Origin of the sequence: Rhizobium quercicola (genome assembly GCF_021168455.1) — a bacterium.
Classification (GTDB): Bacteria; Pseudomonadota; Alphaproteobacteria; order Rhizobiales; family Rhizobiaceae; genus Ferranicluibacter; species Ferranicluibacter quercicola.
In genome coordinates this window covers 1-111,470 of sequence record NZ_JAJOZR010000010.1, presented here as the reverse complement: position 1 = coordinate 111,470, position 111,470 = coordinate 1, and the positions used below count along the sequence as shown (strand labels likewise).

Sequence of the window (111,470 nt, the reverse complement as noted above, 5' to 3'; positions counted from 1 at the left end):
GGCGCGCGTCTCGAACCATTCCTCCATGAAATCCGCGATCTGCACCGGCGTGCCGGTGATGCCGTTGCCGGTGTGTTTCTCGGCATAAAGCCGGATCAGCTCGCCCACCGTGTGGCCCTTCTTCACGAAATCCGTCAGCTCCTCGAACAGCGCCTTGGAGCCCTTCGGCTGTTCGGGAAGCCGGTCCATCGGGAAGGGTTCGTCCAGCGGCACGCCGCGCAGGTCCGCCTCCAGGAATTCCGACAGCATCAGCCGCCCGACATCGGGATGCAGCTTGTCGATCAGGAATTCGACCTTGGCCCGCGCCTCGGCCTCCGTCTCCCCGACATTCAGCACGACGCCGGGCATGATCTTGAGATCGTCTGGATTGCGCCCGAGCGCCGGCATCCGTCCCTTGACGTTGGCGTAGAACGCCCGGTTCCGGTCGATATTGGAGGCGAGGCTGAAGACGATCTCGGCCGTGCGGGCGGCCAGATCCATACCCGCCTCCGACCCGCCCGCCTGCGCGATCACGGGCCGCCCCTGCGGCGAGGGCGCGATGTTGAGCGGGCCGCGCACCTGATAGTGCTTGCCGACATGGTTGAGCATGTGATGCCGGGTCTTGTCGTAGTAGAGGCCGCTGTCTCGGTCGAGCAGCAGCGCATCCCTCTCGAAGCTGTCCCAGAGCCCGAAGACCACATCCACGAATTCGCGGCACCGCTCGTAGCGCAGTTCGTGCGGATCGAGCCCGGTGCGATTGAAATTATAGCCGGTCTCGTCGTGATCCGACGTCACGACGTTCCAGCAGGCGCGCCCGTTCGACAGCTGGTCGATGGACGCAAAGATGCGGGCGAGGTTGAAGGGCTCGTAATAGCTGGTCGAGGCCGTCGCCACGAGCCCCAGACGCTCCGTGACCATGGAGAGTGCGGAAAGCAGCGTCAGCGGCTCGAACCGGTTCATCTTGGTAGGGCTGCGGGCCAGCGCATCGGGATCGCCGATGCCGGCGGCCGGCGAATCCGCCATGAACAGAAAGTCGAACTTGGCCGCCTCGGACATCTGCGCGACCCTCTTCAGATGCGCGATATCGTTCGCCCCGTTCACATCGCTGGAAGGGTGCAGCCAGCTCGCCGGGTGGAAGCCGAAGGTGTAGACGAATGTGCCGAGCTTGAGCTTGTCCTGCCGTGCCATGCGAGGTCCCTTCCTGTGATCGACTGCCCGGAGTATGGCGGGAACCGGCCTGCGGACAAGCCCGGGAAACGACGTTCTATGTGAGTTTTTCTAAAGAGTCGCGGCAGGTTGCGCCGCCACCGGCGCGGATGCCAGTCCCTGCCGCCGCCCGAGCGCCGTCAGCCAGCCGTGAAACGCCTGCCCATGCGGCTTGTCGAGAGCGGAGCGGTCCCAGGCGAGAAAATAGCTCTCCGGCAAGGGCAGCCGCAGGTCGAACGGCACGACCAGCGTGCCTGCGGCAAGCTCGTCCGTGATCATCGACATCTGCGCCAGCACGAAGCCCCGCTTGTTGACAGCCGCATCGATGGCGCTGGACGACAGCGTGAACGACAGGCCGGACCCGGCTTCGGCAAAGTCCACCCCGGCCGCCTGCGCGAAATCCCGCCAGTGCGGGAAGGTCGAGAAATGCGACTCCCAGGCGACATGAAGCAGCGGATGGCGCAGGATTTCCGTGGGGCCGACAGGCCCGGCCTGTTCCGCGATCAGCGCCGGTGCGCAGGCCGGCACCACCCAGTCCCGGAACAGCGCCGTGCTGTGGGGATGCGGATTGCCGCGCAGGCCATAGGTGATCCGGAAATCGACCTCGTCGATACCGAGCCGGGGCTCGGCATCCTGCCCGAGAATGCGGATCTGCGCATCGGGATGCACGGCCTGCCAGTCGAAGATCCGGCGGCCGATCCATTTGTTGACGACGGAGGACAGGGCCGACAGGGTCAGGCCGCCCGTATTGCGCGCCCGCGCCAGCACACGCCCGGCCTCCTCGAACTGCAGGAAGCCCTTGGCGATCTCGGCGTGATAGAGATGGCCGAGCGCCGTCATCGCGATGCGCCGGCCGCGCCGCTCGATCAGGCTCACGCCGAGATGCGCCTCCAGCTTGCGCAGATGCTGGCTGACGGCCCCCGGGGAAACGCCGAGCGTGACGGCGGCGGCCGTCACGCTGCCAAGGCGCCCCACTGCTTCGAAGGCCTGCAGGGCCCGCAGCGCAATGACCGTCATCCATCGCCTCCCCGGTTCACGCCACCCTAGACGCCGCCGATCGGCAGATCCTGCGCGAGACGCACGAGATAGCCATCCGGGTCCTGCACCAGAAGCTCGCGCGACGCCCGATCCTTGCCCCCGACATTGTAGACCGCATCCTGAAGGCCCCGGAACAGCGGCCAGCGCGCCTGCTCCAGCCGTTCGGCAATGGCGGCGATATCGGACACCGCGATCTGGAAATTGATGCCGCGCCCGAGCGGCGGCTCCAGCGGCGCCGTGACCCAGGCGCCGTTGATCTGCGACAGCATGACCTGCGCGCCCTCGCGCTGCAGATAGGCGAAGTTCGCCGCCTTCCGGTCGTAGGCGATGGCAAAGCCGAGGAGATCGCACCAGAAGGTCAGGCTGCGGCCGAGGTCGCTCACATCGAGTTCCGGCACGAGCGCGTTGAACCCGCCGGCCGGAAGCCCGCCGGCGCTATCGGCCGCGTTGCGTTCGCTCTGCCCGAGGCGGGGTGGCGTTATATCGAGGCTCATGATGCCGACGCCTCGACCGGCGCATAGCGCCAGGGCTCCAGCGTCTCCGGCCGTCCGGCGAGCGACAGCGTTGCCGTGCGCGGCGGCGTCCGGGCGATGATCCTGCCGCGGCGCATCACCATCAGCCGGTTCGCCCGCATGCGCACGGCCTCGGCCGCGTCGCGCGCCTCAATCAGCACGAGATCGGCATGGCAGCCCGGCGCGATGCCGTAGCCCTCAAGGCCGAAGGTGCGCGCCGCATTGTCGGTCACCGCCTTGAACGAGGCCCTGACCGCCGCCGGGCTCGTCATATGCCCGGTGTGGACGGCCATGTGCGCGACATCCAGCATGTCGGCATTGCCGAACGAATACCAGGGGTCCATGCAGCTGTCCTGGCCATAGGCGACGTTGACGCCGAGCGCCATCAGCTCGGGAACGCGCATCATGCCGCGCCGCTTCGGATAGGTGTCGTGCCGCCCCTGCAGCACGATATTGGCCAGCGGATTGGGCACGCAGTGGATCTGCGCCTCCGCGATCAGCGGCAGAAGCTTGGAAACGTAATAATTGTCCATCGAATGCATGGATGTCAGATGCGAGCCGGCCACCCGCCCCTGAAGGCCGAGACGCTGCGTTTCGTAAGCCAGCGTCTCGATGTGCCGCGACAGCGGGTCGTCGGTCTCGTCGCAGTGCAGATCGACCAGCAGCCCCCGTTGCGCCGCGATCTCGCAGAGCGCGGTGACCGAGCGTCGCCCGTCCTCCATCGTCCGCTCGAAATGCGGAATGCCGCCGACGACGTCGACACCCATGTCGAGCGAACGTTCGAGATTGCGGGCCGCCGTGGCGGAGCGGAAATAGCCGTCCTGCGGAAAGGCCACGAGCTGGAGGTCGAGATAGTCCCGAACGCGATCCTTCACCTCCAGCAGCGCCTCGACGCCGGTCAGCCGCTCGTCGCAGACGTCGACATGGCTGCGCACGGCAAGCAGTCCTTGCGACACCGCGAGATCGCAGTAGCGCAGCGCCCGCTCGATCACCGCCTCCCTGGTCAGCAGCGGCTTCAGCTCGCCCCACAGCTGGATGCCTTCGAGCAGCGTGCCGGACCGGTTCAGCCGGGGCGTGCCGAGCGACAGCGTCGCATCCATGTGAAAGTGAATGTCGATAAACGGCGCACTGACGAGCCGGCCACCCGCATCGATGACCTCGCCGGCCTCCGCCGCGATGTCGGGTTCCACCGCGACGATCCGGCCTTTGGAGATCGCGATATCGACGCCCATCCGGTCATCGGCAAGATTGGCATGGCGAATGATGGTGTCGAACGTCATAGGCGGCTCCGTCGGTCGAAAGGCTCGCCGGGCATATTAAACGGTCGCACCCCCGCAGCAAGCGCGCAGAGCCGGACAGGCCGCGCTTTCCTATCGTTCCCCACGCCTTACGGAACTTTCCAACAAAACGTGAGTTGTGCCGCAAACCGGGAGAGATGCCATGTCGACACGATCTGCAGCCCTGACAGCCTATATCGCGCTTATCGCACTGTTCATGACGGCCACCGTCCTGTCGCAGCCGGAGGCGCCCACCCTTTCCATGAGCTCCATGTCGCTCGAAAAGACCAATCGCGTCCTGCAGGGCTCGCCCGACAGTTTCGTTATGGAACGGTTCGCCGGCTGATTTTGCTGCACTGCAAAAAGTTCGCGACAACGCACCATCATGTCTGGTAGATTGCGGCTGTTGGGAACATTCGAGGTCGTCTATGTCGGAACTCGCATTCGCAGCACGTCACACATCGAGCACGCCGCATGGTTTGAATACCGTGTTTCACTTTCGTGATGAAAACGGGAAGACGCTGGCGCTTCTTCTCGATGGCGACGTCGGTCGCGATTTCGTGGACCATTGCCGGATCTATTACGAGCCCGAGCCGGAGCCCATCTCCGCCGTCGAGCGGCAGATCGATCTCGCTGTCATCGAACTCTTCGACATCGACGCCGCGGCAGCGGACGAGTCCGATCCGCGGCAGATCGCGGACGCTCTGGACCGCGAACTGCGCATTCTCGCCGCGACGGATATCGTCCGATAGCGATTCCGCCTAGAACATGAGGCGAACGAGGGCGTAGCCGCCGATCCACATTCCGGCGGACAGGGCGAGAGCACCGGCCAGCGCCAGGATCCTCAATGTCGGTCGCGCCGTTCGGCTTTTCTGCCGGCGAGCAGACCGGGGCCGCAGTATCGGCACGGCAACGCCCTCCGTTATCTTCTGCATGACCTGCCTCTTTCCAAACACTCTACCCCAAACCCGCATCGCAGGCACGCCCGGCAATGCACGATCGGTCTCTCTTCTAGACCGTCTTCGGAACTAAATGGCTAAAGGGAAAGGTCGCATTTTCAGCAGTTCTTCAAGATGTCGTGAGACGACGACAAAAAGCCCGCCTGCAAGGTGCAGCCGGGCCGGAAATCTACGGGCGTATGGGATCAGAGTATCAGGCGTCTTCGACGACCCGCAAGGCCTGTGCCTTTGCCAGAGCGGCCTTCTGAACGGCGTCCTGCACCTTTTCGAAAGCGCGAACCTCGATCTGGCGGACACGCTCGCGGCTGATCTCGAATTCGGTCGAAAGTTCCTCGAGCGTCACCGGATCTTCCGTCAGGCGACGTGCCTGGAAGATGCGGCGTTCGCGATCGTTGAGCACGTTCATCGCACCCGACAGCAGCGATCGGCGGTTTTCCAGCTCGTCCTGTTCGATCAGGATGTCTTCCTGGCTCTCGTGATCGTCCACCAGCCAGTCCTGCCACTGGCCGGACTCGCCCTCGCCCGCCTTGATCGGCGCGTTCAGCGATGCGTCGCCGGACAAGCGCTGGTTCATCGAAATAACCTCGGCTTCCGACACGTTCAGCGTCGTGGCGATCTGCTTGACCTGGTCGGGCTTGAGGTCGCCGTCGTCCAGTGCCTGGATCTTGCCCTTCAGGCGGCGCAGGTTGAAGAACAGCCGCTTCTGATTGGCGGTGGTACCCATCTTCACGAGCGACCAGGACCGCAGGATATATTCCTGGATGGATGCCTTGATCCACCACATGGCATAGGTCGCCAGACGAAAGCCGCGCTCCGGATCGAATTTCTTCACGGCCTGCATCAGGCCGACATTGCCTTCGGAAACGACTTCGCCGATCGGCAGGCCGTAGCCGCGATAGCCCATGGCGATCTTCGCCACGAGGCGCAGATGGCTGGTCACGAGCTGGTGGGCGGCCTTGCGGTCGTCATGTTCCTGATAGCGCTTGGCGAGCATGTACTCGACCTGCGGCTCCAGCATGGGAAACTTGCGGATTTCATCGAGATATCGATTGAGACCACCTTCGCCGGCGGTCAGTGTCGGCATCGTACTACGGGCCATGTTTGCACCCCTTTCTCGTTCCGGCCTCCAGCTGGCAGGCCGGGCATGTGGGTCCTTGGACCCCACAGGTCACCAAGATAAGAACGCGCAGCGCATGATTCAAGGATGCAGCCGCGCGATTGCGACCCCATCCTTGGGCTTCGGGATATCTCGGTAAGATCGGCATTAAGGGGCTGAAATCAACCCCTCACGCCATGTTTCCGGCATCAATTGCCAGGTTAGTGGATGGCTGCGCCGTCGTCTTCCTGCTCGGACAGGAACGCCGCATCGCTCTTGGCGCTCAGGCGCACCCGATTTTCGTCGACGCTGTCGACGAGCGATAGCGCGATGAAATGATGATGGTCCTCATAGCCGACGGGATTGTCCTTCTTCGTCAGCTTGATGCGGTCACCCTCGACACCGTCGACGGTTCCGACATGGACGCCGTCGGCGCTGATGACTTCGGCATGTTCCCTGATCTGGCTGGCATCGATCATGATCGTTCTCCTTGGCTGTGGATACCGGAAAAACGCCGGCCCCGGCAAAAGGATGCATGCCTGCGCCAAGATTTCGCGCGCCGCCGGCCGGCGATCGCGGCCTATGCCTTCAGGGCTGCGGCCAGTTCCAGCATGTCGTCCGGCAGCGGCGACGTGAAGCGCATCGTTTCCCCGGTTGCCGGATGCTCGAAGGCCAGCATGAACGCATGCAGCGCCTGGCGCGGAAACCGGTCGACCACAGCCTTGGCGGCCTCCGGCAGGAGGTTCGATTTCGTGCGGAAGGCCGCGCCGTAATCGACGTCGCCCACAAGGGGATGCCCGATATAGGCCATGTGGACGCGGATCTGGTGCGTGCGTCCCGTCTCCAGCCGGCATTCGACCATGGCGGCCAGCGCCGTCGCATCCGGCTTTTCGTGGTAGCGCTCGGTCACCTCGTAATGGGTGATGGCCTCGCGCGCATCGTCCGCGTCGTGCTTCTTCACCGCGCGCTTGATCCGGTCTCCGGCGCGCCCGAGCGGCGCGTCGATCGTGCCGCGCAGCCCCCGCGGCCGGCCCCAGACGATGGCGGCATAGGCGCGCTCCAGCGGCCCGGTGCGGCCATGGTCGGCAAACTGGTCGGAAAGGTGCCGGTGGGCGAGATCGTTCTTCGCCACCACCATGACGCCGCTGGTGTCCTTGTCGAGACGGTGGACGATGCCCGGCCGCTTGACGCCGCCGATCCCCGAAAGGCTGTCGCCGCAATGATGGATGAGCGCATTGACCAGCGTCCCCGTCCAGTTGCCGGCACCGGGATGCACGACGAGACCCGGCGGCTTGATCAGCACGATCACGTCGTCGTCCTCGTAGAGCACGTCGAGCGGAATATCCTCGCCCTTGGGCTCGGGGTCTTCCGGCTCCGGCATGCCGATCTCGAACACGTCGCCCGGCTGCACCTTGCGCTTGGGCTCCAGCACCGGCTTGCCGTTGACGCGCACGGCGCCCTGCTCGATCAGGGCCTTGATGCGATTGCGCGAGAAAAGCCCGTCCATTTGCTCGGTCAGCCACGCATCCATGCGCCCGGATGCGTCGTCGTCCGCTGTCAGGACTTTCCTTGGGGCTGTCGCTTCGGTAAAGGGGTCGTTCATTCTGACTCGATCCGTGAGGTCAAACTGCCCATGTCGCTCCATGAACCCGACGAACAGGACGAAAAGCCGCTCGATCCGGTGATGGAAAACGTTCGCCGCAAGATGATCCGCCTGCAGCTTGTCTCGGCGGGGGTGATGTTGGTCATGCTTATGGCCGTGCTGGGCGCGATTGTCTACAAGGTCACGCGCCCGAGCGCCACGCCGTCGCTGGCAAACGCGACAGCCGGCGTGCCGAGCGACGCGCCGCTCACGGCGACCGCCACCCTCCCACAGGGCTTCGAGATCACCGGCACCTCGCTCTCGGGCGGGCAGATCCTGTTCTTCGGCACGCTCGCCGGTGTCCGCAAGGCGCTCGTCTACGACATCGCCGCCAACCGCGTCGTCGCCGACATCTCCATCCCCGCGAACTGACCGTGCCGGACAGCGCGCGCGTCGCCCAGCGCATCCTCGATCCGGCCGATCCGCGCATCGCCGCCTTCGTCTCGATCCGCGAGCGCGACCTCACAGGCCGCCACAACCGCTTCGTCGCGGAAGGCACCGTGGTGCTGCGCATGCTCGCGGCGTCAGCGGCCGGCGGCGGTCCGTTCACGGCCGAAGCGATCCTGCTTCTGGAAAACCGGATGGCCGGCGTCGCCGATATTCTCGCGCAGTTCGACGAGACGGTGCCGGTCTTCGTCGCGGATGCCGCCGTCTTCAATGCCATCGCCGGTTTCGACATGCATCGCGGCGTGCTGGCCATCGGCATGCGCCAGAGGCCCCAGACCCTGGAAGGCCTGCTTTCGACCCTGCCCGACGAGGCCTTGATCCTTGCCGCCTGCGGCCTGTCCAATCACGACAATGTCGGCGCGATCTTCCGCAACGCCGCCGCCTTCGGCGCGAGCGCCGTGCTTCTGGACGAAACCTGCTGCGATCCGCTCTACCGCAAGGCGATCCGCGTCTCCGTCGGCGCGGTGCTCGCCGTCCCCTTCGTGCGGCAGGGCACGGCGGCCGATCTGCTGGCGGCCATCGAGGGCCGCGGCTTTGCGCTCTGGGGCCTGTCGCCGCGCGGGCGGACCGATCTGGACGACATCCCGCCGGCGCCGCGCACGGCACTGGTGGTGGGCGCCGAAGGCGAAGGGCTGCCGACCGCCATCCTGGCAGCGATCCGCACGGCCCGCATCCGGCAGAAGCCGGGCCTCGACAGCCTCAACGTCGCCACCGCCACCGGCATCGCCCTGCACCGGATCGCCAGCCTCAACGGCCGCGTCTGACGGTTCGGGATCAGGAGGTCGAGGCGAGCAGCGACCGGGTCCGCGCGGCCAATGTTTGTGAGGCAGACGTTTGTGAAGCCGGCGTGGTCGCGCCGCCGTCCGCCTCCCGCGCCAGAAGCGCCGGGATGGGCGATGCCTCTCCCTCGTTTCTCGCCGTCAGCGCCGTCATGGCCGCCGCGATCTGCAGCAGATCCTCGCGCAGCGCCGCGTCGTCGGCCGGATCGGACGCCACGAGGCGGTCGATGAAGGCACCCGCATCCGCCCGCAGGCTCTCCGGCGTCGGCAGGCCGGGCGGCGACAGGAGCATGGTCTCCTGCGGTGCAGGAAGGGCGATCGCGTCCTCCGGCCCGGCGGTCGGCAGGCTGTCGTCTCTGGCCGTCAGACGCGGCTCGATGCCCGCGGCGCGCAAGGCCTGGAGGGCGGTGGCCAGCTCCGCCGTCATCTCGCGAACGCGGGTGGTCAAGCGGTCGATTTCCGCGCTGCTGCGCTCCAGATGGGTTTCCCGATCGGCCAAGAGCCCGTTCGCGGCCGTCAGGCGGGATTCGAGCTGCTTTGCCCGGATCTCCTGCTGCGCCAGCTTCAGCTCCAGGGCCTTGGCCTTCTCGCTCTCGCGGCGCCGCTCGTCGCGCAGGGTCTCGCGCTCGTCGCGCAGGCCACCGGCGCGGGCATGGAGCTCATCGACCTGCGACGCCTCCGCGACGGAGACGGCGCGCACCTCGTCGAGTTCGGCCGAAACGCGATCGAGCTGGCGGGCGAGCAAGGCCGCCTGCTCGGTCTTGGAGGCGTAATCCGTCTCCAGCGTTCCCAGCGCATCCTTCAGCCGCTCGATATGCTGCTCCAGAAGCCGGATGCCGGAGCGCAGGTCCCCCGCCTCCCCGTTCATCTCGTCCAGCTGCGCGCGCAGCTCGTCGTTCTCGGCACGCACCGTCCGCATGCTCTGCTCGGCCGTCTCGCGGGCCAGCATGAGGGAGATCGCCTTGTCGCGTTCGCGCTTGAGCGTCTGGCTGGTGCGCACGTTTTCCGCGGCATAGATCGCGCGCGCCGCATCCTTCTGCGCCCGCACCTCCTGCTGCGACAGCGGCGTCGTCGCCTTCAGCCGGTCTTCCGCAAACCGCACGATCCGCCGGTGGATGACGGGCGCGACCAGCGCGCCGAGAAGGATCGCGGTGAGGAAGCCCAGGGCGAACAGCAGTGCAAATTGGATCACGCGGAGGTCACTTCACAGGCGGTTGGACAAGGGCATCCGACCCTTGCGCATCATTATTCGCGCTCGGCCGCGGATTGGCAAGCCGAGAGGCTGCGAACGGCCAAGCGCGCTCAGAAAGGGTTCCAGGTCGGCTGCTGGGTCAGCTTGAGATAGCCGACATTGATGCCGAGGCGGGCGCCGACGCCCGTGCGGATCGGCACGAGCACGATATGCTCGTCGGTCAGCACCGTCATGCCGACGCCGGCCACGACATAGGCCGACCCGGAGACGCCGCCGAACCGCTTGTAGAGGCCGGGGACGCTCGGGAGATTGTAGACCAGCATCATGATGCGGCTGCCCTGCCCGCCGGCGTCCAGCCCGAGCGAGGGCCCCTGCCAGTAGACGCCATGCTGGCCGGCATTCTTGGTGTTCAGGCTGCCCTCGCCATAGGTGAGGCCGGCGACGAAGGCGCCGGAGCCCTCCTGGCCCAGAATATAGCCGTTCGGCAGGCCGTAATTCTGGAACGCGCGCTCGACCACCTTGGCAAGACCGCCGGATGTGGACCCGAAGAAGCCGTGTCCGGCATCGACGATCTCTTGGATGGAATATTGCGAGGTGTTGTTGGCGGATTGCGCGGCAGCGGTGGATGCGGCGACGCACAGCGCCAGCGCGCCGAACAGGACGGCCTTTGCGGCAGACAGAAGGCTGCGCCGCGCGACGCGGGCGGCACCGTCCTTCGATGGCGAAAATTTCGGTCTCGGCAGCATCGCATCCTCCGTTATCCCAAGGCCGATAGGGTATCGGCAGGAGCAGGCCGTGCCTGTCTGCGGCCCCGGCCCGGGATTCCGCCACTCTGAACCCATCATCTTAACAATTGGTTTACCAAACATGGTGTCATTATGGCCGGACTGGACACGAGACCGGACACGCCACGTCCGCGCAATCTTCACCCTCTAGACCATAGCCGAAAACAGCCCCGCGCGATGTCGTCGCGCACCGGACGATCGGCAAGGGCGACCTTTAAGGACACGACGATGGAAAAGAACCCGAACCTGACGCTGACCGGCCCCGATCTCGCCGCGCTCCTCTGCAGCCGCGTCTGCCACGACATCATCTCGCCGGTCGGCGCCATCAACAACGGGCTGGAGCTGCTGGACGAGGGCGGCGCCGATGCCGATGCCATGGACCTCATCCGCACCAGCGCGCTGAACGCCGCCGTCCGCCTGAAGTTCGCCCGCCTCGCCTTCGGCGCCTCCGGCTCGGTCGGCGCGTCGATCGACACCGGCGAAGCGGAAAAGGCGGCACGCGATTTCGCGGTGGTGGAAAAGAAGACAGAGATCACCTGGACCGGCCCGCGCGTCATCATTCCGAAGAACCGCGTCAAGCTGCTGCTCAACCTTTTCCTCATCGCCTACGGCGCCATTCCGCGCGGCGGCTCGCTGGACGTGACGCTGGAAAACCCGGAATACGACGCGGTCTTCAAGCTCGTCGTGCGCGGCAAGATGATGCGCGTACCACCCAAGCTTGTCGAACTGCTCTCCGGCACGCTGGAAGAAGCCGTCGATGCCCACACGATCCAGCCCTATTACACGGTGCTGCTTGCGGACGAAGCCGGCATGAAGATCGAGATTCTCCCGACCCCGGAAGAGATCGTCTTCATGGCCTCCTCCATCTAGCATCGACCGTCGCCGTCACTCTTCGCCGCTCCGGTAACGGTTTGTTTGCCAAAGGCGCCGTATATTCCCGGGAACAGCGTACAGCTTCGATCTCCCATGCTAGATCGTGAGGGTGCGCAACTGGACGTTGATGCAGTGCCGGGGCGGCTATTCGCCTGCGGCCTGTCTCGAGGTCTTCCGTTCACGGGAATGAAAGGGCAAGGAGCTCCCATGCAGCGCTTGATGATCGCCGACGACTCCGACGTGGTGCGCAAGGTCGGAAAGCGCATCCTCTCCGGCATGGGCTTTCTCGTCTCGGAAGCCGCCAACGGCCTCGAGGCGCTGGCGCGATGCGAAGCCGAGCTTCCCAACATCATCATCGTCGATGCGGGCCTGGACGGTGCGCTGGAGCTGATCGGAAACATTCGCGTGATGTCCGAAGGCAAGTCCGTGCGCATCTACTACTGCGTCATCGAGGCGGACCTGCGCAAGATGATGGCCGGCAAGCGCGCCGGCGCCGACGATTTCCTGCTGAAGCCGTTCGACCGCAAGATCCTGACCAGTGTCTTCGGCGCCTACGCCGCCGCGGCCTGAGACGCCGTTCGGTCTCCAGCCCCTCCCCTCTTCGACATCGGCCGCCCGCAAGGCGGCCTTTTTCGTCTCCGCCACGTGCGGCGCGCGCACAATCTTGAAACTGCCGAAAACGAAAAACCCGCCACGAAGGGCGGGTCGGTCGGCGCCGGTAACGGCGATCCTGCACTGCGGGATGCATGATCGCCGTCGGCTCTCAAAACATCCTAGATATCAGGCACTCTCGGCGAGATCGCCTTCCGGTTCGCGCAGCACGTAGCCGCGGCCCCAGACGGTCTCGATGTAGTTCGCGCCGCCGGCAGCGTTTGCCAGCTTCTTGCGCAACTTGCAGATGAAGACGTCGATGATCTTCAGTTCCGGCTCGTCCATGCCGCCGTAAAGGTGGTTCAGGAACATTTCCTTGGTGAGCGTCGTACCCTTGCGGAGCGAAAGCAGCTCCAGCATCTGGTATTCCTTGCCCGTCAGATGAACACGCTGCCCGCCGACTTCGACGGTCTTTGCATCCAGGTTGACGATCAGCTCGCCGGTCGAGATGACCGACTGGGCATGACCCTTGGAGCGGCGAACGATCGCATGGATGCGCGCCACGAGCTCGTCCTTGTGGAACGGCTTGGTCATGTAGTCGTCCGCTCCGAAGCCGAGGCCGCGAACCTTGTCCTCGATGCCGGCCATGCCGGAGAGGATGAGGATCGGGGTCTTCACCTTGGACAGGCGAAGGGTCCGGAGCACCTCGTAACCCGACATGTCGGGCAGGTTGAGGTCGAGCAGGATGATGTCGTAGTCGTAGAGTTTGCCGAGATCGACGCCCTCTTCACCGAGATCGGTGGTGTACACATTAAAACTCTCGGACTTGAGCATCAACTCGATGCTCTGCGCTGTCGCGCTGTCGTCCTCGATAAGCAGAACCCGCATGTTTTTGTCCCCTTTTCCGCCGCCGAAAGGTAGTGCAAGGCTGCCTGACGCTAAACGGATCCAGTCGTTGCCTGATTTGGAGCTTGCCACCAAATGGTTAACAAATTCTGATTCCCTCTGGCAAGGTGCACAGCATTTGTTAAATATATTTCTCAGCCCCTTGATTTTGTTCGTTTTTGATAAAACGGCTTTCTCACCCTGAAAGTGAGCGAACCGCCTTATCGGATTCCAGAGACTCGCCAAAACACCAATGCGTCACATTTCGCCTTGGCCATTTACCGGGCCTTAAATGATCGTCCCTAGGATTAACTATGCCCGTAAACGAAACGTTACCAGCGGTAGGCATTTGTTAAGATCGCTGGGGTTTTTTCGCGGAGCCGCAGGCATGAGCCTTCGGTAAGGGTTGCAAGTGAGATGCCGGGTCTCGCACCGCGGGAGTATTGCGTATGAAGTCACGTGAGAGCCTTGTCCGCCTGAAGGAATTTCAGGTGAAGGACAAACAGCGTCAACTGAAGCAGCTTCAGATGATGATGGCCGAATTCGAAAGGATGACCAAGGATTTGGAGCATCAGATCGCATTCGAGGAAAAAAAGTCTGGCATTTCGGATCCGTCCCATTTTGCCTATCCGACCTTTGCAAAGGCGGCCCGCCAGCGGGCCGACAATCTGCAGGTGTCGGTCCGGGAACTGAAAGTCCAGCAGGACGCGGCCGAACTCGCCCTGGAAGAAGTCCAGGCCGAATTCGCCAAGGCCTCCGCACTCGAAGAACGCGACGGTCTCGTGCGCCTGCGCGCCTGATCCTTCCCTCTGCCGGCCGTCGAACCTGACCGGCAGCCCGACCTTGACCAACGACGCCGCGCCTCGCTCCGAAGCGCGGCCGTCGTCGTTGTGCTTTCCGTTCCCATGTTACGCCGGCGATCGCGCGTCCTTCTGCGCGACCGACCGACACATGGGACGAACGGTAAGCCAAGGAGCTTGCGCGAAACCGTCCCGCAGCCGGAGATGGCGAGGCTTTCTCCGCGCGGTGATCGCCAAGCCCTGCCCCTCACCGGCGATGACATGCGCCCGCAACCGGAACCCCAAACGCAAACGAGCGGCCGCGACGAAGGTCGCGACCGCTCGGGCCGATAGATGACGCCCTGATGCTCTCAGTGGCGATATTGCTGGATGCGCGTCGTGCGCAGCCCGGCAAGACCGTGATCGTTGATCGACGCCTGCCAGGACAGGAACTCCTCGACCGTCAGCGTGTACCGCTCGCAGGCCTCTTCAAGGCTCAGCAGGCCACCGCGAACGGCCGCCACCACTTCTGCCTTCCGTCTTATTACCCAGCGCCGCGTGTTCGCCGGGGGAAGATCGGCGATCGTCAGTGGGCTGCCATCCGGGCCGATGACATACTTCACGCGGGGTCGTACCATTTCGGTCATTGGACTCTCTACACATACTCAAGACCATATTCGCTGAGCCTAGCTTGCCACATTTAAGATTTGCCTAAGCTCGACGACACAATTTATCCATCATTCGAATGACTTGCCGCAAAGGGCTCCTGCGATGTGAAAAGACGGGCGCTTTGCGCCCCCAAGCTGGCACCTCGCGTCCCGATGGCATCCCGCCTGCGCACACCGCAAAGCCGTGGAAAACCGGCATTCCCACGGGCTCGCCGCCGCATAGCTGCCATGCGAAAGCAGCGGGTAGGAAAGGCGGACGGATTTTCGTAGAGATCGCCGCGATGCGGAAGCATGCGGCCTGTCCGCAGCCGGCGTTACCCCCTTTTTTCGTCGTCGCAGGGCTCTCTCATGCCCCGACGACGGTGCCGCGAGGGGCGATAACGTCGAGAAAACCGCAGGATATCCGCTCGCGGGCCGTCATGGTCCATGAGATTTCACGCATGTGCATCCCTGGGTGCCATCACATTGTTTTTCCGCTAGAGTGCAATACCCGATGCCGCCCGGCATGCTCGATCCCGAGAGGTCGAGATGCCAGACGCGCCGTGGAACCGTTGCTTTTGCAGGCGGAAGGACGCGCACGAAACAAGGAGCCGGCCAAGCCGGCAGTGGTGAAGACGCAATGTCTGACGTCGACGAAACGGTGAGCACCAGGAAATCGAGCCTGCTCTTTCCGACCCCGGACCCGTCCTCCGTCCAGACGGAATACGAAGTTCTGCGCCTTATGCGGCAATGCGCCGCCGAGTTCTGCTTCGGCCATTTCATGATCGTGCGCGTGCCCGCCGGCGACCAGCAGAATTTTTCCGAACGCCTCGTCGTCAGCAGCTGGCCGGCCGAGCTGGTGCGGGGATACGATGCGCTCGACATCTTCCGGCTGAGCCGGCTGGTGGAAGAGCTGCGCCACACCAAACTGCCCGTCTTCAACGAAACGGCCACCCTTCTGGGCCTGCGCGGCAAGCCCGTGACCGCGGTGGAGATTGCGCCCTCCATGGCCTCCACCCTCGCGGTGCTGCTGCACACGACCTATGCCGATCCGTTCATCGTCACGCTGTCGGGCAGCCGCGACGCGCCGGAGGGCATCGAGGCGGCGGAACTCTATTATATCCTGCTGCAGCTGTTCGAGCGGCTGGAGCGCGCCATGGACGCCGGCGTCTCCACCCGCGAAAAGCTGTCGGCGCGCGAGATCGAATGTCTGCGCTGGGCCGCCGCCGGCAAGAGCAGCGACGAGATCGCCATCATTCTCGGCATTTCCGCCTATACCGTCAGCAGCTATTTCAAGACCGCCGCCCGCAAGCTCGACGCCGTCAACCGCATGCAGGCGATCGCCCGCGCCATGCGGCTGAAGATCATCTGACGGTTTGCGCCCTGTCGCCGCGGTGCTTGTAGACCCGGCCGCGACCTTTTATATTGGCGTCAAGCAAGGTGCAGGCGCGAACGCCGCACCGGTCATCCGACAGAATCGGACCAAGTCTCGTGAACAGCCTCGATTTCGACCGCAAGCCTGAAGATACCCGCGTCGTCGTCGCAATGTCCGGCGGCGTCGACAGTTCCGTCGTCGCGGGCATCCTGAAGCGGGAGGGCTACGACGTCTTCGGCATCACGCTGCAGCTCTACGACCACGGCGCCGCCGTGCACCGCGCCGGCTCCTGCTGCGCCGGACAGGATATCGACGACGCCCGCCGCGTCTGCGAGGTGCTCGGCATTCCGCACTATGTGCTCGATTACGAGCAGCGCTTTCGCGAGACCGTCATCAATCCCTTTGCCGAAAGCTATATCGCCGGGGAAACGCCGATCCCCTGCGTCGCCTGCAACCAGACCGTCAAGTTCGCCGACCTCCTGGCGACGGCCCGCGACCTCGGCGCCGATGCGCTGGCGACCGGCCACTACATCCGCTCGCGCGCGCATCCGCAGCCGGGCTTTCCCGGCCGCCGCGCGCTCTATCGCCCGACGGATGCCGACCGCGACCAGAGCTACTTCCTGTTTGCCACCACGCAGGAGCAGATCGATTACCTGCGCTTCCCGCTCGGCCATCTGACCAAGGCGGAAACCCGGGCGCTGGCCGAGGACATGGGCCTCGTCGTCGCCAAGAAGGCCGACAGCCAGGACATCTGTTTCGTGCCGCAGGGCAAGTATAGCGACATCGTCTCCAAGCTGAAGCCGAATGCGGCGCTGGCCGGCGATATCGTGCATCTCGACGGCCGCGTTCTCGGCCGCCACGAGGGCATTCTCCACTACACGATCGGCCAGCGCCGCGGCATCGGCGTCGCCACCGGCGAGCCGCTCTATGTCGTCCACCTCGACGCCCGCTCCTGCCGCGTCATCGTCGGCCCGCGCGAGGCGCTGGAGACCCGCCGCGTCGCCCTGCGCGACATGAACTGGCTGGGCGACATACCGCTCGAGGACCTGCCAGCCGAGGGCCTTGCCTGCTATGCCAAGGTCCGCTCCACCCGCGTTCCCGCCCCGGCCCTGCTGAAGGTCGATGCGTCGGGCATCACCGTGGAGCTCATGGAAGGCGAAGCCGGCATCGCGCCCGGGCAGGCCTGCGCGCTCTATTCCGGCCCCGGCGAAAACGCCCGCGTCTACGGCGGCGGCTTCATCCTGCGCTCGGAGCGCGAACCGGCCGCCGAACAGGCCCTGCGCCACCTCCTCGAAACCCCCGCCGCCGCCTGAACCCGGCGGTGGCCAGCCCCTGTCCACAGCGCCGGACCCCACCCCGCACATCCCCCCGCTTTTTTTCCACCATCGCTTGACACCCCCCTGACCCACATCTTATAAGCCGCCCACCGCAAGCGACCGACCAAAGGTCGCATCCGGCGGCGGGGTAGCTCAGGTGGTTAGAGCAGCGGAATCATAATCCGCGTGTCGGGGGTTCGAGTCCCTCTCCCGCTACCAAAAATCTGTCGGGCTAATTGCGTCATACTTTATATGATGGCAGCCTCTCGTTTTCGCAGCTCTGTACAAAGAATTCTGTTCGCTTCATCCTGGTTGTAGAGCGATGTGGGCATTTGGGCGCGAAGATCGCAGGACTTTGATTTCGCTGGCATAATCACAATAAAGCTGGCTATCGAAGTTAATCAGAGTTCCTATCTCGATTAAATTCTTTATATCTATAAAAATTGGCGGGTGATGAGAAGGCAACTAAATTTTGGGGGCGATATGAAGAAATTTCTAATCGTTTTATTTTGTTTCGTCCAAATCATACAAATAGTATTACTCGGCATTGTCCTCTCACGGTATAGTTTTGTCGATCGCGATTTGTACGACGTCGTGGCGGCCCAAGCCAGTCATGACGTTTTACATATTGCCTCTCAAATTGGGAGATTTGATATGATATCGATGATGCTTTCTTGCTGGGGGCTTTTCATAGGTGTCGCTGCATTGGGCGGTTTTTGGACAATACGTGGTGCCGCCGTTGCAGCATCAGAAGGAGTTGCTAAAATCGAGGCAACCCGAGTTGCTGTGACAAGCGCAGAAACCGCGGCTCGTGTCTACATGGAGCAGAATGCGGCTCGACTATTTGGCGAAGTCTTGAAAGCGCGAGATGGCCCGACTGTAGACGAAGCAGCAGTTTCCGTCAGTAAGGCAGACGAAGAGTCTGCGATCGAGAATGCAGAGGAAATGAGGCCTGGTGATGTCTGAACTTCACGAGAAACTTAGACTCATTAACACTTACGTCGCGTTCAGAGATCCGCCAATCGACGTCATAGCCTTGGCTAACGTGCTCGGGTTGAAGGTCTACAATACGCACTGGCCAGACAACGTCAGCGGGAAAATTCAGAAGGATCTCGCCAAGGGTGGTCCCAGTGGATTTGCTATTTTTGTTAATAAGACCCATTCGGAGGAGCGTAAGCGCTTCACAATCGCGCATGAGATCGCTCACTACGTTCTTCATGAATCGCAAATTGGCGATGGTATCTTCGATGATGCGATGTATCGAAGCGGTCTTTCTAGTAAAATCGAAGCGGAGGCCAACGGCTTGGCTGCAGATATTTTGATGCCGTGGTCACAAGTGCAGATTTTGATGACAAACCATACAATCGAGGAGATGGCGAGGCACTTCAAGGTTTCCGTACAAGCAATGACAGTCAGATTAGGGATATTTGCTTAGACACTGACATCTTGGTGAGAGATTTACGATCACGATCTGCGATTGCCGTCTCCTGCCTACTTACCGTCACATCGAACCCCATGGACTGGACCTATATCCAAGAAAACCTCGCACATCGTCGAAGCCAGCGTCATGGCCGTTGTCGTGGCCGTCTTGCTGTGCGTTTTCTTCGAGCGGCGGGTGGCTGTGCTCATGGGGTTGGCGTTTGCCATCGGGCATTTTCATGGGCGGGAGAAGCGGGATTTCGAGGTCAGCGTGAACATGCAGCCGCCGCATCTGGAAGGGTACGAGATGTGGAAATGGTCGTTCGACCAGATGACGGATTTCTGGCCGACGGCACTGGTGATCCTCGCGGTCGCCGTCGTCCTGCACCGGCGGTGGCGCTGAAGCCGCCCGTCCGAAGCGCCCCCCACGACCAGCCTTGACCCCTTACGGCGCGGGCTCGGCGCGGATGATCGTGGAATAGTCCGGGCCGTTGGTGGGGTTGGCCCGCGCCTTGGCGCTGATGGCGGCTTTGGCGCGCAAGGCCTTTTCCGGCAGTTTCCACACCGTCGCATCCTGTTCGAGGAGGTAGCTCGGCAGATAGCCCGACAGCAGGATGCGCCAGTCCATAGGGATGCCGGGGGAGACCAGGCGGGCGAGATCGAAGATGACGGTGGTGCAGTTGCTGGTCAGCGTATCGTAGAATTGCGGCGTCTCGGCGCGTTCGTTGGCGGCGTTGACATAGGTGAGGAAAAGGGCGGCGGCCGCCTGCCGGGGCAGCGCCAGCGGGTAGAGATAGGCATCCTCCCCGCGCATGTTGGTCCGGAGATAGAGGATATCGCTCTCGTCGGCGGCGATGAAGGCGAGTTCGTAGCTCTTGAAGAAACCGGCGATGGAGGAAAATTCCTCGGTCTTTTCGCGGCGGATTTCGACCGAGAAGGTCACGCGCTGGCCATCGGCAAAGCTGAAGCTGACGAGCGTATGGGCGATGGCGTCCATGCCCCAATACGAGAGAACGAGATCCGTGCCGGTGATCGTATCGAGATCGTAGCTGCGGGTTTCCCACAGCGGCTCGGCGTCGCGGTCGCTCGTCCAGCGGAAATTGCGCACGTTGCGCAGCGTGACGACATGCCCGCCGCCGGCGTCGCCGTTGCCGATCGTCCCCGTGACCGTGCGGGCGACATCGGGCGCCCAGTCGCGATCGAGCCGCGGGCGGATCGTCTGCCACCAGAGACCGACGGCGAGGAGTCCCACGAGAAAGATGCCGGCGGCGGCAAGCGGATGGCGCCGGGCAAACAGGATCAGGCCGAGGATGAAGACGACCCAGAGGAACACCGCGACGCCGCGCAGCAGGCCGTCGCCCGGAATGCGGTACCACAGCGCCAGCGCCGTCCACACCGTGGCCAGCAGAGCGAGCAGCAGCAGGAGCGCACGGAAAAGGCCGGTGGCAAGGGTCGTGATCAGGTGCATGCTGGGAACCTCTTCGCGGAGATGACGTCGGTGGTGCTTCCTGCGCGGCGCGGGAGGCTATCGCGGAGCGAGTATGCGGCCGGCGACGGTGAACGGGCTTGCCACCACCTGCCCCGCCGCATCGAGAATGAAGGCACCGACATCCGTGGGCGTGGCGGCGCCCGGCCGGCCGAGCACGCCGACCTGCGGCGCCAGCGCGGCAAGGCTCGCATACCGGTCGTGGCCGAGCCCGTCCGGGGCGTTCAGCGAAGTGATATCGACCACGAGGACGCCATAGGCCTTCGCCGTTTCCCGCACCTTCGGATCCTCGACATCCAGCCGCCCGACCCGCGGCCGCGCGCCGCTGAGGAGGCTCGAGGCCGCCAGCGCCTCGTCCTCCGGCGAGACGAGCAGCACCAGCGGCGAGCGCAACCGGCCGACCACGTCCATCTGCCGGCGGAAGAGGTCCGCATCGATATCGGGCGCCGCGAGGATCACGGTCAGCTTGTCGAGCACGTCGCCGCGATCCGTCAGGCGCAGCTGGCGCAGCGCTTCCATGATGAGGAAGCCGCCCATGCTGTGGCCGAACACGAGGATCTGCCGCACCTTGCGCGTCTCGCTCAGCGCCGCCATCAGCGACACCAGATCGTCGCGCGAAAAGAGCACGGCATCCCGATCGGCGAGATAGCCGGACAGCGCACCCTGGGAGGGCCAGGAAAACAGCACCGGCGTCGCCTTGCTGCGCGAATCCACCGCCATCTGCGCCAACCGGAACACGCCCTCCTGGTAGCGATAGTTGAAGCCGTGCACGAAGAGGCCGATCGTGCCGTCGAAGCCGGGCTGCGAGACGATGGCGGCCACCATGCTGCGCTGGTCGAGCGCGCGACGCTCGCGCACCGTCATCGCCCGTGCCGGGTCCGGCTTCCGCGTGGGATATTCGATGGCCGCGGGCGTATGCGATGCGGGGATGGTCAGCCGGTAACGCTCATAGGTCAGGTCGCGCGCACGGTCGCCATCGAAGCCGTCGCCGTCCCGTTCGCGATTGGTGACGGCATAGAGCGTGAGCGCCTTGTTGCCGGCTGCGGCCGCCTCCCCCGACGTTGCCCGGGCCGGCGACACGGGATCGAGCACGGCGGATGACGGGCGGCTGGCACAGCCGCCAAGCGCCGCCAGCAGGCCGAACAGGAGGATGGGGACGCACAGACGGACACGCGGCAAGGCGACGGCACCGGCGCGGATCACGATCATCAGGCTTCCTCACGGGTTCTAGCACGGCACGGCGCAGACGGTCTCGGCACCCCGTCCAAACGCTGCGGGCACCCCGCGAGACAACATAGGGCCGTGCCCGCCCGCTGACCATCTCGCGTTTCCGTCCTTAAGTCTTTTCCAACACACGCGGGAGACGCATTCGTGACTTTCATGCAACAGCCCCATTTTTCGAGATGACCCGCACCCCGTTTTCCGGTGTCCGCCTCTACTGCTCGCGGCAAATCGAGCTACCTACAGCCTCATCCGACGCACGCTTGCCGATTGCGCCCCTCACTTTTCGAAGGATAGATTCATGACCCGCTTTACCAAGATCCTGCTCGCCGGCGTTGCTCTGGCGGCCTCCGGCTCCATCGTCCGCGCGGCGGATCTGACCGAGCCGGTCGGCCCGGTCGTCGTGGAAACCAATGGCGGCTTCTACCTCGGTTCGGTCAGCAGCCTGACCTTCCTCGACGACACCTCGTTTGCCGCCGGCGGCGCCCGCGTCAGCACGGATTACGACGTCGGCTACTATAGCGGCGTTCGCGCCGGTTACAGCTTCGGCGACATGGGCTATGTCTCCCCCCGCGTCGAACTGGAAGTCGGCTACGGCAACGCGTCGGTCGACAACCACCGTGTCAGCGGCGTCGGCGCCATCCGCTCCATCGACAGCTTCGGCGATGCAACCACCATCCAGGGCTATGTCAACGGTTACCTCGACATCCCGCTCGGCGGCCAGCTTTCCGCCATCACGCCGTATGTCGGCGGCGGCGTCGGTGTCATGAACCTCGAGCTGCGTCGCCAGGGCGTTGCCGGCGTTGCCACGCTGATGGACGATGACGACACGCGCTTCGCCTACCACCTCGACGCCGGTGTCGGCATCAACATCCAGGAACTGGGCCTGTTCACCAACGTCGCCCTCCTGACCAACACCACCTTCGACATCGGCTACCGCTTCACCGCGGCCGACAACTTCTCCTTCACGGCACGCGACGGCTCGCGTTCGGAAACCGATTTCCGCAGCCACGCCGTCATCGTCGGTTTCCGCAAGAGCTTCTAAGAGCCTTCCAGCCGAAGCGGACACGCTTCGGCACTGGACAATGCGGCAAAGGCAACGAACGAGAGGCCTTTCCGTCACCGAACGCAAAAAGCCGGCTGGCCCTCCAGCCGGCTTTTTCGTATGCGGGGGGCGACGGACGATCGGCGGCCATCACGCGCAGGAGGGCAGGATAGGTGACAGGCTCCGAGAGCGACCCCAAAGAGACCGGGCTTCCGCCCGCGGAGGCAACGGCGCGCCGCTGCCGCACCTGCACGCTCTGCTGCCGCCTGCCCGATATCGATGCGCTGGAAAAACCGGCCAATGCCTGGTGCCGCCATTGCGTGGCGGAGCGCGGCTGCACGATCTATGCGGCGCGGCCGCAGCTCTGTCGGGATTTCCTGTGTGCCTGGATGACGAAACCCGATCTCGGGCCGGAATGGGAGCCGCTGGTCGCGCATATGATGGTCTATGAACAGGGACCGCAAACGACCGTGCTGGTCGATCCCGATCACCCCTCCATCTGGCGGCAGGCGCCGTACAGAGCCGGGCTGGAACGCTGGGCGACAGACGCCGCGGCCCGCGGCGGCTATGTCATCGTGTTCGTGGGCGACGATGTCTTCAAGGTCGAGCCGGCGCAGGCCTGACCTGATCACTCGGCCTCATCACCGGGCCTGATCGTGTTCGATCATGACCTCCGGGACCGCAAGGCGACCCCGGAAGGCATCATCGATCAGTTGCCGGCCGGACGCGCCTGGCTCCAGGCGGCCAGCGCCTGCGTGAACGCCTCGTTGCCGGCCGCCCCCTTCTCCAGCGTCAGCAGCGCGCGGCGGCCGTTGCGGTAGGTCAGGGGAATGTCGATCCACGAGCGGGTGCGCAGGAGGTCGAGATTGGTCGTCACGGCTTCCGGAAAGTCGTTGAGCGCGATCATGTGGAAGTCGTCGGTGATCTTGGCGGGCACCGCGATCAGCGGATCGCCGCGATCCTGCTCGTTGCGCTTCATCGCGACGCGCTGGACGCTGTCGATGCTGCCGCCCTCGAAATTCTCCGGCAGCGAGAACACGAACTCGATCGTGTGGCTGGCCGGCAGCGAGGTATCGGTGTTGCGCTTGATGGTCATCAGCGCGGTCAGGCCGCGATCCGGCACGGTGATCTGCGCCTGGATGACGGGTTCGGGACGCTGGCCGGCTTCGGGCGCTTCCTCCTTGAGCGACCACGCCACGCCGCCTTCGATGGCGGTCGGTGCCGTCTGGCCGAGACGCTCCTCGTAGAGGAACATCTTCTGGGCGCCGGCCGGCATCTGGGTCGTGGCCGCGTCCGGTGCGGCGGTCGGGGTGACCGGCGGTATCGTGGCGGGAGCCGCGTCCGTCCCCGCGGCGGGTGTCGCGGCAGACGGATCGGCCTGAGCCGTTGGCGTGCCGGCGATCGGCGGCGTCGCCGTCGCTCCGGCATCGGCCGTATCGACCGGGCGGCTCGCCTCGGTCTGGGCGGCGACGGATTTGCCTTCCTGCGCGGCGCTGGCGCCGGCCGGCGGCTGGGCAGCGCCTTCGTCGATCTCCGTGCCGTCGGTCTGCAGGCGCTGGGTAAACTTGTTGCTCGGCTCGGCCGACGCCACGTCGGTCGTCGCATTGCCGTTCGCCGCCGTGCCGGAGGCCGCGCCGCCGGTTCCCGTCGCCGAGGTTCCGCCATTGCTGGCCGTCGGCGGCGCCGTGTTCAGGGAGGCAATCGTCTCGGAAACCCAGCCGTTCACCGCATCGCGGTTCATCCAGTAGGCATAGCCACCGCCGCCGAAGACGAGCAGCAGGACGAGAACGGTGGCGACGCGCTTGATGCTGAAAGCCGACTTGCGCGGCTCGGCGCGATAGGATGCCGGGCGACGCGGTGCGGCAGGCGCTTCCGACGGATCGAGCGGAGGACGGCTCTGGGCCGCAGCCGCGGCACCGCCGGCTGCCAGCAGGCTGTCGATCTCGTCCCAGTTCTGCGGTGGCGGCGGCTCATCGCTCGGGCTCGCCGGCTCGGCCTCGTTGGTGCGATCGACCGGCCAGGACCAGTCCGACACGGCAGGCTCTGTGCCCTCGGGGCGGACATCGTGCTGAAAAGGGTCCGTCTCGTCGAGCGCCCAGGAATGCGAGGGCTCGCCCTCAGGCGTCAGGCCGCCGGAAACGGCGGGCAGGACGACGGGCGCGACATCGGCGGCGTCATGGTGATCGTCATGCGCGACCGGCGCATCGGCCCAGCCGGCGTCGTGATCCGCGACGTCCTCGGCCGGATGCGTCCCGACGCTTTCCGTCCAGACGGGCTCGATATGCGCGGCAACCGGCATGGCGGGTTGCTCGGTCGTCGGTGCGTTCCAGTCGGGCAGTTCCCAGTCGGCCGCCGGCATGGCGCTGACGTCGCGCGCGGGCTCGACCGGCTCCACGACGGAGGCCGGCTCGAACCGTTCAGGCTCCGGCGGGAGTGCCTCCGGTTCGACATAGTCGGATTCGATGGATGCGGGTTCGGCCGGTTCCGGCGCGTCATGTTCGACAGGCGCGGGCTCGGCCCAGTCCTGCGCCGGCGCCTCCGCGGGCGCGGGTTCCTCGACAGTGGGCTCTTCGAGCGCAACCGCGTCGTTCTCGTCGGCGCTTTCCCGGGCGCGCGCCGCGGGCTCCTGGATCTGGGCATATTCCTCGGCCAGAACGTCGGCCGCGTCCAGCGCTTCCCGGTCGGTGACCGGCAGCGGCTCGACCTGCGGCTCCGGGTCATCCTCCGGCGGATTTACCGGCTCCGGCGCCACCTCGTCGAACGCCGCGGTCTCCTCGACGGAGACCGGCTCTTCGTAAACGGGCGCGGGCTCTTCGTAGACGGGCTCCGGCTCCGGGGGAATGACAGCGACAGGTTCGGGCTCGGGCTCGGGTTCCGGCACGGCCGGGGCGGCTTCGACGCCGTCCTGCCGATCGACATGCGTCACATCGTAGGGAACGGGCGGCTGTTCGAAGGTGACATCGGCGGGCGCGGCGGCGGGTGCATCGTCGGCTGGCAGGACCGCAGGAGCAACGACGGCAGGAGCGACAGCCCCAGCGGCCGCGGCGGCGGGCGCGGCATTGTCGTCAGGCGCATGTTCGGCAGGCCCATGATCGGCAGGGAGGCCCGCATGGCTCGCCTCCACCTCGGTGATGGCCGCTTCGAGCTTGCCCATCTGCCGGTCGATCATCTCGTCGGAGGGACGCGGCTTCATGCTTTCGAGCTGGCGACGGACGGCGCCCCGGGCCTTTTCGTAAACCCTGGACCGCATGTCCGGACTGTTGTCGGACAAGCCGTCCACGGTCCTGCGAATAACTGCTACAAAATCCGCCATCGAAAACTTTCTTTCAACCCTTCGGGGTGATTAAGCCGATACGTGATGTGACGCAAGCGCGGGATCTCTTACAAAACCCGCGCTTTACGCCCTTTTCATCACCCCGTCACAGGTCCGTTAACCTAGTCCTCAAACGGATCGGTAACAAGTATGGTATCGTCGCGCTCCGGACTTGTGGACAGGAGCGCGACCGGCGCGCCGATCAGCTCTTCGACCTGACGGACATATTTGATCGCCTGGGCGGGCAGATCGGCCCAGCTGCGCGCGCCGACCGTCGACTCCTGCCAGCCCTCCAGCGTGATGTAGACCGGCTCGACCCGGGCCTGGCTGGCCTGGCTTGCCGGGAGATGGTCGATCTCGACGCCATCCAGCGTATAGCCGACGCAGATCTTCAGCTCCTTCAGACCGTCCAGCACGTCGAGCTTGGTCAGCGCGATGCCGGTGATGCCGTTGGTGGCGACCGACTGGCGCACGAGGGCGGCATCGAACCAGCCGCAGCGGCGCTTGCGCCCGGTGATGGTGCCGAATTCATGGCCCTTCTCGCCGAGAAACTGGCCGATCTCGTCGTGCAGCTCGGTCGGGAACGGGCCTTCGCCGACGCGGGTCGTATAGGCCTTGGTGATGCCGAGGATATAGCCGAGCGCGCCCGGACCCATGCCCGAACCGGCCGCGGCCTGGCCGGCCACCGTGTTGGACGAGGTGACGAAGGGATAGGTGCCGTGGTCGATGTCGAGCAGCGTCCCCTGCGCGCCTTCGAACAGGATGCGCGCCCCCTTGCGGCGCAGGCGGTCGAGCAGCAGCCAGACCGTATCCATGAAGGGCAGCACGCGGGCGGCGATCGAGGACAGCTCGTCCATGATCGCGGCATGGCTGACTTCGGCCTCGTTCAGGCCGCGGCGCAGGGCATTGTGATGTGTGAGCAGACGATCGACCTTGGCCGGCAGCGTCGAGAGATCGGCGAGATCCATGACGCGGATGGCGCGGCGGCCGACCTTGTCCTCGTAAGCCGGGCCGATGCCGCGGCGGGTGGTGCCGATCTTGGTGCCGCTGTTGGAGGCCGCGTCCTCGCGGATGCCGTCCAGCTCGCGGTGCAGCGACAGGATCAGCGTCGCATTGTCGGCGATGCGCAGGTTTTCCGGCGTGATCGTCACGCCCTGCCCGTCCAGCTTCTCGATCTCGGCGATCAGCGCATGCGGGTCGATGACGACGCCGTTGCCGATGACGGCGAGCTTGCCCGGGCGAACGACGCCGGAGGGCAGCAGCGACAGCTTGTAGCTGGTACCGTCGATGACGAGCGTATGACCGGCATTGTGCCCGCCCTGGAAACGGACGACGACATCGGCGCGTTCGGAGAGCCAGTCGACGATCTTGCCCTTGCCCTCGTCACCCCATTGCGATCCGACAACCACGACATTCGTCATTTCGTTTTCCCTGTCTGCAAGCGCACGTTTTCATCCGCGCTCATCTTCGCCTTGCGCGCGATCGCCCTGCCTCGTCCGGCAATGGCATCCCGCACCGACCCATGGTGCTGCAATCCCCTCGATCCGGGGCTGCAAACCCGCGCATCTATACTGTCTTGTTTTTTCAAAAGCTATTCCGTTCGCCCGCGATTCAGGGCTTTTTGCATGGCAGCATGCCGCTTTACGCGATATGCAGCACGAAGATGCGCCGCAAATGCGCACTCCTCTTGACCGGGACGGAATTTCAGCTTGAACATCCAGGCCTATCTGATCCTTGCGCTGACCACCTTCATCTGGGGCGGCAACTCCGTGGCCGGTAAGATCGCCGTCGGTCATGTGAGCCCCATGCTGCTGACGGGCATGCGCTGGGTGATCGCCTGCACCCTGCTTCTGGCCATCGCCATTCCCCAGCTGCGCAAGGACTGGCCGCTCATCCGCCGGCACTGGCTGCTGCTGTTCAGCTACGGCGCCGTCGGCTTCACTGCCTTCAATGCCTCGCTCTATTCCGCCCTGCAATATACCAGCGCCATCAATGCGGTGATCGAACAGGCCGCGATCCCCATGGTGATCTTCGCCATGAACTTCGTGCTGTTTCGCACCGGCGTCTCGCTCGCCCAGTGGTTCGGCTTTGCGCTGACGCTGTTTGCCGTCGCGCTGACCACATCGCACGGCGATCTCTCGACGCTGCTCTCGCTCGACCTCAACCGCGGCGACGCGCTGATGATGTTCGCCGTGCTCGTCTATGCCGGCTACACCGTGTCGCTGCGCTACAAGCCGGGCATCCACTGGAAAAGCCTGATCGCCGTCTCCGCCTTCGCGGCGCTCCTGAGCAGCGTGCCGCTGATGATCTGGGAAAACGCCTCCGGCGCGATGATCTGGCCGGACGCGACCGGCTGGATCATCGTCGCCTATGCCGGCATCTTCCCCTCGCTGATCTCGCAGATCCTCTATGTGCGCGGGGTCGAGCTGATCGGTCCCAACCGCGCCGGGCTGTTCATCAATCTCATCCCCATCTTCGGCACGCTCCTGTCGATCGCCCTGATCGGCGAAACCCTGCACACCTTCCACATCGTCGCCCTCCTCCTCGCCCTCGTGGGCATCGCGGTGGCGGAAAAGGGGCGGCCCAAGGTGGCCGGGTAAGACCGGATCGGACACGGAAAAACGCGCCGGACCCTGAGGATCCGGCGCGTTTGTCATGGTATCGAGCGGGCTGTCGCCGGCTTATTCGACGTTGAAGACCAGGGGCTTTGCCTGGCGGATGGCCGGGTTGTCGGTCAGCGTCTTCAGGAGGCTTTCCGGCACGGGACCATCGACATAGAGCAGCGCGATCGCATCCGAGCCCGCATCCTTGCGGCCGAGCTGGAAGTTGGCGATGTTGACGCCGGCGTCGCCGAAGGTCTTGCCGATGAAGCCGATCATGCCGGGAACGTCGGTGTTGGTGATGTAGACCATGTGGCTGCCGACGTCGGCATCCAGATTGATGTCCTTGATCTGGATGAAGCGCGGCTTGCCATCCGAAAACACCGTGCCGGCGACCGAACGTGTCTGGGTTTCCGTCGTCACCGTCAGCTTGATGTAGCCGTCGAACACGCCGGTCTTGTCGCGCTTGATTTCGGAAAGGATGACGCCCTTTTCCTTGATCATGATCGGCGCGGAGACCATGTTGACGTCCGCCACCTGGCTGCGGATGAGGCCGGCAAGGGCCGCGCTCGTCAGGGCCTTGGTGTTCATGGCGGCGGTCGAGCCGTCATAGAGGATCTCGATTTCCTTGATCGCGCTTTCCGTGACCTGACCGACGAAGGCGCCGAGCACTTCGGCCAGACGGATGACCGGCTTGAGGATCGGGGCTTCCTCGGCGGTGATCGAGGGCATGTTGATCGCGTTGGAAACGGCACCCTTGACGAGGTAGTCCGACATCTGTTCGGCGACCTGAAGGGCGACGTTTTCCTGCGCTTCCGTGGTGGCGGCACCGAGATGCGGAGTGCAGACGACGTTCGGCAGGCCGAACAGCGGGCTGTCCTTGGCAGGCTCCGTTTCGAACACGTCGAAGCCGGCACCGGCAACATGGCCGGACTTGATGGCTTCGGCAAGGGCCGCCTCGTCCACGAGGCCGCCACGGGCGCAGTTGATGATGCGCACGCCGGGCTTGGTCCTGGCGAGCGCTTCGGCATTCAGGATGCCGCGCGTCTTGTCGGTCATCGGCACGTGCAGGGTGATGAAATCGGCGTTGGCCAGCAGCTCGTCGAGCTCGACCTTCTTCACGCCCATTTCCTCCGCGCGCTCCTTCGACAGGAAGGGATCGTAGGCGATGACGTGCATCTTCAGCCCGATGGCGCGGGAGATGACGATGGAGCCGATATTGCCGGCGCCGATGACGCCGAGCGTCTTGCCGGTGATTTCGACGCCCATGAACTTGGACTTTTCCCATTTGCCGGCCTGGGTCGAGGTGTCGGCGGCCGGCAGCTGGCGGGCGACGGCGAACATGAGCGCGATGGCGTGCTCGGCCGTGGTGATGGAGTTGCCGAAGGGGGTGTTCATGACGATGATACCGCGGCGCGAGGCGGCGGGGATATCGACATTGTCGACGCCGATGCCGGCGCGGCCGATGACCTTCAGGTTGGTCGCAGCCGCGATCAGCTTTTCCGTCGCCTTGGTGGCGGAGCGGATGGCGAGGCCGTCGTAATTGCCGATGATTTCGGCAAGCTTGTCCTTGTCCTTGCCGAGCTGCGGCTGGAAATCGACATCGACGCCGCGATCGCGAAAGATCTGGACGGCGGTTTCCGACAGTTCGTCGGATACGAGAACGCGAGGTGCCATGAGAGGCCTCCACTGGTGAGAACGTCTTGTGGGGAAACGGGATTTGGTGCGCGTCGGACCGTGGCGGAGACCGCGCGACGAGGCGCGGTCCCGACGCTTGCCGGCCTTAAGCTGCGGCCTTGAGCTGCGTGGCCTTCTGGGTCGCGAACGCCCAGTCGAACCAGGGCATCAGCGCTTCGAGGTCGGCCGTGTCGATGGTCGCGCCGGCCCAGATGCGGAAGCCCGAGGGGGCATCGCGATAGGCGCCGATATCATGGGCGACGCCCTGCTTTTCGAGCAGCGCGACCATGCCCTTGGCAAAGGCCTCCTGCTGGTCGGGCGCAAGCGCCGTCACCTCGGGATCGACGATCTTGAGGCAGACCGAGGTGTTCGAGCGGGTGTCCGCAACCTCTGCGAGGTTGGCGATCCAGTCGGTCTTCTCGACGTAATCGAAGATGACCTGCGCATTGGCATCCGCCCGCGCCATCAGCGCGTCGAGGCCGCCCAGCGACTTTGCCCACTGCAGCGCATCGATATAGTCCTCGACGCAGAGCATGGAGGGCGTGTTGATCGTTTCGCCCTGGAAGATGCCCTCGATGATCTTGCCACCCTTGGTCATGCGGAAGATCTTCGGCAGCGGCCAGGCCGGGGTGTAGCTTTCCAGCCGCGCGACGGCGCGGGGGGACAGGATGAGCACGCCATGGCCGCCCTCGCCGCCCAGCACTTTCTGCCAGGAGAAGGTGACGACATCGAGCTTGGCGAAATCGAGGTTCTGCGCGAAGGCGCCGGAGGTCGCATCGCAGATCGTCAGGCCCTGACGGTCGGCGGGAATGAAATCGGCATTGGGAACGCGAACGCCCGAGGTGGTGCCGTTCCAGGTGAAGACGACGTCCCGGTTGAAATCGATCGTGGAGAGATCCGGCAGCTTGCCGTAGTCGGCGGTGATCTTGCGGGCGTCGGAGAGCTTCAGCTCCTTCACGACGTCGGACACCCAGCCGGAACCGAAGCTTTCCCAGGCGACCATATCGACGCCGCGCTCGCCGAGCAGCGACCACATCGCCATTTCCACGGCGCCGGTGTCGGAGGCCGGCACGATGCCGATGCGGTAATCCGCCGGCACGTTGAGGACCTCGCGGGTCAGATCGATGGCTTGCTTGAGCTTGGCTTTGCCGACCTTGGCGCGATGCGAGCGGCCGAGCGGTGCGTCGGAGAGGGCATCCAGCGACCAACCGGGGCGCTTGGAGCAGGGTCCAGACGAGAAATGGGTATTGGCCGGACGAAGGTCCGGTGTCGCAGTCGTCTTCATGATGGCTATCCTTCCAGATAGAAAGCACCTCGTTAGGGAGGCGTGTCCTGCCGCCGTGATTATAGAAACTGCTCATGGAACGCAACAAAAAAGTCCGCGTTCTTGACGCGGACTGTCGCTCAGAGCAAAGGGCAGGACGTTTTCAGATCTGGTGGCAAGCCCGGGCAAAGCGCCCGGCGCGGGCCCTATCGCCAGCTGTATCCGGTGCGGACCGCACGGCCGCCGTGGAGGGCAAGTGCGATGCCATAGCCGGCGAGCAGGGCCGCGGCGAGGCTGACGAGCGGGCGATCGCGCACGGTGGAGCGGACCTGCGCCACGGCTTCCGATCGATGCTCGGCGATGCGCGTGCGGAGCGTCTCGATTTCCGCCTTGAGCGCGGCCACCGTATCGGCGGCGTCGCTGGAGGACACATCGTCTTTCGCGGCGAGCGCCTCATCGACGAGGGGAGCGTCGTTATCGATCGTGCCGCGGGGGATGGGGTTTCCGATGTCGGTCATGGCAGGCTCCTTGTGGTGAAGCCAGAACCTGCGGACCGCGACAAGGTTCCTCCTTGCTGGATCGGCCAGGCTAATACAGCGAGAAGCGCAGGCCGGCGCGGATTTCGTGGCGCGAAAGGCCGTCGTCGCGAGCCTGCTCGCCGGCGCGGGCAAACATGTCGCCCCTGGCAATGTCGGAGTAGCGGTAGCCGATATCGAGCTTCAACCGCTCCGTAAGGTCGTAGGAGGCGCCGGCCATGAGGGCATAGGTGAAGCGCCAGCCGTCATCCCCCTCGTAAGCGCCACCGGCAACCGGAGCGCCACCGCTGCGAACGGTCACGTCCTGCCAATCGACATAGGTCGCGCCGATACCGGCACCGAGATAGGGCGTGAAGCCGGCGACGGTCGCGAGATCGACATAGGCATTGGCCATGAGGCCGACGCCGCGCAGGTCTGCCCGATAGCGGGTCGAGACGCCGGCCGTTTCCTGCGTGCCTTCGAAGCGGCCGTCGAACAGGTCGGCGGTGAGGTCGGCGCGCAGGATGTCGGTCAGCCGGTAGCCGAGGCCGAGCGTGCCGGAAACCGGACGGTCGAAACGATCGTCATCGAAGCCGCGGCGGGCGCCGGCGACCGACAGGTCGGGCGCACCGTCGTCGCGAAAAGCCGCATAGCCGAGATCGCCGCGCAGATAGAGGCCGGTCGAGACGGTGTCCGTGGCGATGGTGACCTCCGGCGCCGAGAGCGGCGCGTCTTCCGCCTGCGCGGTCGACAGGCCGATGCCCGCGCCGAGGATGGCACAGGCCAGGCCGGCGCGGTACGATGCGGCCCGTGCTGCCCGTGCCGTGGCCAATGGTGAAAGACGCGTCATGGAGCCCTCGATTGCCCGGTGTCGCGGCCGGCCGGCGAATCACGCGGGCGACCGATGTACAGGCGTTAACCTTTGGGCCGGTATGGTTAATGGCGCGTTAACGCAGGCACCCGCTCAGGCGGCAAGGCCGGAGCCGTAGGACGCGCGGAACTGCGGGGGGCGCTCCGTCATGACGCTCGCCTCGAAGACGACATCGGCGCCCGTCAGCCGGTACTGCAGCGGCGGACCGGGGTCCCTGCGCACATCCAGCGGGCCCGCCCCCTGGGTGTCGGCCAGGCCGAAACCGTCGATCAGCTGGTTGATATCGACCTCGCGGGCGAGCAGGCACTGGAGCAGCAGGCAGACGGCGGCGTCCGAGAGGCTGTCGACGGGCACGATGCGCTCGAAGATCTGGTCCATGCCGGCATGGCCGGTGATCCGCCAGAAATGTCTGTCCATCGTCGCGTCCCGTCAAGTTTTCATCGAATCATCCGGTTCGACCCTAACCCGCGCCGCGACGGGAACAAGCAACCCCCGGCTACGCCCGCCAGACTGGTTAATGCCGCCTGACCAGAGCCGCGGCGCGGCGTGCCGAAAACGCACGAAAGCCGCCCTTTCGGGGCGGCTTTCGGACAGGACGTTTGGAAGACGGCTTACTTGTAGACCGGCTGCTCGACCGGATATTCCGGGACATAGGCCTGTTCGCAGCCACCGAAATTGTAGCGCAGGCCGGCGCGGGCCTCGTGGATGTTGATGCCCTTGTCGCGACCGGGGCCGCCGCTTTCCTTGTAGCCGAACATGTCGCCGCCGACAATCTGGCGGAAGCGATAGCCGACATCGGCCTGCAGGTTGCAGGTGATGTCGATGGCCGTGCCGGCCATGAGGCCGTAGGTGAAGCGCCACTTGCGCTTGCCGCCATGCTCGAACTCGCCGTCGCAATTGTCGGGATTGCCGGTTTCGCAGCTGGTGTTCTTCAGCTTGTCCCAGCGGACCTGCGTGCCGCCGATGCCGGCACCGATATAGGGCGTGAAGATGCCGTATGTGCCGATATCGACATAGGCGTTGGCCATCAGGCTCCAGGCGGTCATCGAGGAAATATCGCGCGAGGTGCAGAACGTGGCGACGCCGCAGGAGCCCGTGGTCGAGCCTTCGAAATCGGCCTTGCCGAGATAGTCGAGCGTGACGTCCGTGCGCAGGTGATGGGTGATCTGGTAACCCACGCCGACGCCGCCGGTCCAGGTATTGTCGAGATCGTAGCTGTCGAAATCGCGCTCGTAGGAATTGGAGCCCTGATAGAACTTGGCGCCGCGCAGCTTGGTGAAGGCATAGCCGACATCGCCGCGCAGGTACCAGCCGCCGGCCTCGCTCACCTCGACGGGGGCGGCTTCGACGACCTGTTCGACCGGGGGCTGGTAGATGTCGGCGGCAAAGGCAGCGCTGCCGGTCAGCATCGCTGCCACAACGCCCATAACGAAACTCTTCATGGCTCACTCCATAACGATGTTGTGTCAGCCCACCTTCGTCGCAGCCCGACCGTCCTGTTGGAAAACATCATGGAGGAGATTGGTTAAGGCTCGTTTAACCAAGAAAATTCACCGTATTCCGAAAGAAAAAACCCGGCGCGAGGCCGGGTTCTGTGTTCAACCGTCGATAGAGAGAACGCTATGCCGCGTGGCGGACGGAGCCGATGACGGAGACGAGCTCGTCGACGATGCGCTCGACCTGGCCGCGATCGTCGCCTTCCGCCATCACGCGGATCAGCGGCTCGGTGCCGGAGGGGCGGATGAGCAGACGGCCGTTCTTCGACAGCGCGGCCTCGGCATCGGCGATCGCCTGCCGGACGGCATTGTCCTCGAGCGGCTTGCCGGTGGAAATGCGCACATTCTTCAGCACCTGCGGCACGGGCGTGAACTTGTGGCAGACCTCGCTGACGGGCTTGCCGAGACGCTTGACGCTGGAGAGCACCTGAAGCGCGGCGACGAGGCCGTCACCCGTCGTGCCGAAAGCCGACAGCACGATATGGCCCGACTGCTCGCCGCCGATGTTGAAGCCGTTCTCGCGCATATGCTCGACGACATAGCGGTCGCCGACCTTGGTGCGCTGGAGCGACAGCTTGCGGCTCTGCAGATAGCGCTCCAGACCGAGATTGGACATGACCGTGGCGACGATGCCGCCGCCGCGCAGCATGCCTTCGGCCGCCCAGCTGTCGGCGATGACGGCCATCAGCTGGTCGCCGTCGATGATCGTACCCTTCTCGTCCACGATCAGCACGCGGTCGGCATCGCCATCGAGCGCGATGCCGATATCGGCGCGCACTTCGTGCACCTTCTTCGACAGGGCCGCCGGGCTGGTGGAGCCGCAGTCCAGATTGATGTTCGTGCCGTTCGGCTCCGTGCCGATCGACACCACATCGGCACCGAGCTCCCAGAGGGCCGCGGGTGCGACCTTGTAGGCGGCGCCATTGGCGCAATCGATGGCGATGCGCAGGCCCTTCAGCGTCACGTCGCGCGGCAGCGTGCGCTTGGCGTGCTCGATATAGCGGTCATGCACGCCGTCGATGCGCTTGGCGCGGCCGATCTCGTTGCTGCGCGCGAGCTGCATCGACAGGTCCTGATCGAGCAGTTCCTCGATCTGGCTCTCGATATCGTCGGACAGCTTGTAGCCGTCGGGGCCGAAGAGCTTGATGCCGTTATCCTCGAACGGATTGTGCGAGGCGGAGATCATCACGCCGATATCCGCGCGCAGCGAGCGCGTCAGCATGGCGACGGCGGGTGTGGGAATGGGGCCGAGGACGAAGGCATCGACACCGGCCGCGGTGAAGCCGGCGACCATCGCATTTTCCAGCATATAGCCCGAGAGGCGGGTATCCTTGCCGATGACGACCCGGTGGCGATGCGCGCCACGGCGGAAGATGGTGCCGACGGCGATGCCGACCCGCATGGCGAGATCCGGCGTCATCGGGAAAATGTTGGATTGCCCGCGTATGCCGTCGGTGCCGAAATATCTGCGCTTCATGATCGCTCCATCGTCCAGAGCCGTTTCCGGGAAGTCGGGTTCACCGGACGGCTGTCTCTCATTGATTGCCGCATCGTCAAAAGGCGAGGCGAAAATGCTCTGCCGGGACCGGACCGCTCCGGTCTCCATGCCGCTTTCGGCACGTTCTGCCACAGACAGCCGGAAAACGGCATCCTCACGGCCATCAGAAATGATTACACGCCGTTACCTTCGTAAAGCTTACCGATGGCGGGACGGGAACGCGCCGATAACCACGCGCGCCAGGACGCCGTGGAGAGAGGGCAGTTCGGACGAGGCGCTGGAAGCTGCCGCGTTGGGTAGTGAAGTGGAAGATGACATCTTCCAGCGCCTCGTTCGGTGGTTTTTCCCGCAGCCCGGCCGTCTCGAAGAGGATTCCATCGGCTCTTCCCGATGGCGCGTCCGGCAGTCACGGCGCGGCTTGCCGCCGCCTTGCCAGGTTTCACAGGACGACCGCGGTTTCAACGGTCGCCGGCCTCTTCTATGACATCGCCACGTCAGCTTCCCTGTCGAGGTCCGTGACGGACGGCCCTTTCGCGAGCCCGGGCGGGAGGACATGCGTCGTTTCCCCACACCCGGCACCGGCCCCGCCTCGCCGGAACGCCTTCCGGTGCATCCGATAACGGGACAGGGCAAGTATGATCGCGCAAAAGCGGGCGGGGAAAAGCGGATATGAAAAAAATTTGAAAACAAAAAACCTGCAGCGTCGGCCGAAGGGTTCAAACGGCCCGGAAGGCTCTCGTTTCGCACGACGTCATGCTCGACCTCACGCCCAGATCTGCTGACCTCACGGAAATCAGACCGTTGCAGATGCCCGGAACAAGCCCGAGCATGTGCAACGGGGAACGAAAAAACCCTCCGGCGTCGGCCGAAGGGTTTCGATGGTCTGCAACGCTGCGCGCAGCTTATTGCGGCTGCGGCTCGAGCCCGCCTTCGGCCTCGCCCTTGGGCGTCGTGCCGTCCTTCTTGGTCCCGGCCGAGGGGACGGCGGAGCCGCGGGGGGGGGGCGAATCGTCGCCGAGGTCCCGGGCCGGCTTGTCGCCGCGCATCAGCGCCTTGATCTCTTCGCCGGTCAGCGTCTCGTATTCGAGCAGGCCTTCGGCGACCGCCACAAACTCGGAATTCATGTCCGTGATGATCCGGCGGGCGTCGTCATAGGCCTCGTCGATCAGGCGGCGAACCTCGTTGTCGATCTTCTGCGCGGTGGCTTCCGAAACGTTCTTCGACTGCGAGACGGAGTGGCCGAGGAAGACTTCCTGCTGGTTTTCACCGTAGGACACCTGGCCGAGCTGGTCGGAGAAGCCCCACTGCGTGACCATGGCGCGGGCAAGCTTGGTGGCCTGCTCGATATCCGACGAGGCACCCGATGTGATGTTCTCCTTGCCGAAGGTGATTTCCTCGGCAACGCGACCGCCCATCATGATGGCGAGACGCGAGACCATCCATGTGTAGCTCATGGAATAGCGGTCGCCCTCGGGCAGCTGCATGACCATGCCGAGGGCGCGGCCGCGCGGAATGATGGTCGCCTTGTGCAGCGGATCGGCGGCCGGCACCTTGAGCGCGACGATGGCATGGCCGGCTTCGTGATAGGCCGTCAGCTTCTTCTCGGATTCGGTCATGGCGGAGTTGCGGCGTTCCGCACCCATCATGATCTTGTCCTTGGCGTCTTCGAACTCGGCCATGGTGACGACGCGCTTGTTGCGGCGGGCGGCCATGAGGGCGGATTCGTTGACGAGGTTCATCAGGTCCGCACCGGAGAAACCGGGCGTGCCGCGGGCAAGGATCTTCAGATCGACATTCGGTGCCAGCGGCACGTTGCGGACGTGGACCTTGAGGATGCGCTCGCGACCGTTGATGTCGGGATTGGGCACGACGACCTGCCGGTCGAAGCGGCCCGGACGCAGCAGAGCGGGGTCGAGAACGTCGGGACGGTTGGTCGCGGCGATGAGGATGATGCCCTCGTTGGCCTCGAAGCCGTCCATTTCGACCAGAAGCTGGTTCAGCGTCTGCTCGCGCTCGTCATTGCCGCCGCCGAGACCCGCGCCGCGATGGCGGCCGACGGCATCGATTTCGTCGATGAAGATGATGCAGGGCGCGTTCTTCTTGGCCTGCTCGAACATATCGCGGACGCGGGACGCGCCGACGCCGACGAACATTTCCACGAAGTCCGAACCGGAGATCGTGAAGAAGGGCACGTTGGCCTCGCCGGCAACAGAGCGGGCGAGCAGCGTCTTGCCGGTGCCCGGAGGGCCGACGAGCAGCACGCCACGCGGAATACGGCCGCCGAGACGCTGGAACTTCTGCGGATCGCGCAGGAATTCGACGATTTCCTCAAGATCCTGCTTGGCTTCGTCCACGCCGGCGACGTCATCGAAGGTGATGCGGCCATGCGCTTCGGTCAGAAGCTTGGCCTTGGACTTGCCGAAACCCATCGCGCCGCGCGAGCCACCCTGCATCTGGCGCATGAAGAACAGCCAGACGCCAAGGATCAGCAGCATGGGGAGCAGCGTGCCGATGAAGCTCAGGAAGCCGTTGGACCCATCCGTCTCCGGACGGACGGTGACCGTCACGTTCTTGGCTTCCAGCCGTTCGGTGAGCGCCGTATCCACGGAGGGCGCATAAGTCTGGAATGTCGCGCCGCTCTCGTTGAACGTGCCGAGCACCTTGTTGCCGGTGATGACGACGTCCTTGACACGGCTGCCATCGACATCCTTCAGGAACTGCGAAAACGGAACTTCCCGCGAGCCGCTCCGCTCCGACGGCTGCTGAAACATGCTGAACAGCGCAATCAGCAAGAGAGCGATAATGGCCCAGAGGGCAAGATTACGAAAATTAGGGTTCATCGAACTCCCCGGAACCGGTGCTGGCGCCCCGCGACCGGGGCCCATATTTCTTCGCTAACATAGGGTTCGCGACAGGCCTTGCCAAGGCAAACCGCCCTTTGCCCGATCATTTCGTCGAGATATCGTCAACCGGGCATGTCGGAAACGGCGCGCGCTGCAATTGCGCAGCGATGCTTTGCGCGATCATCAGGTCGAAACGCGGCAAAAAGGTGTCGTAGGGCGCGATGACGGGCGTGCGGGAAAATGCCGCGGGATCCGCGGCCGCGCCATCGGGAAACCGCAGGTCGGGCGCCGCCTTGGCGACGCGCCCGGCAACGCCCGGGGGAAGGCCGGCGGCCGTGAGCCTCCGGACGAGCGCGGGATCGCCACCCGCGGCGAGCGTGAGGGCGCGCGGGCCGCGATTGCCGATCGCAAAGCGGCCGTCCCACACCAGCGCCTGCCCCGGCGCAAGGATCATCGGCGGGGGAAGATTGCGACGCTCCCGATAGACGAACAGCCGCCCGCCGCGACGCTCGAAAACGCAGCCGCCGGCGGTGGTCGCGCCCGCGTGGCCGGTGCCGAGGGATTGAAAGAGGCGGGCGGCCGTCTCCTGCCCGATCGGGTGCGGCTTTCCGGCCAGGGTGGCGGCGAGCAGGACGAGCAGCCGCTGCCCGTGGAGATCGGTCACCTCGCCGTCGGCAAAGGCAATCTCGGCGGCGATCTCTGCGTGAAGGCGGACGCGATCCGTGAAAAGCTGCGCGACCGCCCGGTCCGACGTCAGGCGGCGCGAGACGGCGTCGCGCAGGATCGCCTCCGGCCCCTGCCCCGCGCTGTCGCGAGCCGCCTGGCGGATGCGGACGCGTTCGAAACGGGGATCGTCATTGCTCGGATCGTCGATCCACCCTTCGCCGAGAGAGGTGAGGTGATCGCGCACCGCCCGCCGGGTCACGGCGAGGAAGGGACGGCAGATCCAGAGGGTGCGGTTGAAGAGGACGGCATCGGCCATGCCGGCAAGGCCGATCGCGGCGGTTTCGTCGCGAGACGCATCCGGACGGCGGGCGGCCCGCATGGCGACCGTCTCGGCCTGATCGTCGCAGGAATGGCCGGTGACGACGAGATCGGCGTCGAAACCGCGCGCCGCTTCGGACAGGAGACGGTAGCGGGCAAGGCGGGCCTCCGCCTGTAGGCCGGAGACGATGCCGGAATGGGCCCAGCGGGCGACCGAATGGGGAATGCCGAGCGCGGCACACCGCCGGGCGACCGCCTCGGCCTCGGCGGCCGAACCGGGGCGCAGCGCGTGATCGACCGTGCAGGCGACGAGGCGATGGGGCACGCCGGACGTCTTCACGGCATGATGGAGGGCGAGCAGAAGGCCGACCGAATCGCTGCCACCGGAGACGGCGACGAGCACGGTGGACGGGCGGCGCAGGCGGGAAAGAAAGGCGTGCGCGGCGGCGAGCGGCGAAACGGCCGCCCCTGGGGCGCCTGCCGGGGCCGGCGGCCGCATCGGCATAACGACCGGCGGCATCAGCAGGACAGGCGGCTCTGCTCGGTCGTGACCTTGGCCTTCACCGCGGGGGAGGCCTTGGGGTAGCGTTTGCCGACTTCGCGCAGCGTCGCGCAGGCGGTTTCCTTGTTGTCGAGCGCGGCCAGCGACATGCCGAGCTTCAGAAGCATTTCCGGCGCCTTGGGCGACTTGGAATAGGCCTGATGCGCATTCAGAAAGGTCTTGGCGCTATCGTTGAATTTCCCTTGGGAATACTGGGCCTCGCCCATCCAGAAGCTGGCATCCGCCGCCTTCTCGCCCTTGGGGAAGGCTTCGAGATAGTCGCGGAACTCGTTTTCCGCCTGACTATAATCGCCGGAAAGCACATGGCCATAGGCCGACTGGTAGAGATCGCCGGGATTGTCGAGGCTGGCCGTCTGCTGCTCGGTCTCGGGCGTGGCATTCAGGCCCGGTGCGGCACGCGTGCCGGGATCGGTGGAGGCGACGGCGCCCGGATCGGTGCTCGGATCCGGAAGCCTGTCGGCACTGGCGCCGATCGGGTTGCCGGCATCGTCGAGGATGATCTGGCCGAGCGTCGTCGGCAGGCTGCCCGGAGCGCCGGGGGCCGCGCCGGAGGCTGTTTCCGATCCCGTGCTTGCGCCGGGATCGGTTACGGTTGAGGGCGGCGCCGTGCGACCGGTGGTCGCCATGGCCTCGCCGGAGGTGCGCGGCGTTTCGAGCGCCCCGCTCTTGCGCGGAGCCGCAGGCTTGGCGCCTTCGAGATCCTGGAAGCGCAGCTCGTTGTCCTCCTGGAACTTCCGGATCTGTTCCTGCATCTGCAGGAGCTGGAAGCTCATCTCTTCGATACGCCCGTTGAGGGAGCGGATCGTTTCCTCGAGCTGCCCGATGCGCCCGGCCTCGCTGGCCTGCACTTTCAGCAGCGGCGCCCGTTCGACAGGCTGCGTCTCGTTGCGGTGGAACGCCTTGTCCAACCAGCCGGAAAGCGGCATGGCAGTCACGGGCTGGCTCAGCGACCCGAAGGCGCCAAGACCGATCATGGCTGCCACGACAATGTTCTTCATGTCATGTGTCCCGTCTAGAGCAATTTCAGCAAACGTGCGCAGCGGTTTTGCGTCCGGAATTGCGTGAAACCAAAAGGAGAGCGTTTTCGCGTTTAGAAGAAACGCGGAAACGCTCGGACCGATCACGTCGCAGGCCGAGGCGAAGGAGTCCCGCCTCTACCGCACTGCAACCGCCGCACAGTTTTCCAATTGCCTGCAAAAAGCAACGGAGTTCGGTCAAAGTGTGACGAAAAAGAAAGGCGGCCCTTGCAGACCGCCCTCCCCCATTTCGAAACCTGCGTCAGGATCGAGACTTACATATTGCCGCCGCCGAGAACGGTGACCGAGCGGCGGTTCTGCGACCAGCAGGAAATGTCGTCGCAGACGGCGACCGGCTTTTCCTTGCCGTAGGAGATGGTGCGCATGCGGCCGGCGGGAACGCCCTGGCCTGCGAGGAACTCCTTGGCGGCGGCGGCACGACGGGCGCCGAGCGCCAGGTTGTATTCGCGCGTGCCGCGTTCGTCGGCATGGCCTTCGACCGTGATCTGGTAGTTCGGGTACTTGGCGAGCCACTGCGCCTGACGCGACAGCGTTGCCTGCGCGTCGGCGCGGATGGACGAGCTGTCGGTGTCGAAGAAGATGCGGTCGCCGACATTGACCGTGAAGTCCTGCTGCGAGCCCGGCGTGGCCGAGCCGGCGCCGAGACCGAGGCCGGCGGCGTCGTTCGGCATGTTGTTCTTCTTAGAGGCGCAGCCGGCAATCGCCAGCGACATGAACAGGGCGATCGCGACGGGATTGCGCGCGAGGGACTGAAGGCGGCCTGCGGCCGGGACGTGAATGCGGCTCATGAGCCGGTCTCCTTGGGTAAGCGAAGGTCGGGGGTAAGCAAAGGTCGGGGTAAGCGAAGGTCGGGGGCAAGCGAAAGTCGGGGTAAACAAATATCAGGGTTGCCGAACTGTAACCGGAAGCGGTTAACTTTCTTGCACCGGCGATGGTTAAAACTCTCTCAACGCGCGACCATCGCGCGGTCGTCATCAGCACTTTGCGGCGAGAAAGCGGCCTTTGACCACGATTCCCGCCGCAATCGCGAGGTCTGGCTACTCCAGCAGCGGCGACCAGGCCGGGTCGGACGCAAAGCCCTGAGTGGCGACGCGCTGCTCGTTATAGCCCGTAAGATCGATGGAATAGAGCTGCGGACCGCCCGCACCGCTGTCCTGACGGAAGAACATCAGCACGCGGCCGTTGGGGGCCCAGGTCGGGCCTTCATTGTGGAAGCCCGAGGTCAGGATGCGCTCGCCCGACCCGTCCGGCTTCATCACGCCGATGGAGAACTTACCGCCCGACTGCTTGGTGAAGGCGATGAGGTCGCCGCGCGGCGACCAGACCGGCGTGGAATAGGAACCGTCGCCAAACGAGATGCGCGTCTGGCCGGAGCCGTCGGCGCCCATGACGTAGAGCTGCTGGCGACCGCCGCGGTCGCTTTCGAACACGATGCGCGCGCCATCCGGCGAATAGGACGGCGAGGTATCGATGGCCGGCGTCGAGGTCAGGCGCGTCGTGGTGCGCGAGCGCAGGTCCATCGTGTAGATATTGGCGTTGCCCTCCTGCTGGAGGCTCATGATGACGCGCTGGCCATCCGGCGAGAAGCGCGGCGCGAAGGTCATGCCGGGGAAGTTGCCGACCACCTCGCGCTGTCCGGTTTCCAGCTGCAGCAGGTAGACCCGCGGCTCCTGGCCCTCGAACGACATATAGGTGATTTCCTGGCGGCTCGGCGAGAAGCGCGGCGTCAGCACGATATCGTTGGAATTGGTGATGGCGCGCGCATTGGCACCGTCCTGGTCCATGATGGCGAGCTGGCGCTTGCGGGCCGTCTTCGGGCCGCTCTCGGCGACATAGACGACGCGGGTATCGAAATAGCCCTCTTCGCCGGTAATTTCCTTGTAGATCGCGTCCGCGATGATGTGGGCGAGGCGGCGCCAGTTTTCCGGCTGCGTGAAATACTGCTGGCCGGTGATCTGGTTCTGCGCCGTCGCATCCCACAGGCGGAACTGCGCCTTCAGACGGCCATCGGCCTCCTGCGTGACGCGGCCGGTGACGAGCGCCTGCACGTTCAGCACGCGCCAGTCTTCGAAACGCGGCGGTGCATCGGGATTGGTGACCTTCTCGATGAAGGCCTTGCGGTCGACCGGTGCGAACAGGCCCGACCGCTTGAGGTCGGCCGCCACGACGTCCGAGATCTTCTGCCCCATCTCCCCTTGCAGGAAGTCGGTGATGGCGATCGGCAGCGGCTCGACATTGCCCCGGTTGATGTTGATCTCGACGCGCGCATGCGCAGGCACGGTCGCAGCAGCGACCAGACCCGTCAGCGCGACGAAGAGCCGGAAAAAGGTGCGTCTAAGCATGGTTACGGAGCCTCTCAGCAGTCCATTCGGTATGGTGGCGGCCATGCCACGAGGCGATGGCCGGAGTGATTTCGGTGATGTCGGCGGTCACAGCAGCATGTCCGACGGATCGAAGTGGATGACGACTTCCTGCCAGGAATCATACTTCTCGGCCGGCAGCTTGAAGGGTGCGGAACGGCGCACGGCGCGCGTGGCGCTGCCGATCATCGCGCGCTGCGAGGTCGGCGTGCCCCCGGTCGCTTCGACCTCGGGCTGGCCGACGATCTCGCCCTGCGGATCGAGCTGGATCGTGACCGTGATCACCATGCCCTGAAGATCCGCCATGCCGGGAATGATCGACCAGTTCTTCTGGATCATCCCCTTCAATGCGTCCATCTCGCTCAGGGAGAGCGTGTTGCCGGTCGTCGTCTTCTTGCCGCCCAGCGCCGCCTTGTCCTGCGAGCGCTTGGCGCCGCCACCGGAGGATTCGGTCTTGTTCAGGAGGGCTGCCACCTCGTCGGCATTGAAGTCGCTTTCCTTCTGGGACGACGTCTTCTTCTGCTCCTTGGGCGCCGCATCCGTCTTGCGATCGGGCGTCTTGGCGGTCTGCGCGGCGGCGGTCTCCTCGACCTTCGGGCGCGCGGTCGGGGCCGGCACGTTCTGCGGCAGGGCCGCGGCATCCGTGCTTTCAGCCGGCGTCTGTTCGGGCGGCGTGGGCGTCGGCTCCGGCGTCGGCTCGGCCTTGGCTTCCGGCTGCGGCTTCGGATCGGGCTTGGGGTCCGGCTTCACCTCTTCCTTGGGCGTCGGCAGGGCGGCGACCTCGGTTGCGGGTTCGGCGGGCGGCTTTTCGGACGGCTTGACCTCTTCCTTCACCGGATCGGGCGACGGCGGCGCGTCCTCCGACTTCGGCGGTGCGGCGGAGGCCTGATTCTCGACCGGCTTGGAAACCGGCTTCGGCGGCGTCTTCATATCGACGTCGTTGTCGCCGACATTCTCGGCCTCGGGCTTGGTCTGGGGCTTTTCGGAGGGCTTGGGCGCGGATTTCTCGGCCATGGGCGCCTTGAGGTCGCCCTGCTGGATCTGGCTCATCTCGCTGATGATTTCCACGGGAACGGATTCGACCGCCGCGACCTCGAGAGGCTTCGGACTGCCGAGCGAAACCAGCGCCCAGGTGAGCACCAGTCCGTGAAGCACAGCGGAGGTTGCGATGCTGCCCTTCATGTCAAAGGCTCACTTGTCCGTTTCCTGAAGGGTCACGAGACCCAGGTTCTTGAAACCGGCAGACGAAATGCGCGCCATGACCTTCATGACCGTTCCGTAGTCGGCATTGGTATCGCCGCGCACATAGATGCGCTCCTCGTAGCCGGTCTTGGCGATGGCCTCGAGCTTCGGTACGACCTCCTCGATGGCGATCGGGCTTTCCTGCAGGAAGATCTCGCCGGCCGGATTGACCGAGATCGTGATCGGCTGCGTATCGGAATTCAGCGCCTTGGCCTGCGTTTCCGGCAGGTCGATCGGCACGCCGACGGTCATCATCGGTGCGGCCACCATGAAGATGATGAGCAGCACCAGCATGACGTCCACGAAGGGCGTCACGTTGATTTCGCTCATGACGGCCTTGCCGCCGCGTCCGCGACCACGCCCGCCGCGTCTGCCGCCCGAGCCCTTGGATCCGCCCACTGCCATACCCATCGTTCGCGGTCTCCGTCGGTGTTCTTATTGCGCCGCCTGGCGCGGCTGCAGCTTTTCGTCGATCTGGCGCGACAGGATCGCGGAGAACTCGTCGGCAAAGCCTTCCATGCGGGAATTGATCTTGCCCGCATCCGCCGTGAACTTGTTGTAGGCGATGACGGCGGGAATTGCGGCGAGCAGGCCGATGGCGGTGGCGAGCAGCGCTTCCGCGATACCCGGCGCCACGACCGCGAGATTGGTGGACTTCGAACCGGCGATCGCCTGGAACGAGGTCATGATGCCGATGACGGTGCCGAAGAGGCCGACGAAGGGACCGGCCGAACCGATGGTGGCGAGCGAGCCGAGCCGGGCTTCGAGCGCCTCGGACTCGCGTGACAGCGTCACGTCCATGGCGCGGTCGATACGCATCTGCAGGCCGATCGGCGAGCGGGCGCCGCGCTCGAAGCTCTTCTTCCACTCGCGCATGGCCGAGACGAAGATCGCGCCCATGCCGGAGGTCTGGCGGTCGGACAGCGTGCGGTAAAGCTCTTCCAGCGACTGGCCGGACCAGAACACCTGCTCGAAACTGTCGAGCTGGCGACGGACACGGGCATAGCGAATGGTCTTGTCGACCACGATCGCCCAGGTCCAGACCGACGCGGCCATGAGCCCGAGCATGACCAGCTTCACGACGAAACCGGCCTCCATGAAAAGAGACCACAACGTCACGTCCGTGGTCACAGCGGCCAATCCAGCCTGTTCCATGCTATCAAATCCCCGAATCCGGACGCCCGGCAAGAGCCATCACATGCTCGACGCCAGGTCGCTCAAACGTCATTGTTATCAAGTTCGCCCCGGCAGCCCGCCGCCGATCGCACACGTGCAATCCAAGCTTCGGGCAAACCTTTCCCGCGTAATCTTGGTCAAAGGATGACGTGCACTGCACAAAATCCCGTGGGTCGATAAGACATCATTATGGTTAAGGGAGTGTTACCGCGCGAGCATCGGCCGCTTGCAACCCGCGCGAAAGCGCGGTCGCGGGCCCGGCGGACGCGTCAGATCTGCGCACCCAGCGCGCGGAAGAGCGTGCGGTACCGGTCGGCGGCGTTCTCCCAGGAGAAATCGCGGGCGCGCACGAGGCCTTCCGCCGCAAGCCGCGTCCGCAGGGCCTCGTCGCGCAGGAGCGTCACGATGCCGTCCGCGATCGCGGCATCGGATGTGGGGTCGACCAGCATGGCCGCGTTGCCGGCGATCTCGCCCGTGGCCGTGGCCGCCGACGTCAGCACCGGCGTGTTGCACGCCATGGCCTCGATGATCGGCAGGCCGAAGCCCTCGTAGAGAGAGGGAAACAGAAAGGCCTGCGCACCCGCCATCAGCGGGCCCATATGCACCTCCTCGACATAGCCGATCAGCCTGGTGCGGGGCACGTCGGGAAGGGATTGGGCATCGCCGAAGACATGCGCCCGCCCGAGATTGCCGGAGACGACGAGCGCGATATCCGGATCAAGCGCGCGCTGCGCGATGGCCCAGGCGCGCAAGGTCGCGGCCAAGTTCTTGCGCCGGTCGGCCGTCGCCTGCAGCAGGAGGTATCGGGCCGGCAGATCGAGCGCGGCGCGGGTGGCGGCGATCTCGTGCGGCGCATGCGGGCGGAAATGGCGGCTGACGCCGTTCGGGATCACGTCGATCCGGCTTTCCTCGATCGGAAGCGTGGCCGCGATCCGCCGGCGCGAGAACTCCGACACCGTGACGACCCGCGCGACGCGGCGGACGAGCACCGGCAGCAGCGCCTTGTAGAACGCCGTGAACGAGCGGGAGAAGAATTCGGGCACGTCCAGGAAGGCGACGTCGTGGAGGGTGACGACCTGATCTCCCTTGGCGACGGGCCCGGTGGCCGAGGGCGACCAGAGAAGATGGCCCCGCGCCCGGACCGGCAGCACCACCTGCTCCCAGGCATGCGCCTTCATGCCGCCCAGCGGCCGATCCGGCACGATTTCCGTCATCGGCCCCAGCCGCGCGGCGATTTCGGCGGCGACCCGCTGCTGGCCCCCCATCGCGAACTTCGTGACCCGCGCGTTGACGGCTATCTTCATGGACATCCCCTCTGGCCCTTCCGTAGCAGAAAGGCCTGTAGCATGCGGGGGTGAACCTTCGGTTAGCAGCCTGCGCGACCGCGAAACGCGTTGTCTCAGGCGAGGAATTTCGCGGCCAGCGTTTCCGGCAGCCGCCGTGGACGGCCGGCGGCATTGATGACGGCGATGATGACCTTGGCGGCGATCAGCAGGCGATCGCTGCTGAGGATCTGCTGCTGCAGCACCATCTTCGCGCCGCCCGCCTTTTCCGTCACGGTACGGATATCGAGGATATCGTCCATGCGGGCCGGCAGGCGGAAGTCGATCTCCATGCGGTGGACGACGAAGACGAGACCTTCGGCATCCGCCGTCAGCAGCGCCCGCTGCTCGACGCCGAGGCAGCGCAGGTAATCCGTGCGGCCGCGCTCGAGAAAATGCAGGTAGCGGGCGTGATAGACGAGGCCGGAGAAATCCGTGTCTTCGTAATAGACCCGCTGGTGGAGCCGATGCCCCTCGTCGCTCAGCGTACCCGCAATCGAGAAATCCACGTGCTTGCGCCTCTTCCGCCGTCATCATGCCTGTGGGGTCGTTGTGGCGCAAAGAACGCATCGCGACAAGCATTGAACAACTGTCATGATTTCTAATTACAGCGGGTAAGGCGCAAAATTCGTTCGGGACGCGGGTGCCGCCGACCGACATATCCTCCAGGAGGCGACGTCATGAAGATTGCAGTGATGGGCGGAGACGGGTTCATCGGCTGGCCGACGGCCCTGCACCTTTCGGAGGCCGGCCACGATATCCATATCCTCGACAATCTCTCCCGCCGCTGGATCGACACCGAACTCGGCGTGCAATCGCTGACCCCCATGGATTCGATCCAGGAGCGCACGCGCATCTGGCATGCGGAAACCGGACGCCGCATCCATTTCAACCTGATCGACCTCGGGCGCGACTACGAGCTTCTGAAGAACTGGCTGGCCGAGCACCGCCCGGACGCCGTCATCCACTTCGCCGAGCAGCGCGCCGCGCCCTACTCGATGAAGAGCGACCGGCACAAGAACTACACCGTCAACAACAACGTGTCGGCCACGCACAACCTGCTCAACGCGCTGGTGGAGCTGAACCTCGACGCGCATCTGGTGCATCTGGGCACCATGGGCGTCTACGGCTATTCGACCGTGGGTGCCGCGATCCCCGAGGGCTACCTGCCGGTCGGTATCACCACCGAGAGCGGCGAGACGGTCGCCCAGGAGATTCTTTACCCGGCCAATCCCGGCTCGATCTACCACATGACCAAGTGCCTCGATCAGCTGCTGTTCCAGTTCTACGCCAAGAACGACGCGCTGCGCATCACCGACCTGCACCAGGGCATCGTCTGGGGCACGCACACCGCCCAGACCCGCCGCCACGAGCAGCTGGTCAACCGCTTCGACTATGACGGCGACTACGGCACGGTGCTGAACCGCTTCCTCATCCAGGCGGCGATCGGCTATCCCCTGACCGTGCACGGCACCGGCGGGCAGACCCGCGCCTTCATCCACATTCAGGACTCCGTGCGCTGCATCGAGCTGGCGCTGAGGAACCCGCCGGCCCGGGGCTCGCGCGTCGAGATCTTCAACCAGATGACCGAGACGCACCGGGTGCGCGATCTCGCCCGGATGATCGGCGACATGACGGGCGCCGAGATCGCCTGGCTGCCGAACCCGCGCAAGGAAGCCCCGGAAAACGAGCTGGTGGTGAAGAACGACAAGTTCCTCGACCTCGGCCTCGCCCCGACGAAGCTGAAGGACGGCCTGCTGTCGGAGATCGTCGATGTGGCGAAGAAATACAGCTACCGCGTCGATCGCAGCCGCGTTCCCGCCGTGTCCGCCTGGACGAAGGACATCGCCGCCAAGATCGTCCACGATCCGGAAGGGCGCCGGCTGAAATCCGTGTCATGAGCGGGGGCGGCGCCCACGCCTTCGTCACGCTGGTGACCAATGCGGATTATGCGATGGGCGCGAAAGCGCTCTGCCGCTCGATCCGCCGCACCGGCACGGCGGCCGATATCGTCGTTTTCCATACGCCGGCCGTGGCGATGGACGCGCTCGCGCCGCTGGCCGAATTCGGCGTGCGGCTGGTCGAGACCGATCTGCTGCCGCTGTCGGACGCGTTCAACGCGCGGCATGCGCGGCGCAACGTGCATGCCGCAGCCCCGTTCACCAAGGGGCGAAAGCCGGCGTTCCACTCGCCGCTCGACAATTTTTGCAAGCTGCGGCTCTGGCAGCTGACGGACTACGAGCGCTGCATCTTCATCGATGCGGATGCGCTGGTGCTGAAGAACATCGACCGGTTCTTCGCCTATCCGGAATTCTCCGCCGCGCCGAACGTCTATGAAAGCCTCGCCGATTTCCACCGGCTGAACTCCGGCGTCTTCGTGGCGAAACCGTCGGACGAGACGTTTCGGGCGATGCTGCAGAGGCTGGACGCGCCGGACGCCTTCTGGCCGCGCACCGACCAGAGTTTTCTGCAGGCCTTCTTCCCCGACTGGCATGGCCTGCCGGTGACGATGAACATGCTGCAATATGTCTGGTTCGCGCTGCCGGCGCTTTGGGACTGGCCGTCCATCGGCGTGCTGCACTACCAGTATGAAAAGCCATGGGAGACGGACCATCCGAAGGCGGAGGCGCTGAAACCGCTGATCGACCTCTGGCATGCGTTCCACGACGGTTCAGAGATTCCAGATATCGCGAGTCTTCCCGGTCCTACCACCAGCGAGCGGGCCGGCTGATGCGGGTGCTGGTCTCGGGCGCGACGGGCATCGTGGGGCGCTTCGTGGTGGAGCATCTGCTGGTGCGGGGTCACGAGGTGGTGGCGGGCGTTCGGGACGTGACCGCCGCCCTGCCCGTCTCGCGTCCCGTCGAGACCGTTTTCCTCTCGCTCGACCGCGATGCGCCCCTGCCCGGCTTTAAGGGTTGCGACGCTTTCGTCCACGCCGCGTTCCAGCACGTGCCCGGCCGATATCGCGGGGGCGAAGGGAACGACCCGGAAGGCTTCCGGCGGGCCAACGTCGATGGCTCCCTGCGGCTGTGGACGGCGGCGAAGCGGGCGGGCGTCCGGCGCTGCCTCTTCCTGTCGAGCCGCGCCGTCTACGGTCCACAGCCCTCGGGCGACCTTCTGAGCGAGACGATGGCGCCCGCCCCGGAAAGCCTGTACGGCGTCGTCAAATGGGAGGCGGAACGGGCGTTGGCGGCCCTCGGCACGGCGGACTTCATGACCGTGAGCCTGCGCGCCACCGGCGTCTACGGCCTGCTGCACGGCCTGCCCCACAAATGGGAAGGGCTGGCGCGCGACTATCTCGCCGGCCGGCCCGTCGAGGATCGGGTGGGGACGGAGGTCCATGGCGACGATCTGGCCGCCGCCGTTCTCCGGCTGTTGACGGCCGATGCACCCCTCGTCGGGAACAAGGCCTTCAACGCCTCCGACCTCCTGACGAGCCACCACGACGTTCTCTCGGAACTCCAGCAGGCCAACGGCTGCCGCCACCCGCTGCCCGCGCCGCTCGACAGGCGCCTCTTCGGCGAGATGGACACGACGCGGCTCCGCGCCCTCGGCTGGCACCCCGGCGGAAGCACCCGCTTCCGCGCCGACATCGCAGCCCTCGCAGAACGCCTTGCATCCGACCCATAAAGCCCGACTGCCGACTGCCGAGTCCCTTCTCGCGGCTCACGGCTTACGGCTCACTCCTCACCCCTCACCCCTTCCCGACCCTCCCCTTCTGCTTCTCCGCCCAGTCCCGTCCGGCATCGCCGCCCCAGAGCAGCCAGGCGATGTAGCCGGGGGAGGGATCGCTGTCGTCGCCGAAATTCTTGGCGCGCTTGTCGACCTTGTGGCGGGAGAAATAGCTCGACATGCGCTTGATCGTGTCGGGCGAGAGATTGGCGCGGTTCTTGAGATCGCGGGCGCGGGCAACGCCCACCTGCGTACCGCCGCGCTTGAATTTTTCGCGCAACTCAAGACCCTTCTCGGCCGCCTTGGCGACGGCCTCCGGGGGAACGTGATCGCCGGCCATCAGCTTGCGCTCAGTTCCGAATGGCTTTTGAGCACATGCGCGCCGTCGTCCTGGCTGATCAGGTAGGCCGGCTCGTCGGTCGAGGCCTTGCGCTTGATCTTGTGGCCCTTGATCGTGCGCTCGACATCCTCGGTGAAGCTCTCGTCCACCTTGCCTTCCGCCGTGCCCTGCCCCCATTTCCACGAAACGGTGGTGCCCTTGGTAAATTTCTTCATCGCTCACTCCTCTGACCCGGTTTTTTCGGTCGCCTGAGGAAATGCGCGCGCGGGAAACCGGTTCCCTCAGGCGCGGTCGAGATCGCCATCGTGCCAGACGACGTGCCGGCTCGTCTCCGGCAAGGTCTCGATCTCCTCCGCGATGAAGTAGGGCGGGATGTCGAGCGCCTTGAGTGCGGCGACGGTCGCGGGCACCCATTTGAACTCGAGATCGTTCTTGCCGTCGCGATTGCGATGCACGATCTCGCTCGGGTGAAACGGAAAAACCGGGGGCACGGTCATGAGATAATAGAAACCGATCTCGTGAAAATCGCGCGCCTCGTAGTGGAAGAAATTCTCGACCGTCCACAAGAGGCGCCCGACGGTGACATCGACGCCCAGTTCCTCCTGCATCTCGCGGCGCAGGGTCGCCTCCGAGGTCTCGCCGATCTCGGCACGGCCGCCGGGAAAGCTCCAGAACGTCTCGTGCACGGCCCGGTGGACGAGGACGTAGCCATCGCGAAAGCCGAGCCCGGCGATGCGGAAATTGAACCGCTTGCTGCCGGCATCGAGCCGAACCATCTTGCGCTTGCTCATCGGCCCAACTCCACGACGGTGATCTCCGGCGGCGAGCCCAGCCGGACAGGAAGAATGGAGGTTCCGAGCCCGCCGGAAACGACGAGATGGCGACTCTCCTCGACAATGTGCCCATAGGCATAGCGGCTGCCATAGCGCGAGGGCACGACGGGCGAAAAGCCGAACAGGCGGATCTGCCCGCCATGGGTGTGCCCGGAGAGCGTGACGGCGACGCGCGCCGGCACGGTCGGAAAAACATCCGGCTCGTGCGCCATGAGAATGACCGGCGCATCGTCGGTCACGCTGGCGAGCGTCCCGGCGAGATCGTCGAGCCCCGTAGCCGGAAACAGTTGATCGGCAAGACCGGCGAGCCAAAAGGCATGACCGTCCTTTTCGAGCCGCACCGCCGTGTTGCTGTAGAGCGGCACGCCGAGATCGGCGAGCACGGCCTCGACGATCGCCGGTCGGCCCGTCGTCATGGCGTGGGGATCATCGAGCCAGTCGTGATTTCCGAGAATGGCGTGAACGCCGAGCGGCGCGCGCAAGGGCCGCAATGCGGCCCCCCAGGCCTCCGGCGGCACCGGTGTGCCGAACCGCATGCCGGAGAGAAAGTCCCCGAGCAGCAGGATCATGTCGCCGCCAAGCCCGTTCGCCTGATGGGCGATCTCGGCGATCCGCGACGCGGGCATGAAGGGGTCGCAGGCGTGGATGTCGCTGACCAGCACGAGCCGCAGCGTCAGACCCTGCGGCCAGGCGGGGGGCGTGATGCGGTGGGTGACGACGCGCGGGCGGCGGCCCGGCTCGATGCCGACGGCATAGGCGCCGGTGGCCAAGGCCGCCAGCACGACGGCACCGAAGGTCTTCAGGAACCCGCGCCGCGAGAGCACTCAGTCGTCCTCCTGGAACAGGCGGAACTGCGAGGCTTCGAGATCCCTAGGCGGCACGAGGCCGAGATGCTTCCACGCATTGACCGTGAGCACGCGGCCGCGCGGCGTGCGCTGGATGAAGCCCTGCTGGATCATATAGGGCTCGATGATATCCTCGATCGCATCGCGCGGCTCCGACAAGCCGGCCGCGATCGTCTCGATGCCGACGGGGCCGCCGGCGAAATTGAGCGCGATCATGGTGAGATAGCGCGTGTCGAGCTGGTCGAAGCCCATATTGTCGACCAGCAGACGCGTCAGCGCCTCGTCGGCGATCTGCCGCGTCACCGCCTCGGCCCGGGCGACCTGCGCGAAATCCCGCACCCGGCGCAGGAGCCGCCCGGCGATGCGCGGCGTGCCGCGCGCGCGCCGCGCGATCTCGCGGGCGCCATCGTCGGTAATGGCAAGCCCCATCAGCCGCGCGCCGCGCCGCACGATCAGCTCCAGCTCCTCGACCGTGTAGAAGCTGAGACGCACGGGAATGCCGAACCGGTCGCGCAGCGGCGTCGTGAGCAGCCCGAGCCGCGTGGTGGCGGCGACCAGCGTGAACTTCGACAGGTCGATCTTCACCGACCGGGCCGCCGGCCCCTCGCCGATGATCAGGTCGAGCTGGAAATCCTCCATGGCGGGGTAGAGGATTTCCTCGACCGCGGGGTTCAACCTGTGGATTTCGTCGATGAAGAGCACGTCGCGCTCCTCGAGATTGGTGAGCAGCGCCGCGAGATCGCCGGCCTTGGCGATGACCGGGCCGGAGGTCGATCGGAAATTGACGCCCAGCTCCTTGGCCATGATCTGCGCGAGCGTCGTCTTGCCGAGGCCGGGCGGGCCGACGAACAGCACGTGATCCAGCGCCTCGCCGCGATGCTTCGCCGCCTCGATGAACACCTTCAGATTGGCGCGCGCCTCCGCCTGGCCGGTAAACTCGTCCAGCGACTGCGGCCGAAGCGCGGTATCGAGATCCTCGCCCCGTTTTTCGGGAGAGATCAGGCGGGTGTCGTCTGTCATGCGAGGAGTTCCATTCCGGGGATGAGGCGCGCTGCCTTCCGGTCAAACGTGACGATTTTCTCGCAGCCGGCCTGCTTGGCAAACCCTGCGATGAGGACGTCCGCGATATCGATGTTCGCAAATTCCTCTAACGAAAAGACGTCCTTTATGACATCCGAATCCTCGAAAACGATCTCGCGACTGGCCATCAGGCCTTCAAACAGTGTTGCGATCTCATGGTTTTTGAAACCATAGCTCCTGCTCAAGACCCAACAGGCTTCGGCGAATACGAAGGTGGAGATATAGGCCGGATCGGCAGCCGACCTCGAACGGAAGAACGCGACTGCGGTTTCGTTCTGCCCGGGGTCATCCGTCATCAGAAAGCGGAGAAGCACGTTTGTATCGATTCCAATCACGCGTGATCCTCCGGTCGTCATCGGCCACCGCCTGGCCAATGGCATCGTCCATCTCTTCGATCGTCAGGCTCACGCCATTGGGCGCGCGACCGAGAATACCCGCAAACTCCATGATGCTTCTGGTCTTCGCCCGGATCTTGACCTCACCATCCTCGATGACGAAATCCATTTGATCGCCCGGATTGAGGTCCAGATATTTCCGGACCTCGATCGGTATCGTCGTCTGCCCCTTGGATGTCAGTTTCGCAGAATAGCCCATGAGACGCTCCATTCCTTACCGTCGAACCATAGTAAGGAATCCCATTACAGACAAGGAATCACTGCGACAGCTCGCGCAGGCCGAGCCGGATCAGCTTGGCGCTGTCGGCACCCTCGCCGCCGTTGCGGAGTGCCGCGGCAATGGCGTTGGCGGCCTGATCGCGGGAATAACCGAGATTGGTGAGGGCCGAGACCGCATCCGCAACGGGCGCCGGAACGGCGCCTTCGCCGAGTTCCTGCTTGAAGCCGATGCCCGCCGCGGCATCGCCGGCAAAGGCAGGGGCCTTGTTCTTCAGCTCGGTGACGATGCGCACCGCCACCTTCGGCCCGACGCCGGGTGCGCGCGAGATGGACGTCTTGTCCTGCAGCGCGATGGCATTGGCGAGTTCGCCGGGGGTGAGGACGGAGAGGACGGCGAGCGCGACCTTGGCGCCCACGCCCTGCACGCTCTGGAGCAGGCGGAACCACTCGCGCTCCAGCGCGGAGAGAAAGCCGAACAGGCGCAGCTGGTCTTCCCGCACATAGGTCTCGATGAAGAGCACGGCGGCCTCGCCGGCCGAGCCCAGCTTGCCGAGCGTGCGCGCCGAGCAATAGGCGACGTAACCGACGCCATGCACGTCGATCACCACATGGTCGTCGCCGATCTCGTCGATCGTGCCCTTCAACTTGCCAATCATCCGCGCAGGTCCCCGAGAAAAAAGAAGGCTTACAGGAAAGTCGTCACGCCGTGGCGGCGGCGATGCGATGGGCGAGGCTGCCGGCGAAGCTCTGGCGGTTGTGCGCGTGGCAGATGGCGATGGCCAGCGCGTCGGCGGCGTCGTTGCCCTTGAAGATCGCCTTGGGCATCAGAACCTTGATCATCATGTGGATCTGCTGCTTCTCGCCGTGCCCGACGCCGATGACCGATTTCTTGACCGCGTTCGGCGCATATTCCGCCACCTTCAGCCCGGCGCGGGCCGGCACCAGCATGGCGATGCCACGGGCCTGACCGAGCTTCAGGGTGGCCACGGCATCCTTGTTGACGAAGGTCTGCTCGACGGCCGCCTCGTCCGGCTTGTGGTGGTGGATGATATCGGCCAGCCCGTCATGCAGCTGGCAGAGCCGCGAGGCGAGATCCGCATCGCCATCCGACAGGATGGTGCCGGACTCCACGAAGCGCAGCGTGTTACCCAGCGTGTCGATCACGCCCCATCCCATGCGGCGGAGCCCGGGATCGATACCGATAATGCGAATCGTGGATTGCATGAGAATATCCTAGCCTTTGCACCCGGACGCTGCCAGCAAAATGTGAACAAAACAAAAACATCCACATCGAAGGCGTTCGATCGCGCCCTTGGATTTACCGGACGGGCCTCTTACATGACAATGACGTTCATCAATGTGAAGGCCGCTCGCCATGGTCCCCTTTTCCATCCTCGACCTGTCGCCGATCACCAGAGGCAGCACCGTTTCCCACGCGCTCGACAACTCGCGGCGACTGGCGCAGGAGGCCGAGCGCGCGGGCTACGAGCGGTTCTGGCTGGCAGAACATCACGGTATGAGCGGTATCGCCAGTGCGGCGACGGCGCTTGTGATTTCGCATGTGGCGGCGGGCACGAAGACGATCCGCGTCGGCTCCGGCGGCATCATGCTGCCCAACCATTCGCCGCTCGTCATCGCCGAACAGTTCGGCACGCTCGCGGCGCTCTATCCCGGCCGCATCGACCTCGGCCTCGGCCGGGCGCCGGGCACGGACATGCGCACGGCGGCGGCGCTGCGGCGGCATATGGAGGGCAGCGCCAACAGCTTCCCCAACGATGTCGTGGAACTGCAGGGCCTGCTCGGCACGCCGCGCGAGGGCGAGGTTATCGCCACGCCCGGCGCCGGCACCAATGTGCCGATCTGGCTTCTCGGCTCCAGCCATTACAGCGCACAGCTTGCCGGCATGCTCGGCCTGCCCTTCGCCTTCGCTTCGCATTTCGCGCCCGACATGCTGTTTTCGGCGCTGGAGATCTATCGCGAGCGGTTCGAGCCCTCGGCCATTCTCGACAAGCCCTATGCCATGGTCGGCATCATGGGCGTGGCCGCGGATACCGATGCGGAGGCGCAGTATCTCTTCACCTCGATGCAGCAGTCCTTCGTGGCGCTGCGCCGCAACGCCCGCGGCCAGTTCCCGCCGCCGGTCGACAGCATGGACGGGCTCTGGAACGCGTCGGAAAAGGGCTTCGTCGATCACGCGATGACCTATGCCATCGTCGGCGGGCCGGAGACGGTGCGCCGCAAGACGCAGGCTTTCCTGGCCGATACGCGCGCCGACGAGCTGATCATCTCCATGCCCGTCTTCGACATGGAGGCTCGGCTCACCTCGGTCCGCCGCTTTGCAGAGGCGCGGCAGGAGCTTGCCGCCGCGGCGTAATCCGGGCTCAGCCGCGCAGGCTGGCGGCGGCGCGGCGAAGGTCGCCGGTTGCCACCGTTTCTTCGCCGGCATCCACGGCTTCCGCCACGACGACGCGGCCGCGGCCGAGCGATTTCGCCCTATAGAGCGCATCGTCGGCCGACCGGAAGGCGGCATCGCGGCTCGTTACCGGGCTCGTGACGCGGCAGAGCCCGAACGAGGCGGCGATTTCGATGCGATGGCCCGGCGGATAGGCGCCCGGCAGATACATGGGCGCCGACAGCGCCTCCGCCAGCCGCCAGCAGGCGGCCTCCGCATCCGCGATGGTCATCGACGGCATCAGAATGGCAAACTCGTCGCCGCCGAGGCGGAAGAGACGGTCGGTATCGCGCGTATTGGCGCGCAGCCGCGTGGCGACCGCGCGCAGCAGATCGTCGCCGATCGCATGGCCGAACGTATCGTTGACGCCCTTGAACCCGTCGAGATCGAGGCAGGCGACGACGAAGGGTCCCGAGGACACCGTCTGGAAATACGCGGTGTCGAGCAGGGCCCGGTTCGCCAGTCCCGTCAGAACGTCATGGGTCGCCGCATGCGCCATCATGCGCTCGCGGCCGACCAGCATCTGCGCCGTCGTCTGCGAGATCCGCACCAGGAGGAAGCCGCCGACCAGAAGCACGACGAAGACCGTGAGAACGAGCGGCGTCGCCTGGTAGAGCATGTCACGGGCCGGCGTCGGCGGACGCCATGAGAGAACCTGCGTCTCGCCATCGGGCCCAACCGCGATTTCCGCACGGGCACGCTCCGGCGCGACCTCGCTCAAGGGACTGACGCGCGCATCGTCGAGCAGGAACCGCGTTCCGAAGAAATCCTGCAAACTGCTGCCGATGGGCATGGCGGTGATGAGCACCGGAGCACGCGGACCGCTGACCTTCACCGTCCCGAAATCGGGCTGGAAGAGGCTCGCCGACAAAAGCACGGCGTCCTGACCGATGACCTCGATGCGGCTGATGGAAATCGGCTTGGGGATGCCCTGCCCCTTGGGTCCGGCTTCGCGCAGGCGCACATCGGCCACCAGCGCCTGCGCGTCGGCGACGATCTGCTCGGCGCCACGGGCGAAGAAGGGCCGCGATTTGACGGTGTCGTCGGTGCGGGCATAGAGAACCGAGTCATCCGGCCGGAGAACCGCGGTAAAACGCGTGCGGGACGTTCCCGTCAGCGACGCGCCGATGTTGCGATCCGTCCATTCGTAGTCGAACGCAGTGTCGAGCTTAGCGATCGCCTCGTCCCAGATGGTCCACGAGGTCAGCGCGAATTCGATATCGGCGATCCAGAGCGCGAGATTGCGCGCGACCAGCGTTTCCTGCTGAACCCGCGCCTCACCGTCGATCCGTGCGGCGCCGTAGTAGGGGGCAGTGGCCATGGCGGCGATGAGAAGGGCGACGCCGCCGATGGCGGGCCCGATCAGTTTGAGGTGAACGAAACGCATCGCCCGGCCCGCTTTCCATCCAGCATTCAGGTTGGACCCGCGCGGACACCGCGCATCGGAAGCGAGATGGGCTTCCGCAGGTCCGTCGGCCGATGCGGAAAACGCCTCGATGACACCAAGGCGCCGGCAGCAGCAGACAGGCTGCATGCTGACCGACAGACATTACGATAAAGTTAGCACTCGCGTACTTTTGCACAAAGAACAACCGCTGCGGGAGGCGTCGTGCAACTTCAGGATCAGGCGGAAAGCTTCGCCATGACCTCGTCGGACACCTCGAAATTGGCGTAGACGTTCTGCACGTCGTCGTCGTCTTCCAGCGTGTCGATGAGCTTCATGAGCGATTCCGCCCGCTCCTCGTCCACGGGAACGCTGTTCTGCGCCTTCCAGATCGCCTTCACGGTCTCGGCTTCCCCGAGCGTCGCTTCCAGCGCCTTGGACACCTCGCCGATATCCTCGAAACCGCAGATGATGGTGTGGCCGTCCTCGTCGCTGGTGACGTCCTCGGCGCCGGCCTCGATCGCCGCTTCCATCACGGCGTCCACTGTCCCGACATCGGGCTTGTAGGTGATTTCGCCGACGCGGTCGAACGAGAAGGAAACCGAGCCGGTTTCACCCAGCGCGCCGCCGGCCTTGGTAAAGGTCGAGCGGACGTTGGAGGCGGTGCGGTTGCGGTTGTCGGTCAGCGCCTCCACGATGACGGCGACGCCGCCCGGGCCATAGCCCTCGTAACGGATCTCGTCGTAGTTCTCGCTGTCGGCCCCCGAGGCCTTCTTGACGGCGCGCTCGATATTGTCGCGCGGCATGGACTGGGCCTTGGCATTCTGAATGGCGAGGCGCAGGCGGGCATTCATCGAGGGGTCGGGAAGGCCGGCCTTGGCCGCGACGGTGATTTCGCGGGCGAGCTTGGAAAACATCTTGGAGCGCACGGCATCCTGGCGGCCCTTGCGATGCATGATGTTCTTGAACTGTGAATGGCCGGCCATGGCGCCCTCTTGGATAAACTCTGCCGATGATGGGATCGGGCCGCCTTATAATTTCATCCGGCCGGTTCGTCCAGCCTGTTGTCCGGCTCATCGCGGGTGCGCAACCTCAAAGGCCCTGGAGAACCATGATCAGCGGCTTCCTGGGCAGGGTGCGCAGGGAAACGGTGACGGTGGCGCTGTCGGCCATCGTGCGATCGAAGCCGGGGCCGAAGAGGCCGAGGAAGCTTTCGACCGGCGGGCCGCGCCGGTGCATGGGCAGGATCAGCGCGGAGCGCAGCCGTGTGACCACGCGCACCATGCTCTCCGCGCCCATGGTCAGCCCGCCATCCACCGGCACCATCACCACGTCCAGACGGCCGATCTCGGCATAGTCCGTCTCGTCGAGCTCGTGGTGCAGGTGGCCGAGATGACCGATGCAGAGGCCGGCGATCTCGAAGATGAAGATCGAATTGCCATTCGGCTCCATGGCGCCGCCATAGCCGGCGCGGATGTCGGTGGGCACGTTGCGGATATAGGCGTCGCCGACGACGAGATCGTGATCGGCGGCATTGCCGTCGTCGCTCCAGCCGTGCAGCACATGGGCGATCTCGGGTCCCGGCGTCAGCGTGTAATGGGTCGAATGCGCCTTGTTCATTGTCGCCACCCGCGGCGGCTGCGGCGGTCGGTGAAAGCCGGAATAGTCGGTCGCGATCGTCACCCCGCCCGGCGTTTCCAGGAGGAAGGTGGAGTGGCCGAGGAAGGTGATGGCAACCGTCTGGTCGCGGGTCGCGACGGGCTGCGGTTGCGGCGCGAAAGGACCGGCGCTTGCCAGCTGCACGAAACCGGCGCCCGGCAGCGCCCGGGCGATGGCCTGGCACTGGCTGACAGCAAGCGGCTGCGCCCGCGCGGGCGTCTGCAGAAAGGCGACGCCGGCGGAGGCAAGGACGACACAGGCGAGAACGGCAGATCGCAGCATGGGACACCCTGACCCCGTTTCGGCCCTTGTTCGGCGGAGGCGTCAGGATAGGCGCAGCGGGCGTGCGGTAAAGAGGCGACGCGTCACGATTGCGTCATTGGCATGCGGTCAGGGTCCGCGGTCGCGCGGAGGCGGCGTCAGGGTTTGGCGGAGCGCAGCACCTCATTGATCCGCTCTTCCCAGCCCTCGCCCGTTGCCCGGAACTTCGCGAGCACGTCGCCATCGAGATCGAGGGAGACGCGCTCCCGGGAGGCACCCCGTTCCGCCTCCGTCCGGCGGATACTCTCGGCAAGATCGGGAAAGACCTCGGCGAAGGGGCGGCCCGTTGCGATCTGCGCGTCCGTCAGTTCGGGGTGATCGGGATCCGCAAGGATCTCCGCCTGGATCGCGGCCTCTTCCCCGTCTGTCAGGTCTCTGTAGGCAGGTTTAGACGATGCCATAAGCGCGCCTCTCCTTCTTGCTTGCCCGCCGCATGGAAAGGACCGACAAGCCCTCGCGACCGAGCGGAACGAAGATCACGGAGACGAGATTGGCACCGATCGGTCCGATCGCAACCTTCCGGCCCTGCTTCGCCTCGAAAACTCTGGCGGCAACGAAGAAGGCATGCTGGATCAGATCGAAGTCGTATCCGTGCTTCCGGATATTGCTCTGCCGTTTGATCTCGTCGAACACGATCCGCATGGATATCGTAACACACTCCGCCGGCGCGCCAAGTGCTCTTGGTCGGCAACAGGAAATGCGCTCCGCCAGCCGATGTCAATATGCGCAACACCTCATATTCCGCATCGAGGTCAACCCTCCCGTCACGCCCAGAAGGACGGCACCGTTTCCGCAAGGCGCGGGCCGATGCGCAAGGGGGCGATGGCTTCGGCGAGGCCCGTGCGGTCGGAGATCTCGACACCGACGCCGCAGAGCGTGGCGGGACCGGATGCGGCCTCGAAGCGGCCCTTGGGCATCTTGGAGATGAAGCGGTTGAGCGGCTCCTCCTTTTCCATGCCGAGCGAAGAGTCGTAGTCGCCACACATGCCGGCGTCCGAGAGATAGGCGGTGCCGCCATTGAGGATCTGGTGGTCGGCGGTCGGCACATGCGTGTGGGTGCCGACGACGAAGCTCGCCCGGCCATCGACGAAATGGCCAAAACACTGCTTCTCGCTGGTCGCCTCGGCATGGAAGTCGAACACGATCGCGTCCGCCTGCTCCTTCAGCGGGCAGGCGGCGAGAATGGCTTCCGCCGACTTGAAGGGATCGTCGAGTTCGGGATGCATGAAGACCCGGCCCATGATGTTGGCGACGAGCACGCGCGCGCCGTTGCGGGCGAAGTAGAGGCCGGAGCCGCGGCCGGGCGTGCCGGCGGGATAGTTGGCGGGCCGCAGGAACTGGTCGTGCCGCTGGCAGAAGGTCACGGCCTCCTTCTGGTCCCAGACATGGTTGCCGGTGGTGACGACATCCGCCCCGGCATTGATCGTCTCCAGAAAGATATCCTCGGTGATGCCGAAGCCGCCGGCGGCGTTCTCGCCATTGACGATGACGAAGTCGAGTTTGAGGTCGGAGACGAGGCCCGGAAGCTTTTCCCAGACGGTCGTCCGGCCCGTCTTGCCCACCATGTCGCCGAGGAACAGAAGTCTCATATCAGATCGATCTCGCCTATGGAGCACCGCGCGTCGTTCATGACGCGCCAAGGTCGCTCCAACACGTTACACTTGCTGCCGCCGCGTCTCGATCAGCCCTTCTTCCGTCAGAATGGCGTCAAGCGGGATGTCGTGCGGCTCGAAAGGCACTGATGCCACTTCCTGGCAGGCGAAAGCAATCCCGATCCGTCGCGGGCGCCTGCCCAGCGCGTCGAGGCGCGCGATGGCGCGATCATAATGGCCGGCGCCGTAGCCGATCCGGTGCCCGTGGCGATCGAAGGCGGAAAGCGGCACCAGCATGAGATCGGGATCGACCACCGCCGCCGTCTCGTCAGGCCCCGTGGTGCCGAACCCGGTCTTCACGACCGGCGCGCCGGCGAGATATGCGCGGAAGACAATGGTTTCGCGGTCGAGAACGACGGGAAGGCAGGGGCGGACGCCCATGATGCGCAGGCATTCCATAAGGGGGCGGATGTCCGGCTCCGAGCGGATCGGCCAGAAGCCGGACACCGTCGCGCCGGCGGGATCAAAGGCCCGGCGGAAGGCCGGCGTGTCGATGTGACGAAGCATCGCGGCGGAAGCCTCGGCCCGCACCTCCGGCGACAGGGCATCCCGCAGCGCCAGCCGTTCGGCGCGCAACACAGCTTTCTGCTCTCTGGATGGTAACGTCATGATCCCCTCCTATCCGCCGTCCGGTTTGAACCGTCCGCTGCGCGAGATCAAGATGGCGCAAAGACGGAGCACGCACGACACGGTGCGCCTCACCGGATCGCCGGCTGCCGGGACTGAAGGGAGGAGATAAGGTGCGATCCACACGACCGATGGATGTTTACGATCCTGGGTGCCTACAAACGTAGGTGGGCGCCATATGCCCAGGCCCACGAGCCTGGACAGGGACAGCTCCCGTTGGATCGAGTATGGCCCCAGGGATTGTGGTTCCTGTCGTGAAGCGCAGACCGCAATGGGAATATAGAGTGCTTCGGCGCGGCATACCAGAGCCGATTGCGAAATCGGGCCAGAGCCGATTGCGAAATCGCGCAAGAGCCGGTTGCGACATCTCGGCCAGGGTCGATTGTCCGGAAACGGATGCCTACCGCGGATGGACCGGCGGCTGGGCGGGCTGGGCGGGCGCGGGGCGGTTGACGATGCGGGCGGCGAGACCCTGGATCTGGGTCGTGACCTCGCCGAGCGCCGATGCCAGCGCCTCCTCGGCCTCGGCCTCTCTGGCGACGGCGGCGTCGCGGGCGCGCTTCAGCCCGTCCACTTCCGCCTCCAGCGCCTTCAGCCGGCGATCCACCTCGGACAGTTCGTCCGTCACCATGATGGCCGCCATCACCGTCAGCCGGAGATCGCCGATCTCGCCGAACTGGCCCTTGAGGTGGCTGACATACTGGTCGAAGCGCAGAGCGAGGTCGGTGAGATGCCCCTCCTGCCCCTCCTCGCAGGCCATGCGATAGGCCTTGCCGTCGATCGTCACGGTGACTTGCGCCATTGGCTAACTCCCGGCCCGAGGCCCGTTGACGGACGACATCTGGATCATCGGGTGGATCACCGGTCGAGAACCGCGCGAATGGTTTCCATGGCGGTCACGAGACGGCGCGATACCTCGCGGTTGACCTCTTCGAGACGATTGGCGCGGAACTGCGACTGGTCGAGTTCCTGCGCGAGCCGCGCCCTGTCCGTATTGACCCGGCGGACCTCGCCCTCGATCTCCACCCGGTCGCGTTCGCGGTCCAGCCGGCCGTCGATCACGCTTTCCAGACCGGCCACCGCCCCCTTCAGCTCGTCGATTGCCGCCCTGACTGTCTTCCCTGCCGCCATCGTGTCTGCTTCCAATCCATGGCCGGGGCACCGAATCGGCACGCTGCGCCCTTGTCAAAGCCAATCGCACTATTAGACTCAATCCATCGGGCGACACAACGCCAGCCTGTCAGCTACAGGCTGGAAGCTGTGGATCAAGCACGATTTTTCGTGCTTCGACGGGGCTTCGGCGCCTGCCGTCTTTGTTGACTCCACCGGGCGAGGTGCTATGTCTCACCCGCTTCCGATGCGGTCTTTGGAGGATAGAGACCGTTCCCTGATCATCAAGCTTAAGCGGAACAGTCATGATCTCGAATGAACAACACGACCGGATGGCGAATGCGATCCGTTTTCTGGCCATGGATGCGGTGGAGAAGGCCAATTCCGGCCACCCCGGCCTGCCCATGGGCGCGGCCGATATCGCGACCGTCCTTTTCACCAAATACCTGAAGTTCGACCCGAAGAACCCCAACTGGCCCGACCGCGACCGGTTCGTCCTGTCGGCCGGCCACGGCTCCATGCTCCTCTATGCCCTGCTCTATCTCACGGGCTATCCGGACATGACCATCGAGGACATCAAGCAGTTCCGTCAGCTCGGCTCCAAGACCGCCGGCCACCCGGAATTCGGCCATGCCACGGGCATCGAGACGACGACCGGCCCGCTCGGCCAAGGTATTGCCAATGCCGTGGGCATGGCGATCGCCGAGCGCAAGCTCGAACAGGAGTTCGGCTCGGACCTGCAGGACCACTATACCTACGCGCTCTGCGGCGACGGCTGCCTCATGGAAGGCATCAGCCATGAAGCGATCGCGCTGGCCGGCCACCTGAAGCTGAACAAGCTCGTGCTCTTCTGGGACAACAACTCGATCACCATCGACGGCGCCGTATCGCTGTCGGACTCGACCGACCAGATCGCCCGCTTCAAGGCCGTGCACTGGAACACGATCGAAGTCGACGGCCACGACCAGAAGGCGATCTCCGACGCGATCGAAGCCGCCCATAAATCCGACCGCCCGACCTTCATCGCCTGCAAGACCGTCATCGGCTTCGGCGCCCCGAACAAGGCCGGCACCCACAAGGTTCACGGCTCGCCGCTCGGCGCGGAAGAAATCGCCGCAACGCGCAAGGCGCTGAACTGGGAAGCGGAAGCCTTCGACACGCCCGCCGACGTTCTCGAGGCCTGGCACAGTGCCGGCGAGCGTTCGATCCAGGCCCGCAAGGCCTGGGAAGCGCGCCTGGCGTCCACCGACGAAGCGAAGAAGGCCGAGTTCACCCGCCGCTTCGCCGGCCAGCTGCCGGCCGGCTTCGACAAGGCCATCGACGACTACAAGAAGACGCTCGCCGAGAAGCCCCCGACGATTGCGACCCGCAAGGCGTCCGAGGATGCGCTGGAAGTCATCAACGGCTTCCTGCCGGAAACGCTGGGCGGCTCTGCCGACCTGACGCCGTCCAACAACACCAAGACCAGCCAGATGACGTCGATCACCCCGACGGATTTCGGCGGCCGCTACATGCACTGGGGCATCCGCGAACACGGCATGGCCGCGGCCATGAACGGCGTCGCGCTCCATGGCGGCCTGATCCCCTATTCCGGCGGCTTCATGATCTTCTCGGACTATTGCCGTCCGTCGATCCGACTGGCCGCGCTGATGGGCATCCGCGTCATCCACGTGCTGACGCATGACTCGATCGGCGTGGGCGAAGACGGCCCGACGCACGAGCCGGTCGAGCACATGGCGGCGCTGCGGGCGATCCCGAACCTCCTGATGTTCCGCCCGGCCGACGCCGTGGAAACGGCGGAATGCTGGCAGCTGGCGCTGGAAGACGGCAAGCGGCCCTCGGGCCTGGCACTGACCCGCCAGAACCTGGCCCCGGCCCGCACCACCTACAGCGCGGAAAACCTCTGCGCCAAGGGTGCCTACGAGCTGATCGCCGACGACAACGCCAAGGTCTCGATCTTCGCCTCCGGCTCCGAAGTCGAGATTGCCGTCAAGGCGGCCGCCGACCTCAAGGCCAAGGGCATTGCCGTCCGCGTGGTCTCCGTGCCGTGCTTCGAGCTCTTCGAAGACCAGCCGGACGACTACAAGACGGCCGTGATCGGCACCGCCCCCGTCAAAATCGCGGCGGAAGCCGCCGTCCGCCAGGGCTGGGATCGCTTCATCGGCTCCGACGGCGCCTTCGTCGGCATGCACTCCTTCGGTGCGTCCGGCCCTGCCAAGGACCTGTTCAAGCACTTCGGCATCACCTCGGACGCGATCGTCGCGGCCGCGGAAGCCAAACTCTCGTAAACACATCCCGGAAGGGCATGCGCATCCGCGCATGCCCGATGACCACGACCTGAACCCATTCCGCCTTCTCAAAGGGAGAGAGCCCTCATGACAGTGAAAGTCGCCATCAACGGCTTCGGCCGCATCGGCCGCAACGTGCTCCGCGCCATCGTCGAGTCCGGCCGCACCGACATCGAAGTCGTCGCGATCAACGACCTCGGCCCGGTCGAAACCAATGCGCACCTGCTGCGCTACGACAGCATCCACGGCAAGTTCCCCGCGACCGTCGAAGTCCAGGGCGACGCGATCGTCATCAACGGCGGCAAGCCGATCAAGGTGACGGCCGTGCGCAATCCGGCCGAACTGCCGCACAAGGATCTCGGCGTCGATATCGCGCTCGAGTGCACCGGCATCTTCACCGCCCGCGACAAGGCCGCAGCCCACCTGCAGGCCGGCGCGAAGAGCGTCATCATCTCCGCGCCCGCCGACGGCGCCGACCTGACCGTCGTCTACGGCGTCAACCACGACCAGCTGACCAAGGAACACACGGTCATCTCCAACGCGTCGTGCACCACGAACTGCCTGGTACCGGTGGTCAAGGTTCTGAACGATGTGATCGGCATCGACCACGGCTTCATGACGACGATCCACTCCTACACGGGCGACCAGCCGACGCTCGACACCATGCACAAGGACCTGTACCGCGCCCGCGCCGCAGCCCTGTCCATGATCCCGACCTCCACCGGTGCCGCCAAGGCCGTCGGCCTCGTGCTGCCGGAACTGAAGGGCAAGCTGGACGGCACGTCGATCCGCGTTCCCACGCCCAACGTCTCCGTCGTCGACTTCAAGTTCGTCGCCAAGCGCGACACGAGCGTTGCCGAAATCAACGATGCCATCAAGGCTGCCGCTGACGGCAAGCTGAAGGGCATTCTCGGCTACACCGACGAGCCGCTGGTCTCGCGCGACTTCAACCACGACAGCCATTCCTCGATCTTCGCCATCGACCAGACCAAGGTTCTGGAAGGCAATTTCGTGCGCATCCTGTCCTGGTACGACAATGAATGGGGCTTCTCCAACCGCATGTGCGACACGGCCGTCGCCATGGGCAAGCTGCTCTGAGACCATGACGAGCCCCGGACGCCACAGGCGTTCCGGGGCTTTTTTTCATCTGCGGTCCGCGCGGCGCACCTGCAGCCTGCGATGTCCCGGCAAATCCAAGGCAAGACGAGGCAAGGATCCCCGATGTTTCGCCCGCTGCAGCAAAGGACCGTGCGCTGGCGTCCGCTCGAGGACGAGGGCCTGGAGCATCTGACGCTGATGCCGCTGTCCGGGCCGCGGCCCGGCATCCGCATCGCGTCGGTCGTTATCGGCGCACGCGGCGGCACGACCTATGGCGTGCGCTACACGATCGACTGCGACCCGCACTGGACGACGACATCCCTGACGCTCGAAACCACGACCGGCATCCGCCTCTCGCTCGTCTCGGACGGGCTCGGCCACTGGCAGGATGGCGAGGGACAGGCGCTGCCCGCCTTCGACGGCTGCATCGACGTCGATCTCGCCGGCACGCCCTTCACCAACACGCTGCCGATCCGGCGGCTCGCCCTGCGCCCCGAAGACGGCACCCGCAGCCTCGACATGCTCTACATCCCGTTCGACACGTTCGAGCCGCTGCGCGATGGCCAGCACTATACCTGCCTTGCCGAGGACCGGCTCTATCGCTACGAGGCCGCCGACCGCAGTTTTACGGCGGAGCTTCCGCTGGACGCGGACGGGCTCGTGCTCGACTACCCCACGCTTTTCATTCGAACCTGACCCGATCAGACGCAACCGGAGACGACACATGACCTTCAAGACCCTTGACGACCTGACCGACATCGCCAGCAAGCGCGTACTCGTGCGCGTCGACCTGAACGTGCCGACCAAGGACGGAAAGGTGACCGACGCGACCCGCATCGAGCGCGTCGTGCCGACGATCCGCGAACTGTCGGAAAAGGGCGCCAAGGTCATCCTGCTCGCCCATTTCGGCCGCCCCAAGGGCGAGCCGGTCGCGGAGATGTCGCTGAAGCCGATCGCCGCCGCCGTCGAGGATATCATCGACCAGCGCGTTCACTTCGCCGCCGACTGCATCGGCGACGCCGCGGCGACGGCCGTGGCCGGCCTCGAGAACGGCGATATCCTGCTGCTGGAAAACACCCGCTTTCACAAGGGCGAGGAAAAGAACGACGCCGACTTCACCAAGACGCTGGCCGCAAACGGCGACATCTACGTCAACGACGCGTTTTCCGCCGCGCACCGCGCCCATGCCTCGACCGAGGGCCTTGCGCATCTGCTGCCGGCCTATGCCGGGCGCACCATGCAGGCTGAACTGGAAGCGCTGGAAGCCGGGCTCGGCAGCCCGAAGCGTCCGGTCGTCGCCATCGTCGGCGGTGCCAAGGTCTCGACCAAGATCGACCTCCTGACCAACCTCGTCAAGAAGGTCGATGCCCTCGTCATCGGCGGCGGCATGGCCAACACCTTCCTTGCCGCCCAGGGCATCGACGTCGGCAAGTCGCTCTGCGAGCACGACCTTGCAGAGACGGCGCGCAGCATTCTCACGGAAGCGGAAACATCGGGCTGCGCCATCGTGCTGCCGGTGGACGGCGTGATCGCGCGCGAGTTCAAGGCGGGCGCCGCCAACGAGGTGGTCGACATCAAGGCGATCCCGGCCGACGCCATGGTGCTGGACGTCGGCGCAAAGTCCATCGCGGCTGTGAACGACTGGGTGAGCAAGGCGGAAACGCTGGTCTGGAACGGCCCGCTCGGGGCCTTCGAGATCGCCCCCTTCGACAAGGCGACGGTGGCCGTCGCCCGCCACGCGGCCTCGCGCACCAAGAGCGGCGCGCTCGTCTCGGTCGCCGGCGGCGGCGACACGGTCTCGGCCATGAACCATGCCGGCGTCGCCGACGACCTGACCTACGTGTCGACGGCGGGCGGCGCCTTCCTCGAATGGATGGAAGGCAAGCCGCTGCCGGGCGTCGACATCCTCCATCAGCAGAAGTAGTCGGCCATCGCCCGCAGGGAGGCGGATGGTCCGCCATGCGCCTCCCGCGTGCAGAATATCCAAAGCGCTTGCAGGACATTTGCTGCAGGCGCTCACGGAAACGACAAGTATTTCAAACGATTAAATTATATTCAATCGGTTTAAATATTTTAAAATATTTTGCATCCGCGTCGCCGTCTGCTATCCAAAGAGGAGATATGCAGAGCCGGAGAGGACGATCATGACCGAGAGACTGGAAGATATTGCCGCAGCGATGATGGCGAAGGGACAGGGTCTCCTGGCCGCCGACGAATCCACCGCGACGATCGGCAAGCGCTTCGACACGATCGGCCTTGCCTCCAGCGAGACCTCGCGCCGCGACTATCGCGAGATGCTGTTTCGCGCCGACGAGGCGATGAAATCGCATATTTCCGGCGTCATCCTCTATGAGGAAACCCTGTTTCAGAAGGCGGCCGACGGCACGCCCTTCGTCGACATCATCCGCGCCGCCGGCGCCGTGCCCGGCATCAAGGTCGACACGGGCGCGAAGCCGATGGCGAAGTTTCCGGGCGAGACGATCACCGAAGGTCTCGACGGCCTCGCCGAGCGCCTGAAGCGCTATTACGAGGCCGGCGCCCGCTTCGCCAAGTGGCGCGGCGTCATCGCCGTCTCCGACACGCTGCCGAGCTTCGGCTCGGTCAAGGCCAATGCCCAGGCGCTGGCCCGCTACGCCGCGCTCTGCCAGGAGGCCGGCATCGTGCCGATCGTCGAGCCCGAAGTGCTGATGGACGGCACGCCCGGCGACCACGCCATCGAACGCTCGGCCGAGGTGACCGAGGAAACGCTGCGCATCGTCTTTGCCGAACTTGCCGACGCCCGCGTCTCGCTCGAAGGCATGATCCTGAAGCCGAGCATGGTCATCGACGGCAAGAAGGCCCGCAAGGCCAGCGTCGAGCAGGTCGCCGAGCGCACCGTCGCCGTTCTCAAGCGCACCGTCCCCTCCGCCGTTCCCGGCATCGCCTTCCTGTCCGGCGGCCAGTCCACGGAAGAAGCGACCGCCCACCTCTCCGCCATGATCGCCGGCTACGACCTGCCCTGGACCATGACCTTCTCCTACGGCCGCGCGCTGCAGACCGAAGCGCTGAACGCCTGGCAGGGCAAGGCCGAAAACGTCGCCGCCGGCCAGCGCGCCTTCACCCACCGCGCCCGCATGTGCGGCCTGGCAGCCCAGGGCGGCTGGAAGAAGGACTTGGAAAAGGCGGCCTGATCGCCGCCGATCCGACACAGATTCGGGCTGTCCGCTGACGAGACCCGCAAACCCCTTCTGGGAGGGAGGGAGACCTGGCCGCCACCGTGCGGCCGGGTTTTTTCGTGCCGGTCGCCGGCCCGCGACAGCGGCGCGCAGCGGTCTGTCCGACATTGTCACGGTCACAAGTCTGCCGTTTCGCACCGGCCGGCATCCGGGATAGCTGTTGGACCCAGTGTCGATAACAGGCCCCTCGGTGTCTGTCATCGGCACCTGATCCTACACCGCATCACCGGAGCCCGCGCCATGACCACGTTCGACTACGTCACCCTCGATGTCTTCACCAAAGAGCGCTTCCGCGGCAATCCGCTGGCCGTAATCGCCGATGCGCGAGGGCTCGACGGCGAGACGATGCAGGCGATCGCGCGCGAGTTCAACTATTCCGAGATCACCTTCGTGCTGCCGCCGGCAAACCCCGACAATACGGCCGAAGTGCGGATCTTCACCCCGACCATGGAACTGCCCTTTGCCGGCCACCCCAATGTCGGCACCGCCTTCGCGCTTGCCCGCGCCGGCCATGTCTTCGGCAAGCCTGTCGGCGACCGTCTGCGCTTCGAGGAGAAGGCCGGCATCGTCGAGGTAAGCGTGGAGCGCGACGCCGGCGGCCGGGCGACCGGCGCCAGCATACAGGCGCCGCAGAGGCTCACCGTCGCGGACGGCCTGTCGGTCGAGGGCTCGGCCCGATGGTCGGCCTTGCCCCGTCGCGGATCGCCACCGGCAACCATGCCCCGTTGGTCCTCTCGGTGGCCCTGCCCTTCCTCGTCGCCGAACTGCCCGATCTGGAGACACTCGCAGCGGCAGCGCCGGACACGAGCCTGTTTGCCGCAGCCAAGCACGCGCACGGCCTCGACCCGGCCGATGGCCGCCTGTCGGTCTTTCTGTACGTCCGCTCCAGTGGCAATCCGCTTGCGCTGCGTGCCCGCATGTTCGCGCCGCTCGACAACATCCCCGAAGACCCCGCGACCGGCAGCGCCTCGGCAGCCCTCGCCGCCTATCTCGCCGCCAGCCTGCCCTCCGCACCGGACACGGTGGACCTGACGATCGACCAGGGCGTGGAAATGGGCCGGGCCAGCCACATTCGCCTGCGCGTGGCCATGTCGGACGGCAAGCCCGCAAGCGTGCGCGTCATCGGCGACTGCGTGGAGGTCATGCGCGGCACCCTCGCGGTCTGACGCGCAGTCGGGGGCCGCGTTACGGGCGGATCAGCACCGTCAGCATCATCACGGCGATAGCGGCCACCGCGATCTTCCAGAAATCCCGGCGATAACGAAGCCCCGGCCAGCCCAGAGGCTTTACGAGCTGGACCGTCATCAGGGCGAGAAGCAGGAGGGAGAGCGCTTTGGACATCGCTGCGACCATAGACCAAACAGGGACGGCATGCGACGCGCTTTCCGCCAAGCGGCAGGCCTCGCGACGAGACGACAGGACCGTCCGGTCTCCGCCGCGCCGCGTCGCGGCTGGTGCCGCAGCCGCCGCATCGACATCGTAGGAAAAGGAATGCTCAAACCGATTCCGGTTTCGGGAAATTTGCAGTAGGTTCGCGGGTACGTCCGGAACAAGCGGAGTCTCATGACCAGAAACCTCCTCCCCGTCGCGGCCCTTCTCCTTGGAACCCTGTTCCTGTTTCTCGGAAACGGCCTTCACAGCCTGCTCCTGCCGATGCGCGGCACCACGGAGGGCTATTCGGCCACGCTGCTCGGCCTGCTCGGCACCTCCTGGGCGAGCGGCTTCGTGCTCGGCTGCCTGACGGCGCCGGCGATCGTGCGGCGCGCGGGCCATATCCGCGCCTTCAGCATCTTCGCGGCCATCCTCGCCATCGTCGCGCTGATGACCGGCATCCATGTCGATCCCGTCTGGTGGGTGGTCCTGCGCGCCTTCACCGGCTTCTGCACCGCCGGCACCTCGATGATCATCGAGAGCTGGCTGAACGAGCGCGCCACGAACGAAAGTCGGGGGGCGATCTTCTCGCTCTACATCGCCATCACCCTCTTCGGCGTGGTGGCCGGCCAGATGATCGTGCCCTTCGGCGACACCAACACGGCCGTGCTCTTCATGGTCTGCGGCATCGTCTATTGCGTGGCCATGCTGCCGACCCTGATGTCGACCGCGGTCTCGCCCCAGCCGCTGAAGCAGGTTCGCCTGGATCTCGCCGGCCTCTACCGCAATTCCCCCGTCTCCTTCCTCGGCATCCTCATGGTCGGCATCGCCAACGGCGCCTATGGCACGCTCGCCGCCGTCTTCGGGCGCCAGGCCGGCCTGCCGGATGCGGATGTCGCCGTCATGGTCAGCACCGTGATCTTTCTGGGCGCCATCATGCAGTTTCCGGCCGGCCGCCTCTCCGACCGGATGGACCGCCGCTACGTGCTCGCCGGCATCTCGGCCGTCGCCGCGCTGGCGGGGCTTCTGATCTTCCTGTTCGAGCCGGCGGGCAAGGTGTCGCTGCTCATCATGGTCGGCCTTTACGGCGCCATGTCGAACGCGCTCTACCCGATCGCCGTATCCCACGCCAACGACTTCGCGGCGCCCGAGGATTTCGTAAAGGTCTCCGGCGGCCTGCTGCTGCTCTACGGCATCGGCACGATCATCGGCCCGACCGTGGGCGGCCCGGTCATGACGATGATGGGCCCCTATGCGCTCTTCATGATCACCGCCTGTGCCCATATCATCGTCGCGGCCTATGCCCTCTTCCGCAGCCGCCGCCGCGCCGCCGTTCCCGTCTCGCAACGCGACCCCTTCCCGGCCACCATGTCGAACGGTCCGCTGATGGCAACGCCCGAAAGTCTGCAGATGTCGCCGCGCGCAGCACAGGCGACGCCGGCCGACCCGTCACCGGCAGAGACCGGCGAACCGGATGTCGCGGCGGGAACCATGGTCCGGGAGGACACCGGCGACCGGGAGGACCCGGCCCGCACGCTGTGAGCGCGAAACAGGCCGCGCACGAATCGCGCCCGAGCGTCGCGCCGTCGAAAGATGAACGAAACACTAAGCTTCATGAAAATGTTTCAAATCACGATGGGAACACTATGGTTTTAACCGAATGTTAAGCATTCCGGTTTATACATCATCGCATCCAGTTCGCTCTGGACTCAGACATTTCACCATCGGCGAATGCTCTGATTTTCTCCCTGTTTTACCTTGAGAGCCGCTTTTGCGGCTCTTTTTTTGCCTTAATCCGGCCGCGAGAGGGGCGTAATCACAGAAGTGTGGATGTTAACCCTTTCTTAAGAATAGACTTGCGTGAAATGCGCTATGAGACCATTCTTCACCTTGAGAAGAGCGGCGTTAGAAACTTTTTATCGACCCGCCCGTTACCTGACCGAGTGAATGCGTCTAACCAGGGAATGAACCATGTCCGAACGCGGATTGAACACCGTCAGTTTTGCAGGCCACGCCGCAGCATCGGCACAGTTCAAGGCGCTCTACGCTGAGGGCATGGGTCTGGTCGAGGAAACCGCAAGCTACCTCGACGGCCACGGTCGCGCGGCCTCCAAGGTCCTGCCGCGCATGGCATCGGTTCTCTACGCTGCGGAATCCATGCGCCTCACCACCCGTCTGATGCAGATGGCCTCCTGGCTGCTTCTCCAGCGCGCCGTCAACAATGGCGAGATGACCCGCGACCAGGTGCTGTCGGAAAAGAACAAGGTCCGTCTCGACAGCTTCAACGTCGACCGCACGGCACCCGGCTGGTCCGACCTTCCCGAAGGCTTCCGCGACCTCATCGACCGCTCGCTCCGCCTCCAGAACCGCGTCGCCCTGCTCGACCGCGAAATCTACCGCCCCCAGGAAGCCGGCAATTTCGTGCCCGACAACCAGAACGGCGTGAAGGCCCAGCTGAACCTGCTGCAGACGGCGTTCGGCGCGAGCTGAGGTCTTAGGCAGTCAGATCGGATGAAACGAGCCCGGCATGCCGGGCTTTTTCGTGTTTGGTGGACCGGATATTTTCGATCACGGCACAAGGGTGTGACGGCCCCTCATCCGGCTGCCGCCACCTTCTCCCCGCAGGCGGGGAGAAGGGACGTGTGGCGCCGGTGCGGCAAGCGGCGGACACTTCTTCGTCGCAAACCTTGCCTGCAGTGACCCTCGCGAAGCCGGCCGCGCAGTCCCTTCTCCCCGCTTGGCGGGGAGAAGGTCCCGGCAGGGGGATGAGGGGCGGACACACCCACCGACCGCTCTTCAAACGCAAAAAAGCCCGGCGAACCGGGCTCCTTCGATACATATGCGCATCCAGCGCGCCGAAACGACGCGGCCACCGAAGCGGATCTTAGAGGCCGAGGCCTTCGAAGCGCTTCTTGAACTTGGAGACGCGGCCGCCGCGGTCCATGAGCTGCTGGTTGCCGCCGGTCCAGGCCGGGTGCGACTTGGGGTCGATTTCAAGGTTCATGGTCTGGCCTTCGGAGCCCCAGGTCGAGCGGGTCTCGTACTCGGTGCCGTCGGTCATGACCACCTTGATCATGTGGTAAGCGGGATGGATATCAGCCTTCATAACACTCTTCCTGCAGTTCCCGGGTCCATTTGTCGCAACCACTTGCGGCTGCGGGACCGAACACGATAATGAAGCCGCAGACCGCATTTCGGCCAACGTCTTTTCAATTGGATGCGGTGCCTATACATGAAGGCCCAAGAGATAACAAGGGCCATCGCAGGGCCCGAGAGCAAAGCGGGATTTCGACGATCCCGCTGCGAGACGCGTGAAATGTTTCGCCCGGATGCCGGGCGACGGGAGGACAGTGTGGCGATCGACAACGACAAGGCGACAGGGGCCACGCGAAACGTCCGCCCGCTGGCCGGGCTGCTTCCCTATGTGAAACGCTATCGCGGCCTCATGACCGGGGCCGCCATCTGTCTCGTGGCGGCGGCGCTGACCACGCTGACACTGCCGCTGGCCGTGCGCCGCATGATCGACCACGGCTTCTCCAACTCCGACAGCGCCTTCATCAATACCTATTTCGCCATGCTGATGGTGCTCGCCATCGTGCTGGCCCTGGCGAGCGCCGGCCGGTACTTCTTCGTCGTCACGCTCGGCGAGCGGGTGGTGGCCGATATCCGGCGCGAGGTGTTCGACCACATCACGCGGCTGTCCCCGGCCTTCTTCGACGTCAACCAGTCCGGCGAGATCGTCTCGCGGCTGACGGCGGACACGACGCAGATCAAATCGGCGGTCGGCGCAACCGCCTCCGTTGCGCTGCGCAACATCATCCTCTGCCTCGGGGCCATCGCCATGATGGTCTATACCAGCCCGAAACTGTCGAGCCTGGTGTTGATCGCGATCCCCGTCATCGTTTTTCCGCTGGTCGCCTTCGGCCGCAACGTTCGCCGCCGCTCGCGGCAAGCCCAGGACAGGCTGGCCGGCGCGTCCGCCTATGCCAGCGAAGCGATCGGCGCGATCCGCACCGTCCAGGCCTTCAACGGCGAGGCGACCGCGATGACGCGCTACGGCACCACGGTGGAGGACGCCTACCGGGCCGCGCGCGGCGCGATCACCGCGCGCTCGGCGCTGACCGCCTTTGCCATCACCATGATCTTCGGCAGCATCGTCGCCGTGCTCTGGTTCGGCGCGCAGGACGTGCTGGCGGGCACGATCTCGCCCGGCACGCTCGGCCAGTTCCTGCTCTATTCCGTCTTTGCGGCCGGCAGCCTCGGCGCGTTGTCGGAGGTCTGGGGCGAGCTTTCGCAGGCGGCCGGTGCTGCCGAGCGGCTGCGCGAGCTGCTGCAGGAACGGCCCGCGATCACGGAGCCGGACAACGCGACGGCCCTGCCGCAGCCTGCCATCGGCCGGGTCGCGTTCGACACGGTCCACTTCGCCTACCCGACGCGGCCGCTCGAGAAAAGCCTGAAGGGCTTGAGCTTCGCGGTGGAGCCGGGACAGACCGTGGCGATCGTCGGCCCCTCCGGCGCGGGCAAGAGCACGCTCTTCTCGCTGCTCCTGCGGTTCTACGATCCCGACAGCGGGACGATCCGGCTCGACGGGATCGACATCCGTGCTCTCGCGCCGCAGGCCTTGCGCGGCCGGGTGGCGATCGTGCCGCAGGACGTGACCATCTTTGCGGCCACCATCCACGAGAACATCGCTTTCGGCACCCCGGGCGCCACGCGGGCGGCGGTGGAGGCGGCGGCCATCGCCGCGCAGGCCGATCCCTTCATCCGGGCCATGCCCGACGCCTACGACACGCCGGTCGGCGAGCGCGGCATCACCCTGTCGGGCGGCCAGCGCCAGCGCATCGCCATTGCCCGCGCCATCCTGAAGGATGCGCCGGTGCTGCTGCTCGACGAGGCGACGTCCGCGCTGGATGCCGAAAGCGAGACGCTGGTGCAGACCGCGCTCGACGGGTTGATGCGCACGCGCACGACGCTGGTCATCGCCCACCGGCTGGCGACCGTGCTGAAGGCCGATCGCATTCTGGTGATGGATCAGGGCCGCATCGTCGAGGACGGCACCCATGCCGCGCTGGTGCGCCAGGGCGGGCTCTATGCGCGGCTTGCGCGTCTGCAGTTCGACCAGGGCGCACAGGCGCTGAACGTCGCCAATCTCTGACCCCTCTGGGTAGCTTTCCACCCATATCGAGCCCGCGTGGGTGAAAGGTGACCCACGCGGGACGGCCGGCACCGGGACGCGGCGGCTTTCACGCCGGAAGACGGTTGTCGGCGCCCTCCCCCCGATGTCACTCTGCAAACCGGCCGGCGCTTTGGAGAATGCGCCGAGCCGGATCTCAGACAGTGACGGGAGGAACGCGATGTCTGTCTTCAAATCCTTTTTGACCGGAACGCTGCCGGCGCTTGCTCTGGCCTTGCCGCTGGCCATGGCCACGGGGCATGCGCGGGCGCAGGACTTTCCGGAGCGCACCGTGACCATGGTCGTGCCCTTTGCGGCGGGCGGCTCGACGGACGTGGTGGCGCGCATCGTCGCGCAGAAAATGTCGGACGATCTCGGCCAGCAGGTCATCGTCCAGAACGTCGCGGGTGCCGGCGGCAACCTCGGCGCGACCAACGTCGCGCGCGCCGACGCGGATGGCTACACGATCCTCATGGGAACGGTGGCCACGCACGCGCTGAACCCGCTGATCCTGAAAACGAAACCCTACGATCCCGAGACGGATTTTGCGCCCGTCTCTCTTCTGGTGCTGGTGCCGAACGTCCTTGTCGTCAATCCGGAGCTGCCGGCAAAGACGGTGGCAGAGCTGATCGCGCTCCTGAAAGCCGACCCGGAAAAATATGCCTACGCCTCCTCGGGCAACGGCACGCCGCTGCATCTCTCGGGCGAACTCTTCAAGAAGATGGCCGGCGTCAGCATGCAGCACATTCCCTACAAGGGGTCCGGCCCGGCGTTGAACGACGTGATCGGCAATCAGGTGCCGATCATGTTCGACAACCTGCCCTCGTCCTCCGGCCACATCAAGGCCGGCACGCTGCGGGCGCTTGGCGTCACCACGGCCGAACGCGCGGCCTCCTTCCCCGACGTGCCGACGATCGCCGAGACCGTTCCGGACTACGAGACCTATACCTGGAACGCCCTCTTCGCCCCGGCCGGCACGCCCGAACCGGTGATCGCCCGCCTGAACGCGGCGGCGAAAAAGGCCATGGCCGACACGGACGTCGTCGCCCGCATGAAGGACTTCAGCGCCACCATCGTCGCCTCGACGCCGCAGGAACTGAAGACGCATGTGAAGGCGGAAATCGACAAGTGGACGCCGGTGGTGAAGGACGCGAATGTGACGCTGGATTGAGGGAGATCGCCTTTAACCGACCAGCCCCTCATCCGGCTGCCGCCACCTTCTCCCCGCACGCGGGGCGAAGGGACCTGGAGGCACGGCTTTCGCCACATATCAAAACACCGAGCATGCCACGTCCCCTCGCCCCGCAGGCGGGGAGAGGGTTGGGGTGAGGGCCTATCGCCAGCGCGGAATGTTTGCCGTGCCCCTCGCTCGCTCTACTTCTCCGTCAGCTTCAGCTCGATCCGGCGGTTCTGGTCGCGGGCTTCCTTGGTGTCGCCCTCGGCGATCGGCTGGAACTCGCCGAAGCCGGCTGCGACCAGGCGGCCGGGGGGGACGCCCTTGGAGATGAGGTATTTGACGACCGACGTGGCGCGGGCCGACGAAAGTTCCCAGTTGTCGACATAGCGGCCGGCGCCCGACAGCGGCACATTGTCCGTATGGCCATCGACCCGCAGCACCCAGTTGATCTCGGCCGGAATTTCCTTGGCGAGATCGAGCAGCGCCATCGCGAGCTTGGCCATCTCCTCCTGCCCCGCCGGGTTCAGCTCGTTGCCGCCGGAAGGGAAGAGAACTTCGGACTGGAAGACGAAGCGGTCTCCGACGATGCGGATGTTCTCGCGGTCCGACAGGATTTCGCGAAGGCGGCCGAAGAAGTCGGAGCGATAGCGATTGAGCTCCTGTACGCGCTGGGCCAGGGCCACGTTCAGGCGGCGGCCGAGATCGGCAATCTTGGTTTGCGACGTCGCGTCACGCGCTTCGGAGGCCTGGAGGGCGCTCTCGATGGCGGCGATCTGGTTGCGCAGGGCGGCGATCTGCTGGTTGAGGAGATCGATCTGGCTCATGGCCCGGCCGCTCGCCTGCTGTTCGGCTTCCAGCCGTCCGGTGAGATCGCCGATGCGCTGGTCGGCCGCAGCCGTGCTGCCGCTGCCCTGATCGAGCAGGGATTGCAGCCGCGAGCGCTCGCCCTCCGACGTCGCGAGCGACGCCTGCAGATTGGCGAGCGAATCCTCCAGATCCTGCTTGCCGCTCTTTTCCAGCGCCAGAAGCTGGGTCAGCTCGTTGATCTGGCTGTTCAGCCGCGTCAGCACCTCGTCCTTGCCGCTGATCTCGCGGCTGAGCAGGAACTGCGCCATCACGAAGACGGAGAGCAGAAACATGATGGCGAGCAGCAGCGTCGACAGGGCATCGACGAAGCCGGGCCAGTAATCCACGGTGCGCTGGTGGCGACCCCTGCGAAGCGCCATCTCAGTCCTGTCCCGTCTCTTCGTTCGCTCGCCGCGGCACCGGCAACGTCTTCCGGTCGTTGTCCGACAGTCGCGCGGCCAGCTTGTCAAGCGTGCGGCGCATGGAGCGCGCCTCCTCCTGCTGCGCCTCGATCCAGTCGCGGAGCATCTGCTGCTCGCCGCGCATGTTCTTCACCAGCCCCTGAATGCCCTCGGCAAGGCTTGCCATGGCCGCGGTGGTGCGCTGGCTGGTGCCGCCCTCCTGCGTCATGCGGCTCAGCTCCTCGGCGATCAGCCGCAGATCTTCGGAACGATCGCCCGTGCCCGCATCCGAGCGCACGTTCACGTCCGAGCTGACATCGGTGACGGAGGACAGCCAGTTTTCCAGTTCGGTATAGAAGCGGCTCTGCGCCCGGCCGGCCTGCAGGTCGAGGAAGCCGAGGACCAGTGAGCTCGCAAGGCCGAAGAGCGAGGTGGAAAAGGCCGTGCCCATGCCGGTCAAGGGCGCGGAAAGACCGGTCTTCAGCGCCGAAAGCACGTCTTCCGTGCTGCCGCTGCCGGCATCCAGCGACTGGATGACGGTGTTGATGGAGCCGATGGTGCCGAGCAGGCCCCAGAAGGTGCCGAGCAGACCCAGAAAGACAAGAAGGCCGATGAGATAGCGCGACGTGTCGCGCGATTCATCGAGCCGGGTGGCGATGCTGTCGAGGATGGAACGGAGCGCGGCGGTGGAGATCGCCATCGAATGCCGCTTGCCGATCAACGCGCGCATGGGGGCGAGGAGAACCGGATCGCGCCCGACCTTGTCGGCGCTGCCGGCGGCGCGGAAGCTGTTGAACCACCGCACCTCGGGCCTCAGCGCCAGAACGTGGGTGAAGACGAGGAGAATGCCGATCAGCAGCACGCCGAGGATCAGACCGTTGAGGCCGGGATTGCTCAGGAAGGCTGCCTGCGCCTGCCGGAACAGGATGGCCCCGACGAAACCGACGATGATGAGGAAGATGACCATGGTCCAGAAGAACACCATGGGGCTCGTCAGCTTGTTGGGATTGTAGTCCCCGCCCTGCTCCGCATCCCATCCAGACAATGTCAGTTTCGCCATGCCGCTTCTCTCGATTCCCAGCCGGCCGCCCGGTCATCTCTCGGCCGGGCCCGGCCATATGGCGCAGACCCTACTGCATAATGGACCAAACCGGAACGGTTCGCGCACAGTTTCTGCAGGAGATCGACGACCTGGGCGAGCCCCGTGTAACCGCGGCGCCGGGAGGATATCGACGCGGGAAAACGGCGGAAGTGGGACGTGCCGGCGCGAGCTCCGGCAGGTCCGAGGGGATGACGTGGCCGGATTACTTGCCCGGCATGGGGCGGTGCAGGACCTCGTGCAGCGCCTTGCGGATATATTCGTTGCCGGCGATGATCGAGCCGTCCTCGATCGGCTTGTTGCCGCCGTCGATATCGGCGATCCAGCCGCCCGCCTCGCGCACCATCAGGATGCCGGCGGCCAGATCCCACGGCATCAGGTCGCGTTCCCAGTGGCCGTCGAACCGGCCGGCCGCGACATAGGCAAGCGCCAGCGACGGCGAGCCGAGGCTGCGCACGCCGGCGACTTCGCCCATCACATGGCGCAGTTCGATGAGGTGGTTGCCGTGGTGGCCGCGGCCGAGGAACGGCGTGCCCGAGGAAATGACGGCATCCGACAGGCTGCGGCGGGCGGCCACGCGCAGACGGCGATCGTTGAGGAAGGCCCCGCCGCCGCGCTCGGCCGTGTAGAGTTCGTCGGTCGCCGGGTTGAGGATGACGGCCGTGACGATCTCGCCCTGACGCTCCAGCGCGACGGTGATGGCGAAATGGGGAATGCCGTGCAGGAAGTTGGCGGCGCCGTCCAGCGTATCGACGATCCAGCGATGCGCGCCATCCGTGCCCACGACCTCGTCGCCGTCCTCGCCGAGATAGCCATAGGTCGGGCGGGCCTTCATCAGCTCCTCGCGCAGGATCTTCTCGGCCTTGCGATCGGCCTGCGACACGTAATCGCCCGGCCCCTTCATGGAGACCTGCAGGTTCTGCACCTCGCCGAAATCGCGGGACAACGACTTGCCCGCCTTGAAGGCGGCCTGGACCATGACGTTGAGAAGGGCGGAACGGGCCATTTCGGGCTTCCTCTGAAAAAAGCGCCGGAGAGAGGACCGGCAGATCGCGGGGCTGTCACAGAACGGTCGGCGACGACGGCGTCCTTGAAGGAGACCGGGGATCAAGCCGACAACGCGGCGGATCGTCCTGACGATCCACCGGGCGGCGCTTCAAGACCACAGATCCCGGCGCATTTCAAGTCCCTGGACGCAGCGGGGTGCGGCCCGAGGGCGTGGGGGGCTCAGCCCCGAACGGCCCGAAAGCGGTTCGCCGCTTCGCGGGCTGCCTTCTGCTGCTCTTCGCCGATGCCGAGATAGAAGTCCTCGAGATCGTCGTCCTTGAGGCCCGCGCGGCGCGACAGCACGTACCACTTCGCCGCCTCCACGGGATTGGGCCGCGTGCCGATGGCATTGATATAGAGGTGCGACAGCTTGTTCTGGGCGACGACATTGCCGGAATTCGCCGCGCGCAGCATCCAGCCGAACCCCTGTTCGAGGTTGCGGCTGCCGCCGACCCCGTCCACGAGCCAGATGCCGGCATCGAGCTGGGCCGTATCCACCCCGGCAGCAGCGGCGCGCAACAGCCATTCCCGCGCGCGCGCGCGCTTCTCGTCGGGAATGCCGTCGACATTCAGATAGATCTGCGACAGCGCATATTGCGCATCGGCAATGCCCTGGACGGCGGATTTCTCGTAATAGGGCAAGGCCGCCTTCAGCCCGGCCTGCCCCGGCTGGTCGGCGACCAGCAGCTGGCCGTAGTTGAACTGCGCGGACGCATTGCCCCGGTCGGCCGCCTTCTTCATCAGCTCCTCGGAGCGGGCCTTGTCGCGCGGTACGTCCCGCCCCTCCATCAGGAGGATCGCGTATTTGAACATGGCGGAGGGATCGCCGGAGGCCGCGGCCTGCCCGTACCAGAAGGCGGCATCCTTCGGCTTGCGCGGCACGCCGAGCCCCTGGGCGAAAATTTCCGCCACCAGCGTCTGCGCCGAGGCATCGCCGAGCTGCGCGCGCGGCAGGGCAAGCTCCATGGCCGTGAGGTAATAGCCGCGCTGGAACGCGCCGTAGGCGTCGTCCGCCTTGCCCTCGAAGGGTTTTTCAGCCGGAAGTGCGGGAAGGGCGACGCCCATGCGCTCCAGCACGTTGACGCCGCCGGAGGGCGCGATCTTGCCGTCGGCGGGCTTCGCCTCGCCGCCCGGACGCCGCAGCGCCGGGATTTCGCTTTCCGGAAGGGCCGCGCCGTTGAAGGGGGTGATGCGGCCGCGCTTGGCGGTCACGCCGGTGTCGCCCGTCGCTTCCGTCTCCGGCCCGGTCGCGGCGTCCGTCTCAGCCGCCGCCGGCGTTTCGGCCGGGGCGACGATGGCCGTGTCGGGCTCGACGCCCGGAAGCGCATCCTGCGCGCCGGCAGGCAGGCCCGCCACGCTCACAGAGAACAGGGCAGCGGAAAAAAGGCGGAGACGGGGCAAACGATCCAGCATGCCCGGTCTTAAGCGCCAAACCGTGGCGCTTTTTCGTCAAGCAACGCATTGACCTCTGCAATCACGGCGGCAGCCCGCTCCGGCGCTTCGAAAACGGCCCGGTGCAGCGCGACGAATTCGGCGCCGCTTTCGGCGACCACGAGGGCAGAGGCCGGGTCTGCACCGCCCATGACGATGCAGGGAATCTCGATCATCGACGACCACCATTCGCCGAGCGCCACGTTCTTCGCATGCGCCTCCGGCTTGATGTCGCCGTTCAGCTTGCCAAAAAAGATATAGTCGGGCTTCGCCTCGCCGATCTCCAGCGCATGATGCCGGTCGGCCGCATTGCCGCCGCCGACGATGAGCTTCGGCGAGAATTTCTCCATCGCCTCGCTCATGGCCTCGTGATTGCCCTCGACATGCAGGCCGTCGGCGCGGGCCCGCCCGGCAACCCGGGTATCGCCCGCGACGAGCGCCGCGGCGCCGGCTTCCTGGATGATCGGGACGAGCGCTTCGGCGTGTTTCTGGAAGGCCTGATCGTCCAGCCCGTATTGCGGCACGATGACGGAGGCGACGTCGCCCCCCTTCAGGGCATCGCCGACGATGCGGGCGCGCTCCGTGGCATCCGCGATATCGGGAACGATGAGGACGAGGCGGCAGCGATTGTCGGTCAGGCTCATGAAGGTGCTCCGGCAGGCGACGGGGGACGTGCGTCTGCGTGTTGTCTGTGCGCCAGCGATACCCGCTCGCGGGTCGGGGATCAACCATGCCAGGACAACCCTCCCGAAGGGGCAACTCTACCTGAGAGAGAAAATTCAAAAAAGCATGCTCGCGAACCGCGAGTATTAGCAAGTTGCGAAAAATAGGTTGCAGCAACGCACAATTTACTTGATGACAATGTGCATTTCTAATAACGTTCTAATATGTCAAATCTGTCACCCTTCAATGCCATCGCAGACCCGAATCGCCGCTACCTGCTCGAGGAGCTTCGGCGCGCGCCGAAGACCGTCAACGAGCTCGCCGAAGGCTTACCGATCAGTCGTCCGGCGGTTTCGCAGCATCTCAAGGCTCTGCTCGATTCCAACCTCGTTTCCGTCTCGCCGAACGGGACCAAGCGCATCTACCAGATCAACAAGCCGGGATTTGACGTCGTCAATCTCTGGCTGGACCAGTTCTGGGCCTAGTTGTCCCTGCGCATACGGCTATCGGCCGCACGCCGACCGCGAAGTGTCGGCTCGCGCCTGAAGATAGCCGCCGCAGCGAGGGCAAGGCCTGAACCCGCCACCGGAACGCCCCTTGGGGCGCTTGCCGCAAAATCCTCAGCCGTTCCCGCTATCGTGCACGGTCTGCGCGACTTGCGTCGAACGAGGCTGCGACACGCGTACCTCGGCGTTGCAGGGCGAACCCAATTTTCGGGGGGATTGCCGGCATCGGGCGCGGGCTACACGCGCTGTTCGAGGCCTCGTGGACGTCGCGCAGGCGTCGCATTCTGAGGTCTCGGGACAGCCGGTCTGCCGCAATGTTCGCTTGTGCTGTGCGGCGACGACGACCGCATCTGCCTGCGCGATATTCCGTCACAATTCACGCCTCGGCTCACCCTGCACCCGCCATCGTCATGCCGTGCAGCTGGATAACGGCTGTTTTGGGACGAAGTCTCGCGCGCCGTCGTCCGATTCCCGCCCCGCCGGCGGCAGGTCGAAGGGCTGCGCGGGGCGGAGTCCGCCCGAATTCCTTCCTCCCGATCGCTCCCGTTCCTGCAGGGCCGCAGAATCAACCGATGTGTCCGAGCTTGAAAGACGATGGCCGCGGACAACGCCGGTCGGCCGATCGCCGGGATCGGCGCTCCGACGCCGGTCACACCGTTTTTCGCGCGCCGGAAAAGCCGACGCCTCGCAGACGGTGTTGACCGGTCTGCGAGGCGTCTTGCTTCAAAAGCGCGGACCTTGCGCCGTCATGATCGGCTGGGTCCGGCTATCCCGTGAATTTCCCTGGAGAGAATGCTTTACGTAATCAATGAGTCGTCGAACGGATCTTCGTGATCTCGTCCTTCAAACGCAGCTTCCGACGCTTGATCGTGGCAATATACTCGTCTTCCACAGACGGTCTCGTCAGAGCCGAATGCAGTTCTTCTTCGAGAGCACCGTGTTTTTTCTCAAGCGTTGCAAGATGAGCCTCAATGTTCATGTGGCAGTCCCTTCCTTTTGCTTGCATCCGGTCGCCAGGCGCCGGATGTTCAGGTTCTAACCGGGGAAGTGTGCCATGCGTTTGCCGATTTGTCGAAGGCGAAATCGCAGAAACGGATAACTTCCCGTGAACGATCGTTCTATGCTAGAGGATCGCGCCTTGGATGAATCGCGCACGGGGCCGGAAGGTTCCCGCCGTGTCGCGATGATCCGAAGCGGCCGCGTGAGACCGTGCGGCCACGCACCCATTTTCTTACCCGACGACAGTTCTGCCGCCGGATGCCGACAGGGAAATCCTCATGCCCGATCAGGACCAGGCCGAACTCAGACTGAGCGTTGCGCGTCTGCGGCAGGAGCACGAGGATTACGATGTCGCCATCAATGCGATGATCCAGACCGGCTGCGACGCGCTGCGCATCCAGCGGATGAAAAAGAAAAAACTGGCCATCAAGGACAAGATCACCAAGATCGAGGATGTCATCATTCCCGACATCATCGCCTGATCCGGGCGTGATGCGGATCCGAGACACACGACGAGCCTGAACCCCTTATTTCCAGCGCGGGCATGCGTGACGGCCGGCGCGAATCTCTCTTCAAGGAGTGACAGACGTGACGAACCCCGGTCCGCCCCCCGTCGCCATCATCATGGGAAGCCAGTCCGACTGGGAAACCATGAAGAATGCCGCCGACACGCTCGATTCGCTCGACGTTCCCTATGAAGCGCGCATCATTTCCGCCCACCGCACACCCGACCGGCTGGTGACCTTCGCCACCACCGCCCGCGAGGAGGGCTTCAAGGTCGTTATCGCCGGGGCCGGCGGCGCCGCCCATCTTCCCGGCATGACCGCCGCCATGACCCCCCTGCCCGTCTTCGGCGTGCCGGTGCAGTCGAAAACCATGTCCGGTCAGGACAGCCTGCTCTCCATCGTCCAGATGCCGGCCGGCATTCCCGTGGGCACGCTCGCCATCGGCCGGGCCGGCGCCATCAACGCAGCGCTCCTCGCCGCCGCCGTGCTTGCGCTGTCCGACCCGGATCTCGCCGACCGGCTGGATATCTTCCGCGCCGAGCAGAGCGCCGCGGTCGCCGAATATCCGGTCGATCCGGCATGATGACGCTCGGCATCATCGGTGGCGGCCAGCTCGGCCGCATGCTGGCCATGGCCGCCGCACGGCTCAACGTCCGCACCGTCATCCTCGAGCCGCAGGCGGACTGTCCGGCAGCGCAGGCCGCCAACCGGCAGATCACGGCACCGTATGACGACGAGGCCGCGCTCGACGCCCTGGCGGACGCCTGCGATATCGTCACCTACGAATTCGAGAACGTGCCCGTTGCCGCCGCTGCGCGCCTTGCGCGCACTCTGCCGGTCTACCCGCCGCCGAAGGCGCTGGAGGTCGCGCAGGACCGCGTGACCGAAAAACGGTTCCTCAATGCCTGCGGCCTCGAGACCGCCCGGTTCCACGCGGTGGACAGCGCCGCGGAGCTGGCCGCAGCGCTCGCGGATTTCGGCGGCAAGGGCGTGCTGAAGACCCGTCGTCTCGGCTATGACGGCAAGGGCCAGCATGTCTTCCGCGATGACGGCGAGGATGCAGCCGGCGTCTATACGCGCCTGGGCGCGGTGCCGCTGATTCTGGAAAGCTTCATCGCCTTCGACCGGGAAATCTCCATCATCGCCGCGCGTGGCACCGACGGCACGTTCGCGGCCTTCGATCCGGCGGAGAACGTTCACCGCAACGGCATTCTGCACACCTCCACCGTTCCCGCCACGATCGATGCCGCGGCGATGCAGGCCGCGACCGCTGCCGCGAAGGCTATCCTTGAAACGCTGGATTACGTCGGCGTCATCGGCGTCGAGTTCTTCGTGCGGCCGGATGGCGGGCTCGTCGTCAACGAGATCGCGCCCCGCGTGCACAATTCCGGCCACTGGACGGAAGCCGCCTGCGTGGTCTCGCAGTTCGAGCAGCATATCCGCGCCGTTTGCGGCCTGCCGCTCGGGGATACCGCCCGCCATTCGGACGCGGTGATGCAGAACCTCATCGGCGACGACATCCACCACCTGCCGCGCTGGCTGCAGGAAGCCCGCACGCTCGTTCATCTCTACGGCAAGGAGGAGGCCCGGCCGGGTCGCAAGATGGGTCATGTGACGGTGCTGACCTGAGGCTTTCGCCGGATGTCGCCAGCCTGCCGAAAACCGGGCTTTCCGGCCAAAATCACCGCCCTTATGGTTGACAGCGGCCCGGGCTCGGGGTATTTGCCAGCCACCGTAAAGAGCGCGCTCAGCCCTGACAGGCTCGCAGGCGCGCTTTTTGATTGTTTAGACCCTGTGCGAATGTGCATTCGCCGCAACCTGCGGATCAGAAAGATGAAGATCAAAAATTCGCTTAAGTCGCTGAAGGCCCGTCATCGCGAAAACCGTCTGGTTCGCCGCAAGGGCCGCGTCTACATCATCAACAAGCTGAACCCGCGTTTCAAGGCCCGTCAGGGCTGAGGCAATCTGCCGAAACGGGACTGCTGTGACCGTCGTCTCGATCTCCGGTCGAGAGGCATGTCATAAAATTGATTTGATCTGAGGCCATGGCGGGATACCTTCTCACCATGGCCTTTTTCATGTCCCGTCTCCTGATTCCCGCGACATCTCGCCTTGCGCCTCTGGTTGCGGCATGCCTGGTCATGTCGTCCCTCGCCCCTGTGCGGGCGGCGGACACCGCGCCGGCGCCGACGGCGGAAACGCCTGCCGCAAAGCCGGCCGAGCCGGAGAAGCTTGCGACGCGGGCCGAGAGGCTCGACACCCTGTTTGCGGCGCTGAAGCGCGAGCGGGACGCCGAGAAGGCGCGCGGCATCGCCGAGCAGATCCGTCTGGAATGGCAGGATTCGGGAAGCGCGACCGTGAACCTGCTGATGCAGTGGGCAGCCAAGGCCGTGGCCGACAGCAAGCAACCGAGCGCGCTCGACCTCTACGATCAGGTCATCGCGCTGGCGCCTGACTATGTCGAAGGCTGGAACCAGCGCGCGACGCTGCACTACCAGATGAGCAACTACCGGAAATCCATGTCCGACATCAACCGCGTGCTCGCGCTGGAGCCGCGTCACTTCGGTGCGCTTGCGGGAATGGCGGCGATCCTGACCGCATCCGGCAAGGACGAGCTGGCGCTGCGCGCCTGGGAACAGTTTCTCGCCGTCTATCCCGCCGAGCGCAAGGCGCAGGAACAGGTGGGCGAGCTGGAAGAGAAGCTGGCCGGCAACCGCACCTGACAGCCTGGCCCACGAAAGCCGCCCCTGCAATCTCCCGCCGGTGAACCGTTCGGCGGGTCTCTCCGTATGACATCGACAATCCGAGACCGGACCGAGAGCCCTGCCAGCGGTGCGGCCGCCGGCGCCGGGATCGCAAACGGTGTGACGACGACGAACCCATGCCTCCCTTCCCGCGTTTCAGGACCATCATGCTTTCGACGCTCGCCGCCTTTCTCATCCTGATGGCCGTGGGGATCGGCGCCGGAACCTATCAGGCATCCGCCTTCGAGCGGGCCAGCGGCCATGACGGCGAGCTGACCGATATCGGCGGCACCCTTATGAACAGCGTTCACGTGCCCCGCCCGCCCGGGGCGGACCTCCCGCCCATCGTCTTCATCCACGGCGCCAGCGCCAACCTCAACGATCCGATGTCGGCCTTTCGCGCCAAGCTGGAAGGCCGGGCCGAGATGCTGTTTCTCGATCGTCCGGGCTTCGGCTATTCCGAGCGCGGCGGGCCGCGCAACGCCTATCCGGACGGACAGGCCGATGCGGTCGCCGCCTTGATGCAGAAGCAGGGGATCCGGAAAGCGATCATCGTCGCCCATTCCTTCGGCGGCGCGATTGCCGCCACCTTCGCACTCAACCACAGGGACATGGTCGAAGGCCTCGTCTTTCTCTCTCCCGCCACGCATCCCTGGCCGGGCGGCGTCGACTGGTACTACGACGTCGCCAAGACGCCCCTGCTCGGCGATCTCTTCGCGACCCTCGTCGCACCCACCGTCGGCCGCCTGCTCGTGGACAAGGCGACCCGCAGCGTCTTTGCGCCCAACCATCGGCCGGACGACTACATTGCCGTAAGCAAGACCTATCTGGCGCTTCGCCCGGCGACCTTCCGCAACAATGCGATCGATATCGCCAACCTGCTTGCCTATGTGACGAAGGTCGCGCCGCGCTATGTCGAGATCACGGCGCCCACCGTCATCATCACCGGCGACCGGGACAATGTCGTCCTGCCGGACATCCATTCGCGCCAGCTGCACGAGGCGATTGCAGGCTCACGCCTCGTCACCATCCACAATCTCGGCCACAAGCCCGATTACATCGTCACCGACGTCGCCATTGCGGCGATCGAGACCGTTGCCGGCCAGACGCCCGATCTCGACGGGATCGCCCGCACGGCGGAGAAACGCATCGCTGGCGACAGCGAGGACTGAACGCAAAAACGCCGCGCCCCCGTGAGGGAACGCGGCGTTTCGTTGTTTGGCAGATGCGTTTCGCCTAGACGCCGCCGGCGCCGTCTTCGCTGATATAGGCGATGCGCAGCATATTGGTGGCGCCGGGCGTGCCGAGCGGGACGCCGGCCGAGATGATGATGCGATCGCCCGGATCGGCAAGCCCTTCAGAGGCGACGATGCGGCAGGCGCGGTTGACCATATCGTCAAGGTCGGTCGCATCGCTGGTGACGACGCAGTGCATGCCCCAGACGACCGAGAGCCGGCGCGCCGTCTGGATGACGGGCGAGAGAGCAAGGATCGGCACCTGCGGGCGCTCGCGCGCCGTGCGCAGGCCGGTATTGCCCGACGACGTGTAGCAGACGATGGCCGACAGCTTCAGCGTTTCGGCGATCTGGTGGGCGGCAAGCGAGATGGCGTCCGCACCGGTGGCTTCCGGCGGCGTGCGCTGGGCGTAGATGATGCCGGAATAATGCGGGTCGGTTTCGACCTTGCTGGCGATCGACGACATGGTCGCGACGGCCTCGACCGGGTAATCGCCGGAGGCGGACTCGGCCGACAGCATGACGGCATCGGCACCTTCGAACACGGCGGTGGCGACGTCGGACACTTCGGCGCGGGTCGGAACCGGTGCCGAGATCATCGATTCCAGCATCTGCGTGGCGACGACGACCGGCTTGCCGGCGCGGCGGCAGGCGCGGATGAGCTGCTTCTGCAGGCCGGGCACGGCCTCGAGCGGCATTTCCACGCCGAGATCGCCGCGGGCGACCATCAGCGCATCCGAAAGCTCGATGATCTCGTCGATCCGCTCGATCGCCTGCGGCTTCTCGATCTTCGACATCAGGCCGACGCGACCGCCGGAGATCTTGCGGACCTCCACCAGATCCTCGGGACGCTGGACGAAGGAGAGCGCCACCCAATCGACCTCGTTGGTGGCGAGCACGGCGTCGAGATCGGCGCGGTCCTTGTCGGTCAGCACGCCGACGCCGAGCAGCGTATCGGGCAGGCTCACGCCCTTGCGGTCGGAAATCTTCGTGCCGGACACGACGGTACAGACGATGCTCTTGCCGTCGGCGCTTTCGGCCTTCAGGTGCAGCTTGCCGTCATCGATCAGCAAACGGTCGCCGGCCTTGACCGCTTCGAGAATTTCGGGATGCGGCAGGAAGACACGCGTCTTGTCGCCGAGGGCCTCGTTGTCGTCGAGCGTGAAGGTCTGGCCGGGAACGAGATCGACCTTGCCGTCGATGAACTTGCCGACGCGCAGCTTCGGGCCCTGAAGATCGGCGAGAATGCCGATGGGGCGGCCGCAACGGGCCTCGACGGAGCGGATGCGCGCGATGAGCGTGCGCATCATGTCGTGGCTGGCATGGCTCATATTGATGCGGAAGAGATCCGCACCCGCCTCGTGCAGCTTCTGGATCATCGCCTCTTCGTTCGACGCCGGTCCCAGCGTCGCGAGGATCTTGGCTTTTCTATTCCGTCTCATCAATTCTGGCCTTCTTGAGTCCCGGGCGTATCGGAAAGCTGAACCATCCAGCTGCCTTGGCGGCCCGTGTCATATTCCTTGAAGCCCATGCGCTGGAAACCGCGCGCGAAACAGTCCTGAACGCCGGTGATCTTGAACTCGTTTTCAGCGACGCACATGTTGACGTTGCCTGTCCACCGGCCACCACGCGCCGCATCCTCGGCGTAGAGATAATAGTAGCGGGACTGCAGTTCGCCCTCGATCAGCGTCGCGCAGGTGGTGGCAGGTACCTGCCACCAACCCTCGGTGATCCAGCCTTCCTTGGCACGGTAGCCGATGGCGACCCCGACAAGGTTCTGCGTACCATTGCAGACGCGAAATTCGGCGCGGGCCTCCGTTGCCACGAGGGGCGAGGCGAGCGCGAGCGCGAAGACAGTCAATCCACCGAGAGACAAGCGACGCATGTTCGACGAGGAGAGAAGATGTCGAGACACGGTTTCCAATGGTGCTCCATTGCATTTTGTCGAGGCACTTTCTTGCGACGGTGCGGGGCGAAAGTCAACGGACGTGTAAGCCCTCATTTCCGGCTTTTTCCAGGCAGGCACGGAGCAGTGCCGATGCGCCTGCCTTGCGATCGCCTTTTCGGCATGTCATCAAAATTGTAAAGGCATGCAAAGAGGTTGAACCCCATGGCCGACGAGGCGCCGTTCGAGATCATCAGAGGCGACATGCGCAGCGGGCTCGTGCTGCTCGGCGACCACGCGACCAACCGGCTGCCGCCCCGCTACGGCACGCTCGGCCTGCCCGAAAGCGCCTTTGCCCGGCACATCGCCTACGACATCGGCGTGGAGCCGCTGATCCGCGGATTGGCCGCGCGTCTGAATGTGCCGGCCGTGATGAGCCGCTATTCGCGACTGCTGATCGACCCGAACCGTGGCGAGGACGATCCGACCCTGATCATGAAGATTTCCGACGGCGCGATCATCTCCGGCAATCATCCCTTATCGCCGGACGAAGCAGAGGCGCGTCTCGAGCAGTTTCATCGCCCCTATCACCGGGCCGTGGCCGAGACCCTCGCGGAGGTTGCGCGAGCGGGCAGGCGCACGCCGCTCGTCCTGTCGCTCCACTCCTTCACCCCGGCCTGGAAAGGCGCGCCCCGCCCCTGGCACGTCACCGTGCTCTGGGACAGCGACGCGCGCGCCGTGCTGCCGCTTCTCGCGGCGCTGCGCGAACCGGGCGACGTCGTCGTCGGCGACAACGAGCCCTATGACGGCGCCCTGCGCGGCGACACGCTCTACCGCCACTGCATGGAAACCGGCATGCCGCATGCGCTGATCGAGGTGCGCCAGGACCAGATCGGCACGCCGGAGGGGGTCGCCGACTGGATCGATCGTCTGGCGCCGATCTTCGAAGAGCTGAACGCCCGCGCCGACCTGCATCGCACGGAGATGCACCCGTCCCGCACGGGCCCCTATGCCGCGTAACGCATCAGGATCGGCGCGCCCTGCCCGCTCCCATGACCAAGAGGACACGACCCATGGCCGACACGAACCCCAGCCCGATGCCCGACCTGACGCCGGAGCAGCGAACCGCCTTCGAAGCCGCCGCCTTCCGCCGCCTGCTGGCCCATCTCGACACGCGCGGCGACGTGCAGAACATCGATCTCATGAACCTTGCCGGCTTCTGCCGGAACTGCCTCTCCAACTGGTATCGCGATGCGGCGGAGGCGAGCGGGCAGCCCCTGACCAAGGAACAATCGCGCGAGATCGTCTACGGCATGCCCTATGACGAATGGCGCGAGAAGCACCAGCGCACGGCAAGCGCCGACCAGCAGGCGGCCTTCGAGATCAACCGCCCGAAAGCGTGAGCCCCGCACCGGCGGCCACGGCGCACGGCAATCTTTGCGCAAAGTGACTTGACCTCGACGCCGCTTCACGGCAGGTGACGGCCCAGCCGGGCATGAGGCCCACAAGGCCGGAAAGCTCCCGAAATTCCCGCATCCCGTCTTCGCCCTCCCCGGCCCGACGGCGAGGCGTATGGTCAATCAAACAGCCTGAACGAAAAGGACAACAGGAATGGACGAGAGAACAATCCCGGAAACGGGCGTGGAGAACGTCGCCGCTGCCGAGCTTCGCCAGTTCATCGAGCGTATCGAGCGCCTGGAAGAAGAAAAGGCTGCGATTGCCGACGACATCAAGGACGTCATGGGCGAGGCCAAGGGCCGCGGCTACGACACCAAGGCGATCCGCACGATCATCCGGCTGCGCAAGAAGGATGCCAACGAGCGCATCGAGGAGGAAACCATCCTCCAGACCTATATGGCCGCTCTCGGCATGGAATAGCCTGCCGCGGTCATCAGAAGGCGTGACGAACGCCGCCCGTCGGGACCGACGGGCGGCGTTTTGCGTTTCACGTCCAGCGCTGCGACCGGCGCCGACGGCGGGCCGGGTTTCAGTGGATGAGATTGCGCCGGATGGCATCGGCGATGGCGTGGGTGCGGTTTGCGGCGCCCAGCTTCTTGATCGCCGATTTGATATAGCTGTTGACCGTATCGTTCTGGTAGCCCGTCGCCCGGGCGATGCCCTCGCTGGTCAGGCCATGGCTCGCCTGCATCAGACAGGCGACCTCGCCGCGCGACAGCCGCAGGTGCGAAACGGCGAAGCGCTCCATCAGCGGCCGTGTGACCGCCGTGTGCAGGGAGGGCGCGATCAGCGTGAGAAACGCAAGCTCCTCACTGTCGAAGGGCGTCTCCCGCATGAAGGTGACGGCGCCGTAGACCACGGAGGTTCGCATGACCGGCACGAGCGTCCGATTGTGTACGTTGAACGTCGATGTCACGCGCTCGAGCAGCGCCGGCCTCGGCGTCTGCGCGAAAACCTCGGACTCGATGACGAGCTTGCCGGACAGCGCAGCCTGGACGAAGGGATCGATCTCGTAGAGCCGTTCGCGCGCATAGGTCTCGACATAGGCCGGCGGCAGGTCGGTATCCACGGAGACGCCGCGTCCGAAATTATAGCCTTCGAGATCGAGCCCGCTGACGGCGATGTGGTCGAAGGGCACAGCGCGCCTCAGGCGATCGACGACAGGATCCGACGCGAAAAAACGATGCTGGGGGACGGCGGTCAGATCGCGCCACTCGATATGCGATGGGGAGAGCGACGAGAACGCCTTGCTGGCCATGACCGGACTCCGAATGCAGACTGACGGTACGTCAGGCAGACGGTGTCAAATTTCGCCCAAGTTTACAACCAAAAGATCTATTTTTAGGGGATTTACCGTATCGAGACAGAAATGCCCCGGCTTTCCGGGGCATTTTCGTATCAGGGCGCGGGAAAGGCGGCGGTTTCACCGCAGACGCCGCCACTATCAGTTGAAACGCTGGACTTCCATGAAGTTTACCGCCGTGCCGCTGAACTTCGCCGTATCGGCCACGGCCGGACGGTTGGTGAACCCGGCGGAGTAGACCGTCGTCGGCGAGGCGCGCAACGAACTGGACACGAAGCGCGGCGCCTTGACCGGCTTGGACAGCGTCGCCATGCGGCTGGTGGACAGCGCCCATTCCGCAATGATCTTCTGCGTCAGCTTCGGCTCGGTGCGCACGGACGAGCGGTGCGCGGCATCGGCCTGGACCTTCTTCGGACGGGCGGCCTTGACCGGAACCTCGGCCGGCACATCGAAGGCGCTGCCGAACGGGTCGCGCGGCGCCGCCGACGGCGCGGGAGCATAGGACGCAAGCTCGACCGGGGGCGTGGCCGGGCGAACCGGAGCCGCGGCGATGCGGGTCGGATCATGGGCGGGCACGGCCGGCGGCGTCTGTGCCGTGGCCACGGCGCCGGGCCTTGATGCGGGGGTGGCGACGGTCGGAGCCGCGAGCGCAACCTTGGCGCCGGCTTCCGCCGCCGTCTCGACGGGGGCCTGCGCGGTCGCGATCACGGCCGGGGCCGTCGTCGTCGGGGTGGGCAGCGGCTCGGCCGCCATCCCGGCGGTCGCGCCGGCGACATCGGCCTGGGCCACGGCCATCAGGGCGGCCTCGCCGGCCGGACGAAGGGCGGGCACGGGCACGAAGCCGAGAGCCTCGGAATCCTCGGTCATCGCATTCGGATCGGCACTGGCGAGCAATGCCTCGCTTCCCTGCGGATCCGTTTGGCGCGCCATCGGAACGGGAACCTTGTAGCTCCGCAGATCGGCAAACTGCTCGCCCGTCGTCGCCGGGCCAGCCGCGGGATCGGGAAGCGCTGCGGCAAGGGCATCCTGCGCGGCATTCCTGGTCGGCGCCACGAGCGCCGTCTGAACGGCCGTGTCGGCTTCCTGGAAGGCGGGACGAACGAGCGGAACCGGCGCCTTGACGGTCTGTTCGGCGACCACGGGACCTTCGTCGGCTCCCTCTACGCCGGCAAGAACCGGCTGCTGGACCGGGGCGGTCGCGGGCTTGGTGGTGCGGGCGGGTGCCTGGGCCGGTGCTTCCGAATCGTCGCTCTCGGAACCGCCGGGGGCGCCGCTGGCAATCGCCGTTGCATCCTCGTCCTCGTCACCGCCGCCAAACAGCATGGCGAAGAGGTTCTTGCCGCCGCGCTTGGTGTCGCGGTCGCCGGCGCCTCTGGCCCCGCCGCCGGCCACTTCGATGGCGCTGGAACCGACGCGACGCTTGTAGTCCGCCACCGCCTGCTCATAGCCGGGAAGCGGCGAGCCGTCGGAGGGAAGGTGCATGGTCTTGCCGTCCGGGAACAGGCGAACGAGTTCGCCGCGGCTCATGCGCGGCCAGGCCCGCACGCCGCCGACGTCCATATGGACGAAGGGCGAACCGGATGTGGGATAATAGCCGACGCCGCCGACCTGGAATTTCATGCCGATTTCGCGCAGCGTCTTCAGCTTCACGTCGGGCAGGTAGAAGTCCATCGCCTTGCCGAGCATGTGCTGGCTCTTCTTGGCGACACCCTTGGTGCGCGAGCGCAGCATGCCGTTGGTGGCCGGCGAGCGGTAGGCGGAGACGACGTGGATGTAATCGCGCGAGCCGCTCTTCTGGTAGACTTCCCAGATCAGGTCGAGAAGACGCGGGTCCATCTTCGTCGGCTCGTTGCGGCGCCAGTCGCGCAGCATGTTGTTGACCTGCTGCAGACCCTTGGGGTCGTAGCGGCCATTGCGCTTGAAGGTGATTTCGGCCTTCTCGCGGGTGTGGATGAAATAGATCTTGAGCGTCCGGGTCTGTCCGGCGGCCTCGACGGCGGGCACGATGCCGGGCGTCACCATGGATGCGGCAATGACCAGCGACCCGAGAAGACGCGGCATGCGGCCGGCCCAACGGCGGCAAAGGTCGCGCACTTTGGCGCCGAAAGGCGTTATCATTCCCGACAAATCCTGCAAACCTTCTTCCCCGTCGACGGACACGCCGCTCCCTGTGGCTGTCCAGTTGACTGTCAAATACGGTGACAGCATGGCATTTATGCCACAGTCGTCCCTTATCCTTATAATATAGTGAACGGATCACTAACAAGGTCTAAACGACACCGCACGTTTTTGACGAAAGCGTAAGGCAAGCTTGACTCAACTGGACGTGACTCACGCGGCTTCCGAGAACGGATCGTCCGGATCGATCCCGTAATCCTTGAGCTTGCGGTAGAGCGTCGAGCGCCCGATGCCGAGCTTTCGCGCCACCTGGCTCATCTGCCCGCGATAGAATTTCAGCGCGAACCGGATCAGCTCCTCCTCGACCTCGGCCAGCTTGCGCACATTGCCACCGGCGTCGACGCTCGGAATGGCCGAATCGGTCACCGTTTCCGCCGACCGCATGGCGCGCCGCTCGGCAGGCGAGAGCGATGCTGCACCCTGGGCCGGGCCGGAATGCGGCATCGCGGCAAACGGCGCATGCACGCCCGCCGTCGCTTCGCCACGCAGCGGCTCGGGCGAAAGATGCGGCACCACGCCATGCGCGTGCCCATCCGGCAGCGTGACGGCCAACTGCGGAAAATCCGTGACGTCGAGTTCGGAATGTTCCGCCATGACGACGGCGCGGTAGATGGCGCTTTCCAGCTCGCGAATATTGCCCGGCCAGTCATAGGCCGTCAGAAGCGCCATCGCGCCGTGGCTGACGGTGCGTGTCTTGGCCAGCCGCTGCTCGCTGGAGAAGATCTCCACGAAATTGCGCACGAGCAGCGGAATATCCTCCTTGCGGCGGCGCAGCGCGGGAATGGCGATGGGGAAGACGTTGAGCCGGTAATAGAGGTCCTCCCGGAACCGGCCCTCGCGGACTTCGGTGATCAGGTCCTTGTTGGTGGCCGAGATCAGCCGCACATCCACCTTCTGCGGCAGGCGCGCACCGACGGTCTCGATTTCGCCCTGCTGCACGGCGCGCAGCAGCTTCACCTGCACGGCGAGCGGCAGATCGCCGATCTCGTCGAGGAACAGCGTGCCGCCATCCGCCTCGACGAACTTGCCGGCATGCTTTTCGGTGGCGCCGGTGAAGGCGCCCTTCTCGTGGCCGAAGAGGATGCTTTCCACGAGATTGGCGGGGATCGCGCCGCAATTGACGGTGATGAAGGGCTTGCCCGCCCGGTCGCTGCCGGACTGGATGGCACGCGCCACCATTTCCTTGCCCACGCCCGATTCGCCTTCGAGCACCACGGGAATGCTCGACTGGGCGGCGCGCCTGGCCAGATCGAGCACGCGGATCATCGCTTCGCTGGCGGACACCACATCCTCGAAGCGCACGACATCGCCGCGGCTGCGCCGGCTGGTGGAGCCGCGCGCCGGCCGGCCGGACTGCTTCAGGGCATTGCCGATGGCCACGGCCAGCCGCTCCGGCGAAACCGGCTTCACCACGAAATCGAACGCCCCGGCCTGCATGGCGAGCACCACCGTCTCGATGCCGCCCTGCCCGGTCTGGACGATGGCGGGCGTGGTGATGTTGCGCTCGGCGAGCGCCGCGAGCACCGCATGGCCGTCCATTTCCGGCATCATCAGATCGAGGAGAATGACGTCGATCCTCGCGCCGCGGCGTAAAAGCACATCGAGCCCGGCGCGACCGTTATCCGCGACATGCGCGACATGGCCGAGCCGCTCGATCATGCCCGTCAGGATCCGCCGCTGGACCGGATCGTCCTCGATCACGAGAATCTGCGCTGCCATGGGACCTCCTACCTCAACGTCATCGGCGCACCGTCCTGCGCGCCACCTTCAGCGTCCATTCCTGGCACAAAGGGTTGAACACGGTGTTTGGCGAAAGACTTGCATTTTAACCAACGGGGACGTTAGGTTCCGGCCCCGCGCAATGCCCGGCCGAGCGCCCTGCACCGTGCCCTCGACGGCCTGTGGCCGACCTCACGAAATGTCCGGCCGCCGCCCCGGCGCCGAAGCAAGCGAGTGACCGCAATGACCCTTTCTCCCCGGACGTCGTCTTTTCCCGAGCGCCTCCTGAGCCCCGCGGATGCGGCAATGGTCGATGCCGCGACGATCGACGCGGCATTGGGCGATCTCCCGCGCTGGAAGCTGGAGGATCTCTACCCCGCACCGACGTCGCAGGCCTTCCGCGACGACATGGAAAAAGCCGGCGCCGAATGCCGGGCCTTTGAGGCAAAGTGGAAGGGCCGCCTGACGGACGCGGCCGGAAAGACCGGTGACGAGGGCCTGGGGAAGGCCGTGCAGGAATTCGAGGCGCTCGAAGACCGCATGGGTCGCATCGGCTCCTATGCCGGGCTCACCTATTATACGGACACCTCAGACCCCGAGATCGGCAAGTTCTTCGGCGATGTGCAGGCCAAGCTCACGGACGATGCGAGCCACCTCCTGTTCTTCGCGCTGGAGCTGAACCGGATCGACGATGACGTGATCGAGGCGGCGCTCGCCGCCGACGCGCTGGCCGCCCATTACCGCCCGTGGATTCTCGACCTGAGGATGGACAAGCCCTATCAGCTGGACGACCGGCTGGAGCAGTTGTTCCTCGAAAAGTCGATGACCGGTGCCGGCGCCTTCAACCGCCTGTTCGACGAGACCATGGCCGCGCTGACCTTCACCGTGGACGGCGCGGTGCTGCCGCTGGAGCGCACGCTGAGCTTGCTGCAGGAGCCGGACCCGGACACGCGCCGCAAGGCCGCGCAGGCGTTGGCCGCGACGTTCAAGGCGAACATCCGCACCTTCGCGCTCATCACCAACACGCTGGCCAAGGACAAGGAAATCTCCGACCGTTGGCGCGGCTTCACCGACATCGCCGACAGCCGGCACCTTGCCAACCGGGTGGAGCGCGACGTGGTGGACGCACTGGCGCAGGCCGTGCGCGCGGCCTATCCCCGCCTCTCGCACCGCTACTACGCCATGAAGGCGAAGTGGCTGGGCATGGAGCGGATGAACTTCTGGGACCGCAACGCCCCCCTGCCCGAAACGCCCGACCGTCTGATCCCCTGGAGCGAGGCGCGCGAGACGGTGCTCTCGGCCTATGGCGCCTTCGACCCGGACATGGCCGCGATCGCCCGCCGCTTCTTCGATGGCGGCTGGATCGACGCGCCGGTGCGCCCCGGCAAGGCGCCGGGCGCCTTCGCGCATCCGACCGTGCCCTCCGCCCACCCCTATGTGCTCGTCAACTACATGGGCAAGCCGCGCGACGTGATGACGCTGGCCCATGAACTCGGCCACGGCGTGCACCAGGTGCTGGCGGGCGGACAGGGCGCCCTCATGGCCTCGACGCCGCTGACGCTGGCGGAAACCGCCTCCGTCTTCGGCGAGATGCTGACCTTCCGCGCCCTGCTGGAGCGCACGACCGACAGGCGCGAGCGCAAGGCGATGCTCGCCCAGAAGGTCGAGGACATGATCAACACGGTCGTGCGCCAGATCGCCTTCTACGAATTCGAGCGCAAGCTGCACACGGCGCGCAAAGACGGCGAGCTAACGCCGGAGGCGATCGGTCAGCTCTGGCTGTCGGTGCAGGCGGAAAGCCTCGGCCCGGCCATCGCGATTTCGGAAGGCTACGAGACCTATTGGGCCTATATCCCCCACTTCATCCACTCGCCCTTCTACGTCTATGCCTATGCCTTCGGCGACTGCCTGGTGAACTCGCTCTATGCCGTCTACGAGAAGGCCGAAGGCGGGTTCCAGCAGAAGTATTTCGAGATGCTGAGGGCCGGCGGCAGCAAGCACCACAGCGAACTCCTCGCCCCCTTCGGCCTCGACGCCACCGATCCCGCCTTCTGGGAAAAGGGCCTTTCGATGATCGAGGGCCTGATCGACGAGCTGGAGGCTCTGGACGCGGCGTGACGTCAGGCAAGGAGCCTGCGGCGCCCCTCACCCTAACCCTCTCCCCGCTTGCGGGGAGAGGGGACGTGCAAGACGCACCGTTGCGGAAAAAACAAGCCGCTGCCGCACCTCCCCTTCGCCCCGCGTGCGGGGAGAAGGTGCCGGCAGGCGGATGAGGGGCGACCCGAACCATGAAGCGAGCCATGACACCTGAGCCCTTCGTCCTCTTCAGCGACGACACGACCCGCACCGTGACCCTGTTCAAGGAGCCGGACGAGATCATCACCGCCCGCACCCGCGCCGACTTTCCCCCCGCGCTGGCGCGGATGGAAGCGGCGAAGGCGGAGGGCAAGTGGCTGGCGGGGTTCATGGCCTATGAAGCGGGCTATCTGTTCGAGAAGCGGCTGACGCCGCTCGCGCCCGAACACCGGGAAACGCCGCTCCTCTGCTTCGGCGTCTTCGAACGTCCGGCCGACGCCGACCATCCGCTTGGCCAACCCCGCCGCCGCCGGGACAACACGCCGTTCCTTACCTCGGCCCGTACCGCCTGGGATTTTGCCGCCTATCGCGACCGCTTCGACAGGCTGCACCGGCATTTGCGGCAGGGCGACTGCTATCAGGCGAACCTCACCATGCTGATCGCAGCGCGCTGGAACGGCGATCCGCTCGACGCCTTCTGGTCGCTGATCGAGCGCCAGCCGGTGCGCTATGGTGCACTGGTGCGCCTCGAAGGCCCGACGCTCCTGTCGCGTTCGCCGGAGCTGTTCTTCAGAATCGCGGACGGGATGATCGAGACGCATCCGATGAAGGGCACCGCGCCGCGCGGCGCATCCGTTCTGGAAGACGAGGCGATCGTCGCCGCCATGCTGGCCGACGGCAAGACCCAGGCGGAAAACCGCATGATCGTTGATCTGCTGCGCAACGACATCTCGCGCATCACCGAGGTCGGCAGCCTCGACGTGCCGCGCCTGTTCGACATCGAGACCTACCCGACCGTCCACCAGATGGTGAGCCATGTCCGGGCGAGGCTCTCCCCCGGCCTTTCCATCGCCGACATCTTCCGGGCGCTGTTTCCCTGCGGCTCGGTGACGGGCGCGCCGAAGATCCGGGCGATGGAGATCCTGAGCACGCTGGAAACAGGCCCGCGCGACGCCTATTGCGGCGCCATCGGCCATATCGCGCCGAACGGCGATATGCGCTTCAGCGTGGCGATCCGCACCCTGTCCCTGTTCGACACCGGCGATGCGATCTTCAACGTCGGCGGCGGCATCGTCTATGATTCCACCGCCGAAGCCGAATATGCCGAATGCCTGCTGAAGGCCCGCTTCGCGCTGGGTGACGAGGCCCCCGCGCTGGGCAATGCGCCATGAACGACTTCACCCTGATCGAGACGCTGCGATACGAACCGCCCGAGCGTAGAGAGACAAGCCTCGATACGGGCTTCGTCCGCCTGCGGCTGCACATGGCCCGCCTCTCCCGCTCCGCCCGGCGTCTCGGCTTTACCCTGCCGGACAACGTGACGACCCGGCTGGGGCACGCCGTCGCACAGGCGACCACCCTCGCGCGCGTCCGCCTGGAACTGACGCGCGACGGCCGCCTCGACATCGCCGTCGTGCCCTTCGCGCCCCAGCCGCCGGGCACGGTCTGGCGCGTCCGCATCGCCGAAACCCGCCTCGCCTCCACCGATCCGCTGCTGCGCTACAAGACGAGCCGGCGGGACGCCTATGACGCGGCGCGGCGCGAATGGCCGGCCGGCGAGGCCGACGAGGTGCTGCTGCTCAACGAGCGCGGAGACCCCTGCGAGGGAACCATCACCTCGCTGTTTCTGGACGACGGCTCGGGCATGCTGAAAACCCCGCCGATCGCGTGCGGCCTGCTGGCCGGCGTGTTGCGCACCGAGCTGATCTGCGCCCGCCGCGCCCGCGTCGAACGCCTGACGCTCGATGCCGTGCGGGCGGGGCCGCTGTTCATGGGCAACGCGCTGCGCGGCCTCATTCCGGCCCGGCTGATCGACCCCTGAGCCCTTCGGCACAGCGAAACCTGTCATTTAAGGGATCGGCGAAAGATGCCGGCCCTTTATTGTGACATCGATTTATGATCTAGGGGCCGGCATATTGCCCGGAGCCGACCGAACCCGGATCGGCTTGCCACGAAAAGAAGACATTCAGGAGAAGACCCTATGGCGGAAGCCTCTCATCCGGTTTACGGCGAAATCACCGGCCCGATCGTCATGATCGGTTTCGGTTCCATCGGCCGCGGCACCCTGCCGCTGATCGAGCGGCATTTCACCTACGACAAGAGCCGGATGGTCGTCATCGACCCGCGTGACGACGCGGCCGACCTGAAGATCCTCAAGAAGCACGGCGTCAAGCACATCAAGGCCGCCGTCACCAAGGAAAACTACAAGGAACTGCTGAAGCCGCTTCTGACGGCCGGCGGCGGCCAAGGCTTCTGCGTCAACCTGTCGGTGGATACCGGCTCGGTCGATCTCGTAAAGCTCTGCCGCAAGCTCGACGTTCTCTACATCGACACGGTCGTCGAGCCCTGGCTCGGCTTCTATTTCGACAAGAGCATGAAGAACTCCGAGCGCACCAACTACGCGCTGCGCGAGACCATGCGCCACGAGAAGAAGAAGAACCCGGGCGGCACGACGGCCGTTTCCACCTGCGGCGCGAACCCGGGCATGGTCTCGTGGTTCGTCAAGCAGGCGCTGGTCAACCTTGCCAACGATCTCGACATCAAGTTCGACGAGCCGGACCAGCACGACCGCGAAGGCTGGGCGAAGCTGATGAAGAAGGTCGGCGTCAAGGGCATCCACATCGCCGAGCGCGACACGCAGCGTGCGAAGAACCCGAAGCCGCTCAACGTCTTCTGGAACACATGGTCGGTCGAAGGCTTCATCTCGGAAGGCCTGCAGCCGGCCGAACTCGGCTGGGGCACCCATGAGAACTGGATGCCGAAGAACGCCAAGAAGCACAAGAAGGGCTGCCAGGCCGCCATCTATCTGGAGCAGCCCGGCGCCAACACCCGCGTGCGCACCTGGTGCCCGACCCCCGGCCCCCAGTACGGCTTCCTCGTGACGCATAACGAGTCGATCTCGATCGCCGACTACTTCACGGTGCGCGACAAGGACGACGACGTCACCTTCCGCCCGACCTGCCACTACGCCTACCATCCCGCCAACGACGCCGTGCTGTCGCTGCACGAAATGTTCGGCAATGGCGGCACGCCGCAGCCGGTTCTCCATGTTCTCGACGAGAACGAGCTGGTGGACGGCGTCGACGAACTCGGCGTCCTGCTCTACGGCCACGACAAGAACGCCTACTGGTACGGTTCGCGCCTGTCGCTGGAGGAAACCCGCCGCATCGCGCCCTACCAGAACGCGACCGGCCTGCAGGTCACCTCGGCCGTCCTCGCCGGCATGGTCTGGGCGCTGGAAAACCCGAAGGCCGGCATCGTGGAAGCCGACGAGATCGACTACAAGCGCTGCCTGGAAGTGCAGACGCCGTATCTCGGCCCTGTCGAAGGCCACTACACCGACTGGACCCCGCTCGACGGCCGCCCGGGCCTCTTCCCGGAAGAGATCGACGAGAGCGACGCCTGGCAGTTCAAGAACATTCTGGTTCGCTAAGCCACGACCTTTTGAGAACATGCAAGGCCCGGAGCACCAACGCTCCGGGCTTTTCTCTGCGCAGATCGCCCCTAACTGTCTCCCGAAAGCCGCGCTTGATGGTTTGCAGCGATCACCGCCACGACCGCGATGCCCGCACCGCTTGCAAACAAGTGTCGATCACGTCATGGTTTTTCGACTTTCAGACTGTTCCGAGCACCACGGAGACCCTGCTATGAACCCCAAAGCCGTCATGACCGCCCTTGCCGTCGCCGCGTCACTCGCTTCGTGCCAGTCGGCCCCGCGCGAGGTCAGCCAGATGCCGCAAAGCCAGGCCATGCCGGTGGGCGTCGAGGGAACCTGGGCCGATCCGAACGGCATCGTCTCGACCTTCGCGAGCGGCACCTTCTCCACCCGCACGACCGACACGAACCAGCTTCTCGCCTCCGGCAGCTATGTCAGCATCACGCCGAAGCTGGTCGAGATCAACATGACCTCGATGGTCCGCAAGACCCAGCAGAAGGTCAACTGCGCCATGGTCACGACCTCGCAGCTCAACTGCACGACCGACACCGGCGCCCAGTTCTCGCTGTCGCGCCGCGCGTAAACCAGACGACGCGCCTGCAGCAAAAATCGCGGCGCGCGCTGCTCTTTCTCCTTGATGTCGGGACGGCGGGATGAAACGATCCCGTTGTCCGGTGCCGGATCTCCGGCAGCGGGCCTGCGTTCGACAAAGAGGAGATCGTGATGATCCGCACCCTGCAGACCGGCCTGATGGCTGCGTCCCTGCTGGCCCTGTCCACAGGTGCCGCTTTTGCCGATTACGAACTGAACATCCTTCATATCAACGACTTCCACTCCCGCATCGAGGCGATCAACAAGTCCGATGCGACCTGCTCCGCGGAGGAGGAAGCCAAGAACGCCTGCTTCGGCGGCGCCGCCCGCCTGCTGACCGCCATCAACACCACGCGCGGCGCGCTGGATGGCGCGGGCAAGAACACGCTGTTGCTGAATGCCGGCGACAATTTCCAGGGCTCGCTCTTCTACACGACCTACAAGGGCGCGACGGAAGCCGAGGTGCTGAACGCCATGAAGTTCGACGCCATGACCGTCGGCAATCATGAGTTCGACGACAGCGACGACGTGCTCGCGACCTTCCTCGACAAGGTGCAGTTCCCCGTCGTCACCGCCAATGTCGTGCCCGCTGCTGCCGCCAAGATCGGCGACCGCATCAAGCCGTCCATCGTGATCGAGAAGGGCGGCCAGAAGATCGGCATCGTCGGTGCCGTCACCAACGATACGCCGGATATCGCCAATCCCGGCCCGAACATCACCATCGCCGACGATGTCGCCAAGATCACCGAGGCGGTCGCGGCCCTGAAGGCGCAGGGCGTCAACAAGATCATCGCGCTCACCCATGTCGGCTACCCGCGCGACCTCTCGGCCATCGCCAAGATCCCCGATGTCGATGTCGTCGTCGGCGGGCATTCCCACACGCTGCTGTCGAACACCGTCGAGGGCGCCGAAGGACCCTACCCGACCTGGGTGGACAATCCAGACGGCCACAAGGTGCCGGTCGTGCAGGCCTTCCAGTACAGCCGATATCTGGGCGACCTGAAGATCGTCTTCAACGATGCCGGCGTGGTGAAGGAAGCGACCGGCGAGCCGATCCTGATCGACAGCAAATTCCAGCCCGACGCCGCGATGACGGCACGCATCAACACGCTGAAGGCGCCGATCGAGGCATTGAAGCAGAAGGTGGTCGGCGAGACCTCCGGCCCTATCGAGGGCGACCGGAAGGTCTGCCGCGCCAGGGAATGCAGCATGGGCAACCTGCTCGCCGACGCCCAGCTCGACCGGGTGAAGGATCAGGGCATCACCATCTCCCTGCAGAACGGCGGCGGGCTGCGCGCGCCGATCGATGCCGGCCCGGTGACCATGGGCGAGGTGCTGACCGTGCTGCCCTTCCAGAACACCATCGCAACCTTCCAGCTGACCGGCGCCGATCTGTTGACGGCGCTCGAAAACGCGGTGAGCCAGGTGGATGACGGCGGCGGCCGCTTCCTGCAGGTCGCCGGCCTGAAATATGCCTTCGACCGGTCAAAGCCGGTCGGCAGCCGCATCAGCGCCGTCGAGGTGAAGGAGGGCGACGCCTTCACGCCGATCGATCCCGCCAAAACCTACGGCGTCGTCTCCAACAACTATGTGCGCGGCGGCGGCGACGGCTTCAAGATCTTCGCGACCAACGCGAAGAACGCCTACGACTTCGGCCCCAATCTCGAAGAGGCCGTAGCCGCCTATCTCGGCGCCCACAACCCCTACACGCCCTATACCGACGGCCGCATCACCGATCTGACGCCGGCGAGCTACGTGCCCCCGGCAAAGCAGGCCCCCGCTGCCCCGCCGGCCGCAACGCCGACGACGACCGCTCAGGCGCCCGCAGCGGCTCCGGCGGCACCCGCAACACCGCCGGTAACGGCTCCGGCAGCACCGGCCCCCACACCCGCAACGCCTGAACCTGCAGCACCTGCCGCTCCCGCAGACCCTGCCCCGGCGGCGCCGGCCACGCCGGCACCCGCAGAGCCTGCGGCAACCACGCCGGAACCGGCGGCAACAGCTCCGGCGGAAACCCGCCACATCGTCGTCAAGGGCGATACGCTCTGGGATATCGCCAAGTCCGTCTACGGCGATGGCGAGACGTGGAAAACGATTGCCAGGGCGAACGGCAACCCGGTTCCCGAGAGGCTGCATGTCGGCACGGAACTGACCCTGCCGCCGCGCTGACCGTTGCGCTTCCGCCACGTGCGGTGTCGCCGCGGCATCGCGCAGGGGCTGCTGGGTCGGTCGACGACGCGGTTTCGGCAGGCGCTGCCGCACGGCACGTTCCTCCGTTCGGCCGAATGAGACAATCGGCCTCATTCTATCGCGCCGGCCCGGGGTTCCCCGGGCCGGTTTTTGTTTTACATAAGGCGATATGAACCGATGCAGGCCGCATCCGGACCGGATGCCGTCTCCATCTCTTGCCCAGGGAACCGCCATGAACATGACCGTCACGCCCCTCCCCGCCGACCACCCGAAGGTGGCCTTTGGAAAAGTCGGCGTCCTCCTGGTCAATCTCGGCACGCCGGATGGCACCGACAAGGTGTCGATGCGGCGCTATCTCAAGCAGTTCCTGAGCGACAAGCGCGTCATCGAATGGTCGCGCGTCTTCTGGTATCCCATCCTTTACGGCATCGTGCTCAACACGCGCCCGGCCAAGGTGGGCAAGGCCTATGAGACGATCTGGAACAAGGATCTCGACGAGAGCTATCTGCGCACATACACGCGCAGCCAGGCCGAGAAGATGGCTTCGAGCCTTGCCGGTCACGACAATCTCGTGGTGGACTGGGCCATGCGCTACGGCCAGCCGTCGATACCCGATCGCATGGAGGCGCTGAAGCAGGCCGGCTGCGAGAAGATCCTGCTCTTCCCGCTCTATCCGCAATATGCTGCAGCCACCACGGCGACCGTCAACGACGAGGCCTTCCGCCTGCTGCTCAAATCCCGCTGGCAGCCGGCGCTGCGCACCGTTCCGCCCTATCACGACGATCCGGTCTATATCGAAAGCCTCGCCAACTCGATCCAGAAGCATCTGGCGACGCTCGACTGGGAGCCGGAGGTGGTGCTCACCTCCTTCCACGGCATTCCCCAGTCCTATTTCAAGAAGGGCGACCCCTATCACTGCCAGTGCTACAAGACCGCGCGGCTGCTGCGCGAGAGGCTCGGCTGGTCGAAGGACAGACTGCAGGTGACCTTCCAGTCGCGCTTCGGCCCGGAAGAGTGGCTGCAGCCCTATACGGACAAGACCGTGGAGGCGCTCGGGCAGAAAGGCATCAAGCGGATCGCGGTGATGAATCCCGGCTTCGTGTCCGACTGTCTGGAAACGCTCGAGGAAATCGCCGTGGAGGCGGCCGAGACCTTCCACCATGCGGGCGGCGAGAAATTCACCCACATCCCCTGCCTCAACGACAGCGACGACGGTATGCGCGTCCTTGAACACGTGGTGCGCCGCGAGCTGGGCGGCTGGGTGGATGTGGCCGCGCCCCAGGCCGTTTCGCTCGACCGGGTGCTGGGCGCGCCGAGCATCTGATCCCAACCCTTCCCACCGCACGGGAACGGCACGGTTCCGCATTGCGCCCCGGCATGCTAAGCCGGGGCCAGTCGATGCATGGAGGAGATGATCTTGGGCGGATTCGATATCGTTGTGGTGGCCTTCGCGGTCCTCGTCATCCTCGTGCTCATCGCCGGCATCAAGACGGTCCCGCAAGGCTATCGCCATACGATCGAGCGCTTCGGCCGCTACACGCGCACGCTGGAGCCGGGCTTGAACCTGATCATTCCCTTCATCGACCGTGTCGGCGCGCGTATGAACGTCATGGAGCAGGTGCTCGACGTGCCGACCCAGGAGGTCATCACCAAGGACAATGCCAGCGTGTCGGCCGATGCGGTCGCCTTCTACCAGGTGCTGAACGCCGCGGAGGCCGCCTATCAGGTCGCCAATCTCCAGAGCGCGATCCTGAACCTCACCATGACCAATATCCGCTCGGTCATGGGCTCGATGGATCTGGACGAACTGCTCTCCAACCGTGACACGATCAACGACCGCCTGCTGCGCGTCGTGGACGAAGCGGTCGGCTCCTGGGGCATCAAGGTCACTCGCGTGGAGATCAAGGACATCCAGCCGCCGAAGGACCTGGTGGACGCCATGGCGCGCCAGATGAAGGCCGAGCGCGAGAAACGCGCGCAGGTGCTGGAAGCCGAGGGCTCGCGCAATGCGCAGATCCTGCGGGCCGAAGGCGCCAAGCAATCGGCGATCCTCCAGGCCGAAGGCCAGCGCGAGGCGGCCTTTCGGGATGCCGAAGCGCGCGAGCGACTGGCCGAGGCCGAGGCGAAGGCCACCCGCATGGTCTCCGAGGCGATCGCGGCCGGCGATGTGCAGGCCATCAACTACTTCGTCGCCCAGAAATACACCGAGGCCGTCGCCGCGATCGGCACCGCGCCCAACGCCAAGATCGTGCTGATGCCGATGGAAGCCTCCGCGCTGATCGGCTCGCTCGGCGGCATCGGCGCCATCGCCCGCGAGGTCTTCGGCGACGCTCCCATCCCGTCGGACCGTCCGCGCGGCCCGACGCGCTCCGTCCCCCCGACCACGCCGGGCACGCCCTCGCCCTTCGCCCCGCCGCGGACCGGCGTCTGATGGTCGCGCGCGTCATCGAGGAGCTCGGCCCCTGGGCCTGGTGGGTGCTCGGCCTCGTGCTGCTTGCGGCCGAAATTTTTGTTCCCGGCGTCTTCCTCGTCTGGATCGGCATGGCGGCGATCCTCACCGGCGCGCTGGCGCTGATCTTCTGGAATGCGGATCTCTTCGGCTGGCATGTACAGTTGCCGCTGTTCGCCGTCCTCTCCGTCGTCTGCGTGATCGTCGGCCGCCGCCTGCTGGCCCGCTTCGATCACGCCTCCGATGCCCCGCTGCTGAACCAGCGCGGGCGCAGCCTCATCGGGCGCACCGCCATCCTCGAGGAGCCGATCGCCGAAGGGCGCGGCCGCGTTCGCCTCGGCGATACGACTTGGCCCGTCAGCGGCCCGGACCTGCCGACCGGCGCCCGTGTCCGCGTCGTCGCGGCCGATGGCCAGTGGCTTCGCGTCGAGGACGCGCCGGCCGACTGAGACAGAAGCCTTGCCACGGCAGGCTGCCGGATAAGGATTGGTTAACCACAAGCGTTTACGATTGCGAAACAATTGCTTCGAGCTTGCGGACCCGGCATATGGCGCCTTTTCATTTCCTGGACACCAATGCGTGTGCCCTTCGGCCCGCTCGTGCCGCCATGGCCGTTCTGCTGCTGTCCTCGGTCTGCCTGACCGCGCTTGCCCTGCCGGGCGTGGCCCGAGCGCAGGCGGTCGAAGAAGACGCAGGCGATGCCGACCTTGCAGGACCGCAGGATCCGACCGCGGGACCCATGAGCCCGCAGGCCGCCGGCGCGGCCGCAGCGGCCGTACCCGCGACGAGCGGCGTCGCGCCGGCAACCGGAGATGCCGAAATCACCGGTGCCATCGGCGATGATGCCGTGGTCGGCGGCGGGCTGCTGCGCGATCAGGACCTCATTCGGTCCAACCTCCGGGAAACCAGCGTCGATGGCCTGAGATCGGCGCTCGCCGCCGACGACGACGTGCCCGGCATTCCGCTCGGCACCTTCACCCTCAAGCCCTCGATCGGCCAGACGGTGAACTCGGAGACGACGCGCAGCGGCGACAGCCGCGAGCGGCGCACCTATACCGAAACCGGTCTCAAGGGCACGCTGACCTCCGACTGGTCCCGCCACCAGCTGAGCATCACCGGCGAGGGCTACTGGCAGCGCAACCTCTCTGGCACGGGCGAGACCAAGCCGCGCGCCGATCTCGACGCCGCCCTTCGCCTCGATATCAGCCGCGACACCATCGCCACGCTGCGCGCTGGCTACAGCTTCGACCGCGAGGATGCGACGGACCCGAACGCGATCGACGGCGCGGAAACGCAGGCCGGCGTGAATCAGTATTCGCTCGGCGCCGGCATCGAGCACGATTTCGGCATTCTGCGCGGCTCGGCCAAGGTCGATGTCAACCGCCTCACCTATTCCGATGTCGATCTCTCCTCCGGCACCGCGCTGTCGCAGAAGGACCGCAACCGCGATGTCGGCACGCTGACGACGCGCATCGGCTACGAGCTGTCGCCGGCCCTCATCCCGTTCATCGAAGCCTCCATCGGCCGCGGCATCTACGAGCTGCGCACGGACAGTCTCGGGTACAGCCGATCCTACAAGACCTATTCCGGCCGCGCCGGGGTGGAGGCCGATCTCGGTGAAAAGCTGAAGGGCGAGCTGGCACTCGGCTACAACACCTATCGCTTCGACGACGCGCGGCTGAAGACCCTGAACGGCGCCACCATCGACGGCCTCGTCAACTGGTCGCCGCAGCGCGGCACGGATGTCTCGACCGGTCTCTCCACGACGCTGGAGCCCTCCACCACCTCGGGCGAAAGCGGCGCGCTCGCCTATACGCTGTCGAGCCGGGTCACGCACGAGCTGCGCTCGGCCCTCGTGGCGCGGCTCTCCAACAGCCTGACCTTCCGCAACTACCCCTCCGGCAGCGTCTCGTCGGACACCAAGGTCTGGCTGACCGGCGCCGGCCTGACCTACGACATCAACCGCTATCTCGCGCTCACCGGCGACGTCAGCTACGAGCGGACGACGCCGGACCGCGGACAAGCCACCTCGGTTGCCCGGATCGGCGTCGGGCTGACGCTGCGGCGCTGAGCATCTCCGGCCGAAGCGCAGGCGCTTCGGCTGCGGACGCTGCAGCCGCAACAGACGAGGGCTGTTGCAAAAAAGTCATAGACCTCCGCCAGAGGCGGAGGTTTGGGACGCTGCGCTTGGACCACTTGAAGTGGTTTTGTTACAAGTTAGTAGGAACCCTTGAAAAGGTCTGCATGGTCAGAAGCCTTATCGGCCTTTT

At 65.4% G+C, this 111,470-nt stretch carries 111 protein-coding genes, 1 tRNA gene, 1 other RNA gene and 1 pseudogene (1 of these 114 running past the window's edge); 50 read left to right on the top strand and 64 right to left on the bottom strand.

The window, feature by feature from the left end; genetic code table 11:
- The 4 genes from LRX75_RS16295 to LRX75_RS16280 form a co-directional block, all read right to left on the bottom strand.
- A protein-coding gene (locus tag LRX75_RS16295; RefSeq protein ID WP_231815771.1) for an LLM class flavin-dependent oxidoreductase crosses the window boundary here: on the bottom strand, positions 1-1,167 show its 5' portion. The gene continues 201 nt to the left of window position 1, outside the view; the window shows 1,167 of its 1,368 coding nt (coding positions 1-1,167); it begins with the start codon at positions 1,165-1,167; its stop codon lies beyond the left edge, outside the window.
- Positions 1,168-1,257: 90 nt separating this feature from the next.
- On the bottom strand, positions 1,258-2,202 hold the full coding sequence (locus LRX75_RS16290) for a LysR substrate-binding domain-containing protein (protein WP_231815770.1): 945 nt from the start codon (positions 2,200-2,202) through the stop codon (positions 1,258-1,260).
- 26 nt (positions 2,203-2,228) lie between these two features.
- Positions 2,229-2,717, bottom strand: coding sequence for a bleomycin resistance protein (locus tag LRX75_RS16285; protein WP_231815769.1), 489 nt, complete (start codon positions 2,715-2,717; stop codon positions 2,229-2,231).
- Positions 2,714-4,015, bottom strand: coding sequence for an amidohydrolase family protein (locus LRX75_RS16280; protein ID WP_231815768.1), 1,302 nt, complete (start codon positions 4,013-4,015; stop codon positions 2,714-2,716). Before LRX75_RS16280 ends, LRX75_RS16285 begins: the two co-directional genes overlap by 4 nt.
- A 160-nt stretch (positions 4,016-4,175) precedes the next feature.
- Between LRX75_RS16280 and LRX75_RS16275 the strand changes: the two genes are divergently transcribed.
- Positions 4,176-4,358, top strand: coding sequence for a hypothetical protein (locus tag LRX75_RS16275; RefSeq protein ID WP_231815767.1), 183 nt, complete (start codon positions 4,176-4,178; stop codon positions 4,356-4,358).
- Between the two features lie 82 nt (positions 4,359-4,440).
- A complete protein-coding gene (locus LRX75_RS16270; RefSeq protein ID WP_231815766.1) occupies positions 4,441-4,764 on the top strand; it encodes a hypothetical protein in 324 nt (107 codons plus the stop codon).
- A 400-nt stretch (positions 4,765-5,164) separates the two neighbouring features.
- Here LRX75_RS16270 and rpoH read toward each other — a convergent pair whose 3' ends face one another.
- From rpoH to LRX75_RS16255, 3 genes are all read right to left on the bottom strand, one after another.
- The gene (gene rpoH, locus LRX75_RS16265; RefSeq protein WP_113150745.1) at positions 5,165-6,070 is read right to left on the bottom strand and encodes an RNA polymerase sigma factor RpoH; all 906 of its coding nucleotides are present in this window, start codon (positions 6,068-6,070) and stop codon (positions 5,165-5,167) included.
- A 218-nt stretch (positions 6,071-6,288) separates the two neighbouring features.
- On the bottom strand, positions 6,289-6,546 hold the full coding sequence (locus LRX75_RS16260) for a DUF2171 domain-containing protein (RefSeq protein ID WP_231815765.1): 258 nt from the start codon (positions 6,544-6,546) through the stop codon (positions 6,289-6,291).
- Between the two features lie 101 nt (positions 6,547-6,647).
- Positions 6,648-7,670 (bottom strand): RluA family pseudouridine synthase, encoded by a 1,023-nt coding sequence (locus LRX75_RS16255; RefSeq protein ID WP_231815764.1) that lies wholly within the window; start codon positions 7,668-7,670, stop codon positions 6,648-6,650.
- A 30-nt stretch (positions 7,671-7,700) separates the two neighbouring features.
- Between LRX75_RS16255 and LRX75_RS16250 the strand changes: the two genes are divergently transcribed.
- The gene (locus tag LRX75_RS16250) at positions 7,701-8,081 is read left to right on the top strand and encodes a hypothetical protein (RefSeq protein ID WP_231815763.1); all 381 of its coding nucleotides are present in this window, start codon (positions 7,701-7,703) and stop codon (positions 8,079-8,081) included.
- A gap of 2 nt (positions 8,082-8,083) precedes the next feature.
- Entirely contained in the window at positions 8,084-8,920 is an 837-nt protein-coding gene (locus LRX75_RS16245; RefSeq protein ID WP_231815762.1) for a TrmH family RNA methyltransferase, read from the top strand.
- Positions 8,921-8,930: 10 nt separating this feature from the next.
- On the opposite strand, the gene LRX75_RS16240 is transcribed toward LRX75_RS16245, so the two are convergent.
- Together LRX75_RS16240 and LRX75_RS16235 are read right to left on the bottom strand one after the other, a co-directional pair.
- Positions 8,931-10,127, bottom strand: coding sequence for a hypothetical protein (locus LRX75_RS16240; RefSeq protein WP_231815761.1), 1,197 nt, complete (start codon positions 10,125-10,127; stop codon positions 8,931-8,933).
- A gap of 110 nt (positions 10,128-10,237) precedes the next feature.
- Positions 10,238-10,873 carry a DUF1134 domain-containing protein gene (locus tag LRX75_RS16235; RefSeq protein WP_231815760.1) on the bottom strand — a complete coding sequence of 212 codons (636 nt, stop codon included), beginning with the start codon at positions 10,871-10,873 and terminating at the stop codon, positions 10,238-10,240.
- A gap of 267 nt (positions 10,874-11,140) precedes the next feature.
- Between LRX75_RS16235 and chpT the strand changes: the two genes are divergently transcribed.
- Together chpT and LRX75_RS16225 are read left to right on the top strand one after the other, a co-directional pair.
- The gene (gene chpT, locus LRX75_RS16230; protein ID WP_113150738.1) at positions 11,141-11,782 is read left to right on the top strand and encodes a histidine phosphotransferase ChpT; all 642 of its coding nucleotides are present in this window, start codon (positions 11,141-11,143) and stop codon (positions 11,780-11,782) included.
- 210 nt (positions 11,783-11,992) lie between these two features.
- Positions 11,993-12,355: a response regulator gene (locus LRX75_RS16225; RefSeq protein WP_231815759.1), complete on the top strand. Its 363-nt coding sequence runs from the start codon at positions 11,993-11,995 to the stop codon at positions 12,353-12,355.
- 210 nt (positions 12,356-12,565) lie between these two features.
- On the opposite strand, the gene ctrA is transcribed toward LRX75_RS16225, so the two are convergent.
- The gene (gene ctrA, locus LRX75_RS16220; RefSeq protein WP_056339603.1) at positions 12,566-13,264 is read right to left on the bottom strand and encodes a response regulator transcription factor CtrA; all 699 of its coding nucleotides are present in this window, start codon (positions 13,262-13,264) and stop codon (positions 12,566-12,568) included.
- Between the two features lie 446 nt (positions 13,265-13,710).
- On the opposite strand from ctrA, the gene LRX75_RS16215 reads away from it, so the two are divergent.
- A complete protein-coding gene (locus LRX75_RS16215; protein ID WP_062474976.1) occupies positions 13,711-14,061 on the top strand; it encodes a hypothetical protein in 351 nt (116 codons plus the stop codon).
- Between the two features lie 350 nt (positions 14,062-14,411).
- Here LRX75_RS16215 and sciP read toward each other — a convergent pair whose 3' ends face one another.
- On the bottom strand, positions 14,412-14,687 hold the full coding sequence (gene sciP, locus LRX75_RS16210; protein ID WP_062474978.1) for a CtrA inhibitor SciP: 276 nt from the start codon (positions 14,685-14,687) through the stop codon (positions 14,412-14,414).
- A gap of 640 nt (positions 14,688-15,327) precedes the next feature.
- Between sciP and LRX75_RS16205 the strand changes: the two genes are divergently transcribed.
- From LRX75_RS16205 to LRX75_RS16180, 6 genes are all read left to right on the top strand, one after another.
- Positions 15,328-16,059, top strand: coding sequence for a helix-turn-helix transcriptional regulator (locus LRX75_RS16205; RefSeq protein ID WP_231815758.1), 732 nt, complete (start codon positions 15,328-15,330; stop codon positions 16,057-16,059).
- A gap of 119 nt (positions 16,060-16,178) precedes the next feature.
- A complete protein-coding gene (gene mnmA, locus LRX75_RS16200) occupies positions 16,179-17,375 on the top strand; it encodes a tRNA 2-thiouridine(34) synthase MnmA (protein ID WP_338110330.1) in 1,197 nt (398 codons plus the stop codon).
- 145 nt (positions 17,376-17,520) lie between these two features.
- Positions 17,521-17,597, top strand: a tRNA-Met gene (locus tag LRX75_RS16195).
- 264 nt (positions 17,598-17,861) lie between these two features.
- The gene (locus LRX75_RS16190) at positions 17,862-18,344 is read left to right on the top strand and encodes a hypothetical protein (RefSeq protein WP_231815757.1); all 483 of its coding nucleotides are present in this window, start codon (positions 17,862-17,864) and stop codon (positions 18,342-18,344) included.
- On the top strand, positions 18,337-18,813 hold the full coding sequence (locus LRX75_RS16185) for an ImmA/IrrE family metallo-endopeptidase (protein ID WP_231815846.1): 477 nt from the start codon (positions 18,337-18,339) through the stop codon (positions 18,811-18,813). Before LRX75_RS16190 ends, LRX75_RS16185 begins: the two co-directional genes overlap by 8 nt.
- Before the next feature lie 132 nt (positions 18,814-18,945).
- Positions 18,946-19,200, top strand: coding sequence for a hypothetical protein (locus LRX75_RS16180; protein WP_231815756.1), 255 nt, complete (start codon positions 18,946-18,948; stop codon positions 19,198-19,200).
- A gap of 42 nt (positions 19,201-19,242) precedes the next feature.
- Here LRX75_RS16180 and LRX75_RS16175 read toward each other — a convergent pair whose 3' ends face one another.
- Together LRX75_RS16175 and LRX75_RS16170 are read right to left on the bottom strand one after the other, a co-directional pair.
- On the bottom strand, positions 19,243-20,265 hold the full coding sequence (locus LRX75_RS16175; protein WP_231815755.1) for an Lnb N-terminal periplasmic domain-containing protein: 1,023 nt from the start codon (positions 20,263-20,265) through the stop codon (positions 19,243-19,245).
- A gap of 57 nt (positions 20,266-20,322) precedes the next feature.
- Positions 20,323-21,492, bottom strand: a complete 1,170-nt coding sequence (locus LRX75_RS16170; protein WP_231815754.1) for an alpha/beta hydrolase — start codon at positions 21,490-21,492, stop codon at positions 20,323-20,325.
- Positions 21,493-21,805: 313 nt separating this feature from the next.
- On the opposite strand from LRX75_RS16170, the gene LRX75_RS16165 reads away from it, so the two are divergent.
- On the top strand, positions 21,806-22,549 hold the full coding sequence (locus LRX75_RS16165; RefSeq protein WP_231815753.1) for an outer membrane protein: 744 nt from the start codon (positions 21,806-21,808) through the stop codon (positions 22,547-22,549).
- Between the two features lie 173 nt (positions 22,550-22,722).
- Positions 22,723-23,172 carry a YkgJ family cysteine cluster protein gene (locus LRX75_RS16160; protein ID WP_231815752.1) on the top strand — a complete coding sequence of 150 codons (450 nt, stop codon included), beginning with the start codon at positions 22,723-22,725 and terminating at the stop codon, positions 23,170-23,172.
- 86 nt (positions 23,173-23,258) lie between these two features.
- Here LRX75_RS16160 and LRX75_RS16155 read toward each other — a convergent pair whose 3' ends face one another.
- Both LRX75_RS16155 and LRX75_RS16150 read right to left on the bottom strand, forming a co-directional pair.
- On the bottom strand, positions 23,259-25,862 hold the full coding sequence (locus LRX75_RS16155; protein ID WP_420851214.1) for a hypothetical protein: 2,604 nt from the start codon (positions 25,860-25,862) through the stop codon (positions 23,259-23,261).
- Between the two features lie 122 nt (positions 25,863-25,984).
- Positions 25,985-27,283 carry an adenylosuccinate synthase gene (locus tag LRX75_RS16150; protein ID WP_113152344.1) on the bottom strand — a complete coding sequence of 433 codons (1,299 nt, stop codon included), beginning with the start codon at positions 27,281-27,283 and terminating at the stop codon, positions 25,985-25,987.
- A 288-nt stretch (positions 27,284-27,571) separates the two neighbouring features.
- On the opposite strand from LRX75_RS16150, the gene LRX75_RS16145 reads away from it, so the two are divergent.
- The gene (locus LRX75_RS16145; protein ID WP_231815750.1) at positions 27,572-28,462 is read left to right on the top strand and encodes a DMT family transporter; all 891 of its coding nucleotides are present in this window, start codon (positions 27,572-27,574) and stop codon (positions 28,460-28,462) included.
- An 81-nt stretch (positions 28,463-28,543) separates the two neighbouring features.
- Here the strand turns inward: LRX75_RS16145 and serA are convergent, their stop codons facing one another.
- The 17 genes from serA to ybgC form a co-directional block, all read right to left on the bottom strand.
- Complete coding sequence (gene serA / locus LRX75_RS16140; RefSeq protein WP_231815749.1) at positions 28,544-30,139, bottom strand: phosphoglycerate dehydrogenase; 1,596 nt, start codon at positions 30,137-30,139, stop codon at positions 28,544-28,546.
- 106 nt (positions 30,140-30,245) lie between these two features.
- On the bottom strand, positions 30,246-31,424 hold the full coding sequence (locus tag LRX75_RS16135; protein WP_231815748.1) for a phosphoserine transaminase: 1,179 nt from the start codon (positions 31,422-31,424) through the stop codon (positions 30,246-30,248).
- A 185-nt stretch (positions 31,425-31,609) separates the two neighbouring features.
- Positions 31,610-31,921 carry a hypothetical protein gene (locus tag LRX75_RS16130; protein WP_231815747.1) on the bottom strand — a complete coding sequence of 104 codons (312 nt, stop codon included), beginning with the start codon at positions 31,919-31,921 and terminating at the stop codon, positions 31,610-31,612.
- A gap of 70 nt (positions 31,922-31,991) precedes the next feature.
- Positions 31,992-32,768 carry an outer membrane protein gene (locus tag LRX75_RS16125; RefSeq protein WP_231815746.1) on the bottom strand — a complete coding sequence of 259 codons (777 nt, stop codon included), beginning with the start codon at positions 32,766-32,768 and terminating at the stop codon, positions 31,992-31,994.
- 114 nt (positions 32,769-32,882) lie between these two features.
- The gene (locus LRX75_RS16120) at positions 32,883-33,206 is read right to left on the bottom strand and encodes a hypothetical protein (protein WP_113152338.1); all 324 of its coding nucleotides are present in this window, start codon (positions 33,204-33,206) and stop codon (positions 32,883-32,885) included.
- A 194-nt stretch (positions 33,207-33,400) separates the two neighbouring features.
- Positions 33,401-34,231, bottom strand: a complete 831-nt coding sequence (locus LRX75_RS16115) for an outer membrane protein (protein ID WP_231815745.1) — start codon at positions 34,229-34,231, stop codon at positions 33,401-33,403.
- Between the two features lie 178 nt (positions 34,232-34,409).
- A complete protein-coding gene (gene glmM, locus LRX75_RS16110) occupies positions 34,410-35,762 on the bottom strand; it encodes a phosphoglucosamine mutase (protein WP_231815744.1) in 1,353 nt (450 codons plus the stop codon).
- Between the two features lie 923 nt (positions 35,763-36,685).
- Complete coding sequence (gene ftsH, locus LRX75_RS16105; RefSeq protein ID WP_231815743.1) at positions 36,686-38,623, bottom strand: ATP-dependent zinc metalloprotease FtsH; 1,938 nt, start codon at positions 38,621-38,623, stop codon at positions 36,686-36,688.
- A gap of 106 nt (positions 38,624-38,729) precedes the next feature.
- Entirely contained in the window at positions 38,730-40,130 is a 1,401-nt protein-coding gene (tilS, locus tag LRX75_RS16100) for a tRNA lysidine(34) synthetase TilS (RefSeq protein ID WP_231815742.1), read from the bottom strand.
- A complete protein-coding gene (ybgF, locus tag LRX75_RS16095) occupies positions 40,130-41,170 on the bottom strand; it encodes a tol-pal system protein YbgF (protein ID WP_113152334.1) in 1,041 nt (346 codons plus the stop codon). Before ybgF ends, tilS begins: the two co-directional genes overlap by 1 nt.
- A 293-nt stretch (positions 41,171-41,463) precedes the next feature.
- Positions 41,464-41,997: a peptidoglycan-associated lipoprotein Pal gene (gene pal, locus LRX75_RS16090; protein ID WP_113152333.1), complete on the bottom strand. Its 534-nt coding sequence runs from the start codon at positions 41,995-41,997 to the stop codon at positions 41,464-41,466.
- 249 nt (positions 41,998-42,246) lie between these two features.
- Complete coding sequence (gene tolB / locus LRX75_RS16085) at positions 42,247-43,551, bottom strand: Tol-Pal system beta propeller repeat protein TolB (RefSeq protein ID WP_162743137.1); 1,305 nt, start codon at positions 43,549-43,551, stop codon at positions 42,247-42,249.
- Between the two features lie 87 nt (positions 43,552-43,638).
- Positions 43,639-44,751, bottom strand: a complete 1,113-nt coding sequence (locus tag LRX75_RS16080) for a cell envelope integrity TolA family protein (protein WP_231815741.1) — start codon at positions 44,749-44,751, stop codon at positions 43,639-43,641.
- Positions 44,752-44,760: 9 nt separating this feature from the next.
- Positions 44,761-45,222, bottom strand: a complete 462-nt coding sequence (tolR, locus tag LRX75_RS16075) for a protein TolR (RefSeq protein WP_231815740.1) — start codon at positions 45,220-45,222, stop codon at positions 44,761-44,763.
- A 24-nt stretch (positions 45,223-45,246) separates the two neighbouring features.
- Positions 45,247-45,966, bottom strand: a complete 720-nt coding sequence (gene tolQ, locus LRX75_RS16070) for a protein TolQ (protein WP_062475077.1) — start codon at positions 45,964-45,966, stop codon at positions 45,247-45,249.
- Positions 45,967-46,256: 290 nt separating this feature from the next.
- Entirely contained in the window at positions 46,257-47,291 is a 1,035-nt protein-coding gene (locus tag LRX75_RS16065) for a glycosyltransferase family 4 protein (RefSeq protein ID WP_231815739.1), read from the bottom strand.
- A 95-nt stretch (positions 47,292-47,386) separates the two neighbouring features.
- Positions 47,387-47,818: a tol-pal system-associated acyl-CoA thioesterase gene (ybgC, locus tag LRX75_RS16060; protein ID WP_231815738.1), complete on the bottom strand. Its 432-nt coding sequence runs from the start codon at positions 47,816-47,818 to the stop codon at positions 47,387-47,389.
- 171 nt (positions 47,819-47,989) lie between these two features.
- Here ybgC and LRX75_RS16055 point away from each other — a divergent pair, with 171 nt between their 5' ends.
- Genes LRX75_RS16055 through LRX75_RS16045 form a run of 3 tightly spaced genes read left to right on the top strand, consistent with a single transcriptional unit; the run spans position 47,990 to position 50,939 of the window.
- Positions 47,990-49,210: an NAD-dependent epimerase/dehydratase family protein gene (locus LRX75_RS16055; protein ID WP_231815737.1), complete on the top strand. Its 1,221-nt coding sequence runs from the start codon at positions 47,990-47,992 to the stop codon at positions 49,208-49,210.
- Positions 49,207-50,040, top strand: a complete 834-nt coding sequence (locus LRX75_RS16050) for a glycosyltransferase (protein ID WP_231815736.1) — start codon at positions 49,207-49,209, stop codon at positions 50,038-50,040. Before LRX75_RS16055 ends, LRX75_RS16050 begins: the two co-directional genes overlap by 4 nt.
- Positions 50,040-50,939: an NAD-dependent epimerase/dehydratase family protein gene (locus LRX75_RS16045; RefSeq protein WP_231815735.1), complete on the top strand. Its 900-nt coding sequence runs from the start codon at positions 50,040-50,042 to the stop codon at positions 50,937-50,939. Before LRX75_RS16050 ends, LRX75_RS16045 begins: the two co-directional genes overlap by 1 nt.
- A gap of 64 nt (positions 50,940-51,003) precedes the next feature.
- On the opposite strand, the gene LRX75_RS16040 is transcribed toward LRX75_RS16045, so the two are convergent.
- The 9 genes from LRX75_RS16040 to ruvC form a co-directional block, all read right to left on the bottom strand.
- Positions 51,004-51,321, bottom strand: a complete 318-nt coding sequence (locus tag LRX75_RS16040; protein WP_231815734.1) for a hypothetical protein — start codon at positions 51,319-51,321, stop codon at positions 51,004-51,006.
- Positions 51,321-51,536: a hypervirulence associated TUDOR domain-containing protein gene (locus LRX75_RS16035; RefSeq protein ID WP_062475096.1), complete on the bottom strand. Its 216-nt coding sequence runs from the start codon at positions 51,534-51,536 to the stop codon at positions 51,321-51,323. Before LRX75_RS16035 ends, LRX75_RS16040 begins: the two co-directional genes overlap by 1 nt.
- A 66-nt stretch (positions 51,537-51,602) precedes the next feature.
- Positions 51,603-52,112, bottom strand: a complete 510-nt coding sequence (locus LRX75_RS16030; RefSeq protein WP_231815733.1) for an NUDIX hydrolase — start codon at positions 52,110-52,112, stop codon at positions 51,603-51,605.
- Positions 52,109-52,978 (bottom strand): metallophosphoesterase, encoded by an 870-nt coding sequence (locus LRX75_RS16025; RefSeq protein WP_231815732.1) that lies wholly within the window; start codon positions 52,976-52,978, stop codon positions 52,109-52,111. The genes LRX75_RS16030 and LRX75_RS16025 overlap by 4 nt, the downstream gene beginning before the upstream one ends.
- Entirely contained in the window at positions 52,979-54,019 is a 1,041-nt protein-coding gene (gene ruvB, locus LRX75_RS16020) for a Holliday junction branch migration DNA helicase RuvB (protein ID WP_231815731.1), read from the bottom strand.
- Positions 54,016-54,414, bottom strand: coding sequence for a PIN domain-containing protein (locus tag LRX75_RS16015; protein WP_231815730.1), 399 nt, complete (start codon positions 54,412-54,414; stop codon positions 54,016-54,018). Before LRX75_RS16015 ends, ruvB begins: the two co-directional genes overlap by 4 nt.
- On the bottom strand, positions 54,365-54,673 hold the full coding sequence (locus LRX75_RS16010; RefSeq protein ID WP_231815729.1) for an AbrB/MazE/SpoVT family DNA-binding domain-containing protein: 309 nt from the start codon (positions 54,671-54,673) through the stop codon (positions 54,365-54,367). Before LRX75_RS16010 ends, LRX75_RS16015 begins: the two co-directional genes overlap by 50 nt.
- Before the next feature lie 58 nt (positions 54,674-54,731).
- Positions 54,732-55,349, bottom strand: coding sequence for a Holliday junction branch migration protein RuvA (ruvA, locus tag LRX75_RS16005; RefSeq protein WP_132442432.1), 618 nt, complete (start codon positions 55,347-55,349; stop codon positions 54,732-54,734).
- 43 nt (positions 55,350-55,392) lie between these two features.
- Positions 55,393-55,917 (bottom strand): crossover junction endodeoxyribonuclease RuvC, encoded by a 525-nt coding sequence (gene ruvC / locus LRX75_RS16000; RefSeq protein ID WP_231815728.1) that lies wholly within the window; start codon positions 55,915-55,917, stop codon positions 55,393-55,395.
- 151 nt (positions 55,918-56,068) lie between these two features.
- Here ruvC and LRX75_RS15995 point away from each other — a divergent pair, with 151 nt between their 5' ends.
- Entirely contained in the window at positions 56,069-57,067 is a 999-nt protein-coding gene (locus LRX75_RS15995) for an LLM class flavin-dependent oxidoreductase (protein WP_231815727.1), read from the top strand.
- Positions 57,068-57,074: 7 nt separating this feature from the next.
- Here LRX75_RS15995 and LRX75_RS15990 read toward each other — a convergent pair whose 3' ends face one another.
- The 10 genes from LRX75_RS15990 to LRX75_RS15945 form a co-directional block, all read right to left on the bottom strand.
- The gene (locus LRX75_RS15990) at positions 57,075-58,532 is read right to left on the bottom strand and encodes a sensor domain-containing diguanylate cyclase (RefSeq protein ID WP_231815726.1); all 1,458 of its coding nucleotides are present in this window, start codon (positions 58,530-58,532) and stop codon (positions 57,075-57,077) included.
- Between the two features lie 236 nt (positions 58,533-58,768).
- A complete protein-coding gene (locus LRX75_RS15985) occupies positions 58,769-59,515 on the bottom strand; it encodes a YebC/PmpR family DNA-binding transcriptional regulator (protein WP_110730000.1) in 747 nt (248 codons plus the stop codon).
- A gap of 106 nt (positions 59,516-59,621) precedes the next feature.
- Positions 59,622-60,470 carry an MBL fold metallo-hydrolase gene (locus LRX75_RS15980; protein WP_231815725.1) on the bottom strand — a complete coding sequence of 283 codons (849 nt, stop codon included), beginning with the start codon at positions 60,468-60,470 and terminating at the stop codon, positions 59,622-59,624.
- Positions 60,471-60,607: 137 nt separating this feature from the next.
- Entirely contained in the window at positions 60,608-60,910 is a 303-nt protein-coding gene (locus LRX75_RS15975; RefSeq protein WP_231815724.1) for a BrnA antitoxin family protein, read from the bottom strand.
- Positions 60,897-61,151 carry a BrnT family toxin gene (locus LRX75_RS15970; protein ID WP_231815723.1) on the bottom strand — a complete coding sequence of 85 codons (255 nt, stop codon included), beginning with the start codon at positions 61,149-61,151 and terminating at the stop codon, positions 60,897-60,899. The genes LRX75_RS15975 and LRX75_RS15970 overlap by 14 nt, the downstream gene beginning before the upstream one ends.
- Positions 61,152-61,273: 122 nt before the next feature.
- Positions 61,274-62,098 (bottom strand): TIGR00282 family metallophosphoesterase, encoded by an 825-nt coding sequence (locus LRX75_RS15965; protein WP_113152312.1) that lies wholly within the window; start codon positions 62,096-62,098, stop codon positions 61,274-61,276.
- Positions 62,099-62,164: 66 nt separating this feature from the next.
- A complete protein-coding gene (locus LRX75_RS15960) occupies positions 62,165-62,770 on the bottom strand; it encodes a 5-formyltetrahydrofolate cyclo-ligase (RefSeq protein ID WP_231815722.1) in 606 nt (201 codons plus the stop codon).
- 131 nt (positions 62,771-62,901) lie between these two features.
- Positions 62,902-63,059, bottom strand: a non-coding RNA gene (ssrS, locus tag LRX75_RS15955) — 6S RNA.
- A gap of 129 nt (positions 63,060-63,188) precedes the next feature.
- Entirely contained in the window at positions 63,189-63,590 is a 402-nt protein-coding gene (locus tag LRX75_RS15950) for a cell division protein ZapA (protein ID WP_231815721.1), read from the bottom strand.
- A 56-nt stretch (positions 63,591-63,646) separates the two neighbouring features.
- Positions 63,647-63,919 (bottom strand): DUF4164 domain-containing protein, encoded by a 273-nt coding sequence (locus LRX75_RS15945; RefSeq protein ID WP_092935696.1) that lies wholly within the window; start codon positions 63,917-63,919, stop codon positions 63,647-63,649.
- A 284-nt stretch (positions 63,920-64,203) separates the two neighbouring features.
- Here LRX75_RS15945 and tkt point away from each other — a divergent pair, with 284 nt between their 5' ends.
- The 6 genes and pseudogenes from tkt to LRX75_RS15915 all read left to right on the top strand — a co-directional run bounded on the left by tkt (position 64,204) and on the right by LRX75_RS15915 (position 71,665).
- On the top strand, positions 64,204-66,186 hold the full coding sequence (gene tkt, locus LRX75_RS15940; RefSeq protein WP_231815720.1) for a transketolase: 1,983 nt from the start codon (positions 64,204-64,206) through the stop codon (positions 66,184-66,186).
- A gap of 87 nt (positions 66,187-66,273) precedes the next feature.
- On the top strand, positions 66,274-67,284 hold the full coding sequence (gene gap, locus LRX75_RS15935) for a type I glyceraldehyde-3-phosphate dehydrogenase (RefSeq protein WP_092930310.1): 1,011 nt from the start codon (positions 66,274-66,276) through the stop codon (positions 67,282-67,284).
- A gap of 123 nt (positions 67,285-67,407) precedes the next feature.
- Positions 67,408-67,980, top strand: coding sequence for a putative glycolipid-binding domain-containing protein (locus tag LRX75_RS15930; protein WP_231815719.1), 573 nt, complete (start codon positions 67,408-67,410; stop codon positions 67,978-67,980).
- Positions 67,981-68,008: 28 nt separating this feature from the next.
- Positions 68,009-69,208, top strand: coding sequence for a phosphoglycerate kinase (locus LRX75_RS15925; RefSeq protein WP_231815718.1), 1,200 nt, complete (start codon positions 68,009-68,011; stop codon positions 69,206-69,208).
- A gap of 220 nt (positions 69,209-69,428) precedes the next feature.
- Positions 69,429-70,454 carry a class I fructose-bisphosphate aldolase gene (locus LRX75_RS15920; RefSeq protein ID WP_231815717.1) on the top strand — a complete coding sequence of 342 codons (1,026 nt, stop codon included), beginning with the start codon at positions 69,429-69,431 and terminating at the stop codon, positions 70,452-70,454.
- Positions 70,455-70,739: 285 nt separating this feature from the next.
- Positions 70,740-71,665: pseudogene (locus LRX75_RS15915) on the top strand (PhzF family phenazine biosynthesis protein).
- A gap of 19 nt (positions 71,666-71,684) precedes the next feature.
- Here LRX75_RS15915 and LRX75_RS15910 read toward each other — a convergent pair.
- Positions 71,685-71,840, bottom strand: a complete 156-nt coding sequence (locus LRX75_RS15910; protein ID WP_092935698.1) for a hypothetical protein — start codon at positions 71,838-71,840, stop codon at positions 71,685-71,687.
- Positions 71,841-72,062: 222 nt separating this feature from the next.
- On the opposite strand from LRX75_RS15910, the gene LRX75_RS15905 reads away from it, so the two are divergent.
- Together LRX75_RS15905 and rcdA are read left to right on the top strand one after the other, a co-directional pair.
- The gene (locus LRX75_RS15905) at positions 72,063-73,412 is read left to right on the top strand and encodes an MFS transporter (protein ID WP_231815716.1); all 1,350 of its coding nucleotides are present in this window, start codon (positions 72,063-72,065) and stop codon (positions 73,410-73,412) included.
- Between the two features lie 429 nt (positions 73,413-73,841).
- Positions 73,842-74,360: a protease adaptor protein RcdA gene (gene rcdA / locus LRX75_RS15900; RefSeq protein WP_113150016.1), complete on the top strand. Its 519-nt coding sequence runs from the start codon at positions 73,842-73,844 to the stop codon at positions 74,358-74,360.
- Between the two features lie 394 nt (positions 74,361-74,754).
- Here rcdA and rpmE read toward each other — a convergent pair whose 3' ends face one another.
- Positions 74,755-74,976: a 50S ribosomal protein L31 gene (rpmE, locus tag LRX75_RS15895; protein WP_018327882.1), complete on the bottom strand. Its 222-nt coding sequence runs from the start codon at positions 74,974-74,976 to the stop codon at positions 74,755-74,757.
- 246 nt (positions 74,977-75,222) lie between these two features.
- Here rpmE and LRX75_RS15890 point away from each other — a divergent pair, with 246 nt between their 5' ends.
- Together LRX75_RS15890 and LRX75_RS15885 are read left to right on the top strand one after the other, a co-directional pair.
- Positions 75,223-77,025 (top strand): ABC transporter transmembrane domain-containing protein, encoded by a 1,803-nt coding sequence (locus LRX75_RS15890; protein WP_420851213.1) that lies wholly within the window; start codon positions 75,223-75,225, stop codon positions 77,023-77,025.
- A 265-nt stretch (positions 77,026-77,290) separates the two neighbouring features.
- Positions 77,291-78,214, top strand: a complete 924-nt coding sequence (locus LRX75_RS15885; RefSeq protein WP_231815844.1) for a Bug family tripartite tricarboxylate transporter substrate binding protein — start codon at positions 77,291-77,293, stop codon at positions 78,212-78,214.
- Between the two features lie 203 nt (positions 78,215-78,417).
- Here LRX75_RS15885 and LRX75_RS15880 read toward each other — a convergent pair whose 3' ends face one another.
- The 5 genes from LRX75_RS15880 to LRX75_RS15860 all read right to left on the bottom strand — a co-directional run bounded on the left by LRX75_RS15880 (position 78,418) and on the right by LRX75_RS15860 (position 83,688).
- Positions 78,418-79,446 (bottom strand): peptidoglycan -binding protein, encoded by a 1,029-nt coding sequence (locus LRX75_RS15880; protein ID WP_231815715.1) that lies wholly within the window; start codon positions 79,444-79,446, stop codon positions 78,418-78,420.
- Between the two features lies 1 nt (position 79,447).
- Complete coding sequence (locus tag LRX75_RS15875) at positions 79,448-80,527, bottom strand: MotA/TolQ/ExbB proton channel family protein (protein WP_231815714.1); 1,080 nt, start codon at positions 80,525-80,527, stop codon at positions 79,448-79,450.
- 244 nt (positions 80,528-80,771) lie between these two features.
- Entirely contained in the window at positions 80,772-81,572 is an 801-nt protein-coding gene (locus tag LRX75_RS15870; RefSeq protein ID WP_113150022.1) for an inositol monophosphatase family protein, read from the bottom strand.
- A gap of 221 nt (positions 81,573-81,793) precedes the next feature.
- On the bottom strand, positions 81,794-83,023 hold the full coding sequence (locus LRX75_RS15865) for a tetratricopeptide repeat protein (protein ID WP_420851218.1): 1,230 nt from the start codon (positions 83,021-83,023) through the stop codon (positions 81,794-81,796).
- An 11-nt stretch (positions 83,024-83,034) separates the two neighbouring features.
- Positions 83,035-83,688, bottom strand: a complete 654-nt coding sequence (locus LRX75_RS15860; protein WP_231815712.1) for a thiamine phosphate synthase — start codon at positions 83,686-83,688, stop codon at positions 83,035-83,037.
- A 243-nt stretch (positions 83,689-83,931) separates the two neighbouring features.
- Between LRX75_RS15860 and LRX75_RS15855 the strand changes: the two genes are divergently transcribed.
- On the top strand, positions 83,932-84,192 hold the full coding sequence (locus LRX75_RS15855) for an ArsR/SmtB family transcription factor (RefSeq protein WP_113150025.1): 261 nt from the start codon (positions 83,932-83,934) through the stop codon (positions 84,190-84,192).
- Positions 84,193-85,018: 826 nt separating this feature from the next.
- On the opposite strand, the gene LRX75_RS15850 is transcribed toward LRX75_RS15855, so the two are convergent.
- Entirely contained in the window at positions 85,019-85,192 is a 174-nt protein-coding gene (locus LRX75_RS15850) for a YdcH family protein (protein ID WP_113150026.1), read from the bottom strand.
- Positions 85,193-85,490: 298 nt separating this feature from the next.
- Here LRX75_RS15850 and LRX75_RS15845 point away from each other — a divergent pair, with 298 nt between their 5' ends.
- The 6 genes from LRX75_RS15845 to LRX75_RS15820 all read left to right on the top strand — a co-directional run bounded on the left by LRX75_RS15845 (position 85,491) and on the right by LRX75_RS15820 (position 89,634).
- A complete protein-coding gene (locus LRX75_RS15845; RefSeq protein WP_062475794.1) occupies positions 85,491-85,694 on the top strand; it encodes a YdcH family protein in 204 nt (67 codons plus the stop codon).
- Positions 85,695-85,836: 142 nt separating this feature from the next.
- The gene (gene purE / locus LRX75_RS15840) at positions 85,837-86,301 is read left to right on the top strand and encodes a 5-(carboxyamino)imidazole ribonucleotide mutase (protein WP_231815843.1); all 465 of its coding nucleotides are present in this window, start codon (positions 85,837-85,839) and stop codon (positions 86,299-86,301) included.
- A complete protein-coding gene (locus LRX75_RS15835; protein ID WP_231815711.1) occupies positions 86,298-87,347 on the top strand; it encodes a 5-(carboxyamino)imidazole ribonucleotide synthase in 1,050 nt (349 codons plus the stop codon). Before purE ends, LRX75_RS15835 begins: the two co-directional genes overlap by 4 nt.
- A 204-nt stretch (positions 87,348-87,551) precedes the next feature.
- Complete coding sequence (gene ykgO / locus LRX75_RS15830) at positions 87,552-87,677, top strand: type B 50S ribosomal protein L36 (RefSeq protein ID WP_034855034.1); 126 nt, start codon at positions 87,552-87,554, stop codon at positions 87,675-87,677.
- A gap of 182 nt (positions 87,678-87,859) precedes the next feature.
- Positions 87,860-88,441, top strand: coding sequence for a tetratricopeptide repeat protein (locus LRX75_RS15825; protein WP_231815710.1), 582 nt, complete (start codon positions 87,860-87,862; stop codon positions 88,439-88,441).
- Between the two features lie 188 nt (positions 88,442-88,629).
- Complete coding sequence (locus LRX75_RS15820; RefSeq protein WP_231815709.1) at positions 88,630-89,634, top strand: alpha/beta hydrolase; 1,005 nt, start codon at positions 88,630-88,632, stop codon at positions 89,632-89,634.
- Between the two features lie 64 nt (positions 89,635-89,698).
- Here the strand turns inward: LRX75_RS15820 and pyk are convergent, their stop codons facing one another.
- The gene (gene pyk, locus LRX75_RS15815) at positions 89,699-91,138 is read right to left on the bottom strand and encodes a pyruvate kinase (RefSeq protein WP_113150029.1); all 1,440 of its coding nucleotides are present in this window, start codon (positions 91,136-91,138) and stop codon (positions 89,699-89,701) included.
- Positions 91,138-91,581, bottom strand: a complete 444-nt coding sequence (locus LRX75_RS15810) for a DUF1036 domain-containing protein (protein ID WP_420851217.1) — start codon at positions 91,579-91,581, stop codon at positions 91,138-91,140. Before LRX75_RS15810 ends, pyk begins: the two co-directional genes overlap by 1 nt.
- Before the next feature lie 225 nt (positions 91,582-91,806).
- Between LRX75_RS15810 and LRX75_RS15805 the strand changes: the two genes are divergently transcribed.
- From LRX75_RS15805 to LRX75_RS15795, 3 genes are all read left to right on the top strand, one after another.
- Positions 91,807-92,601, top strand: a complete 795-nt coding sequence (locus LRX75_RS15805; protein ID WP_231815708.1) for an N-formylglutamate amidohydrolase — start codon at positions 91,807-91,809, stop codon at positions 92,599-92,601.
- A gap of 77 nt (positions 92,602-92,678) precedes the next feature.
- Positions 92,679-92,984 carry a DUF1244 domain-containing protein gene (locus LRX75_RS15800; RefSeq protein WP_231815842.1) on the top strand — a complete coding sequence of 102 codons (306 nt, stop codon included), beginning with the start codon at positions 92,679-92,681 and terminating at the stop codon, positions 92,982-92,984.
- A 208-nt stretch (positions 92,985-93,192) separates the two neighbouring features.
- Positions 93,193-93,459 (top strand): DUF2312 domain-containing protein, encoded by a 267-nt coding sequence (locus tag LRX75_RS15795; RefSeq protein WP_092989277.1) that lies wholly within the window; start codon positions 93,193-93,195, stop codon positions 93,457-93,459.
- Positions 93,460-93,568: 109 nt separating this feature from the next.
- Here the strand turns inward: LRX75_RS15795 and LRX75_RS15790 are convergent, their stop codons facing one another.
- The 3 genes from LRX75_RS15790 to LRX75_RS15780 all read right to left on the bottom strand — a co-directional run bounded on the left by LRX75_RS15790 (position 93,569) and on the right by LRX75_RS15780 (position 98,239).
- Entirely contained in the window at positions 93,569-94,297 is a 729-nt protein-coding gene (locus LRX75_RS15790) for a helix-turn-helix transcriptional regulator (protein ID WP_231815707.1), read from the bottom strand.
- Between the two features lie 186 nt (positions 94,298-94,483).
- Complete coding sequence (locus LRX75_RS15785) at positions 94,484-96,478, bottom strand: peptidoglycan L,D-endopeptidase MepK (protein WP_231815706.1); 1,995 nt, start codon at positions 96,476-96,478, stop codon at positions 94,484-94,486.
- 195 nt (positions 96,479-96,673) lie between these two features.
- Positions 96,674-98,239: a sigma-54-dependent transcriptional regulator gene (locus LRX75_RS15780; protein ID WP_231815705.1), complete on the bottom strand. Its 1,566-nt coding sequence runs from the start codon at positions 98,237-98,239 to the stop codon at positions 96,674-96,676.
- A gap of 306 nt (positions 98,240-98,545) precedes the next feature.
- Here LRX75_RS15780 and LRX75_RS15775 point away from each other — a divergent pair, with 306 nt between their 5' ends.
- The 10 genes from LRX75_RS15775 (at position 98,546) to LRX75_RS15730 (ending at position 111,271) form a co-directional block, all read left to right on the top strand.
- Positions 98,546-100,357 (top strand): M3 family oligoendopeptidase, encoded by a 1,812-nt coding sequence (locus tag LRX75_RS15775; RefSeq protein WP_231815841.1) that lies wholly within the window; start codon positions 98,546-98,548, stop codon positions 100,355-100,357.
- Positions 100,358-100,539: 182 nt separating this feature from the next.
- Positions 100,540-101,706, top strand: a complete 1,167-nt coding sequence (locus LRX75_RS15770; protein ID WP_231815704.1) for an aminodeoxychorismate synthase component I — start codon at positions 100,540-100,542, stop codon at positions 101,704-101,706.
- Complete coding sequence (locus LRX75_RS15765; protein WP_231815703.1) at positions 101,703-102,356, top strand: aminotransferase class IV family protein; 654 nt, start codon at positions 101,703-101,705, stop codon at positions 102,354-102,356. Before LRX75_RS15770 ends, LRX75_RS15765 begins: the two co-directional genes overlap by 4 nt.
- Before the next feature lie 159 nt (positions 102,357-102,515).
- Positions 102,516-103,967: a homospermidine synthase gene (locus LRX75_RS15760; RefSeq protein ID WP_231815702.1), complete on the top strand. Its 1,452-nt coding sequence runs from the start codon at positions 102,516-102,518 to the stop codon at positions 103,965-103,967.
- A gap of 214 nt (positions 103,968-104,181) precedes the next feature.
- Entirely contained in the window at positions 104,182-104,553 is a 372-nt protein-coding gene (gene omp10 / locus LRX75_RS15755) for an outer membrane lipoprotein Omp10 (RefSeq protein WP_113150038.1), read from the top strand.
- 140 nt (positions 104,554-104,693) lie between these two features.
- Positions 104,694-106,730 (top strand): 5'-nucleotidase C-terminal domain-containing protein, encoded by a 2,037-nt coding sequence (locus tag LRX75_RS15750; RefSeq protein WP_231815701.1) that lies wholly within the window; start codon positions 104,694-104,696, stop codon positions 106,728-106,730.
- A 259-nt stretch (positions 106,731-106,989) separates the two neighbouring features.
- Positions 106,990-108,075, top strand: a complete 1,086-nt coding sequence (gene hemH, locus LRX75_RS15745; protein ID WP_231815840.1) for a ferrochelatase — start codon at positions 106,990-106,992, stop codon at positions 108,073-108,075.
- Between the two features lie 87 nt (positions 108,076-108,162).
- Entirely contained in the window at positions 108,163-109,182 is a 1,020-nt protein-coding gene (locus LRX75_RS15740; RefSeq protein WP_231815700.1) for an SPFH domain-containing protein, read from the top strand.
- Complete coding sequence (locus LRX75_RS15735) at positions 109,182-109,649, top strand: NfeD family protein (protein ID WP_231815699.1); 468 nt, start codon at positions 109,182-109,184, stop codon at positions 109,647-109,649. Before LRX75_RS15740 ends, LRX75_RS15735 begins: the two co-directional genes overlap by 1 nt.
- A 158-nt stretch (positions 109,650-109,807) precedes the next feature.
- Entirely contained in the window at positions 109,808-111,271 is a 1,464-nt protein-coding gene (locus LRX75_RS15730; RefSeq protein WP_231815698.1) for an outer membrane beta-barrel protein, read from the top strand.
- Positions 111,272-111,470 lie beyond the last annotated feature (199 nt).

What these genes read in the sequence shown, in the direction of transcription:
- LRX75_RS16290 (WP_231815770.1), bottom strand. Translation starts at nt 2,202, where the DNA reads ATGACGGTCATTGCGCTGCGGGCCCTGCAGGCCTTCGAAGCAGTGGGG.
- LRX75_RS16285 (WP_231815769.1), bottom strand. Translation starts at nt 2,717, where the DNA reads ATGAGCCTCGATATAACGCCACCCCGCCTCGGGCAGAGCGAACGCAAC.
- LRX75_RS16280 (WP_231815768.1), bottom strand. Translation starts at nt 4,015, where the DNA reads ATGACGTTCGACACCATCATTCGCCATGCCAATCTTGCCGATGACCGG.
- LRX75_RS16275 (WP_231815767.1), top strand. Translation starts at nt 4,176, where the DNA reads ATGTCGACACGATCTGCAGCCCTGACAGCCTATATCGCGCTTATCGCA.
- LRX75_RS16270 (WP_231815766.1), top strand. Translation starts at nt 4,441, where the DNA reads ATGTCGGAACTCGCATTCGCAGCACGTCACACATCGAGCACGCCGCAT.
- rpoH (WP_113150745.1), bottom strand. Translation starts at nt 6,070, where the DNA reads ATGGCCCGTAGTACGATGCCGACACTGACCGCCGGCGAAGGTGGTCTC.
- LRX75_RS16260 (WP_231815765.1), bottom strand. Translation starts at nt 6,546, where the DNA reads ATGATCGATGCCAGCCAGATCAGGGAACATGCCGAAGTCATCAGCGCC.
- LRX75_RS16255 (WP_231815764.1), bottom strand. Translation starts at nt 7,670, where the DNA reads ATGAACGACCCCTTTACCGAAGCGACAGCCCCAAGGAAAGTCCTGACA.
- LRX75_RS16250 (WP_231815763.1), top strand. Translation starts at nt 7,701, where the DNA reads ATGTCGCTCCATGAACCCGACGAACAGGACGAAAAGCCGCTCGATCCG.
- LRX75_RS16235 (WP_231815760.1), bottom strand. Translation starts at nt 10,873, where the DNA reads ATGCTGCCGAGACCGAAATTTTCGCCATCGAAGGACGGTGCCGCCCGC.
- chpT (WP_113150738.1), top strand. Translation starts at nt 11,141, where the DNA reads ATGGAAAAGAACCCGAACCTGACGCTGACCGGCCCCGATCTCGCCGCG.
- LRX75_RS16225 (WP_231815759.1), top strand. Translation starts at nt 11,993, where the DNA reads ATGCAGCGCTTGATGATCGCCGACGACTCCGACGTGGTGCGCAAGGTC.
- ctrA (WP_056339603.1), bottom strand. Translation starts at nt 13,264, where the DNA reads ATGCGGGTTCTGCTTATCGAGGACGACAGCGCGACAGCGCAGAGCATC.
- LRX75_RS16215 (WP_062474976.1), top strand. Translation starts at nt 13,711, where the DNA reads ATGAAGTCACGTGAGAGCCTTGTCCGCCTGAAGGAATTTCAGGTGAAG.
- sciP (WP_062474978.1), bottom strand. Translation starts at nt 14,687, where the DNA reads ATGACCGAAATGGTACGACCCCGCGTGAAGTATGTCATCGGCCCGGAT.
- LRX75_RS16205 (WP_231815758.1), top strand. Translation starts at nt 15,328, where the DNA reads ATGTCTGACGTCGACGAAACGGTGAGCACCAGGAAATCGAGCCTGCTC.
- LRX75_RS16190 (WP_231815757.1), top strand. Translation starts at nt 17,862, where the DNA reads ATGAAGAAATTTCTAATCGTTTTATTTTGTTTCGTCCAAATCATACAA.
- LRX75_RS16185 (WP_231815846.1), top strand. Translation starts at nt 18,337, where the DNA reads ATGTCTGAACTTCACGAGAAACTTAGACTCATTAACACTTACGTCGCG.
- LRX75_RS16180 (WP_231815756.1), top strand. Translation starts at nt 18,946, where the DNA reads ATGGCCGTTGTCGTGGCCGTCTTGCTGTGCGTTTTCTTCGAGCGGCGG.
- LRX75_RS16175 (WP_231815755.1), bottom strand. Translation starts at nt 20,265, where the DNA reads ATGCACCTGATCACGACCCTTGCCACCGGCCTTTTCCGTGCGCTCCTG.
- LRX75_RS16170 (WP_231815754.1), bottom strand. Translation starts at nt 21,492, where the DNA reads ATGATCGTGATCCGCGCCGGTGCCGTCGCCTTGCCGCGTGTCCGTCTG.
- LRX75_RS16165 (WP_231815753.1), top strand. Translation starts at nt 21,806, where the DNA reads ATGACCCGCTTTACCAAGATCCTGCTCGCCGGCGTTGCTCTGGCGGCC.
- LRX75_RS16155 (WP_420851214.1), bottom strand. Translation starts at nt 25,862, where the DNA reads ATGGCGGATTTTGTAGCAGTTATTCGCAGGACCGTGGACGGCTTGTCC.
- LRX75_RS16150 (WP_113152344.1), bottom strand. Translation starts at nt 27,283, where the DNA reads ATGACGAATGTCGTGGTTGTCGGATCGCAATGGGGTGACGAGGGCAAG.
- serA (WP_231815749.1), bottom strand. Translation starts at nt 30,139, where the DNA reads ATGGCACCTCGCGTTCTCGTATCCGACGAACTGTCGGAAACCGCCGTC.
- LRX75_RS16135 (WP_231815748.1), bottom strand. Translation starts at nt 31,424, where the DNA reads ATGAAGACGACTGCGACACCGGACCTTCGTCCGGCCAATACCCATTTC.
- LRX75_RS16130 (WP_231815747.1), bottom strand. Translation starts at nt 31,921, where the DNA reads ATGACCGACATCGGAAACCCCATCCCCCGCGGCACGATCGATAACGAC.
- LRX75_RS16125 (WP_231815746.1), bottom strand. Translation starts at nt 32,768, where the DNA reads ATGACGCGTCTTTCACCATTGGCCACGGCACGGGCAGCACGGGCCGCA.
- LRX75_RS16120 (WP_113152338.1), bottom strand. Translation starts at nt 33,206, where the DNA reads ATGGACAGACATTTCTGGCGGATCACCGGCCATGCCGGCATGGACCAG.
- LRX75_RS16115 (WP_231815745.1), bottom strand. Translation starts at nt 34,231, where the DNA reads ATGAAGAGTTTCGTTATGGGCGTTGTGGCAGCGATGCTGACCGGCAGC.
- glmM (WP_231815744.1), bottom strand. Translation starts at nt 35,762, where the DNA reads ATGAAGCGCAGATATTTCGGCACCGACGGCATACGCGGGCAATCCAAC.
- ftsH (WP_231815743.1), bottom strand. Translation starts at nt 38,623, where the DNA reads ATGAACCCTAATTTTCGTAATCTTGCCCTCTGGGCCATTATCGCTCTC.
- tilS (WP_231815742.1), bottom strand. Translation starts at nt 40,130, where the DNA reads ATGCCGCCGGTCGTTATGCCGATGCGGCCGCCGGCCCCGGCAGGCGCC.
- ybgF (WP_113152334.1), bottom strand. Translation starts at nt 41,170, where the DNA reads ATGAAGAACATTGTCGTGGCAGCCATGATCGGTCTTGGCGCCTTCGGG.
- pal (WP_113152333.1), bottom strand. Translation starts at nt 41,997, where the DNA reads ATGAGCCGCATTCACGTCCCGGCCGCAGGCCGCCTTCAGTCCCTCGCG.
- tolB (WP_162743137.1), bottom strand. Translation starts at nt 43,551, where the DNA reads ATGCTTAGACGCACCTTTTTCCGGCTCTTCGTCGCGCTGACGGGTCTG.
- LRX75_RS16080 (WP_231815741.1), bottom strand. Translation starts at nt 44,751, where the DNA reads ATGAAGGGCAGCATCGCAACCTCCGCTGTGCTTCACGGACTGGTGCTC.
- tolR (WP_231815740.1), bottom strand. Translation starts at nt 45,222, where the DNA reads ATGGGTATGGCAGTGGGCGGATCCAAGGGCTCGGGCGGCAGACGCGGC.
- tolQ (WP_062475077.1), bottom strand. Translation starts at nt 45,966, where the DNA reads ATGGAACAGGCTGGATTGGCCGCTGTGACCACGGACGTGACGTTGTGG.
- LRX75_RS16065 (WP_231815739.1), bottom strand. Translation starts at nt 47,291, where the DNA reads ATGAAGATAGCCGTCAACGCGCGGGTCACGAAGTTCGCGATGGGGGGC.
- LRX75_RS16055 (WP_231815737.1), top strand. Translation starts at nt 47,990, where the DNA reads ATGAAGATTGCAGTGATGGGCGGAGACGGGTTCATCGGCTGGCCGACG.
- LRX75_RS16050 (WP_231815736.1), top strand. Translation starts at nt 49,207, where the DNA reads ATGAGCGGGGGCGGCGCCCACGCCTTCGTCACGCTGGTGACCAATGCG.
- LRX75_RS16045 (WP_231815735.1), top strand. Translation starts at nt 50,040, where the DNA reads ATGCGGGTGCTGGTCTCGGGCGCGACGGGCATCGTGGGGCGCTTCGTG.
- LRX75_RS16040 (WP_231815734.1), bottom strand. Translation starts at nt 51,321, where the DNA reads ATGGCCGGCGATCACGTTCCCCCGGAGGCCGTCGCCAAGGCGGCCGAG.
- LRX75_RS16035 (WP_062475096.1), bottom strand. Translation starts at nt 51,536, where the DNA reads ATGAAGAAATTTACCAAGGGCACCACCGTTTCGTGGAAATGGGGGCAG.
- LRX75_RS16030 (WP_231815733.1), bottom strand. Translation starts at nt 52,112, where the DNA reads ATGAGCAAGCGCAAGATGGTTCGGCTCGATGCCGGCAGCAAGCGGTTC.
- ruvB (WP_231815731.1), bottom strand. Translation starts at nt 54,019, where the DNA reads ATGACAGACGACACCCGCCTGATCTCTCCCGAAAAACGGGGCGAGGAT.
- LRX75_RS16010 (WP_231815729.1), bottom strand. Translation starts at nt 54,673, where the DNA reads ATGGGCTATTCTGCGAAACTGACATCCAAGGGGCAGACGACGATACCG.
- ruvA (WP_132442432.1), bottom strand. Translation starts at nt 55,349, where the DNA reads ATGATTGGCAAGTTGAAGGGCACGATCGACGAGATCGGCGACGACCAT.
- ruvC (WP_231815728.1), bottom strand. Translation starts at nt 55,917, where the DNA reads ATGCAATCCACGATTCGCATTATCGGTATCGATCCCGGGCTCCGCCGC.
- LRX75_RS15995 (WP_231815727.1), top strand. Translation starts at nt 56,069, where the DNA reads ATGGTCCCCTTTTCCATCCTCGACCTGTCGCCGATCACCAGAGGCAGC.
- LRX75_RS15990 (WP_231815726.1), bottom strand. Translation starts at nt 58,532, where the DNA reads ATGCGTTTCGTTCACCTCAAACTGATCGGGCCCGCCATCGGCGGCGTC.
- LRX75_RS15985 (WP_110730000.1), bottom strand. Translation starts at nt 59,515, where the DNA reads ATGGCCGGCCATTCACAGTTCAAGAACATCATGCATCGCAAGGGCCGC.
- LRX75_RS15980 (WP_231815725.1), bottom strand. Translation starts at nt 60,470, where the DNA reads ATGCTGCGATCTGCCGTTCTCGCCTGTGTCGTCCTTGCCTCCGCCGGC.
- LRX75_RS15975 (WP_231815724.1), bottom strand. Translation starts at nt 60,910, where the DNA reads ATGGCATCGTCTAAACCTGCCTACAGAGACCTGACAGACGGGGAAGAG.
- LRX75_RS15970 (WP_231815723.1), bottom strand. Translation starts at nt 61,151, where the DNA reads ATGCGGATCGTGTTCGACGAGATCAAACGGCAGAGCAATATCCGGAAG.
- LRX75_RS15965 (WP_113152312.1), bottom strand. Translation starts at nt 62,098, where the DNA reads ATGAGACTTCTGTTCCTCGGCGACATGGTGGGCAAGACGGGCCGGACG.
- LRX75_RS15960 (WP_231815722.1), bottom strand. Translation starts at nt 62,770, where the DNA reads ATGACGTTACCATCCAGAGAGCAGAAAGCTGTGTTGCGCGCCGAACGG.
- LRX75_RS15950 (WP_231815721.1), bottom strand. Translation starts at nt 63,590, where the DNA reads ATGGCGCAAGTCACCGTGACGATCGACGGCAAGGCCTATCGCATGGCC.
- LRX75_RS15945 (WP_092935696.1), bottom strand. Translation starts at nt 63,919, where the DNA reads ATGGCGGCAGGGAAGACAGTCAGGGCGGCAATCGACGAGCTGAAGGGG.
- tkt (WP_231815720.1), top strand. Translation starts at nt 64,204, where the DNA reads ATGATCTCGAATGAACAACACGACCGGATGGCGAATGCGATCCGTTTT.
- gap (WP_092930310.1), top strand. Translation starts at nt 66,274, where the DNA reads ATGACAGTGAAAGTCGCCATCAACGGCTTCGGCCGCATCGGCCGCAAC.
- LRX75_RS15930 (WP_231815719.1), top strand. Translation starts at nt 67,408, where the DNA reads ATGTTTCGCCCGCTGCAGCAAAGGACCGTGCGCTGGCGTCCGCTCGAG.
- LRX75_RS15925 (WP_231815718.1), top strand. Translation starts at nt 68,009, where the DNA reads ATGACCTTCAAGACCCTTGACGACCTGACCGACATCGCCAGCAAGCGC.
- LRX75_RS15920 (WP_231815717.1), top strand. Translation starts at nt 69,429, where the DNA reads ATGACCGAGAGACTGGAAGATATTGCCGCAGCGATGATGGCGAAGGGA.
- LRX75_RS15910 (WP_092935698.1), bottom strand. Translation starts at nt 71,840, where the DNA reads ATGTCCAAAGCGCTCTCCCTCCTGCTTCTCGCCCTGATGACGGTCCAG.
- LRX75_RS15905 (WP_231815716.1), top strand. Translation starts at nt 72,063, where the DNA reads ATGACCAGAAACCTCCTCCCCGTCGCGGCCCTTCTCCTTGGAACCCTG.
- rcdA (WP_113150016.1), top strand. Translation starts at nt 73,842, where the DNA reads ATGTCCGAACGCGGATTGAACACCGTCAGTTTTGCAGGCCACGCCGCA.
- rpmE (WP_018327882.1), bottom strand. Translation starts at nt 74,976, where the DNA reads ATGAAGGCTGATATCCATCCCGCTTACCACATGATCAAGGTGGTCATG.
- LRX75_RS15885 (WP_231815844.1), top strand. Translation starts at nt 77,291, where the DNA reads ATGGCCACGGGGCATGCGCGGGCGCAGGACTTTCCGGAGCGCACCGTG.
- LRX75_RS15880 (WP_231815715.1), bottom strand. Translation starts at nt 79,446, where the DNA reads ATGGCGCTTCGCAGGGGTCGCCACCAGCGCACCGTGGATTACTGGCCC.
- LRX75_RS15875 (WP_231815714.1), bottom strand. Translation starts at nt 80,527, where the DNA reads ATGGCGAAACTGACATTGTCTGGATGGGATGCGGAGCAGGGCGGGGAC.
- LRX75_RS15870 (WP_113150022.1), bottom strand. Translation starts at nt 81,572, where the DNA reads ATGGCCCGTTCCGCCCTTCTCAACGTCATGGTCCAGGCCGCCTTCAAG.
- LRX75_RS15860 (WP_231815712.1), bottom strand. Translation starts at nt 83,688, where the DNA reads ATGAGCCTGACCGACAATCGCTGCCGCCTCGTCCTCATCGTTCCCGAT.
- LRX75_RS15855 (WP_113150025.1), top strand. Translation starts at nt 83,932, where the DNA reads ATGTCAAATCTGTCACCCTTCAATGCCATCGCAGACCCGAATCGCCGC.
- LRX75_RS15850 (WP_113150026.1), bottom strand. Translation starts at nt 85,192, where the DNA reads ATGAACATTGAGGCTCATCTTGCAACGCTTGAGAAAAAACACGGTGCT.
- LRX75_RS15845 (WP_062475794.1), top strand. Translation starts at nt 85,491, where the DNA reads ATGCCCGATCAGGACCAGGCCGAACTCAGACTGAGCGTTGCGCGTCTG.
- purE (WP_231815843.1), top strand. Translation starts at nt 85,837, where the DNA reads ATGGGAAGCCAGTCCGACTGGGAAACCATGAAGAATGCCGCCGACACG.
- LRX75_RS15835 (WP_231815711.1), top strand. Translation starts at nt 86,298, where the DNA reads ATGATGACGCTCGGCATCATCGGTGGCGGCCAGCTCGGCCGCATGCTG.
- ykgO (WP_034855034.1), top strand. Translation starts at nt 87,552, where the DNA reads ATGAAGATCAAAAATTCGCTTAAGTCGCTGAAGGCCCGTCATCGCGAA.
- LRX75_RS15825 (WP_231815710.1), top strand. Translation starts at nt 87,860, where the DNA reads ATGTCGTCCCTCGCCCCTGTGCGGGCGGCGGACACCGCGCCGGCGCCG.
- LRX75_RS15820 (WP_231815709.1), top strand. Translation starts at nt 88,630, where the DNA reads ATGCTTTCGACGCTCGCCGCCTTTCTCATCCTGATGGCCGTGGGGATC.
- pyk (WP_113150029.1), bottom strand. Translation starts at nt 91,138, where the DNA reads ATGAGACGGAATAGAAAAGCCAAGATCCTCGCGACGCTGGGACCGGCG.
- LRX75_RS15810 (WP_420851217.1), bottom strand. Translation starts at nt 91,581, where the DNA reads ATGCGTCGCTTGTCTCTCGGTGGATTGACTGTCTTCGCGCTCGCGCTC.
- LRX75_RS15805 (WP_231815708.1), top strand. Translation starts at nt 91,807, where the DNA reads ATGGCCGACGAGGCGCCGTTCGAGATCATCAGAGGCGACATGCGCAGC.
- LRX75_RS15800 (WP_231815842.1), top strand. Translation starts at nt 92,679, where the DNA reads ATGCCCGACCTGACGCCGGAGCAGCGAACCGCCTTCGAAGCCGCCGCC.
- LRX75_RS15795 (WP_092989277.1), top strand. Translation starts at nt 93,193, where the DNA reads ATGGACGAGAGAACAATCCCGGAAACGGGCGTGGAGAACGTCGCCGCT.
- LRX75_RS15790 (WP_231815707.1), bottom strand. Translation starts at nt 94,297, where the DNA reads ATGGCCAGCAAGGCGTTCTCGTCGCTCTCCCCATCGCATATCGAGTGG.
- LRX75_RS15780 (WP_231815705.1), bottom strand. Translation starts at nt 98,239, where the DNA reads ATGGCAGCGCAGATTCTCGTGATCGAGGACGATCCGGTCCAGCGGCGG.
- LRX75_RS15775 (WP_231815841.1), top strand. Translation starts at nt 98,546, where the DNA reads ATGGTCGATGCCGCGACGATCGACGCGGCATTGGGCGATCTCCCGCGC.
- LRX75_RS15770 (WP_231815704.1), top strand. Translation starts at nt 100,540, where the DNA reads ATGACACCTGAGCCCTTCGTCCTCTTCAGCGACGACACGACCCGCACC.
- LRX75_RS15765 (WP_231815703.1), top strand. Translation starts at nt 101,703, where the DNA reads ATGAACGACTTCACCCTGATCGAGACGCTGCGATACGAACCGCCCGAG.
- LRX75_RS15760 (WP_231815702.1), top strand. Translation starts at nt 102,516, where the DNA reads ATGGCGGAAGCCTCTCATCCGGTTTACGGCGAAATCACCGGCCCGATC.
- omp10 (WP_113150038.1), top strand. Translation starts at nt 104,182, where the DNA reads ATGAACCCCAAAGCCGTCATGACCGCCCTTGCCGTCGCCGCGTCACTC.
- LRX75_RS15750 (WP_231815701.1), top strand. Translation starts at nt 104,694, where the DNA reads ATGATCCGCACCCTGCAGACCGGCCTGATGGCTGCGTCCCTGCTGGCC.
- hemH (WP_231815840.1), top strand. Translation starts at nt 106,990, where the DNA reads ATGACCGTCACGCCCCTCCCCGCCGACCACCCGAAGGTGGCCTTTGGA.
- LRX75_RS15740 (WP_231815700.1), top strand. Translation starts at nt 108,163, where the DNA reads ATGATCTTGGGCGGATTCGATATCGTTGTGGTGGCCTTCGCGGTCCTC.
- LRX75_RS15735 (WP_231815699.1), top strand. Translation starts at nt 109,182, where the DNA reads ATGGTCGCGCGCGTCATCGAGGAGCTCGGCCCCTGGGCCTGGTGGGTG.
- LRX75_RS15730 (WP_231815698.1), top strand. Translation starts at nt 109,808, where the DNA reads ATGGCCGTTCTGCTGCTGTCCTCGGTCTGCCTGACCGCGCTTGCCCTG.